Source organism: Marivivens niveibacter, from assembly GCF_002150005.2.
GTDB classification, from domain to species: Bacteria; Pseudomonadota; Alphaproteobacteria; order Rhodobacterales; family Rhodobacteraceae; genus Marivivens; species Marivivens niveibacter.
Genome location: NZ_MSPP01000001.1, coordinates 1,080,474 through 1,179,292 on the forward strand (window position 1 = coordinate 1,080,474; position 98,819 = coordinate 1,179,292).

At 54.1% G+C, this 98,819-nt stretch carries 92 protein-coding genes, 3 tRNA genes and 1 other RNA gene (1 of these 96 only partly in view); 36 read left to right on the forward strand and 60 right to left on the reverse strand.

Annotated features, from left to right (window positions below; all coding sequences use genetic code 11):
- The 4 genes from BVC71_RS05280 to BVC71_RS05295 form a co-directional block, all read right to left on the reverse strand.
- Positions 1-1,599 carry the 5' portion of an alpha-glucosidase gene (locus BVC71_RS05280; protein ID WP_086450531.1) on the reverse strand. Its footprint begins 45 nt before the window's first position, so only the first 1,599 of its 1,644 coding nucleotides appear in the window; its start codon is at positions 1,597-1,599; the stop codon falls past the left edge of the window.
- 11 nt (positions 1,600-1,610) lie between these two features.
- Complete coding sequence (locus BVC71_RS15540) at positions 1,611-2,939, reverse strand: carbohydrate ABC transporter permease (protein ID WP_240516782.1); 1,329 nt, start codon at positions 2,937-2,939, stop codon at positions 1,611-1,613.
- The gene (locus BVC71_RS05290) at positions 2,939-4,183 is read right to left on the reverse strand and encodes a carbohydrate ABC transporter permease (RefSeq protein WP_086450532.1); all 1,245 of its coding nucleotides are present in this window, start codon (positions 4,181-4,183) and stop codon (positions 2,939-2,941) included. The genes BVC71_RS15540 and BVC71_RS05290 overlap by 1 nt, the downstream gene beginning before the upstream one ends.
- A gap of 75 nt (positions 4,184-4,258) precedes the next feature.
- On the reverse strand, positions 4,259-5,614 hold the full coding sequence (locus tag BVC71_RS05295; protein ID WP_086450533.1) for an ABC transporter substrate-binding protein: 1,356 nt from the start codon (positions 5,612-5,614) through the stop codon (positions 4,259-4,261).
- Positions 5,615-5,852: 238 nt separating this feature from the next.
- Here BVC71_RS05295 and BVC71_RS05300 point away from each other — a divergent pair, with 238 nt between their 5' ends.
- On the forward strand, positions 5,853-6,878 hold the full coding sequence (locus BVC71_RS05300) for a LacI family DNA-binding transcriptional regulator (protein ID WP_086450706.1): 1,026 nt from the start codon (positions 5,853-5,855) through the stop codon (positions 6,876-6,878).
- 77 nt (positions 6,879-6,955) lie between these two features.
- Entirely contained in the window at positions 6,956-7,927 is a 972-nt protein-coding gene (locus BVC71_RS05305; protein ID WP_086450534.1) for a glucokinase, read from the forward strand.
- Here the strand turns inward: BVC71_RS05305 and BVC71_RS05310 are convergent.
- The 3 genes from BVC71_RS05310 to guaB all read right to left on the reverse strand — a co-directional run bounded on the left by BVC71_RS05310 (position 7,924) and on the right by guaB (position 12,882).
- Complete coding sequence (locus tag BVC71_RS05310; RefSeq protein ID WP_086450535.1) at positions 7,924-10,155, reverse strand: ATP-binding protein; 2,232 nt, start codon at positions 10,153-10,155, stop codon at positions 7,924-7,926. The genes BVC71_RS05305 and BVC71_RS05310 overlap by 4 nt on opposite strands.
- A 126-nt stretch (positions 10,156-10,281) precedes the next feature.
- A complete protein-coding gene (locus tag BVC71_RS05315; RefSeq protein ID WP_086450536.1) occupies positions 10,282-11,436 on the reverse strand; it encodes an RsmB/NOP family class I SAM-dependent RNA methyltransferase in 1,155 nt (384 codons plus the stop codon).
- Positions 11,437-12,882 carry an IMP dehydrogenase gene (gene guaB / locus BVC71_RS05320; protein ID WP_086450707.1) on the reverse strand — a complete coding sequence of 482 codons (1,446 nt, stop codon included), beginning with the start codon at positions 12,880-12,882 and terminating at the stop codon, positions 11,437-11,439. It lies immediately after the preceding gene.
- Between the two features lie 204 nt (positions 12,883-13,086).
- Between guaB and BVC71_RS05325 the strand changes: the two genes are divergently transcribed.
- Complete coding sequence (locus BVC71_RS05325) at positions 13,087-15,120, forward strand: ASKHA domain-containing protein (RefSeq protein WP_086450708.1); 2,034 nt, start codon at positions 13,087-13,089, stop codon at positions 15,118-15,120.
- A 275-nt stretch (positions 15,121-15,395) separates the two neighbouring features.
- A complete protein-coding gene (locus tag BVC71_RS05330) occupies positions 15,396-15,965 on the forward strand; it encodes a fasciclin domain-containing protein (protein ID WP_086450537.1) in 570 nt (189 codons plus the stop codon).
- Between the two features lie 59 nt (positions 15,966-16,024).
- Here BVC71_RS05330 and pgi read toward each other — a convergent pair whose 3' ends face one another.
- The 6 genes from pgi to BVC71_RS05360 form a co-directional block, all read right to left on the reverse strand.
- Positions 16,025-17,629 (reverse strand): glucose-6-phosphate isomerase, encoded by a 1,605-nt coding sequence (gene pgi / locus BVC71_RS05335; RefSeq protein WP_086450538.1) that lies wholly within the window; start codon positions 17,627-17,629, stop codon positions 16,025-16,027.
- Complete coding sequence (gene pgl / locus BVC71_RS05340) at positions 17,629-18,300, reverse strand: 6-phosphogluconolactonase (protein WP_086450539.1); 672 nt, start codon at positions 18,298-18,300, stop codon at positions 17,629-17,631. The genes pgi and pgl overlap by 1 nt, the downstream gene beginning before the upstream one ends.
- Before the next feature lie 9 nt (positions 18,301-18,309).
- On the reverse strand, positions 18,310-19,764 hold the full coding sequence (gene zwf / locus BVC71_RS05345) for a glucose-6-phosphate dehydrogenase (protein WP_086450540.1): 1,455 nt from the start codon (positions 19,762-19,764) through the stop codon (positions 18,310-18,312).
- A gap of 110 nt (positions 19,765-19,874) precedes the next feature.
- On the reverse strand, positions 19,875-20,459 hold the full coding sequence (locus tag BVC71_RS05350; RefSeq protein ID WP_086450541.1) for an HNH endonuclease: 585 nt from the start codon (positions 20,457-20,459) through the stop codon (positions 19,875-19,877).
- Between the two features lie 181 nt (positions 20,460-20,640).
- Positions 20,641-21,306 (reverse strand): alpha/beta hydrolase, encoded by a 666-nt coding sequence (locus BVC71_RS05355; RefSeq protein ID WP_086450542.1) that lies wholly within the window; start codon positions 21,304-21,306, stop codon positions 20,641-20,643.
- Entirely contained in the window at positions 21,303-21,932 is a 630-nt protein-coding gene (locus BVC71_RS05360; RefSeq protein WP_086450543.1) for a DNA-3-methyladenine glycosylase family protein, read from the reverse strand. The genes BVC71_RS05355 and BVC71_RS05360 overlap by 4 nt, the downstream gene beginning before the upstream one ends.
- A gap of 87 nt (positions 21,933-22,019) precedes the next feature.
- On the opposite strand from BVC71_RS05360, the gene BVC71_RS05365 reads away from it, so the two are divergent.
- Positions 22,020-23,264: an MFS transporter gene (locus tag BVC71_RS05365; protein WP_086450709.1), complete on the forward strand. Its 1,245-nt coding sequence runs from the start codon at positions 22,020-22,022 to the stop codon at positions 23,262-23,264.
- 1 nt (position 23,265) lies between these two features.
- Here the strand turns inward: BVC71_RS05365 and BVC71_RS05370 are convergent, their stop codons facing one another.
- The 5 genes from BVC71_RS05370 to BVC71_RS05390 all read right to left on the reverse strand — a co-directional run bounded on the left by BVC71_RS05370 (position 23,266) and on the right by BVC71_RS05390 (position 29,130).
- Positions 23,266-24,033, reverse strand: a complete 768-nt coding sequence (locus BVC71_RS05370) for a squalene/phytoene synthase family protein (protein ID WP_086450544.1) — start codon at positions 24,031-24,033, stop codon at positions 23,266-23,268.
- The gene (cimA, locus tag BVC71_RS05375; protein WP_086450545.1) at positions 24,030-25,655 is read right to left on the reverse strand and encodes a citramalate synthase; all 1,626 of its coding nucleotides are present in this window, start codon (positions 25,653-25,655) and stop codon (positions 24,030-24,032) included. Before cimA ends, BVC71_RS05370 begins: the two co-directional genes overlap by 4 nt.
- Entirely contained in the window at positions 25,655-27,010 is a 1,356-nt protein-coding gene (cysS, locus tag BVC71_RS05380; protein ID WP_086450546.1) for a cysteine--tRNA ligase, read from the reverse strand. Before cysS ends, cimA begins: the two co-directional genes overlap by 1 nt.
- Positions 27,011-27,264: 254 nt before the next feature.
- Complete coding sequence (locus BVC71_RS05385; protein WP_165767725.1) at positions 27,265-27,843, reverse strand: outer membrane protein; 579 nt, start codon at positions 27,841-27,843, stop codon at positions 27,265-27,267.
- Positions 27,844-28,035: 192 nt separating this feature from the next.
- The gene (locus BVC71_RS05390) at positions 28,036-29,130 is read right to left on the reverse strand and encodes an anhydro-N-acetylmuramic acid kinase (protein ID WP_086450548.1); all 1,095 of its coding nucleotides are present in this window, start codon (positions 29,128-29,130) and stop codon (positions 28,036-28,038) included.
- 63 nt (positions 29,131-29,193) lie between these two features.
- On the opposite strand from BVC71_RS05390, the gene tyrS reads away from it, so the two are divergent.
- The 3 genes from tyrS to eno all read left to right on the forward strand — a co-directional run bounded on the left by tyrS (position 29,194) and on the right by eno (position 32,791).
- Positions 29,194-30,444, forward strand: coding sequence for a tyrosine--tRNA ligase (tyrS, locus tag BVC71_RS05395; RefSeq protein ID WP_086450710.1), 1,251 nt, complete (start codon positions 29,194-29,196; stop codon positions 30,442-30,444).
- 131 nt (positions 30,445-30,575) lie between these two features.
- A complete protein-coding gene (locus BVC71_RS05400) occupies positions 30,576-31,457 on the forward strand; it encodes a DMT family transporter (RefSeq protein ID WP_086450549.1) in 882 nt (293 codons plus the stop codon).
- Positions 31,458-31,516: 59 nt separating this feature from the next.
- Entirely contained in the window at positions 31,517-32,791 is a 1,275-nt protein-coding gene (gene eno / locus BVC71_RS05405) for a phosphopyruvate hydratase (protein ID WP_086450550.1), read from the forward strand.
- A gap of 149 nt (positions 32,792-32,940) precedes the next feature.
- Here the strand turns inward: eno and BVC71_RS05410 are convergent, their stop codons facing one another.
- Positions 32,941-33,210: a glycine zipper 2TM domain-containing protein gene (locus BVC71_RS05410; RefSeq protein ID WP_086450551.1), complete on the reverse strand. Its 270-nt coding sequence runs from the start codon at positions 33,208-33,210 to the stop codon at positions 32,941-32,943.
- Between the two features lie 161 nt (positions 33,211-33,371).
- On the opposite strand from BVC71_RS05410, the gene BVC71_RS05415 reads away from it, so the two are divergent.
- The gene (locus BVC71_RS05415) at positions 33,372-33,797 is read left to right on the forward strand and encodes a cupin domain-containing protein (protein WP_086450552.1); all 426 of its coding nucleotides are present in this window, start codon (positions 33,372-33,374) and stop codon (positions 33,795-33,797) included.
- A gap of 13 nt (positions 33,798-33,810) precedes the next feature.
- Here the strand turns inward: BVC71_RS05415 and BVC71_RS05420 are convergent.
- The 9 genes from BVC71_RS05420 to iscR all read right to left on the reverse strand — a co-directional run bounded on the left by BVC71_RS05420 (position 33,811) and on the right by iscR (position 41,720).
- Positions 33,811-33,887: transfer RNA gene (locus tag BVC71_RS05420), tRNA-Arg, on the reverse strand.
- A gap of 87 nt (positions 33,888-33,974) precedes the next feature.
- Positions 33,975-35,195: a cysteine desulfurase gene (locus tag BVC71_RS05425; RefSeq protein WP_086450553.1), complete on the reverse strand. Its 1,221-nt coding sequence runs from the start codon at positions 35,193-35,195 to the stop codon at positions 33,975-33,977.
- Between the two features lies 1 nt (position 35,196).
- Positions 35,197-35,679: a YIP1 family protein gene (locus BVC71_RS05430; RefSeq protein ID WP_086450554.1), complete on the reverse strand. Its 483-nt coding sequence runs from the start codon at positions 35,677-35,679 to the stop codon at positions 35,197-35,199.
- Positions 35,676-36,965, reverse strand: a complete 1,290-nt coding sequence (gene sufD / locus BVC71_RS05435) for a Fe-S cluster assembly protein SufD (RefSeq protein WP_086450555.1) — start codon at positions 36,963-36,965, stop codon at positions 35,676-35,678. Before sufD ends, BVC71_RS05430 begins: the two co-directional genes overlap by 4 nt.
- Position 36,966: 1 nt before the next feature.
- Positions 36,967-37,722, reverse strand: a complete 756-nt coding sequence (gene sufC, locus BVC71_RS05440) for a Fe-S cluster assembly ATPase SufC (protein ID WP_086450556.1) — start codon at positions 37,720-37,722, stop codon at positions 36,967-36,969.
- 66 nt (positions 37,723-37,788) lie between these two features.
- Entirely contained in the window at positions 37,789-38,673 is an 885-nt protein-coding gene (locus BVC71_RS05445) for an FkbM family methyltransferase (protein ID WP_086450557.1), read from the reverse strand.
- Positions 38,673-40,202 (reverse strand): Fe-S cluster assembly protein SufB, encoded by a 1,530-nt coding sequence (gene sufB / locus BVC71_RS05450; RefSeq protein ID WP_086450558.1) that lies wholly within the window; start codon positions 40,200-40,202, stop codon positions 38,673-38,675. Before sufB ends, BVC71_RS05445 begins: the two co-directional genes overlap by 1 nt.
- A gap of 16 nt (positions 40,203-40,218) precedes the next feature.
- The gene (locus tag BVC71_RS05455) at positions 40,219-41,262 is read right to left on the reverse strand and encodes a cysteine desulfurase family protein (RefSeq protein ID WP_086450559.1); all 1,044 of its coding nucleotides are present in this window, start codon (positions 41,260-41,262) and stop codon (positions 40,219-40,221) included.
- Positions 41,262-41,720 carry a Fe-S cluster assembly transcriptional regulator IscR gene (gene iscR, locus BVC71_RS05460; RefSeq protein WP_086450560.1) on the reverse strand — a complete coding sequence of 153 codons (459 nt, stop codon included), beginning with the start codon at positions 41,718-41,720 and terminating at the stop codon, positions 41,262-41,264. The genes BVC71_RS05455 and iscR overlap by 1 nt, the downstream gene beginning before the upstream one ends.
- 173 nt (positions 41,721-41,893) lie before the next feature.
- On the opposite strand from iscR, the gene BVC71_RS05465 reads away from it, so the two are divergent.
- From BVC71_RS05465 to BVC71_RS05485, 5 genes are all read left to right on the forward strand, one after another.
- Positions 41,894-42,547, forward strand: a complete 654-nt coding sequence (locus tag BVC71_RS05465; protein WP_086450561.1) for an alpha/beta hydrolase — start codon at positions 41,894-41,896, stop codon at positions 42,545-42,547.
- A 24-nt stretch (positions 42,548-42,571) separates the two neighbouring features.
- The gene (locus BVC71_RS05470) at positions 42,572-42,781 is read left to right on the forward strand and encodes a hypothetical protein (RefSeq protein ID WP_240516783.1); all 210 of its coding nucleotides are present in this window, start codon (positions 42,572-42,574) and stop codon (positions 42,779-42,781) included.
- 53 nt (positions 42,782-42,834) lie between these two features.
- The gene (locus tag BVC71_RS05475; RefSeq protein WP_086450563.1) at positions 42,835-43,995 is read left to right on the forward strand and encodes an HD domain-containing protein; all 1,161 of its coding nucleotides are present in this window, start codon (positions 42,835-42,837) and stop codon (positions 43,993-43,995) included.
- A 98-nt stretch (positions 43,996-44,093) separates the two neighbouring features.
- The gene (locus tag BVC71_RS05480; RefSeq protein WP_086450564.1) at positions 44,094-45,308 is read left to right on the forward strand and encodes an NADP-dependent isocitrate dehydrogenase; all 1,215 of its coding nucleotides are present in this window, start codon (positions 44,094-44,096) and stop codon (positions 45,306-45,308) included.
- A gap of 73 nt (positions 45,309-45,381) precedes the next feature.
- Positions 45,382-46,005: a YitT family protein gene (locus BVC71_RS05485; protein ID WP_086450565.1), complete on the forward strand. Its 624-nt coding sequence runs from the start codon at positions 45,382-45,384 to the stop codon at positions 46,003-46,005.
- Here the strand turns inward: BVC71_RS05485 and BVC71_RS05490 are convergent, their stop codons facing one another.
- Positions 46,006-46,236, reverse strand: coding sequence for a hypothetical protein (locus tag BVC71_RS05490; protein WP_086450566.1), 231 nt, complete (start codon positions 46,234-46,236; stop codon positions 46,006-46,008).
- A gap of 413 nt (positions 46,237-46,649) precedes the next feature.
- On the opposite strand from BVC71_RS05490, the gene BVC71_RS05495 reads away from it, so the two are divergent.
- The 3 genes from BVC71_RS05495 (at position 46,650) to typA (ending at position 49,494) form a co-directional block, all read left to right on the forward strand.
- Positions 46,650-47,252, forward strand: a complete 603-nt coding sequence (locus BVC71_RS05495) for a YitT family protein (protein WP_086450567.1) — start codon at positions 46,650-46,652, stop codon at positions 47,250-47,252.
- A gap of 13 nt (positions 47,253-47,265) precedes the next feature.
- Positions 47,266-47,604 (forward strand): DMT family transporter, encoded by a 339-nt coding sequence (locus tag BVC71_RS05500; RefSeq protein WP_086450568.1) that lies wholly within the window; start codon positions 47,266-47,268, stop codon positions 47,602-47,604.
- Positions 47,605-47,676: 72 nt separating this feature from the next.
- Positions 47,677-49,494: a translational GTPase TypA gene (gene typA, locus BVC71_RS05505; protein ID WP_086450569.1), complete on the forward strand. Its 1,818-nt coding sequence runs from the start codon at positions 47,677-47,679 to the stop codon at positions 49,492-49,494.
- An 81-nt stretch (positions 49,495-49,575) separates the two neighbouring features.
- Here typA and BVC71_RS05510 read toward each other — a convergent pair whose 3' ends face one another.
- From BVC71_RS05510 to recA, 4 genes are all read right to left on the reverse strand, one after another.
- Positions 49,576-49,866, reverse strand: a complete 291-nt coding sequence (locus BVC71_RS05510; protein ID WP_086450570.1) for a DUF1330 domain-containing protein — start codon at positions 49,864-49,866, stop codon at positions 49,576-49,578.
- 2 nt (positions 49,867-49,868) lie between these two features.
- Entirely contained in the window at positions 49,869-52,526 is a 2,658-nt protein-coding gene (gene alaS, locus BVC71_RS05515; RefSeq protein WP_086450571.1) for an alanine--tRNA ligase, read from the reverse strand.
- Between the two features lie 84 nt (positions 52,527-52,610).
- Positions 52,611-53,156 (reverse strand): hypothetical protein, encoded by a 546-nt coding sequence (locus BVC71_RS05520; protein WP_086450572.1) that lies wholly within the window; start codon positions 53,154-53,156, stop codon positions 52,611-52,613.
- Positions 53,156-54,232 carry a recombinase RecA gene (gene recA / locus BVC71_RS05525; RefSeq protein WP_086450573.1) on the reverse strand — a complete coding sequence of 359 codons (1,077 nt, stop codon included), beginning with the start codon at positions 54,230-54,232 and terminating at the stop codon, positions 53,156-53,158. The genes BVC71_RS05520 and recA overlap by 1 nt, the downstream gene beginning before the upstream one ends.
- A gap of 184 nt (positions 54,233-54,416) precedes the next feature.
- On the opposite strand from recA, the gene BVC71_RS05530 reads away from it, so the two are divergent.
- Positions 54,417-55,013: a sulfotransferase family protein gene (locus BVC71_RS05530; protein WP_086450574.1), complete on the forward strand. Its 597-nt coding sequence runs from the start codon at positions 54,417-54,419 to the stop codon at positions 55,011-55,013.
- A gap of 84 nt (positions 55,014-55,097) precedes the next feature.
- On the forward strand, positions 55,098-58,802 hold the full coding sequence (gene metH / locus BVC71_RS05535; RefSeq protein ID WP_086450575.1) for a methionine synthase: 3,705 nt from the start codon (positions 55,098-55,100) through the stop codon (positions 58,800-58,802).
- Between the two features lie 54 nt (positions 58,803-58,856).
- Here metH and BVC71_RS05540 read toward each other — a convergent pair whose 3' ends face one another.
- On the reverse strand, positions 58,857-59,540 hold the full coding sequence (locus tag BVC71_RS05540; protein ID WP_086450576.1) for a sugar transferase: 684 nt from the start codon (positions 59,538-59,540) through the stop codon (positions 58,857-58,859).
- A gap of 293 nt (positions 59,541-59,833) precedes the next feature.
- Positions 59,834-59,923, reverse strand: a tRNA-Ser gene (locus BVC71_RS05545).
- A 108-nt stretch (positions 59,924-60,031) separates the two neighbouring features.
- Here BVC71_RS05545 and BVC71_RS05550 point away from each other — a divergent pair.
- Complete coding sequence (locus tag BVC71_RS05550) at positions 60,032-61,111, forward strand: AI-2E family transporter (protein WP_086450577.1); 1,080 nt, start codon at positions 60,032-60,034, stop codon at positions 61,109-61,111.
- Here the strand turns inward: BVC71_RS05550 and BVC71_RS05555 are convergent.
- The 8 genes from BVC71_RS05555 to acuI form a co-directional block, all read right to left on the reverse strand.
- Positions 61,108-61,824 (reverse strand): alanyl-tRNA editing protein, encoded by a 717-nt coding sequence (locus tag BVC71_RS05555; RefSeq protein WP_086450578.1) that lies wholly within the window; start codon positions 61,822-61,824, stop codon positions 61,108-61,110. The two genes, BVC71_RS05550 and BVC71_RS05555, sit on opposite strands and share 4 nt — an antisense overlap.
- Before the next feature lie 5 nt (positions 61,825-61,829).
- Positions 61,830-64,199, reverse strand: coding sequence for a DUF3772 domain-containing protein (locus BVC71_RS05560; RefSeq protein WP_086450579.1), 2,370 nt, complete (start codon positions 64,197-64,199; stop codon positions 61,830-61,832).
- Positions 64,199-65,230, reverse strand: a complete 1,032-nt coding sequence (locus tag BVC71_RS05565) for a cysteine synthase A (RefSeq protein ID WP_086450711.1) — start codon at positions 65,228-65,230, stop codon at positions 64,199-64,201. Before BVC71_RS05565 ends, BVC71_RS05560 begins: the two co-directional genes overlap by 1 nt.
- A gap of 50 nt (positions 65,231-65,280) precedes the next feature.
- Positions 65,281-66,372 (reverse strand): NUDIX domain-containing protein, encoded by a 1,092-nt coding sequence (locus BVC71_RS05570; RefSeq protein ID WP_086450580.1) that lies wholly within the window; start codon positions 66,370-66,372, stop codon positions 65,281-65,283.
- Positions 66,373-66,374: 2 nt separating this feature from the next.
- Positions 66,375-66,815 carry a TrgA family protein gene (locus BVC71_RS05575; RefSeq protein ID WP_086450581.1) on the reverse strand — a complete coding sequence of 147 codons (441 nt, stop codon included), beginning with the start codon at positions 66,813-66,815 and terminating at the stop codon, positions 66,375-66,377.
- Between the two features lie 32 nt (positions 66,816-66,847).
- A complete protein-coding gene (locus tag BVC71_RS05580) occupies positions 66,848-68,056 on the reverse strand; it encodes an SAM-dependent methyltransferase (RefSeq protein ID WP_086450582.1) in 1,209 nt (402 codons plus the stop codon).
- Positions 68,057-68,134: 78 nt separating this feature from the next.
- Positions 68,135-69,556 carry a cryptochrome/photolyase family protein gene (locus BVC71_RS05585; protein ID WP_086450583.1) on the reverse strand — a complete coding sequence of 474 codons (1,422 nt, stop codon included), beginning with the start codon at positions 69,554-69,556 and terminating at the stop codon, positions 68,135-68,137.
- A gap of 66 nt (positions 69,557-69,622) precedes the next feature.
- Positions 69,623-70,612: an acryloyl-CoA reductase gene (gene acuI, locus BVC71_RS05590; protein ID WP_086450712.1), complete on the reverse strand. Its 990-nt coding sequence runs from the start codon at positions 70,610-70,612 to the stop codon at positions 69,623-69,625.
- Positions 70,613-70,708: 96 nt separating this feature from the next.
- Here acuI and ssrA point away from each other — a divergent pair.
- Positions 70,709-71,058, forward strand: a transfer-messenger RNA (tmRNA) gene (gene ssrA / locus BVC71_RS05595).
- On the opposite strand, the gene BVC71_RS05600 is transcribed toward ssrA, so the two are convergent.
- Positions 71,059-71,457 (reverse strand): hypothetical protein, encoded by a 399-nt coding sequence (locus BVC71_RS05600; RefSeq protein ID WP_086450584.1) that lies wholly within the window; start codon positions 71,455-71,457, stop codon positions 71,059-71,061.
- Positions 71,458-71,656: 199 nt separating this feature from the next.
- Here BVC71_RS05600 and BVC71_RS05605 point away from each other — a divergent pair, with 199 nt between their 5' ends.
- The 4 genes from BVC71_RS05605 (at position 71,657) to BVC71_RS05620 (ending at position 74,124) form a co-directional block, all read left to right on the forward strand.
- Complete coding sequence (locus BVC71_RS05605; protein WP_240516784.1) at positions 71,657-72,133, forward strand: SspB family protein; 477 nt, start codon at positions 71,657-71,659, stop codon at positions 72,131-72,133.
- Positions 72,134-72,244: 111 nt separating this feature from the next.
- Positions 72,245-73,639: a class II fumarate hydratase gene (fumC, locus tag BVC71_RS05610; protein ID WP_086450585.1), complete on the forward strand. Its 1,395-nt coding sequence runs from the start codon at positions 72,245-72,247 to the stop codon at positions 73,637-73,639.
- Positions 73,640-73,723: 84 nt separating this feature from the next.
- Positions 73,724-73,900 carry a DUF4169 family protein gene (locus BVC71_RS05615; RefSeq protein WP_086450586.1) on the forward strand — a complete coding sequence of 59 codons (177 nt, stop codon included), beginning with the start codon at positions 73,724-73,726 and terminating at the stop codon, positions 73,898-73,900.
- Positions 73,897-74,124: a ribbon-helix-helix domain-containing protein gene (locus BVC71_RS05620; RefSeq protein WP_086450587.1), complete on the forward strand. Its 228-nt coding sequence runs from the start codon at positions 73,897-73,899 to the stop codon at positions 74,122-74,124. The genes BVC71_RS05615 and BVC71_RS05620 overlap by 4 nt, the downstream gene beginning before the upstream one ends.
- Here the strand turns inward: BVC71_RS05620 and BVC71_RS15440 are convergent.
- From BVC71_RS15440 to purC, 11 genes are all read right to left on the reverse strand, one after another.
- Positions 74,121-74,297, reverse strand: coding sequence for a hypothetical protein (locus tag BVC71_RS15440; protein ID WP_165767726.1), 177 nt, complete (start codon positions 74,295-74,297; stop codon positions 74,121-74,123). The genes BVC71_RS05620 and BVC71_RS15440 overlap by 4 nt on opposite strands.
- Positions 74,298-74,409: 112 nt before the next feature.
- The gene (locus tag BVC71_RS05630) at positions 74,410-75,765 is read right to left on the reverse strand and encodes a cytochrome P450 (protein WP_086450589.1); all 1,356 of its coding nucleotides are present in this window, start codon (positions 75,763-75,765) and stop codon (positions 74,410-74,412) included.
- Positions 75,762-76,976, reverse strand: a complete 1,215-nt coding sequence (locus BVC71_RS05635; protein WP_086450590.1) for a hypothetical protein — start codon at positions 76,974-76,976, stop codon at positions 75,762-75,764. The genes BVC71_RS05630 and BVC71_RS05635 overlap by 4 nt, the downstream gene beginning before the upstream one ends.
- 64 nt (positions 76,977-77,040) lie before the next feature.
- Positions 77,041-77,799 (reverse strand): cytochrome c biogenesis protein CcdA, encoded by a 759-nt coding sequence (locus tag BVC71_RS05640; protein ID WP_086450714.1) that lies wholly within the window; start codon positions 77,797-77,799, stop codon positions 77,041-77,043.
- A gap of 146 nt (positions 77,800-77,945) precedes the next feature.
- Positions 77,946-80,837: an Rne/Rng family ribonuclease gene (locus tag BVC71_RS05645; protein WP_086450715.1), complete on the reverse strand. Its 2,892-nt coding sequence runs from the start codon at positions 80,835-80,837 to the stop codon at positions 77,946-77,948.
- A gap of 432 nt (positions 80,838-81,269) precedes the next feature.
- Entirely contained in the window at positions 81,270-81,881 is a 612-nt protein-coding gene (locus BVC71_RS05650; protein ID WP_133064494.1) for a hypothetical protein, read from the reverse strand.
- 65 nt (positions 81,882-81,946) lie between these two features.
- Positions 81,947-83,278 carry a sigma-54-dependent transcriptional regulator gene (locus tag BVC71_RS05655; RefSeq protein ID WP_086450592.1) on the reverse strand — a complete coding sequence of 444 codons (1,332 nt, stop codon included), beginning with the start codon at positions 83,276-83,278 and terminating at the stop codon, positions 81,947-81,949.
- A 6-nt stretch (positions 83,279-83,284) separates the two neighbouring features.
- Complete coding sequence (locus BVC71_RS05660; RefSeq protein WP_086450593.1) at positions 83,285-85,045, reverse strand: sensor histidine kinase; 1,761 nt, start codon at positions 85,043-85,045, stop codon at positions 83,285-83,287.
- Between the two features lie 35 nt (positions 85,046-85,080).
- A complete protein-coding gene (purQ, locus tag BVC71_RS05665; RefSeq protein WP_086450594.1) occupies positions 85,081-85,746 on the reverse strand; it encodes a phosphoribosylformylglycinamidine synthase subunit PurQ in 666 nt (221 codons plus the stop codon).
- Positions 85,746-85,976: a phosphoribosylformylglycinamidine synthase subunit PurS gene (gene purS, locus BVC71_RS05670; RefSeq protein WP_086450595.1), complete on the reverse strand. Its 231-nt coding sequence runs from the start codon at positions 85,974-85,976 to the stop codon at positions 85,746-85,748. Before purS ends, purQ begins: the two co-directional genes overlap by 1 nt.
- A 13-nt stretch (positions 85,977-85,989) precedes the next feature.
- Complete coding sequence (gene purC, locus BVC71_RS05675; RefSeq protein WP_086450596.1) at positions 85,990-86,751, reverse strand: phosphoribosylaminoimidazolesuccinocarboxamide synthase; 762 nt, start codon at positions 86,749-86,751, stop codon at positions 85,990-85,992.
- A gap of 179 nt (positions 86,752-86,930) precedes the next feature.
- On the opposite strand from purC, the gene BVC71_RS05680 reads away from it, so the two are divergent.
- The 5 genes from BVC71_RS05680 to BVC71_RS05700 all read left to right on the forward strand — a co-directional run bounded on the left by BVC71_RS05680 (position 86,931) and on the right by BVC71_RS05700 (position 90,400).
- On the forward strand, positions 86,931-87,248 hold the full coding sequence (locus BVC71_RS05680) for a DUF1476 domain-containing protein (protein WP_086450597.1): 318 nt from the start codon (positions 86,931-86,933) through the stop codon (positions 87,246-87,248).
- 135 nt (positions 87,249-87,383) lie between these two features.
- A complete protein-coding gene (gene bmt, locus BVC71_RS05685; protein WP_086450716.1) occupies positions 87,384-88,391 on the forward strand; it encodes a betaine--homocysteine S-methyltransferase in 1,008 nt (335 codons plus the stop codon).
- A 121-nt stretch (positions 88,392-88,512) separates the two neighbouring features.
- On the forward strand, positions 88,513-89,211 hold the full coding sequence (locus BVC71_RS05690; RefSeq protein ID WP_086450717.1) for a corrinoid protein: 699 nt from the start codon (positions 88,513-88,515) through the stop codon (positions 89,209-89,211).
- Complete coding sequence (locus BVC71_RS05695; RefSeq protein ID WP_086450598.1) at positions 89,204-89,833, forward strand: DUF1638 domain-containing protein; 630 nt, start codon at positions 89,204-89,206, stop codon at positions 89,831-89,833. The genes BVC71_RS05690 and BVC71_RS05695 overlap by 8 nt, the downstream gene beginning before the upstream one ends.
- A gap of 81 nt (positions 89,834-89,914) precedes the next feature.
- Positions 89,915-90,400: a heme-degrading domain-containing protein gene (locus BVC71_RS05700; RefSeq protein ID WP_086450599.1), complete on the forward strand. Its 486-nt coding sequence runs from the start codon at positions 89,915-89,917 to the stop codon at positions 90,398-90,400.
- Here the strand turns inward: BVC71_RS05700 and BVC71_RS05705 are convergent.
- Entirely contained in the window at positions 90,397-90,804 is a 408-nt protein-coding gene (locus BVC71_RS05705; RefSeq protein WP_086450600.1) for a SufE family protein, read from the reverse strand. The genes BVC71_RS05700 and BVC71_RS05705 overlap by 4 nt on opposite strands.
- Before the next feature lie 123 nt (positions 90,805-90,927).
- On the opposite strand from BVC71_RS05705, the gene BVC71_RS05710 reads away from it, so the two are divergent.
- A complete protein-coding gene (locus BVC71_RS05710; protein WP_086450601.1) occupies positions 90,928-91,395 on the forward strand; it encodes a hypothetical protein in 468 nt (155 codons plus the stop codon).
- A 2-nt stretch (positions 91,396-91,397) separates the two neighbouring features.
- On the opposite strand, the gene rnd is transcribed toward BVC71_RS05710, so the two are convergent.
- Positions 91,398-92,555, reverse strand: a complete 1,158-nt coding sequence (rnd, locus tag BVC71_RS05715) for a ribonuclease D (protein ID WP_086450602.1) — start codon at positions 92,553-92,555, stop codon at positions 91,398-91,400.
- Between the two features lie 179 nt (positions 92,556-92,734).
- Between rnd and BVC71_RS05720 the strand changes: the two genes are divergently transcribed.
- Complete coding sequence (locus BVC71_RS05720; RefSeq protein ID WP_086450603.1) at positions 92,735-93,367, forward strand: Hint domain-containing protein; 633 nt, start codon at positions 92,735-92,737, stop codon at positions 93,365-93,367.
- Here BVC71_RS05720 and purN read toward each other — a convergent pair.
- Positions 93,364-93,960 (reverse strand): phosphoribosylglycinamide formyltransferase, encoded by a 597-nt coding sequence (gene purN, locus BVC71_RS05725; protein WP_086450604.1) that lies wholly within the window; start codon positions 93,958-93,960, stop codon positions 93,364-93,366. The genes BVC71_RS05720 and purN overlap by 4 nt on opposite strands.
- Entirely contained in the window at positions 93,957-95,000 is a 1,044-nt protein-coding gene (gene purM / locus BVC71_RS05730) for a phosphoribosylformylglycinamidine cyclo-ligase (protein ID WP_086450605.1), read from the reverse strand. Before purM ends, purN begins: the two co-directional genes overlap by 4 nt.
- A 221-nt stretch (positions 95,001-95,221) precedes the next feature.
- Between purM and BVC71_RS05735 the strand changes: the two genes are divergently transcribed.
- The 4 genes from BVC71_RS05735 to BVC71_RS05750 are packed head-to-tail and all read left to right on the forward strand — an operon-like array spanning position 95,222 to position 98,736.
- Positions 95,222-96,118: a siderophore ABC transporter substrate-binding protein gene (locus BVC71_RS05735; protein WP_086450606.1), complete on the forward strand. Its 897-nt coding sequence runs from the start codon at positions 95,222-95,224 to the stop codon at positions 96,116-96,118.
- On the forward strand, positions 96,115-97,050 hold the full coding sequence (locus BVC71_RS05740) for an ABC transporter permease (protein ID WP_086450607.1): 936 nt from the start codon (positions 96,115-96,117) through the stop codon (positions 97,048-97,050). The genes BVC71_RS05735 and BVC71_RS05740 overlap by 4 nt, the downstream gene beginning before the upstream one ends.
- A complete protein-coding gene (locus BVC71_RS05745; protein ID WP_240516785.1) occupies positions 97,043-97,987 on the forward strand; it encodes an iron chelate uptake ABC transporter family permease subunit in 945 nt (314 codons plus the stop codon). The genes BVC71_RS05740 and BVC71_RS05745 overlap by 8 nt, the downstream gene beginning before the upstream one ends.
- Positions 97,984-98,736: an iron ABC transporter ATP-binding protein gene (locus BVC71_RS05750; protein ID WP_086450608.1), complete on the forward strand. Its 753-nt coding sequence runs from the start codon at positions 97,984-97,986 to the stop codon at positions 98,734-98,736. Before BVC71_RS05745 ends, BVC71_RS05750 begins: the two co-directional genes overlap by 4 nt.
- A 7-nt stretch (positions 98,737-98,743) precedes the next feature.
- Here the strand turns inward: BVC71_RS05750 and BVC71_RS05755 are convergent.
- Positions 98,744-98,818: transfer RNA gene (locus tag BVC71_RS05755), tRNA-Asn, on the reverse strand.
- Position 98,819: the final 1 nt, after the last annotated feature.

Consider the following 98,819-nt stretch of genomic DNA (forward strand, 5'->3'; position numbering starts at 1 on the left):
AATGCCGCCGTCCGCCGACAAATGTGCGCTACCCAATTCGCCACCTACCGCGTGCCAATCACCTGCTGGCGCTGTCAAATCAGATGGCGTGTCACTTAGGTTAAAGGCACAGAAGATTTTGGTATTGCCAGACGTACGGGTAAAACTCAGCACATCACCATCTACAGACAAAGGTGTGCAATCGCCCGTCTTTAGCGCCTCGTGCGCATGGCGGAATGCGATCGCGCGGCGGTAATGGTGGATCAGTGCGGCTGGATCATCCTCTTGGGCACTGACGGCATTGGCTACGTGTTCGGATGATACTGGCAACCATGGCTGACCCGTCGTGAAACCACCACAACTGTTATCGCGTTCCCAAACCATCGGCGTGCGGCAACCATCGCGGCCTTTGAACTCTGGCCAGAACTCGATGCCGTATGGATCTTGTAGATCTTCGAATGCGACGTCAGCCTCTTGTAGACCCAATTCTTCGCCCTGATAGATACAGACCGAGCCGCGCAGGCACATCATCAAGGTCGTGAACAAACGTGCAGCGGCGGGCGTCAGGCCCCAGCGCGTGACGTGGCGCACAACGTCGTGGTTTGAATAGGCCCAGCAGGCCCAACCATCGGCCGCAACATCATCGACCTGCGCCATCACGTCTGCCACGAATTGCGCAGTCGGACGATCACCGGACAGCAATTCAAACGCGTAGCACATCTGCATCAAATCATTACCGGCGGTATATTCTCCCATAATCTCCAACCCGCGCTGGGCATCGCCAACCTCGCCCACGGCTGCCGCGCCGAACGGCTCCATCACCGCGCGCAATTTACGCAGGAAGTTCAGGTTCTCTGGGTGGTTTTTGTCGTACAGGTGCTCCTGATGGTTATACGGGTTCACCGACGGCGCAATGTTGGCGTTCCGTTTTTCTTTGGGCAGCGGCGGGTTATCGCGAAGCTGCGCGTCATGCATGTAGAAGTTGATGGTATCCAGACGGAACCCATCCACACCGCGATTCAACCAGAAACGCGCGACGTCCAGCAAAGCCTCTTGCACGTCGGGGTTATGGAAATTCAGGTCGGGCTGCGACACTAGGAAATTGTGTAGGTAGTACTGTTCGCGGCGCGCATCCCACTGCCACGCAGGACCACCAAAGATCGACAGCCAGTTGTTCGGTGGGTTGCCGTCAGGCTTTGGGTCCGCCCAAACATACCAGTCGGATTTATCGTTGTCTGTGCTGCTGCGGCTTTGTTCAAACCACGGGTGCACATCCGATGTATGCGATAGAACAAGGTCGATCATGACGCGCAGGCCCAACCCATGCGCTGTTTCGATTAGCGCATCAAAATCCGCCAGCGATCCGAACATTGGATCAACATCGCAATAGTCCGATACGTCATAACCGAAATCTTTCATCGGGGACGTAAAGAACGGCGAAATCCAAACGGCATCCGCGCCCATGGATGCGATATGCGGCAGGCGTTGCACGATCCCCAACAGGTCGCCGATGCCATCGCCATTGCTGTCCTGATAGCTGCGTGGATAGATCTGATAGATGACGGCCCCGCGCCACCAATCCTTGTCATTTACATTCGACAAAACAGGTGTGGTTGTCATTGTTGTTTTCCTTATTTCACCGACCCGGCCAACAGACCGCGGACAAGGTATTTTTGCATTGCGAAAAAGACGATGAGTGGCACCGAAATCGACACAAACGCCGCTGTTGCCAGAATTTCCCAGTTACCGCCGCGCGTACCCAAAAGTTCAACGATTTGGCGGGTCATCACTGTGGTTTGGCCCGAACTGTCGATCAAGAATACCAAAGCAACCAGCAGGTCATTCCATGTCCATAGGAATTGGAAGATCGCGAAGGATGCCAGCGCAGGGAATGACAAAGGCAGGATGATACGTGTGAAGATCTGGTACTCGGTCGCGCCATCGACGCGGGCGTTTTCGATGATGTCACGCGGCAGGCCCGCCATGTAGTTGCGCAGCAGATATATCGCCAGCGGCATACCGAAACCCGTGTGGGCCAACCAAACGCCCAAGTACCCTTTGCCGATACCGATCTGCAGGTGCAAACGCAGCAGCGGGATAAGCGCCAATTGTAGTGGCACAACCAGTAAACCAACGATGGCTGCAATTAGCAGCGCGCGGCCCGGGAAATCCATCCACGCCAGCGCGTAGGCCGCAAAGGCCGCGACAGTAATCGGAATGATCGTCGCAGGGATCGTCACAGTCAGCGTGTTAAAGAACGCTTTGGCCATGTTATCGCTCGCCTGACCGCCGCCCTGACCTGTGCCAAGACCGTAAACTAACGACAGTACCAAAAACACCACAATACCAGATAGATACGCCGCCATTTTAAAGTTTGACAGCCCAACAGATTTGGTCGCAAACCCAACAACTACTGCTACAACCGCAGCAGCGGCGGCATAAATCAGAATGGACTGAATGACGCCTTCACCCAGAACCGTGTCATAGTTTTCCAGCGTAAACTCTGGTGGGTTGGTCGCTGTCACGAATACGCGCTGACCACGCCCAGATGGTTGCTCGACGCTCGTCCAAACGTAATCGCCAGTCTCGTTCATAGTGATCGTTTCACCGTCACCAAGATCAGCGATATCACCCGGAACATAGGCCGAAATATCACGCGACGATGTACCCCAACTCGAAATGGATGCCTGCGCACCTTCTTCGTAGAGGTTGCCGGTGACGGCCCACGTGCCATCGTCCAACTGAACTGCGAAATCATCGGGGTCAGCTGCGCGCAGGGTTTCAGACTGCTCGGTCGGGAACAAAGCCTTCCACCAGCCTGTGCTGGAAATCTGGTCAGCCGTGCGGAACGACGACACAAACAGACCAACAGTTGGGAAAATCCAAAGAACCACCAACAAAACAACAGAGATTTGCACCGCCCAATTGAGCGAAGATTTTGTGCCAGCGATATTGGACATTAGCGCATCTCCTTGCGGGCGTTATAAACGTTCCAGACCAGAATGGGCGTGACCAGCAGCATGATGACCATGGCCGAGGCTGACCCGACGCCCCAGTCGTTAGAGCGGAACAGTTTGTCGTACATGTAATTGGCCAAAACTTGGGTTTCCCACTGGCCGTTTGTCATGGCGAAAACGATGTCAAAGATTTTCAAAACGACGATCGTGATCGTGGTCCAAACCACAACGATTGTTCCCATGATCTGAGGGATCTTGATCTTAAAGAAAATCTGGAACGGGTTCGCGCCGTCTACAACTGCGGCTTCGACCGTTTCTTCGGGGATGCCGCGCAGGGCGGCCGACAGGATCACCATCGCGAATCCAGTCTGGATCCAGATCAGAACCACCATGAGGAAGAAGTTGTTCCAGAACGGAATGGTCAACCAAGTCTGCGGTTGGCCATAGTCGAACTGCGCCGTCGCAACGTCGACTACATTCAGCGCAGCCAAAACACCTAGCCATACAAAGATTGCAGCAGCAACGATGCGCAACGCTTTGAAAACAGTGCTTATTTGGCTATGCGGATTAGGCTTAATAACCGGACCAGCCGTAATCCAAGCAGCATAAAAAACGACAACTGCGAAAAATGCAAAAATCAGGATCGGAATGATCTGCAGAATTATAATCGACCCGATACCACCATCGAATTCCAGCCACATCGCGTTTAGAATACCGATTTGGGACTGACCCGCAGGGCGTGCGTCATAAATCAACTTAAAGATAACCGCAGCACCGACAAAGGAAATCGCCATCGGCATAAAGATCAACGATTTTGCAAAGCTGCCCCATTTGATGCGGTCGGTCAGCTGAGCGACCAGCAACCCCATAGCTGTCGCCGCAGCTGGAACGATCAACAGCCACAGCATGTTGTTACGCATCGCTTCCCAGAATTTATCCTCTGCCAGCATGCGGCGGTAGTTTTCAAAGCCAACGAACTGAGACGCGCCACCAGGCAGACGCTCTGTCACCGACAAGCGGAACGTTTCAACGACCGGATAGGCCAAATACAGCCCCAAAGCCACAAGCGCTGGCGCAAGGAACAACCAAGGGCGCACCATGTTGGCACGGTTGATATTTTGGCCAGCGTTTTTTCCGCGTGCGGGAAACAGAACTTTGTCCAGAAACAGGTTGGACAGATAGAAATAAGCCACACATCCACCAACCCCGAATAGGATTGTGATCAGGCCCTGTAATGCCGGATTCATGATGATCCCCCCAAATTTTGGATCAAAAAAGGGCAACCCGAATAACGGGTTACCCGACAGACTTAATTCGTCTGATTACTTGATTGCGTCCCAGGATTCTTGGATCGAGGTTGCAACGTCTTCGGCCGATGCGCCGCCGACGAAATCAACCATACCAGTCCAGAACGAACCTGCACCAACTGCGCCTGGCATCAGGTCGGAACCGTCAAAGCGGAATGTTGTCGCGCCTTGCAGGATCGCACCTTGCGATGCCAAAGCATCGGATGCGTAGTTGTCGTTGTTCACGCCCAGATGCGGCGTTAGGAAACCGCCCTGCGCCATCATGACTTCTTGTGCGAATGGGGTTTGCAGGAACTCCATGAAACCTTGGGTCGCGTCAGAGTCGTCGGTCACGGCCAGCAATGTACCGCCGCCCAGAACTGGGTTACCCAGATCTTTGTCTGCGTAGCTTGGGAAGTAGAAGAAATCAGCGTCTTCGCCAACTTCGGTGCCTTCTGGGAAGAACGCAGGGATGAACGACGCCTGACGGTGCATGTAACATGCTGGTGGGGTGTCGAACATGCCTTTCGGGCTGTCACGGAAATCGGTCGACGCAACCGCGCCTGCGCCGCCTGCAACATAGGCGTCATTCTTTGCAAACCAGCCGAACTCTTCCATCGCGCCGATGACTTCTGGCGAGTTGAAGGCCAGATCGTTGGTGGTCCATGCATCGTAGACGTCTGCTGGCTGCGTGCGCAGCATCAGATCTTCGACCCAGTCAGTTGCTGGCCAGCCAGTCGCTGCGCCCGAACCCAGACCGATGCACCATGGGGTGCCGCCGTCTGCAACGATCTGATCGGTCAGCGCTTTCAGCTCTTCCATCGATGTTGGAACTTCGTAACCGGCGTCTTCAAAGTTTTCTGGAACGTACCAAACCAGCGATTTCACGTTCACGTTAAAGAAGAAACCAAAGAAGTCGTCGCCGTTACCAGCGTTGTCATATGTGCCCAGATCAATCCACGACTGACCTGCTGCATAGTTGTCCATCACCCACTGACGCGCATCATCGCCTAGTGGCGTCAGTGCGCCTTGGCTTGCCAATACTGCTGCCAGACCTGGCTGTGGGAAAACAGCGACGTTCGGCGCCGAACCAGCTTCGACGTCGATGACGATCTGCTGCTCAAAGCTATCCGAACCAACATAGGACACGTCGGCGCCGGTCGCTTCTTCGAAGTAAGCGATCATGTTGTTAAAGTAGTCTGCCTCTGGCGACATCCATGGGCCCGAGATGGTAACCGACTGACCCGAATAGTCATGAGCTTCTGCAAAGGCTGCCAGCGAGTCCCAGTTAAAGTCGCCTTCGCCGTCTGCGAAAATCAGGTGGCCCGCTGCGTTTGCGGAACCAGCAATCAGCGCCAACGCTGCTGCGCCTGCGTAATATTTCATTTTCATGTGTATCCTCCCGTGAGCGCAACTGCGCATCGTTTGATCCAGCGCCTCAAAGTTAATTCAAAGCGCTTTGGATGACTAAACATTACTGATTCATTACTTTGTGTCAACTAGTCTCAAAACGCTGTGAGTAAAGTATAGGTGTAAATAAAGTCACTTTAGCATACAGACACATTTGTTTGACCCCATGGAATGCAAAGTATACATTGGTGCGAACTTTCAAATCGCTTTGGGAAAAGCCATGAACCTCAAAGAACTGTCCACAATCTTAGGGCTTAGCCAGACCACGGTCAGCCGTGCCCTGAACGGATATCCCGAAGTTTCCGAAGAAACGCGGATCAAGGTTCAAAAAGCTGCGGAAAAACACAATTACCGCCCAAATACCAAGGCGCGATCGCTGGCGACGGGTCGCAGTATGGCAATCGGCCATGTCATTCCCGTGTCTACGAAACATGAAATGGTAAACCCGATCTTCGGCGATTTCATCTCTGGCGCTGGTGAAGTGTATTCAAAACACGGCTACGACATGGTGCTAACAGTCGTCGAAGACAAAGGCGAAGAAGCCGCTTATCGCCAAATGCAATCGCGCGGATCTGTTGATGGCGTGGTTGTTCACGGCCCCCTAACCACGGAACCGCGTATTGATTTTTTGCGGAAAATCGGATTGCCCTTCGCAGTACACGGACGCGCCAGTGGCGAAAACAGCGACTACAATTGGGTCGACATTAACAACCGTAGGGCGTTTCACCGCGCCACTGATTTCCTATTAGACTTAGGACACCGTCGTATCGCGTTTATCAATGGACTCGAGTACATGGATTTCGCGTATCGGCGCCGCGAAGGGTTTATAGAGGCCATGACAGAACGCGGCGTTGCCTATGACCCTGCCCTGATGTTTTCCAACGAAATGACCGAAGACTACGGATACGAAACGGCGATGACTTTGCTCAGGGGTGAAAATGCTCCGACAGCGTTTTTGGTGTCCTCGATGATCTGCGCTTTGGGTGTTCGCCGCGCGATCGAAGATTTGAATATGAAGATGGGGCGCGACGTGTCGATCATCACGCATGATGACGTATTGTCCTACATGCCAAACGGCAAGGACCTCCCTATTTTCACCTCGACCCGATCATCAGTGCGTCAAGCTGGCAGCTTGGTCGCTGAAACACTGCTGGCACAAATTGCCGACCCGCTGCGAAAGCCTCAGCATCAGCTGCTCGAGGCTGAATTGATGGTCGGACAGTCAACAGGACCTGTTAAGGCCTAGTTTGCTCTTGCAGTCGGCCCAACAAGCCATTTATGTCCAGAAACAAGAAATGTGACCGCTAACATTCGGAGCTGGAGATGACCCAAACCGATCCCCGCCTTTCAATCGTTGCCGATATTGGCGGCACAAACACACGTGTTGCAATCGCGCATGGTCGTGTCGTTCAAACCGAAACGATCAAGCGTTACGCCAACGCAGATTATCCGGGTTTGGAAACTGTATTACGGCAATACATGACTGAAATCGGCTGCGCCGACCCAGATGCGGCATGTATAGCTGTGGCTGGCCCCGTCCGCGATGGTCGCGCATCCATGACGAACTTGGATTGGGCGATGGATAAAACCACGCTTCAACGCGCGACAGGCGCAAAACAGGTCGCGATCTTGAATGACTTGCAAGCTCAGGGCCATGCGATTGGGCATATTTCCGATGACATGGTGAAAACCGTTGTAAAAGGTCCAGAAGCGAACGAACACGCGGCAAAACTGATGATCGGCGTCGGCACAGGGTTCAACTGTGCGCCCGTTTACGAAACCGAAGCCGGCCGTTTAGTCACACCATCAGAGGCGGGACATGCGAACCTGCCAATTCGGAACGAAGCCGAACTGCGCCTATGTAATTATGTTTCCACGGCGCATGGTTTTCCCGCCGTCGAAGACGTTCTTTCGGGCCGCGGCCTGTCGCATGTCTATGCCTGGCTTAGCGAAGAGGCTGGCGACCCAACAGAGCTGAGCGCAGCAGACATCATGCAGCGCTGCGCCGATAAATCAGACGCCCGCGCAATCGAAGCCGCCAAAATGTTCGCGCGCGTTTTTGGAACTGTGACAGGCAACCTATCGCTAATCCACCTGCCCTTTGGCGGTGTTTACCTGACGGGCGGCGTAGCGCGTGCATTCGGTGATTATCTAATCGAATTCGGGTTTATCGATGCGATGCGTGACAAAGGCCGCTTTGCTGGCTTTATGTCCAATTTTGCCGTGCATATCGTCGAAGATGATTATGCGGCTTTGACGGGCTGCGCCGCACATCTAGAGGCGCATTGCGCCTAAGCAGCGCTGCGCCCCATCTGTTCCAATACGGTGTCCGTTAAATCGCCCAGCGAAAACGGTTTTGGCAAAAAGGCGGAATTCGGGATCAACGCCCGATTTTCGCCGAATGCATCTTCGGCGTAGCCCGAAACGAATACGACTTTCGCCTTGGGGCGCTTTTGCAATGCTTCTTTGACCCAAGTCGGCCCATCCAGTCCTGGCATGATGACATCGGTGACGAAAATATCGATGTGCAGATCAGGATCCGCCAACATAGTCAGAGCCGTTTCACCACAATCAGCCTCTAAAACGGTTAACCCCTTTAAACGCAGTGCTCGGGATGCAAAAGACCGCACTGGCGCCTCATCCTCGACCAGCAAAACCACACCTTCGCGTGACAAAAGCGGCGTCTTTTCAATGATCTGGGGCGCGATTTCTGCCTTGTCTTCGATTGGATCAAAGGACGGGAAATATAGGGTAAATACAGACCCTTCGTCCAACTCACTATCAGCAAAGATAAACCCGCCAGTTTGTTTCACGATGCCATATGCTGTCGACAAACCAAGGCCCGTACCCTCTCCGGCGCGTTTGGTGGTGTAAAAGGGTTCAAAGATTTTACCCAATTTTTCCTCCGGAATACCAAAGCCTTCATCGATGACTTTAATCATCGTGTAGTCACCGGCTGGCAGAACGGCGCGGTCGCGGTGAATCGTTTCAGAGAGAGTGATATTTGCACTTTCGATACGGATTTCACCGCCAGTTGGCATCGCATCACGCGCATTCACAACAAGGTTGATAATCACCTGTTCCAACTGCCGTTTATCGGCACGTATCTTGTGCAGATCAGGTTCTTCAGAAAAAACTAGCCTGATGCGCTCGCCAACAAGGCGGTTCATCAGATGGGTTAAATCAGACAACACGTCTGACAGCTCCAAAACCTCTAGCGAAAGGGTTTGCTTTCGAGAAAACGCCAAAAGCTGTGCAACCAAACTGCCCGCGCGATTTGCATTTTGGTGGATCTGAATCAGGTCGCCATAATCCTGATCGCCCTGATCATGACGCAGTAACAACAGGTCGCAATGCCCTGAAATTGCTGTCAAAAGATTGTTGAAATCATGAGCAACGCCGCCCGCCAATTGCCCGATTGCTTGCATTTTTTGGCTTTGAACAAATTGCGCCTCTAGCGATTTGAACTCTGTCATATCATTCAAGACCGCGATCAAATGCCGATCAGAGCCTGTACCCGTTGCGTGCAATGAAACCTGCACGAAAAAATCCTGACGATGCCCTTTGCCGCGTAAAAACTCGCGACAATTCGCACTGCGGCCTTCGGCAACATCTGACAACCATTCGATCATCGGGCGGCCCAAGCCCTCTAGCACATCGGAAAGTCTAGAATGATCATTAATTTCAACGCCTAACAACGCACAGCTTTCGCGATTTGCGGCGATAATTTCACCCGTTTTGGCAATTTTCATTAATGGCACAGGCAAATCTTCAATGGCGTGCCAATCAGCCACGGGCGGCAGTGCATTGGACACACCGGGCAAAAGAAAAACCTCCTGCCGGCCGCCTGCAATGTTTGTTGCGGCAATTACGCTGCGCAAGGGACCGTTGTCGGTATTCACCGAATAGCTACGACCCGAAATCAAATGGGATGTACCAAACAGTTTATCCAACGACCGAACCCGTTGACCCACGATCGCACGCATCGGGTCATTCATAAATAAAATCGTGCCACTGGGTCCTGCGGTTAACGCGGGCAACGACATTTGATGAGGTTTCGCCGTTGTTTCATTTTCAACTTCGGTGCAGCGCCACAAATACAAACCTGCCGCGAACTTCACGACGAACACCGTTAATTGCTGGTCACGGCCATGTATGGTTTCGGAATATGGCTTTGCTTCGGCCAACTGTTGAACCTGTAAAATCTTAGCATCTGGCATTGCAAAATAACGTCGTAACAACGTTTCATGCGACTGCCCAGCAGAGGCTGATAACAGTTCACCACGGTCATTGATTAAAAAAGCCGGGCCCTTTTCTGATTGCACAATATCACGTGCAGCCTTGATCACTTGGGTGCGACCGTAGTGGCGTACCGTAAGCCATGCGGTAAGGGTTACGAAAATACCAGCGAACAACGATGCAACGTAGATAGCGTCATCTGTTCCCGAAAATTGAAACACCGCATAAAGGCTAACGATCAGTGCAATCATTCCGATTAGGGCGATGCTGCGCGTTGTATTCATCGAAAAAATATTTCTCACGGCCTAATAGGACTCCCAGCGTTAGAGACCTGTTTGCCAAGCAAGGGTTAACGGAAAGTTAAAACGTTAACCAACTATATGAGAAAATTTCACACACTCAACCTTGGGTTAAGTGCGTTGCAAAATCGCCTGATAAAATCCGTCGCCATCCGCCGTTGGGCGAAGGCGCAATTCATCAACCACCGTCCAATTTGCGTTTTGTGATACAAACTGATCAACGACCCCGCGATTTTCGGCCTCAATCACTGAACACGTCGCATAGGCCAGCCAACCGTCGGCAGTTACATATTTCTGCGCTGTATTCAGTATGGATAGCTGGATTTCATTCAGTGCGGCTAACCGTGCAGGCGTGAATTTCCATTTTGCATCAGGCGTTCGGCGCCACGTGCCACTGCCACTGCACGGTGCGTCACACAGAACGCCGTCGAAAGATGCACCTTTGGGAACTTGCGGGGAAACGGCAATCCGTACCCCTGCCCGTTTCGCACGTGGCGCAATGTCTTTCATCCGCGCAGGGTCGCCATCATGCGCAGTGACGGAAGCGCCGCGGTCCGCCATACCTAATGATTTACCACCGCCACCGGCGCAGTAATCCAGAACCTTTGCGCCTTCGATAATCGGCAGGCGTTCGATCGCGATCTGGCTGGAGGCGTCCTGCATATCAAACAGGCCATCTTCCCATGCGGGCGATTGTTGTAAACGGCGCGGGTTGGTCAGAATGCGCAGAGCCGTCGCGGAACCATCAACAGGTTCTGCACCGATTTCAAAATCACGCAGATCACAGATTAAACGATCACGGCTAATTCGCTGCGAGTTGGTGCGGATAAACACATTGGCGCGTTCCCGCTGGGCCATGGCCACGCTGGCAGCGTCATCGCCGTAGACATCGACCAAAGGCTGCCACAGCCAATCAGGCCAATCACAGCGTTCTTGTTCCAACATATCGGCGGTATGGGCGGCCTCTTCGTCTGTTAACGGCGCGGGCGCGTGGCCTTCGCCTGTGAAAACAGCCGTCAGATCAGCACCCTCATTGCGCAGATAGCCAATCATCAACGCTCGGCCTGTATCACCGCCGCCAACAGCGGCAGAGCTGCGCATGGTGCGCAACACATCAAACACGTGGTCACGCACAGCGGCGCGGTCTTTGGACCCTGCAAAACGCGACGACCGAGACCACGCAAGTAGCGCAGCCTCGGCTGGTTGTCCGTTTTGGATCTGGTCAAGAACGGCAATCGCCGCCGCAACCCGCGCAGCTGGAGTCACTTAGCCAATCCGATAGTTTGGCGATTCACGAGTGATCTGAACGTCGTGCACATGGCTTTCCTTCAGACCAGCACCCGTGATTTTAACAAAAGAACAACCCTTGTTCATCTCAGCCACGGTTGCATTGCCGGTGTATCCCATCGCAGCGCGTAGACCGCCGACCATTTGGTGCAGAACGGTCGCTACTGGGCCTTTGTACGGCACCTGACCTTCGATACCTTCGGGCACCAGTTTGTCGTTTGCCGCGTCTTTCTGGAAATAACGATCAGCCGAACCACGCGCCATCGCGCCAAGGCTGCCCATACCGCGGTAGGATTTGAACGAACGGCCTTGGTACAGGATAACCTCGCCCGGGGATTCATCGGTGCCTGCGATCATCGAGCCTACCATCGCGCAGGACGCGCCAGCGGCGATCGCCTTGGCAAAATCGCCCGAGAATTTGATGCCGCCGTCAGCGATCACTGGGGTATCACCCGCAGCGGTCGCACAGTCGTTGATCGCGGTCAGCTGAGGCACACCAACGCCCGCCACCATACGTGTGGTGCAGATGGAACCTGGGCCAATGCCAACCTTTACAGCGTCTGCGCCTGCGTCGATCAACGCTTTGGTCGCGTCGCCAGTTGCAACGTTACCTGCGATGATTTGGACGTCGCTTTCTGCTTTGATGCGTTTCACCGCATCCAGAACGCCCTGCGAATGGCCGTGTGCGGTATCAACAACGATGATGTCCACGCCCGCGTCGATCAGTTGCAGCGACCGTTCATAACCAGCCTCGCCCACGGATGTTGCCGCAGCTACGCGTAGACGACCCAAATCGTCCTTACAGGCGGTTGGGTTCAGCACGGCCTTTTCGGTGTCCTTCAGGGTCAGAAGGCCTGTAAGTTTGCCTTTGCCATCATGGACCAGCAGTTTTTCAATACGGCGGGCGCGCATCAGGCTTTTGGCTTCTTCCAGATCGGCAGGTTCGGCCAGCATTGCCAGATCGTTCGAGGTCATCATTTCGCGCACTGGCATGTCGTCGCTGTTCGCGAAACGCATGTCACGGTTGGTCAGAATACCAACAACCAGACCGTTTTCATCAACAACAGGGAAACCTGTGAAATTGTAACGTTCAACCAGCGCTTTCGCATCTGTCAGTGTCTGATCAACGCGCAGGGTCACAGGGTTGTAAACGATACCCGATTCAAAACGCTTCACGCGGCGCACTTCGCGTGCTTGTTCTTCGACGCTCAGGTTTTTGTGGATCACGCCGATACCGCCGGCTTGGGCCATTGCGATCGCCATGCGCGATTCCGTCACCGTGTCCATCGCGGACGACAGCAGAGGGATGTTCATCTTGATCCCACGGGTCACATGCGTACGGGTGTCGGCAGTCGACGGCAGAACCGAAGAGGCCGCAGGGACCAGTAGTACGTCGTCAAAGGTGAGGGCCTCGCGAATCTCCATAATGCGCTCCATGGAATGGCTTCGTTTGGCGCTTCGCTATTACATGGATATCCCCAATGGGAAAGCCCTAAGAACAAAAAAATCCAACAAAGCCGTGTGATCAGGCGCTGCAATGACGTATCCGAACACTAACATGACGCTCATCAACCAATGACGCCGAACGCGGCGTTCTATAAACTGATCCAAAAAGCGCGAGAATACCCCATGACGACTGATCCATTAGTGATCTTTACCCCTTCTGGTAAACGCGGGCATTTCCCAGTCGGGACCCCTGTCTTGACGGCTGCACGCAAACTGGGCGTTGATCTGGATTCCGTGTGCGGCGGACGCGGCATCTGTTCGAAATGCCAAATCACTCCGTCCTATGGTGAATTTGCCAAACACGGCGTTACCGTTGCCGATGATGCGATCAGTCCGAAAAACGCGGTGGAGGACCGCTACGACGAAAAACGCGGGCTGAAACCTGGTCGCCGTTTGGGATGTCAGGCAACGATCCAATCCGATGTTGTGATCGACGTGCCTGCCGAAAGTCAGGTCCACCGTCAGGTCATCCGCAAAAGCGCGGCCCAACGTGATATCGTCATGGATCCAGCAACGTCCGTTCACTATGTCAAAGTGGCTGAACCTGACATGCACGACCCATCGGGCGATTTCGAACGGCTACAGGACGCTCTGCGCAACGAATTGGGTATGGACCGCGTCATGGTCGACCTGCCGATCCTACGTAAACTGCAACCCGCATTGCGCAAAGGCGAATGGGGCGTAACCGTGACCCTGTATCAAGACCACACGGGCGCCCCTGCCCGCATTCTGGACATCGCCCCCGGTTTTGATGAACGGCCCATCTATGGTCTGGCGATTGATCTGGGATCGACGACTGTCGCCGCGCACCTGTGCGATTTAAAAACGGGCGAAGTCATTGCGTCATCCGGTCTGATGAACCCGCAAATCCGTTTCGGCGAAGACCTGATGAGCCGCGTTTCCTATGCCATGATGAACAAAGGCGGCGATCAGGAAATGACCATTGCCGTGCGCGACGCGATCAGCGATCTGGCCCGCGAAATCGCAACCGAGGCCGACATCCCAACCGACCGCATCATGGAAACGGTGTTCGTCTGTAACCCAGTGATGCACCACCTGTTGTTGGGTATCGATCCGGTCGAACTGGGCCAAGCGCCCTTCGCATTGGCAACTGGCGACAGCCTATCGCTGGGTGCGACCGACCTAAACCTGACAGGCATGAATGACTCCGCGCGGGTTTACATCCTACCGTGCATCGCGGGTCACGTTGGCGCGGATTGCGCAGCGGTTGCGCTGTCCGAACAACCAGACCAGTCCGATGATTTGGTTTTGATCGTTGACGTGGGCACCAATGCGGAAATCCTGCTGGGTGATAAAACAGGTGTTCTGGCCTGTTCATCCCCAACCGGCCCCGCGTTCGAAGGTGCACAGATCAGCAGCGGCCAACGCGCCGCGCCCGGTGCCATCGAACGGATTGAAATCGATCCTGTCACCAAAGAACCCCGCTTCCGCGTCATTGGCTGTGACGAATGGTCGGATCATCCTGACTTTGCATCGCTGACCGCACAAACAGGCGTCACGGGCATCTGCGGATCCGGCATTATCGAAGCCGTCGCAGAAATGCGCACCGCTGGCCTACTGGACCCAACTGGCCTGATCGGCAACGCCGAACAAACCGGCACCCCACGGTGCGAGGCTGAAGGCCGCACCAACGTCTACGTCATCCACGATGACACTGCAAACGGCGGCCCGCGCATCACCGTGACCCAAGGCGACATTCGCGCGATCCAGCTGGCGAAATCCGCACTGTACGCGGGCGCACGACTATTAATGGATGAAAAAGGCGTAGAAACAGTAGACCGTATCGTACTGGCTGGTGCCTTTGGCGCGCATATCAGCGTGAAGCACGCGCTGATATTGGGCATGATCCCTGATGCGCCATTGGACAAAGTCACCAGCGCGGGCAACGCGGCCGGAACGGGCGCACGCATCGCACTGTGTTCGAAAACAGCGCGCAAGCAGATCGAAACCACGGTGCGCCAGATCACCAAAGTCGAAACGGCGATCGAACCAAAATTCCAAGAGCATTTCGTCAATGCCAACGCGATCCCACATGCGACGGACGGTTTTCCACATTTGACACAAGTCGTCACGCTGCCCGACGCGTCCTTTAATACACAAGGACAAACAGGCGGTCGTCGTCGCCGTCGCGGCTAGCCCCATCAGGCGACGCAGGCACACCCCTGCGTCGCCAATCGCGCATTCATTCGACCAGCATCATACATCCCCGTAGCGACGGTTACGGGTTTCGCTCTGGTACCCAATCATTCCAGCCGTGGCGCTACGTCGCACCCCACCATTTGGATCACTATAAATTTCCAGATTAACTGATTGTTATATTTCAGAAATAACACGCACGCGTGACCGCACCAACTGCATCCAATTCCCGCAACCCTCCGTATACCCTTGCATAACCAAACGGAGAGAGTTCCATGAAAAAGACATTCGCAGCATCGATCATCGCACTGGCACTGGGTACTGGCGCAGCATTCGCTGAATCCCACGCAATGACCGACAACCCAATGGTCGGTGGCGCACCAATGTTCGCTGACAAGAACATCGTTGAAAACGCGGTGAACTCGGCTGATCACACAACCTTGGTTGCGGCGGTACAAGCAGCAGGTCTGGTTGAGACCCTGCAGTCCGAAGGCCCATTCACTGTATTTGCTCCAGTGAACGCAGCCTTTGACGCGCTACCAGCTGGCACAGTTGAAACTCTGCTGCAGCCAGAAAACAAAGATATGCTGACCAAAATCCTGACCGCGCACGTTGTTGCAGGTGACTGGTCCGCAGCTGATATCGTATCGGCAGTTCGCGCATCGAGCGACGGTTTCTACCACTTTAACGCGGTATCGGGCGACGCATTATCCGCGCAACTATCCCCATCGGGTAACGTATACATCTACGATGAATCGGGTAACGCAGCGTTGGTCACCATTGCTGACGTGAACCAGTCTAACGGCGTCATCCACGTAATCGACGGGGTCCTGCTGCCAAAATAATCGCCACTCACGGGGAACGACGTGGCCGTCGCAGATTATCTGCGGCGGCCATTTTTATATCAAAGCCCGCGGGTTTTCAGGAACTTGACCAACTTGGCCGTCGATCCGTCTTTATCCTCAGCGCCTTGGCTACCTTCGACGATAGGCTGCAAAGCTGTCGCCAATTCTTTGCCCAATTCAACGCCCCATTGGTCATAGGAGTTGATGCCCAAAACGACGCCTTCAACGAACACACGGTGTTCATACAGCGCAACAATTTGGCCCAGCATGAACGGGTCCAATTTAGGATAGGCGATGGTGACCGACGGGCGGTTGCCTTTGAACACGCGGTGGGCCGCCTGACGTTCCAGTTCGTCGCCTTCGAATTTACCGGCAATGATTGCGCGGGCTTCATCCAGCGAACGGCCTTTCATCAAGGCTTCGGATTGGGCCAGACAGTTGGCGACCAATAGCTGGTGTTGGTGATGCAATTCAGGGTCATGGCCTTCGGCAGCGACCAAAAATTCGCATGGGATCACGCGCGTACCTTGGTGGATCAACTGATAGAACGCGTGCTGGCCATTTGTGCCAGGTTCGCCCCAAACAACTGGGCCGCTGTCAAACGGCAGGTCAGTGCCGTCCATGCTGACGCCTTTGCCGTTGCTTTCCATTTCCAACTGCTGAAGGTAGGCAGGCAAACGCGCCAAATTGTTGTCATACGGCAGTACGGCACGAGTCGCATGACCGCACACCTGATTGTGCCAGATACCGACCAGAGCCAGCAGCGCGGGCAAGTTTTCTTCCCATTTCGCGGAACGGAAATGGGTATCCATCGCCTGACCACCACGCAAAAACGCGCGGAATGCATCTGGGCCAATTGCGATCATCAACGACAAGCCAATCGGGCCCCACATCGAATAACGGCCACCAACCCAGTCTTCGAACCCGAAAACGCGAGCGGCAGGAATACCGAAGGCCGCCGTTTTATCCATTGCCGTGGAAAGCGCAGCAAACTGACCTGCGGGTTCGGTCACCGCTTCGCTCATCCACGCTTTGGCGGTGCGAGCGTTGGTCATTGTCTCGATCGTCGTGAAGGTTTTCGAGGCGACAATCACCAGCGTCGTTTCAGGATCGCACTGACGCAAAACCTGCGAAATATCAGCAGGATCAACGTTTGAAACGAAATGACAGCGCGGCCCATCGACGTAAGGCGCCAGCGCCAAATACGCCATCGCAGGTCCAAGGTCAGAGCCGCCAATGCCGATGTTGATCACATCGGTGATTTTACCACCCTGCCCTGTGAATTCGCCCGAACGGATCGCATTCGCGAAATCGGCCATGCGGTCCAGCGTTTGCCGGACCTCTGGGATGACGTCTGTTCCATCTACATCAACCGAACCACCATCCAAATTACGCAGCGCCGTGTGCAACACCGCGCGGCCTTCGGTTTCGTTGATTTTATCGCCCGAGAACATCGCATCGCGGCGTTCGGCTACTTTGGACTGGTCCAAAAGACCGATCAGCATGTCGCGCGCATCAGAGTCGATGTTGGTTTTCGAATAATCAAACAACAGCTCACCCGCTTGTGCCGAAAAATCATCGGCGCGGCGCAGGTCCAGCATGTCTTCGATACGACGAGATTTGATGGTGTCGTAGTGGGATTTAAGGTCGTCAAATTTGGTCATTAGCTTTCGGCCCAATGGACAGTTGCGCCAGACAAAATTGACGCAACGGGTGCTTCGTCTGCGGACAGGTGACGCGCTTTTTCCAGAGCTTCGCGTTTATCCGCGCCTTTGATTACAATGTGACGGCGGATCGCATGACGCAGCACATGCGCAGACAGTGTGATACGCGGCTCTGGTGCGCCAGGTGCGCGCATCGGATACAAAATGTCCGTACCGTGAAGCGCATCATTCAAACGATCAGCGCCAGGGAAAATGGATGCCGTGTGCATATCAGCGCCCATGCCCAGCAGGCAGACGGAAATCGGCAGTTTGGGCGCGATATTCGCCGACAGTTCGGGCAATTTTTCTTCGGCGGTGCCGCCGTCGGCGTATAGCGGCAGGTAATTCGCCGCCGCCGCGCGATCAACTAGCAAACGCTGTTTCAACAGTCGGGTGTTGGAACGATCGGAATCCTCTGGCACCCAGCGTTCATCGGTCAGCATGACGTTAACGCGGGCCCAATCCAGATCGACTGCGCAAAGTTGGTCAAAAATCGGACCAGGTGTTGTGCCACCCGGAACGGCCAAGGTTGCAAATTCATCCGACTGTAGGCTTTCGCGCAATTCCCCTGCGATCACATTCGCAAGGTCGATCATCATCATTTCGGCGTCAGCGTATTCGATTAGTTCCATTGTCTTTCCTTAGCCTTTGATATCGCGCCAACGACGTCCATCGCGGTGCATCAACATCAACGCATCATCAGGGCCAGAGGACCCCTGATCGTACCATTTTGGAACATCATTGCGTTTGTTCCAGCCCTCGATGATTGGATCGGTCCATTCCCACGCAGCTTCGACTTCGTCGCCGCGCATAAACAGAGTCTGGTTGCCACGGATCACGTCCATGATCAGGCGTTCATAGGCATCAGTGACATCGTCAGCCTCTTCGCCCAACGCTTCGGAAAATGTCATGTCCAGCGGCACGTCGATCAGGCGCATACCGCCTGGGCCAGGTTCCTTGATCGTCACCTGAAGATCGATACCTTCGTTCGGCTGTAGGCGGATCGCCAGAATGTTGCGGTGGCGCGCCTCGTCGCCTTCGAAAATCGAATGGCCCAGATCTTTGAACACCACAGCGATTTCAGATGCGCGGGCTTTCATCTTTTTGCCAGTGCGCAGGTAGAACGGCACGCCAGCCCAACGCCAGTTGTTGATGTGGCAGCGCATCGCGACAAAGCTTTCGGTGAACGACCGTGGATTTTCCGCGTCATCACGATAGGACGGGCTGTCGCCATCGGCGTCATACTGTCCGCGCACAATGTGATGCGAATCCACAGGTTGCAGCGCACGGATCACCTTGAGCTTTTCGTTGCGAACCTCGTCCGCTTCGAATTTGCTGGGCGGCTCCATCGCGATCAGGCACAGCAGCTGCATCAGGTGGTTTTGCACCATGTCGCGCATCGCGCCCGATTTATCGTAATAGGCACCACGGCCACCAACGCCGACAGTTTCGGCAACGGTGATTTGGATGTGATCAACGTAGTGGTTGTTCCACAGCGGTTCGAACAGCACGTTACCAAAACGCACGGCCATCAGATTCTGAACAGTTTCTTTGCCCAGATAGTGGTCGATGCGGTAAATCTGAGTTTCGTCGAAATATCCCGCCAGCGTCGCGTTCAAGGCTTTGGCCGTTTCCAAATCGCGACCGAACGGTTTTTCGACGACGATGCGGCTTTCGCTATTTGCGATTTCATGGGCGTGCAGACGTTCGGCCAGATCACCAAACAGCGATGGTGCGACCGAAAAATAGAACGCGCGAACAACGCCGTCGCGCATTTGGCCGGCCAGTTCTTTCCACCCACCTTCACCTTTGGCGTCGATGGCAACGTAAGCCAGCTTGTCCAGAAATTCGGCAATCGCGGCTTTTTCGGATTTCTCAGGTCCGCCGAATTCTTCGATCGCATCTGCGACCATTTCGCGGAAACCCGCATCATCCATTTCGGAACGAGCCGCACCGATGATGCGCGATTCCGGGGTCATTTGACCCGACAGATACCGGCGGAAAAGACCCGGTAGGATTTTACGACGAGCCAGATCGCCCGTGCCACCAAAAATCACCAAATCGAATGGGTCGACCGGAATTACGCGAGATACCATTTTTGTCTCCGCCTACTGCCTAATGTTCGTTAGCGCTAACGCGCGAACCTGTTACACCTTCCCCAACGGGAAGTCTAGCGCGAGTGAAACAAAATGAGACGCGAATAGCCTTATGCTTCTAGCTCTGCATCCCAATACAGATAGTCTAACCACGTATGGTGCAAGTGATTAGGTCGGAATTTACGCCCATAATTGCGTAATTCCTCGGCTGTTGGCCGCCGTGGCGGTTTAGACAGCGACAATCCTGACTGTTTCAGCAGCTTTGAACCTTTTCGCAGGTTACATGGGCTACAGGCCGCAACAATATTTTCCCACGACGTGATGCCCCCATGTGCGCGGGGCAAAACATGGTCGAACGTCAAATCACCCTTGCCACCGCAATACTGGCACTGAAATTCGTCCCGTAAAAAAACATTAAAGCGCGTGAAGGCCACGCGCTTTTGAGGTTTTACATAGTCTTTCAGTACGACAACCGACGGTATTTTCAGCTCCATCGATGGGCTTCGGACGACGTCGTCGTAGGTGGCGATAATATCGACTCGATCCAGCCACGCTGCTTTTATCGCTTCTTGCCATGGCCATAGGGACAACGGATAATATGACAGCGGACGATAATCCGCGTTCAGCACCAGCGCGGGATTTTTCCGCAGCCCTGCTGGATCACGTACAAAATTCGTCCTGAAATCGCCGTCCATCGCAGTAAAACTCCCCTGCTCTGTCTACCTTTTCGGTACCAGAGCGGGAGCAACCCGCCCCAGCATAGTTACAACTATATATCGTGCGGCAAACCAATCAAGCCTCACAATATCGTTGAAATACCATGACAACATAGGGGCGCGTTGTAACAGTAGAGTGACCGTTTTTCAGGCAGTTTGCCTAGTAACCCAGCCGTTCCCGCATGAATGCCAGCGCGACAGACAGACCGTCATTGTCGATGCCGTGGCCTGTACCTTTCATGATATGGGCGAAAACCTCTTTCCAACCTGCGTTTTGCAAGGTTTCAGCAGCTTGCGGCAAGGATTGCACAGGCACCACATCATCCGCATCACCATGGACCAGCAAAACTGGCGGTTTGGATTGGGCTTCGTCCTCTAGCAGTTCTGGTTCCAGCAGACGTCCGGAAAACGCCACGATACCCGCAACAGGATCTTCGCGGCGCGGCGCCACGTGCAGCGACATCATCGTGCCTTGGGAAAAGCCGAACAACATAACCTGTTCGGGCAGCAGGTCTTCGTCGACCATTACGCCGTCCAGAAACGAGTTCAGATCATCGGCAGCACGATACAGACCTTCGCGCGATTCTTCCTCGCTCGATCCATCAATCCATGGGATCGGGAACCACTGGTATCCCATTGGGGACCCCGCGCAGTTTTCGGGCGCATCAGGTGCGATAAACAGGGTGTCAGGCATATGTTCACCCAGAACATCCGCTATACCCAACAAATCCGCCCCATTGGCGCCGTAGCCATGTAGAAAAATCACAGCCGAACGCATCTCTCCGGATACGGGTTCGCGGCGGCCAGCCTGTAATGCGCGTGTCATCTGATACCTTCCCTATCTTTTGCCACCTTGTAGTAGGCCCACAGCAGTCGCGCTGCAACAGCGCGCCATGGCGACCAGTCGTTTGCCATCAGCCGCAGTTGTTTTTCGGTCGGCCTATTTTCCATTTGAAACAGGATTTTCGCGGATTCCTGTAGCGCCAGATCACCTGGGGCGAATACATCCGCGCGCCCCAATGCAAACATCGCGTAAATTTCGGCTGTCCAAACACCGATCCCTTTAACAGCGGTCAGTGTTTTTACGACGTCGTCAGTTGGTGCTGTTCGCAAAGCGATAAAATCAATATCGGCATCTGCCAAAGCCTTCGCATAGGTCGCTTTTTGACGGCTTAGACCGATCGCACGCAATTCATCGACCGTAGAGGCGCGAATAGCATGCGGGCGCGTCATACCTGCCTGTTCGACCCGAGCCCAAATCGCATTGGCAGATGCGACACTGACCTGCTGACTGACAATTGCCGACAAAAGCCGGTCAAAACCGTCCTCTGTACGACGCAGCGGGATTGGTCCACAGGCATTCGCGGCAACTGCGAATTCCGGCACATTGACCGAAAGCCAATCAATGCCTTCGGCGATACACGCGTCGGTTTCGATGATGCGACCAATCATGTCGTTTTCCTAATTTATCCAATCAAACGGATTGACCAAGTGGTTCAAACCAACAACAAAGTCGTTACCCATTCAGGACACATATTCATGACGATTGAAATAGTTGACGATTCACGCGCCCGCAGAAATGTCGTGGTATTGGTCATAGCGCAGGCCATTTTGGGCGCGCAAATGCCAATGATTTTTGCGATTGGCGGACTGGCTGGGCAAATGCTGTCGCCCGATCCATGTTGGGCAACCTTGCCGATTTCCATGATCGTGTTCGGATCAATGACAACCGCGCCATGGCTTTCACCCCTGATGCAGCGGAATGGCCGGAAATTCGGGTTCATGATGGGCGCGTTTTCAGGGATGGTTGGCGCAATGGTCGCGGCAATCGGCCTGTATTTTGGGAATTTCCTGCTATTTCTGGCAGGCTCGTATATCACCGGCATCTACATGTCGGCCCAAGGTTTCTACCGATTTGCTGCTACGGATACCGCGTCTGATGGGTATAAACCAAAAGCGATTTCCTATGTCATGGCGGGCGGTCTGATTTCTGCGATCGTCGGGCCGCAGCTGAACAAAGTCGTCGGCGACATCAATCCTGTTATTCCATTTTTGGGCAGCTACCTAACGATTGTCGCGATCAATTTCTTTGGTCTGTTTTTGTTTATGTTCCTGGACTTGCCCGCAGGAACCCGCGGTCAACCAACCGCTACCAAACCTGTTCTGCGCAGCCGCAAAGCAATGCTGACAGACCCGCCCATTCTGGTCGCAATTATCGTTGGTATGGTGTCCTATGCGTTAATGAACCTTGTCATGACGTCAACGCCACTGGCGGTGGTCGGCTGCGGATATGGCACTGATAATTCAAACGATATTGTCACCGCGCACGTATTGGCGATGTTTATCCCATCGTTCTTTACCGGCCATTTAATCGCACGATTTGGCGTCACACGCATTATGGCGCTGGGTCTCGTTGTCCTTGCCTTTGCAGGCATAGCTGCATTGGCTGGCGTTCATATCGCAGACGAAGCAACCGCCCCAACGCTATTTAGTTTCTACGCAGGTCTGATTTTACTGGGGATCGGCTGGAACTTTGGCTTTATCGGCGCGACGGCCATGCTGTCGAAATCCCATTCGGCGGATGAACGCGGAGTTGTGCAAGGCCTGAATGATCTGATCGTTTTTGGCGGCGTAACCGTTGCATCGCTGGCGTCGGGCGGGTTGATGAACTGTTCGGGCGGATCACCCATCGACGGCTGGACAGCCGTCAACATGGCGATGGTGCCGTTCCTTGCGCTGGCAGGCGGATCGCTGATCTGGCTCGCGCTGCGGCCAAAGGCCTAAATCACCAACGGCCCGCCGCAGATTTGATCATCAGGGTCGATTTGCGGCGGAATTCGGATGTACCCAAACGCCCGACTGGCACGGCCTGCGGATCACGGATCGCCTGTTTCAACAGGTCCTTGGCCCGCCAACCTGCCCGCAACGCTGGCACAGCCGATCCAAAATCCGTGCGACGCTGCTTATCCAACATACGCAGACCGTAATCGGCAAGGTTTTTGACCTCTGCCAGCGTTTCATGCGCAAAAGGTTTGCGCCCTGCTGCTGTGATTGCAGGCACGGCCAAAAACCAGTTCGCGATGCCCGACGCAATCGCCGCTTCGCGTAGGTCGGATTCCATGTCTTGCGAAGCACCCAGCGACAGCGCAGCCAAAACGGTCAAGCTACCAGCGCCGCGGTCGATATGGGCGATCACGTCCTCTTCGTTTGTGAACAGATCGTTGTTGATGTCCCAATACCGCGCGTTGATCAGGGTCGAAATAACGGACGGAGGCAATGCCGCCTCTTTCACCACCTGCGCAAATGGGCCTGCAACCTCGTGCGCGCGCGGGTCTTTGCCGTCGATCACCTCTTGCACGATATCTTGCCACCATTGCAGGCGCATCTGGGCGATCATCGGTTCCTTGGTGATCCACGGCGCCTTTGCGACCTCTAGGTTAAAGGCATAGATCGGGAACAGGCGCTGGCGCTGTTCTGGCGTTGCTGCCATCGCGGCGAGAAAACGATCAGGGTCGCCTTGACGAACCAGTTCGGCACATGCGTTTACGGTCATACCGCCACTGCCCCATCCTGAACCAATTTCCAATTTACCGCATCAATCAGCGCATCAAAGGACGCATCGATGATGTTCGCGGACACACCAACAGTCGACCAGCGGCGGCCGCTGGTATCTTCGCTATCGATGATGACACGGGTTACAGCCTCGGTCCCGCCGTTGGTGATGCGGACCTTGAAATCGACCAGCTCCATGTCTTCGATGATGGACTGATATGGGCCCAGGTCCTTGGCCAAGGCTTTGGACAGCGCGTTCACTGGGCCGGCGTCTTCGAACTGATCTGCGCCGTCGTTTTCATAGAACGACGTCACGCGCTGCGTGCCGATCCAGACGGAAACGACCGCTTCGGAAACCGAGATAACCTCGCCCTTTGCATTGCGGCGGCGTTCGGTGATGACGCGATAGCGGTCAACGTCAAAGAACGGGCGCGGCGTGTATAGCACCTCGCGGGCCAGCAATTCGAAGGACGCCTGCGCCGTGTCATAGGAAAACCCTCGCGCTTCGCGTTCTTTGATTTCGTCCAAAAGTCGCGGCAAGGCTGGATCTTTGGGATCAACGTCAAAACCAGCGTCGGCCAAACGGCGGCGCAGGTTGGACTGGCCCGCCTGATTGGACATCGGGATGATGCGGCTATTGCCGACCAGCGCGGGGTCAACGTGTTCGTAGGTGCTCGGGTCTTTTAGGATCGCGCTGGCGTGCAAACCTGCCTTATGCGCAAACGCCGATGCGCCCACATAAGGCGCCTGTTTGGCAGGCACGCGGTTCAGGATTTCATCTAGCAGGCGCGACAATTTGCGGATGCTTTCCAGTTTTTCTGCAGGAATGCCCGTGTCATAGGCCGATTTATAGGGCTCTTTCAGCAGCAGCGTCGGGATAATCGTCGTCAGGTTCGCGTTACCACAACGTTCACCCAGACCATTCAGAGTGCCCTGAATTTGGCGCACACCTGCATCCACGGCCGCCAGCGAATTGGCAACCGCGTGGCCCGTGTCGTCGTGGGTGTGAATACCCAGATGAGACCCCGGAATACCCGCGGCGATGACCGCGCCAATAATGTCTTTGACTTCCTGCGGTAGCGTCCCGCCGTTTGTATCACACAGCACAATCCACCGCGCGCCAGCATCATATGCAGCGCGGATCGCGTTCAGCGTAAATTCAGGGTTCGATTTATACCCGTCAAAGAAATGTTCGGCGTCAAACAGCGCCTCGCGACCCGAAGCCACGATATGTTCGATCGACGCGCGGATGTTTTCGATGTTTTCATCCAGAGTGATCCCCAGCGCCGTCGTCACATGGAAATCATGGGATTTGCCGACCAGACAAACCGCGGGGGTTCCCGCATTCATCACCGCCGCCAAAACATCGTCATTCGCAGCAGACCGCCCTGCCCGTTTGGTCATGCCAAATGCGGTCATAGTCGCGCGAACCTTTGGCGCGGCATCGAAAAAATCGCTATCGGTCGGGTTCGCACCAGGCCAGCCGCCTTCGATGTAATCAATGCCCAATTCGTCCAGCGCAACCGCGATCCGCTGTTTTTCAGAGGTCGAAAACTGCACGCCTTGGGTCTGCTGACCATCGCGCAGGGTGGTATCGTATAGATACAGCCGTTCTTTGGTCATCACAGGTCCTCCAGTTTTGCAGGATCAAAGCCCGCGCCCGGTAGCAATTCAACGCCCGCTTTGGACATGCGCACCTCAACCCCCGCAGCCATCAGCGCAGATTTCATCGCGTCAACCGCGCTAAAGTCTTTGGCTTCCATCGCAGCGGCGCGAACAGCGGCAAGTTTGTCCGCATAGGCCGACAGATCAACGCCCGCCGCCCATTCACCCAACTCGTCCGTTAGGAAACCCAAAAACTGCGCAGAGGCAAGGAAGGTTGGCAAATCGCCTTTGGACAACACATGCAGACGCGCAATTGCGCCTGCCGTGTTCAGATCATCGGCGACGGTAGCGACCAACTCGGCATCAACTTCGCCCGCATCTACTTCAGCGGTTAGATTGCGCCAGCTACGCAAAGTCGCTTCTGCCTCTTCGCGTTTTTTGTCGGTCCAATCCATTGGCTTGCCATAGTGCGTACCTAGCATGACCAGACGGACCACTTCGCCCGGAATGCCCTGATCCAACAAGTCGCGAACGGTGAAAAAATTTCCCAGCGATTTGGACATTTTTTTACCCTCGACCTGCAACATTTCGTTGTGCAGCCAAGTACCCGCAAAGTCGCCTTCAGGGTGAGCGCAGCAGCTTTGCGCGATTTCGTTTTCGTGGTGTGGGAACTGCAAATCGTTGCCGCCGCCGTGAATGTCGAACGATGCGCCGAACAATTCATAGGACATCGCCGAACATTCGATATGCCACCCCGGACGGCCGCGGCCCCATGGGCTGTCCCAGCCTGGGGTTTCGTCGTCCGACGGTTTCCACAGAACGAAATCCATTGGATCTTCTTTGAACGGAGCAACCTCGACCCGTGCGCCTGCGATCATGTCATCCACTGAACGACCAGACAGAGCGCCGTATTTTTCGTACGACCGAACGCGGAACAGAACGTGGCCTTCTTTGGCATAGGCATGACCTTTGACGATCAAGTCTTCGATCATGGTGATCATCGCGCCAATCCATTCGGTTGCGCGAGGTTCGTGGTTCGGACGCAGGGCACCCAGCGCATCCATGTCATCGTGATACCAGCCGATGGTTTCATCTGTGATATCGCGAATTGGGCGACCCGTTGCCGCCGCGCGAGCGTTGATTTTGTCATCAACGTCGGTGAAGTTCCGCGCGTAAGTCACTGCACTTTCACCATAAACATGGCGCAGCAAGCGATACAGAATATCAAAAACCAGAACGGGACGTGCGTTGCCCAAATGGGCGCGATCATAAACTGTGGGGCCGCAGACATACATCCGCACGTTTTGCGGATCGATCGGGGTAAAGACCTCTTTCGCCCGGGTCTTGGTGTTATGCAGTTTGATCGTCGTCATCAGCTGTCCCTTTTGCGCGCGGAATTGCCCCGCGGGCTTTAGCAACAAACGTGTCTGGATGAAACGTGAAAGAGCAGCCCGCGGACAAATGTCAGCAGGTAATAATGCAAATAATGATGTTTGCGTGGCTCTTCATGCCTGTACCGTGACCGATCAGATCCTGTTTGTCCATGAAAAAACCCGCCAGAGCGAACTCTGGCGGGCAGGCAGGATGACAAAGGCGATGGGGGCGCCTTTGCCGTGGGGGACAAGCCTTAGAATGTGAACGCCGCGCGCAGTGCCAGCGAGTCAGCAGTGATATCCGAACCGGTATCGTTATAATCGTCGTACTGATGCGACAGGTATTCTGCACCCAGACGGACAGAGTCGGTCATCTGGTAATCCAGACCCAGACCTACGACGTAACCGGTATCATCGGTATCATCAGCCAGATTGGTCTGTTCAACACCTGCGGTGATGTATGGCATCCATGCGCCTGCATCGTAACCAGCGCGCAGCTTCAGCGCAGCGGTCGAGTCGACTTCGTCAATGTCGTAACCAGCGATTTCAGCTTCGGCACCCAGAATGTAGTCACCGAAGTCGTAGTTATAACCAGCGAACAGGCCATAGGATGCGCCGTCTACATCGTCGCCAGCGGCTTCGTCAGTGAATTCGCCATAACCCAGCGAACCACCGGCGTAGAAACCGCCCCAGTCAGCCGAAACAGGTGCTGGAACAGCAGCAACAGGTGCTGGTGCAGGCTCTGCTACAACAGGAGCCATACCGCCTGCAAATGCAGGTGCAGCAGCGATTGCGGTCAAAGCCGAAGCCGAGAGGATAACTTTCTTAAACATAATCGAACCTTTCATATGTCTTATTTCGAGCAAGCCGTTTTGGCCGTCGTTGAGACATAGATAGGATTGATTTTCGAAAGTGAATTCACAGAAATGTGTGGTGCGCACATATCGGCAAATTTCCGCATAGGGTGCATCACATTCGGCTACAATCCGCCACCACTGTGTTACCAACCCCTTGAAAGTCGTGATCTAATTCCCAGTGGGCCGACTAATGGTTCCCCCGCCTATTGCAGCGCGCACACCTGTTGTTGCGGGACAAGAGGTCGGCAAGCCATGCGCCACACGCACAGCCAGATAAGCGAAAGCTTGAGCTTCTAACATATCACCATCTAGGCCAACGTCCTCGACCGGTAAAACTGGACAATCCAAACCGGCCGTCAGCATGTCCATAAGTGTTGCATTCTTTCGCCCGCCACCGGTCACATACACGGCCGAAGGTTTTGACGGACAATGATCCATCCCCTGCACCACCGCCATGGCGCAGCACGCCGTCAATGTAGCTACGGCATCATTTGGGGCCAACGGCGCGATCCAGTCGGTCAGGACCGCAAAATCATCTCGGTCTAACGATTTGGGTGGCATTTTGTAGAAATAGCTGTGGGACAGAAATTTGCCCAACACGTCGTCGTCGACATTGCCTTTGCGGGCGACCGCGCCGTTGTCGTCATAGGCCTGACCAAAATGGGTCAGCATGTAATCGTTGATTGGCGCATTTGCGGGCCCTGTATCAAACGCGACCAAAGCGCCGTCTTCTTCTGGTGCGGATTTGGCTGGATCAATCCACGTCAGATTGCCAACGCCGCCTAGGTTAAGGAACATAACAGGTGCTGTCGCACCAAGGTATTTTGCCAAAGCGAAATGATAAAACGGGGCAAGCGGCGCGCCCTGCCCGCCCAATCGCACATCCGCCGATCTGAAATCCCATGCGACTGGCGTGTTCAGAACCTCGGCCAAGATCGCGCCATCGCCGATTTGTAATGTACCGCGGCCCGCCGGATCATGGGCGACAGTTTGGCCATGGAATCCAATCAGATCGCAGGGGTCAAATCGTGACAATATCTGCGCGTGGGCGGTTTCCACCACCTCTGCGGCATCATCAACTTCATCCCATTTCCCCAAAGCTGCGCGAATGACATCGGATTCGCCTGGGGTATAGGGACGGAAGTCGCTGGGACCAAATTCATAGATTTTTTCGCCATCGGTCACCAAAACCGCAGCGTCCACCCCATCCAATGACGTTCCCGACATAGTTCCAAGCGCCCGAATAGGCCCAAGTTTCAACATCCGCTTTCCCTCCGCCAATTCGGCGCTTATAGAGTGTCGCATCTGAAAACCAAGGACAATACGATGACGTACCATCCCAAATCCGAATTCATGGCGACAATCATGCAGCGTGGCTTTCTGGCCGACTGCACCGATTATCAGGCCTTGGACGAAGCTTTAGCCAACGGGATGGTCACCGCATATATCGGCTATGACGCGACAGCGAAATCGCTGCACGTCGGTCACCTGCTGAACATCATGTTGCTAAAGTGGTTCCAAAAAACCGGCCACAAACCGATCACCCTGATGGGCGGCGGCACCACCAAGGTCGGCGATCCATCGTTCCGCAGCGACGAACGCCCATTGCTGGATGACCACGCGATTGCCGTGAACATCGGCGGTATGCAGCGCGTGTTTGACCGTTACCTTGATTACCGCAAAGGCGACAACGCAGCCGTTATGCTGAACAACGCCGAATGGCTGGACGGCTTGAACTACCTGGAATTCCTGCGCGATATCGGTCGCCACTTCAGCGTCAACCGCATGCTGTCGTTTGAATCGGTGAAATCCCGACTGGACCGCGAACAATCGCTGTCGTTCCTAGAATTCAACTACATGATCCTTCAAGCGTACGACTTCTTGGAACTGAACCGCCGTTACGGATGTCTGTTGCAGATGGGCGGATCGGACCAATGGGGCAATATCGTCAACGGTATCGACCTGACCCGCCGCGTGCTGGACAACCAGATTTTCGGCCTGACAACGCCTTTGCTGTCGACCTCCGACGGTAAAAAGATGGGCAAATCGCAGGGCGGCGCGATCTGGCTGAACAGCGAAATGCTGTCGCCTTATGAATTCTGGCAGTTCTGGCGCAACACCACCGATGCGGACACGGGCAAGTTTCTGAAACTATACACCATGCTGCCGATCGAAGAATGCGAACGTCTGGGCGCATTGGAAGGGTCAGAAATCAACGAAGCCAAGATCATTCTGGCGAACGAAGTCACAGCCATGCTGCACGGCGAAGAGGCCGCCAAAGCCGCCGAACAAACCGCGCGCGAAGTGTTCGAAAAAGGCGGCGTAGGTGATGACCTACCGACCCTAGCGCTGGACGCAGCTGAAGTCGCCGACGGCATTTCACTGGCTCAGCTGGTCGTCCGTTCTGGTCTGGCAAAATCGGGCAAAGACGGCAAGCGTATGATCGCCGATGGCGCGCTAAAGGTGAACGATGAAACATGCACTGATGCGGGCCGCATGTTTGCAGCTACCGATTTTGCCGATCCTATAAAACTGTCGGCAGGCAAAAAACGCCACGCGTTGGTGACTGTCGCCTAATCGACGTCATATCGTAGATTTTAACGGGCGGTCCATCGGGCCGCCCGTTTTATTTTACCCATTTGATCAAAAACCATTTCTTTTGATCAAAATTATCAGTATCCGAGTCCCAAAGACCTAGGAGGACCCCGATGGAAAACGTGCGCGGCGCAATACTAATGTCTCTCGCCATGGCCGGTTTCGCCATCGAGGATATGTTCATCAAACTGACCAAAGATTTCGGTATGCCCACCGGTCAAGTGTTGGCAGTCTTGGGGCTGATGGGCGGTATGGTCTATTGGGCGTTCATGGCCCACAAAGGCATTCCGTTGATCACGCGCAAATTAACAGATCGCGGTGTGATGATCCGCAACCTTGGCGAATTTGTCGGAACGGGCTGCTATGTTCTGGCATTTACGGGCGGCGCACTGTCGTCGGCTTCGGCTGTGATGCAAGCCCTGCCACTGTTCGTGACCATGGGCGCCGCGATATTTCTGGGCCAACAGGTTGGCTGGCGCCGTTGGACAGCTATTGGGATCGGATTTATCGGCGTTCTGATGGTCATCCAACCAGGTGGTGAAAACTTTGACCCTTACCTCGCGCTGGCATTCGTCGGCGTTTTGGGCATGGCGGGCCGCGACGTGCAGACGCGTGCCCTACACGGCGAAATTCATTCACTGCAAATTGCGGCATGGGGGTTTTTCACAATTGTCCCCTTGGGCATTGCTGTCATGGCAGCGCAAAATACCGCACCCATTTTGCCAACCTCAACTCAATGGGCCCTACTTGTCGGAGCGACCGTCATTGGAACAGGTGCCTACTACATGCTGATTATGGCGTCTCGTTTGGGCGATATGGCCGTCATCGCGCCGTTCCGATACACACGTATCGTGTTTGCCCTGATTGTGGGCATCGTGGTCTTTGACGAAGCTGACCAGATCAATTCACTGATGCTAATCGGCGTTCTTATTATCATTACATCGGGCATTTATACGTTCTATCGGCAATATCTGTCCCGTCACGCTTCCCTATAGTCAAAAGGCGGGTTATAGAACGGTCGAAAATCTCGATATTTTTTAAGCAGGATCATCTAATGAGCACCATCATCGACATCCACGCACGTGAAATTCTGGATAGCCGCGGCAATCCAACCGTTGAGGTGGACGTCACCCTAGAAGACGGCACCATGGGCCGCGCTGCTGTTCCTTCGGGCGCATCGACAGGCGCACACGAAGCCGTAGAAAAACGTGACGGCGACAAATCCCGTTACTTGGGCAAAGGCGTATTGGAAGCCGTCGCAGCCGTGAACGGTGAAATCGCCGAAGCTCTGGTTGGTTACGACGCGCTGGAGCAAGTAGAAATCGACAACGCGATGATCGAACTGGACGGCACCCCGAACAAAGGCCGTCTGGGCGCAAACGCAATTTTGGGCGTTTCGCTGGCTGTTGCCAAAGCGGCTGCAGACTACACTGGTCAGCCACTGTTCCGTTATGTTGGCGGCACATCGGCTCGCGTTCTGCCAGTTCCAATGATGAACATCATCAACGGCGGCGAACACGCAGACAACCCAATCGACATCCAAGAATTCATGATCATGCCAGTATCGGCTACGAACGTGAAAGAAGCGATCCGCATGGGTTCGGAAGTATTCCACACTCTGAAAAAAGAACTGTCCGCAGCTGGCTACAACACCGGTATCGGTGACGAAGGTGGTTTCGCACCTGCGCTGGAATCGACCCGCAAAGCACTGGATTTCATCCTGACCGCGATCGACAAAGCAGGCTACAAAGCTGGCGAAGACATCTATCTGGCACTGGATTGTGCATCGACCGAATACTACGTCGACGGCAAATACGAAATGAAGGGCGAAGGCGCGTCGCTGACGTCTGCTGAAAACGCTGACTATCTGGCGGCTCTGTGCGCGGATTACCCGATCATCTCGATCGAAGACGGCATGTCCGAGGACGATTGGGAAGGCTGGAAACTGCTGACCGACAAAATCGGCGACAAAGTACAGCTGGTTGGCGACGACCTGTTTGTAACCAACCCTACCCGTCTGGCTGACGGCATCGACCAAGGCGTTGCAAATTCGATGCTGGTCAAAGTGAACCAAATCGGTTCGTTGACCGAAACGCTAAAAGCTGTCGATATGGCGCACCGCGCACGTTATACCAACGTGATGTCGCACCGTTCGGGCGAAACCGAAGACGCAACCATCGCAGATCTGGCAGTTGCAACCAACTGCGGCCAGATCAAAACTGGTTCGCTGTCCCGTTCGGACCGTCTGGCAAAATACAACCAGCTGATCCGCATCGAAGAGCTGCTGGGCGCAACTGCGGAATACGCAGGTAAATCGATCCTGAAATAATCAGCTCTGCGTTTAGTAATCTAAGGCCCTGCGATTTGCGGGGCCTTTTCTTTTGGCACTCCATTATTTGCCAATTCTCTCTGGTGATCCTGAAATGAATTAGGCCCCGCTGTTTCCAGCGAGGCCCAGAGGGAGGATTAAAATTAAGTTTAGCAAGGCGCTGTGTAATAGCCGCCCTGACCGTTCGAATAAGCGCATTGTTGTGTTGCGGTATTTTGGGCAACCATCGTACCGGCAGCAGCACCGCCCAAGGCCGCGATCAGACGCCAATCGTCATCAGCCTCAAGAATATCGGCCGCAATTAGGCCTGCTGCGGCGCCACCTGCAACGCCAGCAACTGTGCGTGCATCAGTGTCCATCGTGCAGCCAGCAATCGCAGATGTCGCTAGGCCAAGGCTAAGAATAAGTGCGCGGGTCATTTGAAGTCTCCTAAAATCAATCTGTTGGAATACAAACACGGCAACGCATCAAAAAGTTCCCTGCTTTCTACGGCAGTCAATTAACCCGTTAATATTGTTGGTTTGTTTTGCCCTCCAGAATACCCTTGCGAATTGTGCTCCTATCGCCGTAGCCTCTGCTTATGAAAGCAGACGACATTATCCGTTACCTCGATTTGGCACCTCATCCAGAAGGCGGGCATTACCGCCAAACTTGGATTGACCAAGGTGAGGGCCGCCCATCAGGGACCTGCATCTATTTTTTATTAAAACGTGGCGAGCGGAGCCATTGGCACACCGTCGATGCAACCGAAATTTGGCACTATTACGCAGGTTCTCCGCTGGTCCTGTCAATATCCGAAACCGACGCTGGTCCAGCACAACAGCACGTCCTTGGCCCCGACCTATTGGGTGGTCAAGCACCTCAATTCATCGTGCCCACAGGACATTGGCAAGCCGCACAAACCACAGGAGACTGGACGCTCGTCGGCTGTACCGTATCACCAGGTTTTCAATTTTCAGGGTTCAAATTAGCGCCAAGCGGTTTCGACATCCAAACTGTCGATTAACACCACTTTTTGTTGGCGCACCCGACAGGATTCGAACCTGTGGCCTCTGCCTTCGGAGGGCAGCGCTCTATCCAGCTGAGCTACGGGTGCCTAAGGGTTCTATATCCGCCCCTCTGCGGTGCTGCAATGCCAAAGGCAGCGTGGCGGGCGAGGATTTTTACTCGCCCTGCCCGTTTGTTAGCCAAAGAGTTCGTGGCAGAACTCTAGAGCGTCGATCAAAGCGTCGACTTCGGCTTTGGTGTTGTACATGGCGAAGGACGCACGGCAAGTCGCGCCAACGCCCATGTGTTCCATCAATGGCATAGCGCAATGGGTGCCTGCACGAACGGCGACGCCTTTTTTATCCAGCACCGTCGAAATATCATGTGCGTGCGCACCGCCATTCAGAGTGAGCGAGAAAATCGCCGCCTTATTGGCCGGATTACCCTGAATATTCAGCCAATTCAGACCGCGTAGCCGTTCGTTGGCGTAATTACACAGGTCAGTTTCATGCTGCGCGATGTTGTCCATGCCGATCTGCATCAGATAGTCCAGCGCAACACCCATGCCGATCGTTTGGACGATACCGGGGGTGCCTGCTTCGAACTTCATCGGCGGATCGTTATAGATAACGGTGTCGCGGCTGACCTCTTTGATCATGTCGCCGCCGCCCATGAATGGGATCATTTCGGCCTGACGTTCTTTGCGGACGTAGATCGCGCCAGACCCCGAAGGACCGTATAGTTTATGGCCTGTGATGGGATAAAAATCCGCGCCCATATCCTGAACATCGACGGGCATGTGAACCGCGCCTTGACTACCATCGACCAACACAGGCACGCCGCGTTCGCGGGCCGCGTGGCAGATCGATTTCACATCCACAATCGTACCCAACACGTTCGAAACCTGAGTGACCGCGACCAATTTGGTTTTCGGGCCAATCGCGTCGATGACGGCTTGCGGGTCTAGGTTCCCATCCGCATCGGTTTCGACCCACTTCAGCACGACACCCTGACGTTCACGCAGGAAATGCCACGGCACGATGTTAGCGTGGTGTTCCATGATCGACAGAACGATTTCATCACCAGCCTGTAGGCGCGGCGCGGCCCACGCATAGGCGACCATATTGATGCCTTCGGTCGTACCGGAATTCAGGATGATTTCATCCTCATCCGCGGCATTCAGGAATTTTGCTACGACCCCGCGCACGGATTCATATTTGTCCGTTGCAAGGTTAGAAAGGTAATGTAACCCACGATGAACGTTGGCATATTCCTCAGCGTAGGCTTTGGTCACCGCATCAATAACCACCTGCGGTTTCTGCGCCGAAGCACCGTTATCCAAATAGACCAGTGGTTTGTTATTCACCTGACGCGACAAGATCGGAAAGTCCGCGCGAATAGCATTGACGTCGAACATGTCAGGCTCCTTTTTCGGCCTCGATCAGGGTCAGCGACCCGATGACAAAAAATGCAATGGTCCACAGTGCGCCGACGATCATCGTGCCAGTGTCGTCCCCATTAAACCCGCGCAACAGGCCATATAGCAACGCGGCCGGAGTGGTCGCCAATAGCGTCCAAAACAGCGACAGGCGCGCGGTGTAAAACGTACCCTTTCCGCCCAAGACCTTCGCAACCAGATGGATCACCGCCGATAGTCCGTAAAAGAACAGCGGCGCGATGAAAATCCATAGGAACAGCGATCCAGTGATCTGTTCCTTGGCGCTGGTTCCGGTCAATTCTTCGACGCGGACAGCATAGGGCCAAGTTGCCAGAAAATTCAGGAAACACCCGCCCATGAGGAAAGCCAGCGCACGATCTTCGCGCTGGCCCATCCGCAACAGACGGTCCATGACCGCACGAGGCTGACGCCACGTGCGGACCATATCACGGGTTACGCTCATCCCTGCGGACGCTCTAGCCAGATGGCCAGACGATCACGCAGGGTTTCGGCGATGGTTTCATCGTCGATCTCGTCCAGCGCCTCGGCCAAGAATGCCAAGGTCAGCAGGTCGGTTGCTTCGGCCTTTGGGACGCCGCGCGAACGCAGATAGTAGATCGCGGTTTCATCAATCGCGCCACAGGTCGACCCGTGCGAACACGCCACGTCATCGGCGTAGATTTCCAGCTCTGGTTTCGCCAAGAAATTGGAATCGTCATCCAGCAGCAGACCTTGGGAAATCTGGTAACCGTCGGTTTTTTGGGCGCCTTCTTTGACCAAGATTTTACCTTGGAACACGCCCGTTGCGTTGTCGCGCAGGACCTTTTTGAACACCTGACGGCTTTCGCAGCGTTCGGCGTCGTGGGTGATGAACACGGTGTCGTCGTGATGGAAATCACGGCCCGCACCGATGCACACACCAGCAACATGCGCGATCGAATCGTCACCAGTCAGTTCGATGACCACTTCGTTACGGGTCATCACGCCATTGGCGGTCATGGTGAACGATTTGAACGCAGATTCCGTGCCTAAACGCGCAAAGATCGCAGTTGCAGCGCGGCGTTCATGATCGCGGCCTTGGGCGCGGACATGGTGGAACGACGCGGTGTCAGCGACCGACACTTCGGTCACGATATTGAAACGCGCAGCCGCTGGGCCGGATTCCAACAGAGTGACTTCGGCGCCTGCATCAACCTGAACCAAATGACGCAGGATCGCATCGCTGTCGGTTTTGGTCTGCAGGTAGGATACGTGGATCGGCTTCGCGGCTTTGCCCGATGCGCGGATGATCAAACCATCGGTGGCAAAGGCCGTGTTCAGCGTCGCCAATGGGCGCTGCACAGGGTTTTGGCCCGCGGTTTCCAGCGCGCCAAACAGGTCTTTGGCCCAATGGATGTCGGCCGATTGGCTGTCTGCCAGACGTTCGATGGTCACGCCGTCCAGCGTCAATTCATCGGATGCTTCAGCATCGAAAACGCCATCAACGAACACAACGTGCAGGCATTCGGTCGACCCGAATACATCGCCGTTTTCCGAAGCATAGACTGACGCCGCAACAGGTTCGACCGAAGTCAGCGCGGTTGGATCGGTGTAACGCCAGTATTCGTCACGTTTGATCGGCAAGCCCATTTCAGTCACACGGGACAATGCGTCCTGACGTGCCGTTTGGGTCCAGCCCGCCGCCGCAGGCAGCGACAGGGCGTTCAGGCGTGCCTCGGTCGTATCGATTTTAACCTTTGGCAAAGCCATCTTATTCGACCTCCGCCAGAATGTCGGCGTAACCGTTGTTTTCAACTTCCAACGCCAGCTCTGGTCCGCCGGTTTTCACGATACGGCCGTTTGCCATGATATGAACGACGTCTGGTTTGATGTGGTCCAATAGACGCTGGTAGTGTGTGATGACCAGGAACGAACGGCCTTCGGAACGCAGCGCGTTCACGCCTTCAGACACCAGTTTCATCGCATCGACGTCCAGACCGGAATCTGTTTCGTCCAAGATGCACATCTTTGGTTCCAGCATCGCCATCTGCAGGATTTCGTTACGCTTTTTCTCGCCGCCCGAGAAACCAACGTTCACAGGGCGTTTAAGCATGTCAGCGTCGATTTTCAGGGTCTTTGCACGTTCGCGAACGACTTTCAGGAAATCTGCAGCGGAAAGTTCTTCTTCGCCGCGGGATTTACGCTGTGCGTTCACTGCGGTGCGCAGGAAGGTCATGTTACCAACGCCCGGGATTTCGACGGGGTATTGGAACGCAAGGAACAGGCCAGCGGCTGCGCGCTCTTCTGGTTCCAGATCCAGCAGGTCTTCGCCGTCCAGCGATGCTTCGCCGTCGGTGACCTCATATCCGTCGCGGCCCGACAGAACATAGGACAGCGTCGATTTACCCGAACCATTCGGGCCCATAATTGCGTGTACCTTGCCTGCCTCGACAGTCAGGTTAACGCCTTTGAGGATCTGCTTTTCCTCTTCTTCCAGTTTCACATGCAGGTTCTTGATTTCCAGCATCAGTCTCTCCTTGGGCGCGTGCCCCGATTTACATCACGGGCCGCGCCCGACATTTGGTTTCGTCTTTTACCCGTTGGCACGCAGGCGCGGCGACAGGGCGTTAATATAGGTTTCAGCGACATCGTTGCCGATCACACCGCGTTTGGTCAGCGCACCCAGCGCCAGCAACGTCAGGTCAGGGCTTTCGATCATGTCACCGAAAAAGCTTAGGTAGATCAGTTGGTCGTCGGTCAGGTCATTCGCCAAATCGCAATTGGGCAAATAAACAGCATCGCCATCAAACAACTGAGAGGTCATCCGTTTGCGGATGATCTTTTCCTCGTAAGGGTGCGGCATCATTACAGATTTCTGGAACAGAAATTTGTACAACCGAAACCCTTGATCGCGCATTTGACGGTCTAAATCGCCAAATTCGGGTTCGTTTTCGTAGATACGGTAGAACCGCACCTCGGTCACGATCCCGACGGCGTTTGCCAGTTTTTCCTTGCCGCCGATCATAACGTCACGTTCGCCGCCCTGAAGGTCCATTTTCAGGACATCCACCAAAGGCACGTCAGCGATATTATCTAGCGGAGTGGTTTCTAGCTCGACCTTATCGACGATCATATTTGCCAAACGTTCTTTGTCGATGCGCCGCAAGTTTTCGCGATCCATCGGATACAAAGACGTAAAGCCAGAGCGTTTGTGCAGATACAAAGTCTGCTTGCCCGGCATACCGATTGCGTTCGGCAAATAGGTTTCGTTTTCAGACTTGATCTGTTCCAGTTCCGCCAAAGCATCAAGGTTAGGTTCAAACCCAACGACCTGACACGCCCCATCGTCCAGCAACCCCTTGTAGGGAGGTTCGCCCAATGGATTGGCGCCCACATCAGCAATGACCATCTGCTTTGCTGGATGCAAAGTAGATGTCAAAACCTTGCGGCTGTTATGATCCGTCTTGGCAGGAGGCATTAGCCGACCGAACCCTCTAGCGAAATTGCGACCAGCTGTTGGGCCTCCATCGCGAATTCCATCGGCAGTGCTTGCAGAACGTCCTTACAGAAACCGTTCACAACCAGTGCGACGGCCTCTTCTTCGTCCATGCCGCGCTGACGGCAATAGAACAGCTGATCATCATCCACCTTGGATGTGGTCGCCTCGTGTTCGACGCGGCTGCTGTTGTTTTTGACTTCGATATACGGAACGGTGTGCGCGCCGCATTCCGAACCGATCAACAGACTATCACACTGGGTGTAGTTGCGGCTGTCTTTCGCTTTGGGGTGCATCGATACCAGACCGCGGTACGTGTTCTGCGCCTTACCTGCCGAGATACCTTTGGAGACGATACGGGATTTGGTATTTTTGCCCAAATGCACCATTTTCGTGCCGGTGTCGGCCTGCTGGTAGTTGTTTGCAATCGCGATCGAATAGAATTCGCCTTGGCTATCGTCACCGCGCAGGATGCAGGACGGGTATTTCCACGTCACAGCCGAACCGGTTTCAACTTGGGTCCACATCACTTTGGAACGGGCGCCACGGCAATCCGCGCGTTTCGTCACAAAGTTATAGATGCCGCCTTTGCCATTTTCATCACCAGGGAACCAGTTCTGAACGGTCGAATATTTCACTTCGGCGTCTTCTTCGATGATGATCTCAACCACAGCCGCGTGCAGCTGCGCCGTATCACGCTGAGGCGCTGTACAGCCCTCTAGGTAGGATACATACGATCCTTTGTCCGCGATGATCAGCGTGCGTTCAAACTGACCCGTGTTTTCCGCGTTGATACGGAAATAGGTCGACAGTTCCATCGGGCAGCGAACGCCAGGTGGGACGTATACGAACGAACCATCCGAAAACACGGCCGAGTTCAGCGTCGCATAAAAGTTGTCCGATACAGGCACAACCGAACCAAGGTATTTTTTGACCAGCTCTGGGTGTTCTTTGATCGCTTCGGAAATCGAGCAGAAAATCACGCCTGCTTTTTTCAGTTCAGCTTGGAACGTGGTACCAACGGAAACCGAGTCAAAGACGGCGTCTACTGCAACTTTACGCTCGCCCTCTTTGTAATCCTCTGCGCCTTCGACGCCTGCAAGGATCAGCTGTTCCTTTAGCGGGATACCCAATTTGTTGTAGGTTTCCAGCAGCTTTGGATCGACCTCATCCAAGGACTTTGGCTTTTCAGTCATCGATTTGGGACGTGCATAGTAGTACTGATCCTGAAAGTCGATTTCAGGATAGTTGACCATCGCCCAATCAGGTTCGGACATGGTTTCCCAACGTTCGAACGCCTGTAGACGCCATTCGGTCATCCATTCAGGTTCGTCATTCTTTTCCGAGATCAGTTTGACGATATCAGGGTTCACGCCTTTGGGCGCGTATTCCATTTCGATATCGGTTTCCCAACCGTATTTGTATTTGCCAGAAAGTTTGGCAACGGCATCGACAGTTTCCTGATCTACGCCTTCTTTTACATCCATTTCCGGACGGTCTGTTGCAGCCATGACCTTTTCCTTTGTTTTACGCGGCGCGTGCGCGCATCTTTTTATAACGGTCGATCCAAGCAGCCGCGAACGCGTCTACCTGATCCGATGTTGTATCAAGGCCAAGCGACACGCGTGCCATGCACGCGCCGTCATCTTCGCCAAATCCCATGGCGCGCAAAACCTTGCTCGCCTTTACTTTGCCAGAGGAACAAGCCGATCCGGCAGAGATCGCAAATCCGGCCAAATCCATGGCCATGACTTGCGTTTCGCCTTTCCACCCAGGTGTGACAAAGGCTGTTGTGTTCGGCAGACGGTTAGCGCCTTTGCCGATGAAAATAGTATCGGGTGCCGCATCGGCAATGCGGGCCTCTAGCTGATCGCGCAACTGTGCGATTTCGTCCCAGCGGCCATTCGCCAAATCGGTTTGTGCCGCAGTTAATGCCGCTGCAAAACCCGCGATCCCGATCAAGTTTTCTGTTCCCGCACGGCGGCCCCTTTCCTGCCCGCCACCACGTTGATGCGCAATCAGGTCATAGCCCTGCGGAATGATCAAAACGCCGACACCTTTGGGCCCGCCAATTTTATGCGCCGACGCCAGCACCATTTCGACGCCGGCCCAGCTGTATGCAAATGGCAAACGCCCGATCGCTTGGGTTACATCCGAAACCGCCAATCCGTTTGGTAATTTCTGGATGATACCGGTTTCAGAATTCGCCAACTGCAGTGTGCTGTTTTCGGGATCGGTGACAAACACTTGCCCCATGGGATCTGCGGGCAATACTTCGTCGATCCATGCACCAACGGCGTCATGTTCAATACCCGACCCTTTTAGATCACGGCCCGCCAAAGCCAGCGCTGCCGATTCAGTTGCGCCCGATGTGAACACAATGTCGGCATTCCCTGCACCCAACGCCTCGGCGATTTGGTCGCGGGATTTTTCCATGAGGGATTTCGCAGCGCGGCCTTCGATATGGACAGACGACGGGTTGCCAACGACATCCATCGCCGACATCATCGCCGCCTTCGCTTCGGGCCTTAGGGGCGCCGTAGCGTTATGATCCAGATAGACCCGCGCCATTATTCGTCCACAACCTCGAACAGAGCGGGAACAGCTGGACATGGCGCCAACCCGTTTCCAATCACGTCAGACAAACGTGCCTGATGCAGGAAAACGTACACATGCGCTGACAACCCTTCCCACAAGCGGTTTGTCAGGGATTGCGCCCGCGTGCCAGATGCACCACCCGATGCACCTGCACCTTTGTGCATGGCGCTTACGGTTTCATCGACAGCCTCTAGGATATCAGAGACGCGGATTTCAGATGCAGGACGTGCCAACTTGTAACCACCGCCCGGACCGCGAACAGAATCCACCAGACTTTTGCGGCGCAGTTTCACAAACAACTGCTCAAGGTAAGCCAAAGAGATGTCTTGCCGTTCGGAAATTTCAGCCAGAGTCACCAATGTGCCCGCTGGCTGCAGGGCCAAATCTGCCAATGCGACGACCGCATAACGTCCTTTGGTGCTCAATTTCATCGTGTTTTTCCCGATCCGACCCCTGAAAACGTTCAATAAGATTGACGTAGGCAGCTTCTATCATTAACTGCGGTACAGCCTGCAAGCCCGAAAAGGCCTGCGATTTAGAATCTTTCTAAGGTGTCTGAGGAATACAGTCAAGAATTCCCGTCACCCAACGTTCAGGGAGCACCATGCCCGAAGTGATTTTCCCCGGCCCAGAAGGCCGGCTAGAAGGCCGCTACCATCCGCAAAAAGACCGCGATGCGCCTATTGCAATTATTCTGCACCCGCATCCGCAATTTGGCGGAACTATGAACAACCGCGTTGTTTATAACCTGCACTACGCCTTTCATAACCTAGGTTTCACCGTTCTTCGCTTTAACTTCCGCGGCGTTGGACGCAGCCAAGGCGAATACGATCAAGGCATTGGCGAATTGTCTGATGCCGCATCGGCGCTGGATTACCTGCAATCGATGAACACAGGCGCGAAACACTGCTGGGTCGCTGGTTTCAGCTTTGGTGCGTGGATCGGTATGCAGCTATTGATGCGTCGTCCTGAAATCACTGGTTTCATTTCGGTGGCTCCGCCTGCGAATATGTACGACTTTAGCTTTTTGGCACCCTGCCCTGCGTCGGGTCTGGTCATCAATGGTTCGGCTGACCGCGTGGCCCCGCCACAGGACACCGTCAATCTGGTGAACAAACTGCACGAACAAAAAGGCATCACGATCACCCACGAAGTGGTCGAAGGCGCTGGCCATTTCTTTGACGATGAACACATGGATACCATGGTGGGCAGCGTTCAGGGTTATGTAAAACGTCGCCTGACCGAAAACACACGGTAACGCCCCATGGGAATGCTGGATGAAATGGCCGATAAAATTGCGGTCAAAGCCCTAAAAGACGAAGCCGTTAGTGGCGACGATCAAATCGTTAAACAGGTCGGCGAAATCTTGGGCGCGTCATCGCAAACCCTGCAAGAGGCCTATAACACGGCTATCCGTGTGCGACGCGCAGAACGACGGGCGAATGAATTGCTCGACAAACGCGCCGCGAAATTCAAACCGGAAGCAAACTAACAAAACGGCGGGCTCACCCCGCCGTTTTTTATTTTTCGACCAACGGGTGCACTATGAATCCCATCGCCGCAAAAATCGCATTCCTTACCGAAGCAGATCGTCTGAAAAATGTCATCCGCGCGAACAACGTCATCGACGGGTCACGGCAGGAAAATTCGGCCGAGCACAGCTGGCACGTCGCGCTATATGCATTGGTTTTTGCGCCCTACGCCGCACCCGATGTCGATGTGGATCGCGCCATTGCGATGCTGTTGGTGCATGACATCGTGGAAATAGACGCAGGCGATCACCCCATCCATCTAGATCACGACCAAGCCGCCATTGAACTAGCGGAACGCGCCGCCGCCGATCGTATCTTTGGCCTGCTACCTTTCCCTATGGCCATCGAATATCGCGCCCTTTGGGATGAATTTGAATCCGGCACAACCGCAACCGCCCGCTTTGCGAAAATGATCGACACGATCCACCCAGTCTATCAAACCCTGTGCAGCAGCAACCCAGACCAAACCCACATTGAAATCGTCCGCGCCAACGTGACATCGGGCCGCGCTGAAATTCTGCGCACCCATTGGCCTATGGTTCACGATCACATCGTCGGCCTGCTGAATAAAGAACCAATAACAGCGCCCACCGATTTCACCCTGCGGCTTAGTTTTGCTGTTGAGACATGCAAACTAAAACACATCAATCGGGCAACGCTGCTGTGCGATGGATCACGCCGTGAAAATTCCGGCGAACACAGTTGGCACATCGCATTGTACGCACTGACAATGGCCCCCATCGCTCATGCGCCAGTCAGCGTGGGACGGGTCGTTCGCATGTTGCTGCTGCACGACATTGTCGAGATTGACGCAGGCGATGCACCCATCCACGGTGATTATGACCCAGCCGAAATGGCCGCAAAAGAACAAGCCGCCGCAGACCGCCTATTTGGCCTATTACCCCGCGACCAAGGCGCGGAGCTGCGCGATTTGTGGACAGAATTCGAAGACGCAAAAACGACTGACGCTATTTATGCTAAGTCCGTTGATCGGGTTCAGCCATTGATTTCAAACCTTGTTGGTGATGGCGGGTCGTGGCGCGAATATAACGTGTCATACTATCAGCTCGTCTCACGGGTTGGCGCAAAAATTCAGCGCGGCGCGCCTGAATTATGGACCGAGATGGACAAGCGGATTCGTAGCCACCCTTGGTTTGTCGCAGAATTCGACTGATTGGTCGATTTTTCGGCATACCATTGTATACAAAATGTAGCCATACGTTTGGATTTAGGGTATAGCAGTGCCAAATCATTCCAACCGGAGCCGCACCGATGACCAAGATCAAAGTCGCAAACCCCGTCGTTGAACTCGACGGCGATGAAATGACCCGCATCATCTGGGATTTCATCAAGCAAAAACTGATCCTGCCCTATCTGGATATCGACCTGAAATATTACGATCTCGGGATCGAAGAACGCGATCGCACCGACGACCAAATCACCATCGACGCGGCCAATGCGATCAAAGAACACGGCGTTGGCGTGAAGTGCGCGACCATCACCCCGGACGAGGCCCGCGTCGAAGAATTCGGCCTGAAAAAAATGTGGAAATCGCCGAACGGCACGATCCGCAACATTCTGGGCGGCGTTGTGTTCCGTCAGCCGATCATCTGCCGCAACGTGCCCCGTCTGGTCCCAGGCTGGACACAGCCCATCGTCGTTGGCCGCCACGCGTTCGGCGACCAGTACAAAGCGACCGATTTCCATTTCCCGGGCGCTGGCAAACTAACGATGAAATTCGTCGGCGAAGACGGCACCGTCATCGAAAAAGAGGTCTATGACGCCCCATCCGCTGGCGTTTATATGGGCATGTACAACTTGGATGAATCGATCCGCGATTTCGCCCGTGCGTCGTTCAACTATGGCCTGATGATGAATTGGCCCGTGTACCTGTCGACCAAAAACACGATCCTCAAGGCCTATGACGGCCGTTTCAAAGATCTGTTCGCCGAAGTTTTCGAAGCCGAATTTGCCGAAAAATTCAAAGACGCGGGCATCTGGTACGAACACCGCCTGATCGACGACATGGTCGCCTGTGCGCTCAAATGGAACGGCGGCTTTGTTTGGGCCTGTAAGAACTATGATGGCGACGTACAGTCCGACACCGTGGCGCAAGGCTACGGATCTTTGGGCATGATGGCATCGCAACTGATGACCCCAGACGGCAAAATCGTCGAAGCCGAAGCCGCCCACGGCACCGTCACCCGCCACTATCGCAACCATCAGGCGGGCAAGGCGACGTCGACCAACTCTATCGCGACGATCTACGCATGGACGGGCGGCCTTAAACACCGCGCAAAACTGGACGGCAATGAACAACTGATGCGCTTTGCCGAAACGCTGGAACGCGTCACCGTTCAGTGCGTCGAAGACGGCCATATGACCAAAGATTTGGCCCTATTGGTCGGCCCAGATCAGGGGTGGCTGACTACCATGGGATTCTTGGAAAAACTGGACGAATACCTGAACAAAGCCTTGGTAGGCTAAAATCGGCGGCCCTTCGGGGCCGTTCTTTTTTGACCATATGGACAGGTCATAATTTCTGACCTATGTTAGATCCATGCCAGCGCCATTACCATATCCACAGCACACAGTTCCACACACCCCAGTCGAGGATGCCCAGGGTATTACAATTGGTTTAATTACAACCGCTATTGCCCTGACTTTTCTAAACTCTTTGGGTTTCATAACCGGCCAAACCGCTGGTGTTGCGCTGATCGTATCGTACCTGACGGGGGTCAGTTTCAGCTGGGTGTTTTTTCTCATCAACATCCCGTTCTACATCTTTGCTTGGTTCCGCATGGGGCCAGAGTTCACGTTAAAATCGGCGTTTTGCGTCACGGCTCTATCGGTGATGATGGGCTACATCCCTGCCCTGATGCCGTTCGACGGATTGAACCCGTGGTTCGGCACCATAGCATTCGGCGTGCTGTGCGGGTTTGGTCTGTTGGGGATATTTCGGCACAAGGCGTCGCTGGGCGGTTTGGGCGTTGTGGCCCTGATGATCCAAGACCGCACAGGGTTTCGCGCGGGATATGTTCAGATCATTTTCGACGTGATCATTTTTGGCACCGCAGCGGCATTGCTACCGCTGCGGGTCGTGTTGTTTTCATTGCTTGGTGCGCTGGTTCTGAACACGGTTATCGCGTTCAACCATCGACGCGACCGTTATATCGCTAATTAGTCACCACAGACTTTTGGTTGGGTCGTAATACGGCGGGGGCGCTTTGGGGGGCAGCCCCATATCGCGGCGCAGATATTCCGGCGTGCCGTCATCTATGATGCCCTTTTTATACCGCCGAACACCTGCATTCGCGGCTAGCAATTCGCGAACAACGTGCCAGAACCCGTGGCTATCAATCAAAGTTTCCAGCAAATAGCGTGCTGGAATACGCGTCAGTTGACTATTGGTCATACGTTTTCAGGCAAAACATGCCTGCCCTTTATTTAGGTTAGAAAAACGCAACACAGATACGAAAACGGGCAATCAGCCTGTTTGCGGATAAAATGTTGCTAAAGGTTTGGAATGTGCCGGATTACCGGCGTTTTTGCGGGGCTTAAGAGCGGGCCGCGGTTCGCTGCATTTTCGCTGCGATCATCGACCATGCATGCGGGGCTTTTGCCGCGACTGCATTAACGCCTAGAGGTGCGCACGATACAAATTTAGTCATGATGCCCCCTTTTCACGTTGGCGTTTCGTCGATGCGATCAGATTGCATAGCGCATCGATTCAACCAAAGGTTTTTCTTTAATCTTTTGATCAAAGACCATTGTGTTGCCAAAATACCCGCGATATCGCGCGGCAAAGATTAAAAGATAGGCCCTGTTATGACAGATCCCAAAACTCACAGCCTGATCGAGGACGCCCAAGGCATCCTATTCGGCACCTTTATGGCGTCCTTTGGCGTTTTGATCCTGACCCATCTTGGGTTCGTGACGGGCCAAACTGCGGGCCTTGCGATCATCCTGTCCTACGCCACGAATTGGAGCTTTAGCGCGTGGTTCTTTATCGTGAACCTTCCGTTCTATTGGCTGGGCTACAAACGCATCGGCCTGCGGTTCATGATCAAAACCTTCATCGCGGTCGCGCTGGTAACTGTGATCACCCCTATCCTGCCGATGTTCATTAGTTTCGAAAACCTGAACCCGATCGTGGGGGCGATCCTGTTTGGTTTCTGTACGGGCGCGGCCCTGATGGCACTGTTCCGTCATGGCGCATCTTTGGGCGGAATTGGTATTTTGGCGCTGTATATTCAGGAAAAAACGGGCTTTCGCGCGGGCTGGACACAGCTTTTGTTCGATGCCGCGCTGTTTTCGGTCGCTTTCGGATTGCGGGATTTCATGACGGTCGTCTACAGTTTCCTTGGCGCCTTGGTTGTGAACCTTGTGATCGCCATCAACCACCGCAAAGACCGTTATATCGCCACCTAAGAAAGGGAACGCCATGCCGACCCATGTTATCGCGCTGATCTTCGCGATCATTGCCGAAACGATAGCAACATCGGCCCTTAAGGCGTCTGAACAGTTCACAAAACTGGGCCCCACCGCGATTGTTGTCATCGGCTACGCCATTTCATTCTACCTGCTAGCCTATGCCGTCCGGTTCATGCCGGTCGGCATCGTCTATGCGATCTGGTCGGGGCTGGGCATCGTGCTGGTCGCGATCATTGGTTGGGTCTGGTTCAAACAAATGCTCGACCTGCCCGCGATCATCGGTTTGGCGATGATATTGGGCGGAATCGTCGTAATTAACGTGTTTTCAGGTGCGACCAGCCACCATTAAATGCCTTTGGGGGTAGCTTTCGCCGCAATTGCACGGTAAGGCGCAGCCAACTCCTCTTTTCAAGGCTGAACTATGGATATCCGTAACATCGCGATCATCGCGCACGTTGACCACGGCAAAACGACTCTGGTTGACGAACTTCTGAAACAATCGGGCGCATTCCGTGAAAACCAAGCCGTTGCAGAACGCGCTATGGATTCGAACGACATTGAACGCGAACGCGGCATTACCATTCTGGCGAAAGCCACATCCGTTGAATGGAACGGCACCCGCATCAACATCGTTGACACCCCAGGCCACGCCGATTTCGGCGGCGAAGTTGAACGCATCCTGTCGATGGTTGACGGCGTTGTTCTGCTGGTTGACGCAGCCGAAGGCCCGATGCCGCAGACCAAATTCGTGACCTCCAAAGCGCTGGCGCTGGGTCTGAAACCAATCGTTGTTCTGAACAAAGTCGACAAACCAGACGCCGAACCAGATCGCGCGCTGGACCAATGTTTCGACCTGTTTGCGAACCTTGGCGCAAATGACGAACAGCTGGACTTCCCTCACATGTACGCATCGGGCCGCTCGGGCTGGTGTGATGCTGAACTGGACGGCCCACGCAAAGACCTGACCGCCCTGTTCGAACTGATCGTGAACCACGTCGAGGCGCCAAAGCAGATCGAAAAGAAAGACGAACCTTTCTCGATGATCGCGACGACCTTGGGCGCTGACCCGTTCATCGGCCGCATCCTGACCGGCCGCGTTGAAACCGGCACCCTGAAAACCGGCGACACGCTAAAGGCTCTGTCGCGCGACGGCGAAAAAATCGAACAGTTCCGCGTCACCAAAATTCTGGCGTTCCGCGGACTGGCTCAGTCCCCAATCGACGAAGCCATCGCAGGCGACATCGTCTCGGTTGCAGGCATGTCCACCGCGACCGTGGCTGACACCCTGTGTGACCCACAAGTAAACGAGCCGCTGTTCGCACAGCCAATCGACCCGCCGACCATTTCGGTTCTGTTCGGCATCAACGACAGCCCTCTGGCTGGCCGTGACGGTAAAAAGGTTCAGTCGCGCGTTATCCGTGACCGCCTGATGAAAGAAGCCGAAACCAACGTCGCGATCAAAATCGAAGACACCCCAGGTGGCGAAGCGTTCATCGTTTCGGGCCGCGGCGAATTGCAGATGGGCGTTCTGATCGAAAACATGCGCCGCGAAGGTTTCGAACTGTCGATCTCGCGTCCTCAGGTTATTTTCCAGGAACAAGACGGCGTTCGCATGGAGCCTGTCGAAGAAGTCGTGATCGACGTTGATGACGAATATTCGGGCGCTGTTATCGAAAAAATCACCGGCCCACGCAAAGGCGATCTGGTTGAAATGTCGCCAGGTGGCGCAGGCAAAACCCGTATCGTGGCCCACGTTCCTTCGCGCGGCCTGATCGGTTACCACGGCGAATTCCTGACCGACACGCGCGGTTCGGGCATCATGAACCGTATCTTCCACGGCTGGACCGAACACAAAGGCCCAATCGCTGGCCGCCGTCAGGGTGTTCTGATTTCCATGGAAAACGGCACCGCTGTTGCCTACGCTCTGTGGAACCTAGAAGACCGCGGCAAGATGTTCATCAACCCGCAGGATCCTGTCTACACCGGCATGATCATCGGCGAACACAGCCGCGACAACGATCTGGAAGTGAACCCGCTGAAAGGCAAGAAACTGACCAACGTTCGCGCATCGGGTTCGGACGAAGCTGTTCGCCTGACGCCACCAGTTGTGATGTCGCTGGAACAGGCAATCGCCTACATCGACGACGATGAACTGGTCGAGGTGACGCCAAACGCGGTCCGCCTGCGTAAACGCTATCTGGACCCACATGAACGCAAGCGTCAATCGCGCAGCGCATAATAGAAAAGGCCCCGAAATTCGGGGCCTTTTTCTTTGGGTCATAATGAAAAAAGGCGCGAGGTGATCCTCGCGCCCTTTTATTTATTCTGCCGCTTCGACGATCATCAAATCGCGTTCACTGGCCCCTTTGGCGTAGGATAACGCCTCTTGGTAGGCATCCGAATGATAACAATCGTGCGCTGCCTGCATGCTGTCGAAATAAGCGACAACATGGCGGGCGCGATCGGTGCCTTCTAGGATTTCGTATTTTCCGCCACGAGCCAGAAATTTACCTCCGTGATCCGCAATCGCGACAGTCGCGCGTTTTGCATATTCACCATAGGCAGCTTCGTCCGTGACGTGTACGTGGGCGATCCAATAGGCACCTGGCATTGTTACGCTCCTTCGATGACGGCTTCGGCAGCTGAAATAGCAGCATCCGCATTTTCAACGGACGCACCGCCGCCTTGGGCCATGTCAGGACGGCCGCCGCCGCCTTTGCCGCCCAATTCTGGGGTTACGGCGCGAATGATGTCCGCCGCCGACACTTTGCCGGTCAGGTCAGATGTCACGCCGCAAGCAACGGCCGCTTTACCACCAGCGTCAGCAATCAACAGAACAACGCCTGAACCCATCTGGGCCTTCATCTCGTCAATTATGCCAGGCAGGTCTTTGCCAGTCACGCCAGAAAGAACCTGAGCTTTGAACGATACACCGTTGATTTCCTTGGCAGGTTCTTCGGCTTTCGCACCGCCAGACATCGCCAATTCGCGGCGCAACTGCGCCACTTCGTTTTCCAGCTTTTTGCGGTCATCCAACAGAGACTTCACACGATCCGCGGCCTCGGCTGCTGGCGCTTTCAATGCTGCAGCTACAGCGTTCAGGCGGGTTTCTTGTTCCTTCAGGTAGTCAATCGCGGCTTGACCAGTCAGCGCTTCGACACGGCGAACACCGGCAGAGGACGCGCTATCGGCCAATACAACGAACGCACCGATATCACCGGTTTGACGCACGTGCGTACCGCCACACAGTTCAAGGCTGTAAACGTTGCCATCAACGCCTTTGCCCGAACCATCCAACTGGCCCATCGATACAACGCGGACTTCGTCGCCGTATTTTTCACCAAACAGCGCCTGCGCACCCAGCGCGCGCGCATCATCTGGCGTCATGATACGGGTTTCAACACGCGTGTTCTGACGGATCATTTTGTTCACGTCCGCTTCGACCTGAGTCAGCTCTTCTTCGCTTAGCGCTTTGCCGTGGCTGAAATCGAAACGCAGACGATCTGGCGCGTTCAACGAACCGCGCTGTGCAACGTGATCACCTAGCGCGTCGCGCAACGCCTCGTGCAACAGGTGCGTGGCCGAGTGGTTCGCGCGGATATCCGAACGACGCTGGTGTTCAACGACCAGTTTGGCAGGCTGTCCGCGAGTGATCGAACCTTCGGTAATTTCAGCGAAATGGATGAAAATCCCAGCCGATTTTTTGGTGTCTGTTACGCGTGCAACACCAGTTTCCGTGGTGATGGTGCCGGTATCGCCAACCTGACCACCCGATTCACCATAGAACGGAGTCTGGTTCACAACGATCTGAACGGTATCGCCCGTTTTTGCATCGCCCACAACGTCAGAGCCGTTAACGATCGCAGTGATCTGACCTTCGGCGGTTTCGGTGTCATAGCCCAAGAATTCGGTGACGCCGTTTTTATCTGCCAGTTCGAACCAAACGGTTGCGTCCGCAGCTTCGCCAGAGCCAGCCCAAGCGGCACGCGCTTTAGCTTTTTGTTCTTCCATCGCGGCGTCGAAACCGTCGGTATCTACGGTGCGGCCTTTTTCACGCAGCGCATCCTGAGTCAGGTCGAGCGGGAAGCCGTAAGTATCATACAGTTTGAACGCAGTCGCGCCTGGCAATTCGGCACCTTCGTCCATGCCAGACAGTTCGTCATCCAACAGTTTCAGACCGCGATCCAACGTCTGTTTGAAACGGGTTTCTTCGGCCAGCAAGGTTTCTTGGATCATCGATTGAGCCTGACCCAATTCCGGATAGGCGCCGCCCATTTGTTTCACCAATTCAGGCACCAGACGGTGCATCATTGGATCTTTAGCACCCAACAGGTGCGCGTGACGCATAGCGCGGCGCATGATGCGGCGCAGAACGTAACCACGACCGTCATTCGACGGCATCACGCCATCCGCAATCAGGAACGATGTGGAACGCAGGTGGTCCGCGATCACGCGGTGATGAACGTTCTGATCACCATAAGGGTCAGAGTTCGACGCATGTGCCGACGCTTCGATCAGTGCCTTAAACAGATCGGTATCATAGTTATCGTGGCTACCTTGCAGCAGAGCGCCGATACGTTCCAGACCCATGCCGGTGTCGATGGACTGCATATCCAGCGCTTTCATCGAGCCGTCTTCGAACTGTTCGTTCTGCATGAAAACGACGTTCCAGATTTCGATGAACCGGTCGCCGTCTTCCTCTGGCGATCCGGGAGGGCCACCCCAGATGTGATCGCCGTGGTCATAGAAAATCTCTGTGCACGGACCGCAAGGACCGGTTGGTCCCATCTGCCAGAAGTTATCGGACGTCGCGATGCGAATGATGCGGTCCTCAGGCACGCCGACTTTTTTCCAGATTTCGAACGCTTCGTCATCGGTGTGATAAACGGTCGTCAGAAGACGCTTTGGGTCGATGTCGAAATCTTTGGTGATCAGTTCCCACGCAAACGGGATCGCTTCGTTTTTGAAATAATCGCCAAAAGAAAAGTTACCCAGCATTTCGAAAAATGTGTGGTGTCGCGCGGTGTATCCGACGTTGTCCAAATCGTTGTGCTTGCCGCCCGCGCGGACACATTTTTGCGACGTGGTGGCGCGCTGATAGTCACGTTTTTCAACACCGGTGAAACAGTTTTTGAACTGCACCATACCAGAGTTTGTGAACATCAGGGTCGGGTCATTACGCGGCACCAGTGGCGACGACGGAACGATGGTATGACCATTGCGTTCAAAGTAATTCAAAAAGGTCGATCGAATGTCGGAAAGGCTCGTCATAGCGCTCTTCTCACAGGCATAGTTTCGCAATGGTGTACCGCCCTGATTGGGCACTGTCCATGGCTGCGCGGCGCTTTGAAGGGTTCAAAGTTTATTTAAAAGGTCACCCGTACGAAATTTTCCGTCCTTTTCGACGCTGCACAAAATACCGCGCAAACGATGGGGTTTGTTTTGCGGATCACGCACCCAATGAAATGCGGCATCGCCATAGCGTTTTTTCCATTTCACGCAGCCATCGTTGAACACATCAGAAACGCGCAAAACCGCAGTTCCGACAGACAATAACTGGCCAACGGGCAAATTCTGCTCTGACATATCCATGTCAGCAACAAAGGTATCACCGGGATGAATCTGGTGGGTTCGATCAACCCAAACGCAATCCAAAACCTTTTTGGGTAAAATACTGATTTGAATTCCAGGATGCGGACGACCATCGGTCAAAGTAACCCATGGACGGGTTGCCCAGCGTTCACCAGGAATTCCCTGCGCTTTTGTCACCGACATTTCATCGACTAACAGTCGTTCACCAATGTCAGGCCTAAGGCACAACATAGAAATAGCCGCCCCGGTTTTCGGGGCGGCTAGAATATCGTTGATCGCGTGATCAAGATGTGCACGCGTCAGGTACATTACATTTCGACCAAATCGTCGTCATCGCCATCACCATCAGCCATTTGGAAATCCAGACCGTGCGCGGCGCGAATTTTGTCCTCAATCTCGATCGCGATGTGCGGGTTTTCTTTGAGGAAGTTTTTCGAATTTTCGCGGCCCTGACCGATGCGTTCATCCCCGTAAGAGAACCACGCACCCGATTTATCAACCACGCCGGCTTTAACGCCCAAATCTAACAGTTCGCCGGTCTTGGAAATGCCTTCACCATACATGATGTCGAACTCCACCTGTTTGAACGGTGGCGACACCTTGTTTTTAACAACCTTCACGCGGGTCGAGTTACCGACCACCTCGTCACGGTCCTTGATCGCGCCAATGCGGCGGATATCCAAACGCACGGACGCGTAGAACTTCAACGCGTTACCGCCTGTTGTCGTTTCGGGCGAACCGAACATGACGCCGATTTTCATACGGATCTGGTTGATGAAAATCACCATACAGTTCGATTTCGCAATCGAACCGGTCAGTTTGCGCATGGCTTGGCTCATCAAACGCGCATGAACGCCGACGCTGCTGTCGCCCATATCGCCTTCAAGTTCGGACTTTGGCGTCAGTGCCGCGACCGAGTCGACAACGACAAGGCTAACCGCACCAGAACGCACCAGTGTGTCGACGATCTCTAGCGCTTGTTCACCGGTGTCAGGCTGGGAAATCAGCAACTCATCCAAATCAACGCCCAGTTTTTTGGCGTAAACGGGGTCAAGCGCGTGTTCAGCGTCAACGAACGCACAAACGCCACCTTTTTTCTGTTCCTCGGCCACCGCATGCAGTGTCAGCGTGGTTTTACCCGAGCTTTCAGGCCCAAAGATTTCGATGATGCGGCCTTTTGGCAAACCGCCGATACCCAAAGCAATGTCCAAACCCAGCGAACCGGTTGATGTTGCTTCGATTTCTTGAACTGGGCTGTCTTTGCCCAGCTTCATGATCGACCCTTTACCGAACTGACGTTCGATCTGTGCCAGCGCGGAATCCAGCGCCTTTTGCTTTTCTGCGGTTTTCTTGTCGCTCATGGTTAAAATATCTGCCGTTGCCATCTTTGCGATCCTTATTTCACACCCGTCGCCCTACGGCAATCAGAGTTAATGTTCGCCCATTGTTCCTATCCGTTATGAGACCAAAACAAGAACAAAGCAAGAAAAAATTTATGAATATGACTTTGTATCAGTAACAGTTAAGGGATAGTTTACGGACCAATTGAGTTTGGGGATTTGTGGTCATATGCTTGTTTTTTGGAAAGAAAAGCTGGTTTTCCTTGCCGTACCAAAGACTGGAACAACAGCAATCGAAGGCGCATTAGCACCACGCGCAGATGCGGTTTTTCGCGATCCACCGATTCTAAAACACACGCCCTTTTACCGCTATAAACGCTGGGTCTTGCCCATGCTGGAAAAAGCAGGTGCCGAGGATTTTGAAACAGTGGCAGTCGTTCGTCATCCCGTGGACTGGTTATCCAGTTGGTACAGGTACCGCCTGCGCAATGAATTGGTCGGGCATAAAAACAGTACCAGAGGCATCAGTTTCGACGAGTTCATCGTAGAATATTGCAATGAATCCCCTGCCCCGTTCGCGAATGTCGGATCGCAGGCAAAATTCCTAGCTGCACAAAACAAACCGACGCCCTGCACGCATGTCTACAGGTACGAGGCGCAGCCGAAAATGATTTCATTTTTGGAAGATCGGCTATCGGCCCAAATCACGCTCAAACAACTCAATGTTTCGCCAACCGCAGAGATCTCTGTCGATCCTGAAGTCATAGCATTGCTAACGCGCGAAAAGGCAGCAGATTTTGCACTATGGGAGGCAGCCCAGCATTAATGAAATTCATAATCTATATGATAAAGTTGAATTTCACTAATATTCCGACCTTGGGTATCACGCGCGCAAGCAAAGGATACCAAAATGACAAAACCAACCCGTTCGCCCGTTTTTGACCAACTGACCGCCGCGATGGCCGATCAGATCCTCATTCTGGACGGCGCAATGGGCACGTCGATCCAGCAACTCGGACTGATCGAAGACGATTTTGTGGGCGGCCATTCGGGTTGCGCCTGCCACATTCATTCGGACAAACCGCAGCAAGGTAACAACGACCTGTTGTCGCTAACCCGCCCTGATGTGATCGAAGAAATTCATTACCGCTATGCCAAAGCGGGCGCGCATATCGCTGAAACGAATACGTTCTCGTCCACCTCAATCGCGCAGGCGGATTACGATCTGCAGGACAAGGTATACGACCTAAACGTTGAAGGCGCGCGTTTGGCGCGCAAGGCGTTGGATCGCGCAACAGCCGAGGACGGTATCCAACGCTGGGTCGCGGGCGCCGTTGGCCCGACGAACCGCACCGCTTCGATCTCGCCTGACGTGAACAACCCGGGCTATCGTGCTGTAACATTTGACGAATTGCGCGATGCCTATGCAGAACAAATTCGTGGCCTGATGGATGGTGGCGCGGATATCATCCTGATCGAAACCATCTTTGACACGCTCAACGCAAAGGCCGCCGTTTTCGCAGCCGAGGACGTTTTCGACGAAAAAGGCGTGGTTCTGCCGATCATGATTTCGGGCACGATCACCGACCTGTCTGGCCGTACCCTATCGGGACAAACGCCAACCGCGTTCTGGTATTCGCTGCGCCACGCCAAACCGATCAGCATCGGCCTGAACTGTGCGCTAGGTGCCAGCGCAATGCGCGAACATTTGGCGGAATTGTCCAACATCGCGGACACCAACATTTGCACCTATCCTAACGCTGGCCTGCCAAACGAATTCGGTGAATACGACGAAACGCCCGAAGAGATGGCCGACCAGATCGAAGATTTCGCTCGCGACGGCCTGCTGAACATCGTTGGCGGTTGCTGTGGATCGACCTTTGACCACATCCGCGCCATTGCCGACCGTGTACGCGATTACAAACCGCGCGCCATTCCCGCCAGCGAACCGCGTATGCGCCTATCTGGGCTAGAGCCGTTCACCCTGACCAAAGACATTCCTTTCGTGAACGTCGGCGAACGCACGAACGTTACGGGGTCCGCCAAATTCCGCAAACTGATCACCAATCAGGACTACGCGACCGCGCTGGATGTGGCGCGTCAACAGGTGGAAAACGGCGCTCAGATCATCGACATCAACATGGACGAAGGCCTGATCGATTCCAAACAGGCGATGGTCGACTACCTGAACCTGCTGGCTGCCGAACCTGATATCGCCCGCGTTCCGATCATGGTCGACAGTTCCAAATGGGACATCATCGAAGCCGGCCTGAAATGCATTCAAGGCAAGGCGGTCGTAAACTCGATTTCCATGAAAGAAGGCGAAGAACAGTTCCTGCATCAGGCCCGCCTGTGCCGCCGTTATGGTGCGGCCGTTGTGGTCATGGCCTTTGACGAGGTCGGCCAAGCCGACACCGAAGATCGCAAGGTCGAAATCTGCACTCGCGCATACAAACTATTGACCAAAGAGGTCGGATTCCCGCCCGAAGACATCATTTTCGACCCGAACGTGTTCGCCGTCGCCACAGGTATCGAAGAACACGACAACTATGGCGTCGATTTCATCAACGCGACCGACCGCATCACCAACGATTGCCCGCACGTCCATATCTCGGGCGGTGTGTCGAACCTGTCGTTCTCTTTCCGCGGTAACGAAGCCGTCCGCGAAGCGATGCACGCCGTATTTCTGTACCACGCCATCCAAAAAGGCATGGATATGGGCATCGTCAACGCGGGCCAATTGGCCGTGTATTCCGAAATTGACCCTGAACTGCGCGACCATTGCGAAGACGTCGTTCTAAACCGCCGTTCGGATGCCACCGAACGCATGCTGGAACTGGCCGAAAAATATCGCGGTCAGGGCGGCGCGCAGGCCAAAGAAAAAGACATGAGCTGGCGCGAGGCACCGGTTGAAAAACGTCTGGAACACGCGCTGGTCAACGGCATCACCGAATTTATCGACGCCGATACCGAAGAGGCCCGCCAAAAAGCCGCCCGACCGCTGGACGTGATCGAAGGCCCATTGATGGACGGCATGAATGTCGTTGGCGACCTATTCGGCGCAGGTAAGATGTTCCTGCCGCAGGTGGTGAAATCCGCCCGCGTGATGAAACAGGCTGTCGCCGTACTGACGCCCTATATCGAGGCCGAAAAAGACGGCAACCGCGAAGCCGCAGGCAAAATCCTAATGGCCACGGTCAAAGGCGACGTTCACGACATCGGCAAAAACATCGTCGGCGTTGTTTTGGCCTGTAACAACTATGAAATCATCGATTTGGGCGTGATGGTTCCAACGTCGAAAATTCTGGAAACGGCCAAGGCTGAAAACGTCGATGTGATCGGCCTGTCGGGTCTGATCACACCGTCGCTGGACGAAATGGTGCATGTCGCGGCAGAGATGGAACGGAACGGTTTTGACATCCCGCTGCTGATCGGCGGCGCGACTACGTCCAAGGTCCACACAGCCGTGAAAATCGCGCCGAAATACGACCGAGGCCAAGCCATGTACGTTACCGACGCGTCACGCGCAGTGGGTGTCGTATCATCCCTTCTGTCGTCCAAATCCGACGACGTCAAAGCCGAAGTCCGCGCAGATTACGCCGACATCGCCGAACGCCACGCACGCGGCGAACGCGGCAAAAAGCGTGTGACGGTGCAAGACGCCCGCGACAACGCGTTGAAGATCGACTTCGACGGGTACGCCGCGAAAACCCCATCGTTCTTGGGAACGCGCGTGTTTGACCAGTGGTCGCTGTCTGAATTGGCGGATTACATCGACTGGACTCCATTCTTCCAAACTTGGGAACTAAAGGGCGTCTACCCAGCCATTCTGGACGACCCGAAAAAGGGCGAGGCGGCCCGTAGCCTATTTGCAGACGCCCAAGCGATGCTGAAAAAGATCGTAAATGAACAATGGTTCAAACCGCGCGCAGTCGTTGGTTTCTGGCCTGCGAACGCCGTTGGGGATGACATCGCCCTGTTCACTGATGAAACCCGCGACGCCAAACTGGCAACGCTGCATACCCTGCGTCAGCAAACCGCGAAACGCGACGGACGTCCGAATGTTGCAATGTCTGATTTCGTGGCTCCATCGGGTCAGGACTACGTCGGCGGATTTGTCGTGACCGCAGGCCCCGAAGAAGACGATATCGCCAACCGTTTTGACGAAGCGAATGACAACTATTCGTCGATCATGGTCAAAGCCCTGGCCGACCGTTTCGCCGAAGCCTTTGCTGAACGGATGCATGAATACGTGCGTACCGAGCTGTGGGGCTATGCCGACGAAACCTACACGCCGACCGAACTGATCGGCGAACCTTACGTAGGCATCCGCCCTGCACCTGGTTATCCTGCACAACCTGATCACACTGAAAAGGCGACTCTTTGGAATCTGCTGGACGCCGAAAAGGCGACAGGCGTGTCCCTAACTGAAAGCTACGCGATGTGGCCGGCTGCATCTGTGTCGGGCATCTATATTGGTCACCCCGACAGCTATTATTTCGGCGTGGGCAAGGTCGAGGCTGATCAGGTCGCCGATTACGCAGCGCGTAAAGGCATGACAGTATCCGAGGCCGAACGCTGGCTATCACCGATCCTAAACTACATTCCCAAATAACGACAAAAGGCCGGAGAAAACTCTCCGGCCTTTTTGCTAAATCTGGGATAAATCTTAGTGACCCGTGCGTTTCAGCACGACCGAAACGGTTTTGATCAGATACCCAATGTCCGATTTTAACGACAATTCACGACCGTATTTTTCGTCGAACGCAACGCGGCCTTTGAAGGTGGTCACGCCGCGGCCATCAACCTGCCATGGGCCAGTGATACCGGGTCGAACGCTGTAATAGGCGTTACCACCCGCTTCGTCGTATAGGTCTTGCTGAGATGGCATGAAAGGACGTGGGCCGACAAACGACATGTCACCGCGGACAACGTTGAAAAACTGTGGCAGTTCATCAAGGCTAGTCGCGCGTAGAAAAGCGCCGACTTTGGTGATGCGCGGATCAACGGCCAATTTCTGATTGACGTGCCATTCGTGCGCAACTTTTGGATCTTTCGCACATAGGTCTTCTAGCACTTTTTCTGCATCCACGACCATGGTGCGCAGTTTCAGGCATTTGAATACCTTGCCGTTCATGCCAACACGATCCTGTACAAACATGCCTTCGCCGCCATCACGACGCACGAGCAACCACAAGATCGCAATAACAGGAACGATGATAGGTGCCGCAACGATCACCAACGCCAAATCAACCAGACGTTTACCGAAGCGAGAATAAACAGTGTTTTGTTCGATTGGCTTTGCGATAGCAACCGTAGCCGCAGAAGCCGTTGAGATATTAATGTGTTTCATTTGCGCCCCCCCAAGGAACAGCAAGCGGTATTTCGTTAACAAAAAATAAACGTGCCGAAAAATTGGGTGGCACTTTAAACAGTCTAAGCGCGAAAAACCTCGCGCCTCTTTAACATCACATTTGCGCCACACGGTTCAAGAGAATTTGAACAATTCATGCAACTAGGCGACAGCTAATTCAAATTAGGGGGAAGTTGAACAAAATTTGCTCAACTTTTGTACAATATACAAAAAATATAGCATCTCACGTACGAGATACGTGAAGATCAGAATGAGCAGCTATTGAAGGGTAGTGGCGGACAGGAAGGGATTCGAACCCTCGAGACGGTTCCCCGCCTACACACTTTCCAGGCGTGCGCCTTCGACCACTCGGCCACCTGTCCGAGGCGGGGTTTATCCTGACAGCGCGGGGGATTGCAATAGGCGCAACGCAAAAAATTCATATTACTTTGATAGGTTGACAGTCCGACCAAAACCGCAAATCTGCACCTATGACGAACGATCCAATTCCGACGACAAATCAAGCCAGAGTCCAAACTGCTGCATTGGTCATTATCGCCGCTGCAATGGTTTTGTTTTTGCTGGTTCAGGCCCAGTTTATGATGATCGCGCTCGCGGTTGCGATTATTCTGTTTTCATTAACATCTGACGTGATCCAGTTTATCGCGCGACAGTCTGTTGGACCGTTCCGTATTCCAAACTGGATTGCCAGTATCGCTGCGCTTTTGCTGATCTCAACCGCGTTGTTGACGCTGTCTTCGATCCTTTTGACCCAAGTAAATACGGTTATCAGCCTTACGTTGGAATACGCTGAACGCGCGCCGTCCGCGATTGCACAGTTGTTCAGCTTTATGGGCGAAGACGTCGAAAGTGCAATCTTTAGCGCAATTGCGGGGATCGAATTTAGTGGCTACTTGCAAACTCTGGCCGGTCAGGCAGGCAATGTGACGTCGTTTACGGTTCTGGTCATCCTGTTCGTCGGGTTTCTGTTTGCAGAGCGTATTTGGTTCGAAACAAAGCTAGGCAATCTGGTTGCCGACCCGATCAAAGCCGCCCGCATTGCGCGCATTACCCAATCCATTATCCACCGTGTGAACTATTACCTGCTGGTTAAAACGCTGATTAGCGTCGCAACAGGCGGTTTGGTGTATTTTCTTGCGACTTGGTTCGGGCTGGAATTGGCCGCTGCGTTGGGCATTTTGACCTTTGTTTTGAACTACATTCCCAATGTCGGTTCTTTGGTGGCCACGCTACTGATCGCGCTGGTCGCCTATATCCAAACCGAAGATCCATCGGTCACATGGATCGTATTTGGCATTACATCGGTTATTCAATTCAGCATGGGCAACGTGATTGAACCCATGCTCATGGGGCGCGCGCTGCGTCTGTCATCGTTCGGCATCATTATTTCGCTGGCATTCTGGGGCGCTGTTTGGGGGGTGCCGGGTATGTTTTTGTCGGTGCCGATTATGGTGATGATGATGGTGATCTGTAGCCACGTTCCCAATTTGAGACCTGTCGCTGTGCTACTCTCGCGCGAAGGCCTGCCAGATACAGAACAAGATCTTTAATCCAAGATCACATTGATACGGCGGTTTTGTGCGCCTTTCTTTTCAATCTTGCCGATCCGTATTGGCCCAATTTCTGCCGTCGATCTGACATGGGTTCCGCCGCAGGGCTGCCAATCAATTGATGCATCCGCATCCCCAATCCGCACCATGCGGATCTGCCCCGTACCGCGCGGTGGTTTGACGGACATGGTTTTCACTAGATTGGGCTGCGCATCCAGTTCGGCATCACTGATGTACGACTCTGAGACGGTGTAATCTGCGGCAATCAAAGCGTTCAGCGCATCTTCGATCTGTTGTTTATCGGCTGGGGCCTCTGGCATATCGAAATCCAGCCGCCCTTTTTCGGTGCTAATGGACCCGCCAGTCACCGGTAGCGGCACAACAACCGACAGCAAATGCAGCGCGGTGTGCACGCGCATGTGACGGTAACGGCGGTCCCAGTTAATCTTTTGTTCAACCGCCTGCCCCACCGGCGGCAAAGGAGCGGGTTCGGATGGCACCAACACGATGGTTTGGCCCTCGCCTTTCACAGCCACTGCGATATCTATTCCGCCGCCCTGCCATTCTAGACGCCCGCTGTCGCCTGGTTGGCCGCCCGAAGTCGGGTAAAACAACGACCGATCCACAATGATACCGCCTTCTGCCGTTAGTCCAACCACGGTAGCGGTCGCATCACGAAGATAGGCGTCGGCGCGGAACAATGGTTCGGTCATGTGGTTTACTCTTCTATAGGACGTAAGCTTTCTGGGTTTCTGATCCAAAGATCACGCTGCGCGAACGGAATTTCAATCCCCTCAGCAGCAAAGCGTTTGGCGATTTCATGGTGAATTTCAGATTTTGTGAGGTGCATGAAATTCACATCACGCAGCAGCGCACGGATTTCAAAATCCAAACTGTCAGCACCGAAACCAGTGAACAAAACCGCTGGTGGCTGCGACAGTAGAACCATTGGATGGGCTTCGGCGATCTCTGTCAGGATTTCTTCGACGCGGTGGGTATCTGTGCCATAGGCAACACCAACATTTACAATGATCCGTCCGACCAAATTGCCGCGCGTCCAGTTTGTCACCTGCCCACTGACCAAATCAGCGTTGGGAATGATCACATCGCGACGATCAAAGGTTTCGATACGGGTGGCCCGTACGGAAATATCGCGGACAACGCCCATTTGGCTGTTCACCTCGATCCAGTCACCTTCAGAGATCGGGCGTTCGATCAGCAGAATGATACCGGACACAAAGTTCTGTACGATGGTTTGCAAACCAAAACCGATACCGACCGACAAAGCACCAGCAACAATTGCAAGGTTCGACAGATCAATCCCTGCCGTCGTAATCGCAATTACAGCGGCCAGAAAGATACCCAGATACCCAAGCCCAGACACAACAGCATTTTGACCACCGATATCCATGCGTGTTTTAGGCAGTACGGTTGCCCGCAACGTGCCTTGCACAAAACGGGTGATGGCGTAGCCGGCACCGAATACAAAGGCAAAAGTAATAAAGTCGGTCGGTGAAATCCGTGTATCGCCGATCTGGAATCCTTCGCGGAAACGCGTCCACAGTTCTAACAAATCGGCTTCTCTTGCGCCCCAGACCAAAGCCAGAACAGGCACCGCAATCAACAGAAGCACAAAACCGATCAGCACAGGGATAAGCGCATCGCCGGCGCTGTCAGGTGCGCCTGTAAACAGGATATAAAGGTCAACGACCAACCGTTGCAGCAACAAAACCAGCCCCAGAACTGCCAATGTCGTGACGGCGGGATATAGTAACGATTGGGATGCGATCCCGTATCCTGCAATGCCCAATACTGGACCAACGATCGCAATCAATACTGCAGCCTGACCGATAAAAGCGTAGACGCGGTTGCGGGAATTGGCTTCGGTATTGTCACCAGAACAGTGTCGTTTGATCAGCACGCCGAACTGGAACAAAAAGACCGCGACCAAGATCTCTATCGGCAACAGCAAGATAGAGGTCGACTGGCTACCACCTATATCAGCAATGACAACGGTGATTGCACCCAATGCTAAGACCCAGCCGATTTCGCGGGTCAATCTACGGCCTTTTCCCAGATAATCGGAATCCATTGCCAATGGATTGGCCGTACCGCCATCCCCACCAAAGAAACGGCCCGACAACCAATATGCTACAATTACGTAGAGCGATGCGTCAGGGATCGCATTCGCAATCAACTGCCCGCGATACCCCAACATCTCGCCCGCTTTTGCGGCGGCAACCAACAAAAGCACCCCGATATACGGAACCGCGATCTGCCCCAAGGAAATGACAAACAACCAGAACCCGCGCCCGATCGTGTCACGCGATGAAATAGTCGCTTGGACACGCATCACCATACGGCGACCATACACCAGCAAGGCAAGGGCAAGCGCAAACAGCAATGACGCTGCCGGATATGTGGCCATCCAGTCACCGTTTACCGCATCTGCCGCAACCCGCGCAGATGTTTCAGCCCACGCCGAAGACAATGTAGATGCTACCGCCGCAAAGGCAGTTCCCCAATTTGCCAAAACCCACGGGCTTTCGCCGCGCGTGCCCAATCGTCTGGCTTCGCTTGCGCGCAAAGTTGAATCAATTTCGCTGATCAAACCATTGGCACGGGCATATGACTCTTGAGCCAACACAACGGGGGCCTGCAATTCATCCAGCTGGGCGTTCAATTCCGCGCGGCGGTTGGCGATTGCGGCGGCTTCCTCTGCGCCTTCTTCGGGTGCAGCCCCCAGCGCGGATAACTGCGCAGATACGGTGGAAATACGTGCCGAATTCACGGACTGCGCATCTAGCAAAGCATCGCGCCACGTGGCCAATTCGTTGCGCAAACGTTCTAGGGCGAAATCAGTGCTGTTGGGATTTTGCAGGGCTTCCTCGGCTGCAATAGCAACCGATGTCCACGCCTCAACGTCAATTCCGGTCTGTCCCAAGGCGACGTTTGGTGATGTGTCCAGAACAGCAGGTGTTTCGATCTGCTGCTCTGGTTCAGTCGTCGATCCGGTATCTTGCGCGGTGGCAAATGAACCAGCCACCAGCATACCGACCGCAAGGAAAATCGCGCGAAGCGGTTTCATTAGTCCTCGAATACGCCAGGGATGGAGGATGGACCTTGGCCCAACCAACCAGGAACTGGCAGCCCCATGGATTTCAAGAAATCAGGGTTGAACAGTTTTGACTGATAGCGCGTGCCATAGTCGCACAAAATGGTGACGATGGTATGCCCTGGACCCATTTCTTTGGCCATCCGCATTGCGCCAGCGATGTTAACGCCCGACGAGCCGCCCAAACACAGACCTTCGTTTTCCAGCAGATCAAAGACAACTGGTAGCGCTTCTTCGTCTGGGATTTGATAGGACATATCTGGCGTAAACCCATCCAGGTTGGCGGTGATACGCCCCTGCCCGATCCCTTCGGTGATGGATCCGCCTTCGGATTTCAATTCACCTTCGGTGTAATAGCTGTGCAGCGCCGCGCCCATTGGGTCGGCCAGACCGATCTTCACGCCCTTAGGCTGCAGCGCCATACCGACGCCTGCCAATGTACCGCCGGAACCGACCGCGCAGATGAAACCATCGACTTTGCCGCCCGTCTGTTCCCAGATTTCAGGGCCAGTGGTTTCAATATGTGACTGACGGTTGGCGACGTTATCAAACTGGTTTGCCCAGATCGCACCATTCGGTTCCGTCTTTGCCAGCTTTTCAGCCAAACGCCCCGAATAGCGAACGTAGTTGTTCGGGTTCTTATATGGCGCAGCTGGCACCTGAACCAATTCCGCGCCAGCCAGACGCAACATGTCTTTTTTCTCTTGGCTCTGGGTTTCGGGGATCACGATCACCGTTTTGAAACCCATCGATGCACCGACCAACGCAAGCCCGATACCAGTGTTGCCTGCGGTACCTTCGACAATCGTACCACCTGGTTTCAGGTCGCCGCGGGCAATCGCGTCTTTGATAATGTACAGCGCTGCGCGATCCTTGACCGATTGGCCAGGGTTCATGAATTCAGCCTTGCCCAAAATGGTACAGCCCGTTGCCTCGGATGCGGCGCGCAGTTTGATCAGCGGCGTGTTACCGATTGCGTCAGCTAGGTCTTTTTTGAATTCCATTTGCAGGCCTTTCATTCTTTGGTCCTGTGTAGGCCCCATACGCGCAGAACTCAAGCTGGAGAGCCCAAGTTGCCCCTATTTCGGTCAACCCAGTATATCATAGTGATCAAAGGCAGAATGTTGATTTCGCCAGTGTCGATCAATTCCAGCGCCTGTTCGCGATCAACAAGGTGAACGCGAATATCTTCCGCCTCGGAATCCAGCCCCCCGAACCCTTTTAGCTTATCAGGCAGGTCACAAATCGCGGCGTAGGCGTAATATTGTTCGGTGGAATTACCAGGGCTTGGGTACGCCGCGAACATCGGCCGCAAATCGGTGACGCTCAGGTTAGCCTCTTCTTCAGCTTCGCGGCGGGCAGCATTTTCTGGGGTTTCTTCGGCGTCGATGATCCCCGCAACAGGTTCAATCGCCCAAGGGTTCGCATCCCCACGCAAAAACGGACCAACCCGAAACTGTTCAACCAGCAAAAAACGGTCCCGTTTGGGATCATACGGTAACACCAACGCAGCATCGAATGCGATAATAGCCTCTCTTGGCAATTCGCCGGACGGTTTTCCGTCAAACCGTTCATGTTCCAATGTTACACGGCGGTATTTGAAAAAATCTCCGTCCAGTGCAGTCAGCTGTTTTTCCGCAGCAAAACCAGCGGAACGCCGTAGCGTTGCCGGCACGGTGGATTGGGACGCACGGGCACGCGAACAGGCACGCGCTCGAATTTGGGGCCAGCGCAAGACAATCTGATCTGCCGACAAAGGCGGATTATGGGCGTAAATTTCTGCGGCGGCGGCGCGGCTTACGATCGCATCGGTTGCCTGCCAGCGCTCGAATGACCACGGTTCGCCGCTACTGACGATGTCGTCATTGGGCCAATAGACCGTGATGCCATCATTAACTATGCGCGGAAAATACCCCCAAGGACGTTCATATCGATCCAGCCGATCAATCTGATCTGGGGTCAAATCAGTCCACATAACACCAACCGCAACGGAACCTTCGTCGCGCACCAACATCGGCACTTCGTGGCCATTGATGCGATCAACACGATATCCCGCCAAATTATAAGGTTTTGATACGCCGCCGTCGCCCGCGACAGTTCGGAACAGCTCTGGATCTCTAAGAGACCCGAATAAGAATAACTTCATATTTAATCTGCAAAACGTGACACAATTTCAGCCACCAGTGATGCAATGATAGCGCCGGCGATCAAGGTCATTCCTACAATCGGCGTAAACAATTTGGCACCCAGATCAATCGCCAACCCAACAGCGCCAGTCAAAGCCTCAACCGGCCCGTCATAGCGCATGTCGTAAGCACGCTCTAACATCACATCAAATCCGTGGGTCAGCAAAACAGCCGCGATGGTCACGACAATGGCAGAGATACCGGTACTAATTGCAATGACGGCCCCGTTTCCAGCGCGACCGCCGATAATTTTCCAACCGAATACAGCGCCATAAGCGATATTGATTTGCATGAACCAGCGCGGCGGTTGGGATGGATCGAACATGGGCAGGACCATATCGGTCACAACATACATCAGCGCGGCCATAACAACCGCCGCGGCCAATTTTGCAAAAGTTGGCATTTCACCGTCCCGTTCCTGCGGAGCAAGGACACTTAGGCAGGTCGCTGCACCGTTATCTGCGTTACATCGCAGTTACCGCTATGAAATGTGCTCGCGCAAGAGGTTAGATACATATTCCACATGTGCCTAAACCTTGTATCGAACCCCATCTGGGAAATTTCATCCCATTTTTCGTTAAAGGTATCGTACCAACGACGCAGCGTCTGGCTATAGCTTTCACCGAATTCAATAGAACCTACGACATTCATGCCCGCACCCTTTGCCTGCTGACGCAAAATTTTAGGGCTAGGCAACATGCCACCCGGAAAGATGTATTTTTGAATAAAATCAACACCTTTTCGGTACAGTTCAAACCGGTGGTCCTGCACGGTAATGATCTGCAGGGTCGCGTTTTTACCGGGGCGCAGGCATCTTTTCACGGTTGCAAAATAGGTCGGCCAATATTTTTCACCAACAGCTTCGAACATTTCGATGCTAGCGATGCCGTCGTACTGGCCTTTTTCATCGCGATAATCCTGCATTTTGAACGTAACACGATCAGATAGCCCCGCATCCGCAATGCGTTTGGTGGCATAGTCGTATTGTTCGCGGCTAATCGTCAGGCCAGTCACATGCAGCCCGCGTTCTTTTGCGGCGTATTCGGCAAAGCCGCCCCAACCACATCCGATTTCCAGAACATGGTCGCCCGGTTGAACATCCATCTGATCAACCATCGCTTTGTATTTCGCGGTTTGCGCGTCCTCTAGCGACATCTGCGATTCGGAATACAATGCCGACGAATACGTCATGCTAGGATCAAGCCATAAGCCATAGAAATCATTACCCAAATCGTAATGGTAGCTGATATTTTTCTTGGCTTGTCGTTTGGTATTAGATTGCAACCAGAACCGCAGTTTTTCGTAAGCACGAACCAAAGCCTGCCCAGGAAAGCCGTCGAATACCTCGTCCGAAGCGTCGTGCACAAAATCCATAAAGGCCATCAGGTCGGGCGTTGACCACCACTCATCCATGTAGGCTTCCATAAAGCCCAGATCGCCTTCACGGATCAGGCGCGCAAATATATCATCATTGTGGACATGTAATTCGGTCACATAGCCTGCGTTTGGACCTTCGGCGCGGAACTGTCGGCCATCGGGTAAAATGATATCGATCCGCCCCCGTTCAATGCGTGACAGAATATCGAAAACTGGCACAAAATAACGCGGAAGGCCGTGTTGGCCTTGGGTCGATGTCAGGATCATGTGACCTCCTGTTAGGGGCATTTTATCGCCCTTTTTATATATTAACCAAAAGGATACGTTGCTTTGCAACCTTTGGATCTATTTTTCACGCGCCTCATAGGCAGCAAGAGCGCGTTCCCGACCTTTAGCTAGCTCTATTATTCGCTGAGGGTAGCGCATGTCAGGATTCAGTTCCCAGCTTTTGGGGACCGCATCGAAATAGCTAAGCGCCGTTTGCGATGGTTTGTCATACCCTTCGGCGATCCATGCGGCACGATAGTCACCATTTTTATCGAATTTATCCAGTTGCGTTTCAGGATTGAAAACGCGGAAATACGGGGCGGCGTCTGGACCTGATCCCGCCACCCACTGCCACCCCATCGCGTTGGATGCTGGGTCCCAATCGGTCAAACAATCCTCGAACCATTTCATGCCGATTTTCCAATGCACCATAAGGTGTTTGGTCAAATATGACGCCACAATCATGCGGGCGCGGTTATGCATCGTCCCTGTCACATACATCTGACGCATGGCCGCATCGACAAACGGTTCACCCGTGCGACCCATTTTCCATGCTTTGACGTCATCGCCGTCTTCGTCGGTCGACCATGGGAATTTATCCCATTCCTCACGCCAACTGCGGTCCAAAATCTCGGGTGTGTGATGCAGCAAATGATACGCGAATTCGCGCCATGCGATCTCTTTCAGGAAATGTTCAGCACCATTCGATCCATTTTCCATTGCGCGCCAACCTGCGTGCCACATGGCCCTAGGCGCAATTTCACCGTAAGTGAGATTTTCGGACAGGCCCGACACCGCATCAATCGCAGGAAAGTCGCGTAGATTTTTGTAATCATCTACTTTTTGTTCGATAAAATCATCCAAACGTTCACGTGCGCAAACTTCGCCAACACACTGATGTTGCGTAACTATTTCTGCACCGCGGCGCATAGCTGCGGTCATATTCCAATCGGACAGGTCTTCGCTGCTGGGCCACTCATCCGGTGACTTCAACGACGAAGGCGCCGCAATGCAATCGGCGACAGGCAGGTCGCGCACGGCCTTCCACATTGGCGAATAGACGCGATAGAAACCGCCCGATTTTGTCTCAACCGTCCACGGTTCAAACAAAAGATGTCCAGTATAGCTTTGCGCCTCAACACCTTGATCTTTCAAGGTAGATTTGACTTTGGTGTCGCGTTCCTTGCACGCAGGATCATACAGTCGCGACCAGTATACCGCGCCGGCGTGAGTTTCTTTGATCAACGATTGCAGCACATCCAACGCGTCGCCCGATCGCAGGATCAAACGACTGTCCAGTTTTTCTAGCTGTTTTTGCAGAGCCTGTATCGACTGCCCCCAACGCATTTTGGCGGCCGCACCTGTGGCGTCGACGATGTCATCACGGATAAACACTGGGATGATCGGACGGCCCGTGGACACCGCCGCGCTTAACGCTTCGTGATCGGACAAGCGTAGATCGCGGCGGAACCAGACGATAATGGCAGAGGTGTCAGACATAAAAACTCCCAAAATTTCCTAAACTGGACTTAGGGCTTTTCTTTTGCTTTCAACCCCTTGCCCAGATCAAGCGTTCACATCCACCACAACGCGTCCGCGCACCTGGCCTTGCAGAATGTCTGCACCCAATTTCGGTAGGTCAGACAAGGTTGCAGGCACGATCATCGTCTCCAACTTATCCATCGGCAAGTCAGAGGCGATCCGTTCCCAAGCAGTTTTGCGTTTTTCGGTTGGATAAAGAACACTATCAATACCCAGCAGATTTACGCCGCGCAGCAGAAATGGGATCACTTTGGCAGGCAAATCCGCGCCCCCGGCCAGACCAACAGCAGCAACGCTGCCACCGTATTTCATCTGCCCCAGCACACGAGCCAGCATGGGACCGCCGACCGCATCAATACAGCCCGCCCAAGTTTCGCTTTCCAACGGTCGCTTTGTAACCTCGGCAACATCAGCGCGATCAACGATGCGCGATGCGCCAAGATCGCGCAAATAATCTGCGGTTTCAGGACGACCAGTTACGCCAGCCACCTGATAGCCACAATTGGCAAGAATCGACGTAGCCACAGAGCCCACACCGCCAGATGCGCCAGTCACCAAAACCTCGCCTTTTTCGTGGGTTAGACCATGATCTTCGAGTGCAAGGATCGCGATCATAGCCGTAAATCCAGCGGTTCCGACGGCCATGGCTTGCCGAGTGGTCAAACCATTGGGCAACGGAACCAGCCAGTCCGCTTTGACGCGCGCTTTTTGCGAATATCCACCCCAATGCGCCTCGCCTACGCGCCAACCGGTCAGTACGACTTTATCGCCAGCTTTGTATCTTGGGTCACTGCTGTCTTCGACGGTGCCAGCAAAATCAATGCCTGGAACATGCGGATAATTACGAACCAAACCTCCACCTGGTCCGACGCATAGACCGTCTTTGTAATTCAATGTCGAATACTCAACAGAAACCAAAACCTCGCCTTCGGGTAGATCCTTGATTTCTAATTCTTTAACCGCGGCATGTGTTTTGCCGTCTTCGTCTTTTTCTACGACCAGCGCGTTGAACATCTGCATCCTCCATTCAGATAATTCGACATGTATGTCCACGCTCTATTGCGGCAAGTCGGATGTCAATTGATAGCTATTCTATGGATGATCGCATTTACCCTTGAAGCCAGCAACGGCGCTGCCTATATCGGTGCTGTCCCCTCGGGGACTATGGACATAAACGCGCTCGTAATAAGCGGATCGGACCCGGGGGCGGTACCCGGCGGCTCCACCATATATCCTTCATTTGGGGATCATGGGGCCGAAACAGGATCGACGAACGTGTAAAGGTGTTGCTTTGTCTCGGTGAGATACCACCGTTATCGGTTCAAACTGTACAATTGCAAATGACAATCGTGCTCCGGTAGCAATGGCTGCTTAAGCAGTCGGAGTTTCCGAAACTTAAGTCCTAACGCCTAGCCGCGTTAGGCGGGGTTCGAAGGTACCTGGCAACAGAAACCTTCACTTCACCCCCGCAGACTTGGACAGAAATTGATCGACGTCGTACCCATGACGCGACCCATTTGCGGCGGTTTCCAGATGATTTCAATTTCGGCACCGTCGTAAATTAATTCGCGCAGATCACGGTAATTACACACAATCGCAGCGATGGTATCCGGCAAATCAGGCGCTGCGCGAACTGTTATTTTTAACGTATCTCCGACCGTCTGAACCCTTTGAACCTCTGCGGTGTTATCCCACGGCAAATGACCGTCTGCTTCAAACTCTGCCCCGATTGATGCAAGGTTATCCGCCATTCGTTCCGCCGGACTGCGATCATCCCCCACCATACCCAAAGCGGACAACGTGAAATACACGACGACGGCGGTCACCATGAACGCCAATCCAATCAATACTTTACCCATATCAACGCCCTACTTTCTGCAACTGCAGCATGGTTGGTGCAAATTTTGTACCAATGTCGTTCAGTACTTGCGGTGCCACATGCCCTTTGGCAAAAAGCCGACAATAACAATTCAGTCTACCACACCTTGGAAAGATAGCCTCTTTTCTAGAACTTAAAATATCGTATGGTGGATTAAGGGGACCCAGAAAGGACAGACCGTGAGCCAGAAAATCGACTACGGCAACCTAATGCACGATGCTATGCGCGGACTGATTCAAAAGGTCCTGACGCGCGTGGCTAAGGACGGCCTGCCTGGAAAGCACCATTTTTTCATCACCTTTGACACGATGCACCCAGACGTCGAGCTGGCCGATTGGCTGTCGGATCGGTATCCGGGCGAAATGACCGTTGTGTTGGAACATTGGTTTGAAAACCTGACCGTGAATGACGACGGTTTTGCGGTCACCCTATCGTTCGGCGACAATCCCGAACCGATTTATGTGCCTTACGACGCAATCCGCACCTTTGTAGACCCATCGGTTGAATTCGGCCTGCGTTTCGAAACCCAAGACGACGACTTTGACGACGACGATCTGGATGACGAAGAAGAAGCACCAATGGTCGAAATGGCCGAGCCTGAGGACGAGCCCCGTAAAGAGGCCGAAGTCGTCAGTTTGGACAAATTCCGTAAGTAAACAAAATTTATCGACTGTTAGCGGTCTCATTGCGGTATGCAGCGGTATACCGCATTGATTTCGCGTGTCGATGCGGTATGACACTCTCAATCACAACTCGGAGTGTTCATAATGACCGCAACCCGCACCGAAACCGACAGCTTTGGCCCGCTAGAGGTTCCTGCAGATAAATACTGGGGCGCGCAGACCCAGCGTTCGATCATCAACTTCCCTATCGGCTGGGAAAAACAGCCTGTGCCAATCGTGCGCGCATTGGGCGTTGTGAAAAAAGCATGTGCCATGGCTAACAAAGAGCTGGGCAACATGGACGCAGAAATCGCGGACGCCATCATCGCAGCAGCTGGTGAAGTCATCGAAGGTAAATTCGACGACAACTTCCCGCTGGTCGTTTGGCAGACAGGTTCGGGTACTCAGTCGAACATGAACTCCAACGAAGTTATTTCCAACCGCGCGATCGAAATGCTGGGCGGCGAAATGGGTTCGAAAAAACCTGTTCACCCGAACGATCACTGCAACATGGGTCAGTCGTCGAACGACACATTCCCAACCGCAATGCACGTCGCAATCGGCATGCAGGCGCGTGACGTTCTGCTGCCTGGCCTGAACAAATTGCTGGCCGCGCTAGAAGAAAAAGCAGAAAACTTCAAAGACATCATCAAAATCGGCCGTACCCACACGCAGGATGCGACGCCTCTGACCTTGGGTCAGGAATTTGGTGGTTACGCGCATCAGGTCCGCAAAGGCATCCAGCGCGTTGAAGAGTGCCTGCCAGACATCTACGAACTGGCTCAGGGCGGCACCGCGGTTGGCACCGGCCTGAACACGAAAAAAGGCTGGGCCGAAATGGTCGCGAAAAACATGGCAGAGATCACCGACCTGCCATTCGTCACCGCCCCCAACAAATTCGAAGCACTGGCAGCACATGACGCAATGGTCATGTTCTCGGGCGCATTGAAAACTGTTGCGGCATCGCTGTTCAAAATCGCAAACGACATCCGCCTGCTAGGTTCGGGCCCACGCTGCGGTCTGGGCGAACTGATCCTGCCAGAAAACGAACCAGGTTCGTCGATCATGCCGGGCAAAGTAAACCCAACCCAAGCCGAAGCACTGACCATGGTTTGTGCGCACGTCATGGGCAACGACGCAGCGGTTGGTTTTGCAGGTTCGCAAGGTCACTTTGAACTGAACGTCTACAACCCGATGATGTCCTACAACGTACTGCAGTCCATGCAGCTGTTGGGCGATTCCGCATCCGCGTTCACCGACAACATGGTTGTTGGCATCAAAGCGAACGAAGTGCGCATCGAAAAACTGCTGCATGAATCGCTGATGCTGGTAACGGCTCTGGCGCCAACCATCGGTTACGACAACGCAACCACCGTTGCGAAAACCGCGCATAAAAACGGCACCACCCTGAAAGAAGAAGCTATCAAATTGGGCTTTGTGGATGAAGCAACCTTTGATGCGGTTGTTCGTCCCGAACAGATGATTGGTCCAAAAGACTAATTCATCTAGTCCGGTAAGAAAGGCCGCCCCAATCGGGCGGCCTTTTTCATTGCGTTGCGCCCTGCCCGACCCTAAATTTGCATCATGTCGAACGTCACAAATCTAAACCAGTTCCGCAAACAAAAAGCCCGCGCAGACAAACGCGCACAGGGCGATGCAAATGCAGTGAAATTTGGACGGACTAAGGCGCAAAAACAGGCCGAAGATCTAGATACCAACCGCGCAAAATCGCACCTAGATCAGCATAAAGTCGACGAATGACTGGCCGCCCTGTCAAACATAGCCTGACCCTGCATGGGCATCGGACATCGGTCAGCCTAGAGGCGCCGTTCTGGGACGCCTTCGTTAAAATAGCAGCGGATCAAGGCAAACCAATCAATGCACTGGCAGCCGAAGTCGATGCAGAACGCGGAACCGATGCCGGCCTAGCCTCTGCCATTCGGGTGTTCGTTCTACGAAACCTGCAAAAACAGATCGCCCACTAAACCGGTGTTTCGTCGTGTAACGCGTGCCGTAGTCGGGCGTTAACTTCGATCTCTGCCAACTCGATTTCCGTTAACGGCGCGGGTCGGACCAACGGGATGATGGTGACGACCTCATCCTCTATGATGTGTTCTGTTTTTGGTTTTTTGAAAAAATTCGCAACTAAGTTCAACATTTCAACGCCTTCCAAACGTTTCAATGTTTACGAAATCTACCAATCGCGCGCTATAAACCTGCGGCAATCCACATATATCGCAAGATATACGGCATAGGTGCCCTGAAATAGGCTAAGGTCGCTTGCGAAGCTTTAGCCAAATGCCATCCCTTGACCTGACGGTTAAATGGGCAACGGGAACTGGCACCATATCGGGGATCGGTTCGAATTCGAATGCGCGCACCAGCATCGATAACAGCAAAACGCCTTCGGCCATGGCAAACCCAGCGCCCGTACACACCCGCGGTCCAGCTGAAAATGGAATATAGGCCTCTCTTTGGCAGGACTTGCCATTTTCTGTGTCCCAGCGGGTTGGATCAAACCCATCAGGATTATCCCACAACCGACTGTGACGGTGCAAATGCCATGGCGACAAAACGATTTGCGACTTCGGCTTCACCGACCGTTTACGGAAACTTTCGGGACAGGTTGCTTCGCGCACCATCATCGGGACGGGCGGATACAAGCGCAAAGTTTCGCGAAACACATCGCGACAGAGCTTTAGGCGGGACAAAACAGCAAAGTCGGGTTCGCTGATCGCTTTCGCCTCTTGCGCAACCCGTGTCTGCCAATCGGAATGCGTCGCCAAAAGATACAGCCCCCAAGCCAAGGCTGACGCGCTCGTTTCGTGCCCAGCTAGGAAAAAGATAGCAACCTGATCTACCATTTCATCAGGCGCAAATTTTTGCCCCGTGACAGGATCTATCGTCGTCATGATTTTTGTTGCCAGATCATCAGGCGCGGTGCCTGCGTCGATCTGTTTCTGACGATCATCCACCAATCCAGCGATCAAAGCCCGAATGTTATGTGCCGTCTTTTTGGTTTCGGATTTGAACAGTCGTGGAAACCAGCGGGGAATTGGAACGAAAGCCGCCAAGTTCAAAATCGGCTGAGTACGCTGATGCGCCTTGAATTCAGCAAAAACTTTGGATGCTGTTTCATGTTCGATGGGGATCGAAAAAAGCGTTCGAAAAATCACATCCGCTGCGACGTGGCTGGCGATTTCTTCGATCTCGATCTTTTGGCCATCGTGTCGGGCCAAACGATCCACTGCTGCCATCGCAGCATCATACATTGCGGGAAAGGTATCACGCAGGCGCCCACCTTCGAACGCGGGATCTATGATCCGACGCTGCTGTTTCCAATGAGCGCCATTTGTCAAAAATACCGAATTTCCCAACAACGGTCGCAGACCTTCGCCAATGCGATCGCTTTTGGGAAAATCGTCTGGCCGATCGCGCAGAACCGTTCGTATCAGCGCGGGATCATTGCACAGAAAGCTGCGGAAAAACGGCGTTTTAAATTCTGCCATCCACGCCCGATACAGCCGTTCGGGTTGCGCAGATAGAATGTCCTGCCGAAACATCCGCAGGTATTGAAACAGTGAAACACGATCACGCCGAGATGTCGGTTTAGGCGGGTTGGTCATGGCGCAACCGATATAAAACGCGATGCTGGCGTTTCTTTGCGACTGCGCGACGGTGGACGATCTGCATATCGTTCGCGCAGTGTGATCGGACCCGCCGTAATTTGAAAATAGTCATAATCTTTGGGCCGATCGAAAGCGCATAGATATTGGAAATGCAGGCGAAAGAATTTCCAACGCAATTCTTTCCAACGTGCTGCAGATAAGGACTGCGTAAACGCCGCTGACATCACCAATGGCCATTTTTTATCCTGCGGTGCGACGCCCGTCACGCTGACCGGATCACATAGCGCAAAGGCGCATCCATCCCCTGGTGCTGTGACATCCACCCACGCGATTTGATCCTGCGCCGCCATAAATTCCAAATCGGCACGCAAACGCCATGCATCGCGCAGGAAACTGACCATCGGGATCACTTGACCCAGCGATAAAAACGAAACTGGCGTTCCGTTTAAGTGGTCAGCCCGCAACAAATCCGCCAAAATCGATACGGACAGATGCGCGCCCGACGAATGGCCAACGACCAAAATTTCGTCGTATCCCTGCTCTTGCGCCGCGATAATAGAGCCAGCAAATTCCGCCATCCGCGTTTCCAACTGGGGCGGATTAGCCCCGCGCCAGTGCGCTGAATAGGCGTAATCATGCATAAGGTAATAGGCGAACAATTTGCCATCGATGGACTTGAACCAACGCAGTACCAAAACCACGATAGCTGCAAACGCGCCAATCGCGATCACGGTACCTAAAATTCCGCCGACGACATTAACGGGGATCGCTGCGACAGCGCTGCCTATTCCAATCGCCACAAACAACTGCAGCAACAACATGCCCACTGGATATAAGGCCGCAATCACAGGGCCTTTGCGTAATCGCATCAGTCGGAACAGCGCGCCAGTTGCGATGTATTCATAGGCGGTACGCAGCAATCGCGCATAAGTCGCTGGGATCGTTTGCGACATGCTACCACGAACAATGTCCGACCAAACCAGCACTTCAACATCGGCTTGCGTTTCGCAACCATCAATTTTTGCACTGACGTGCCAGCCATAGCCGCCCTTGCCCGACTTTGCGGTTTGGGAAATCTCATAGCCGGATATCTGGGCCTGATCCGCGGATTCACGACGGTATAATTCGCGGTAACGGCGCGGGTGGATCGGATCATAACCGGGCACGTAAAACACTTTGCGCCGTTTAACTGTTTGCGGTCCTGTCATCACCCTACGCCAAATTATGCGTTCCGATCATCAGGTTAGCGCGATTGATCCCAGAACGATAGCCCTAGCCGATTTTGGCCAGAAACGGGAATGTGGACAAGAGCCAGTTTGAAAGAACCGTGAATTGGCCTGTTAGCAGCAAAATGCCAACGATGATCAAAAACACGCCAGACGTTTTTTCGATCGCGCCCATGTTGCGTTTCATCCAATTCATCAGCCCTTTAAGCCGCGAAAAATAGATGGCAACCAGCAGGAACGGGATACCTAGTCCAGCCGCATAGGTACCCAGGAGAATGGCACCACGGGCGGCGTTCGCCTCTTGCGCGGCTAGCGATAAGATAGCCGACAGGATCGGCCCCAGACATGGGGTCCAGCCAAAGGCAAAGGCCAACCCCAAAACATAAGCGCCGACAGCCGAACCACCCTGATCGCGAACGTCAAAGCGCGCTTCTTTCATCAAAAAAGCGAAACGAAAAACGCCCATGAAATGAAGACCAAAGATGATCACAACAACACCAGCGATGTAGTTGATCCATTCAATAATAGACCAATACATTTTTCCAATTATGGACATGCTGTAGCCTAAAAAGATGAAAACCGTTGATAGGCCAAGCACGAAAAATATCGCCGCCAAAATGACACGACCACGGGCGCGGCCTTCTCCGGCGTCCATTTCCGAAACGGTAACGCCGCCCATATAGGCAAGATAAGGCGCAGCCACAGGCAAAACGCAGGGGCTAAGGAATGATAAAAGTCCCGCAATCAACGCAACGGACATCGCGGCCCAAAGGCTCGCATCCATAACAAATTCGGTTGAAAACAGTTCGCCCATTTTGGTTCCTTTGCTTCGTCTGACTTGAAATAACGCGACATGCGCAAAAGGTCATCCCAAATGACTGTGCCCTGTCGTCACAGTTTGGCGATGGACTGAAAGAAAAGGCCGCCCCGATGGGACGGCCTTTTGTGTCATTAACCTAGCGACCACCAGCCGCGACGCTTTGGCTGTTCTGGCTCTGGTTCAGGTTTCACATGCTCTTCGGCTTCTACTGTTTCTACAGCAGCCTCTTCGGCTTGCGATGGCTCTGGCCCTGCGCCAACCGGTGCGGACGTATCCGACGGAGCCTCGACCGGCTCTGGGCTGGCCACATCCACCGGTTCAGGCTGAACCTCTGGCGCTACCTCTTCGGTTTCTTTCGGCTCTAGCGCTGCTTCTGACACTTCGGCTGCATCACCCTCGACCGTGCCTTCAACAACCTCGGTTGTTTTTGGCTCTGGTTTCTTGCGGGTGCGGGTCCGTTTCGGCTTTGGCGCTTCCTCGGCAGCGGCGGTTTCATCCGTTGCAGCTTCAGTCGGCTTTTCGGCCTCAGGCTCTTTCTTTTTGCGGGTACGGGTCCGCTTTGGCTTTGGCGCTTCGGCCTCTGCCTCTGGCGCGGTCTCTGCCGCTACTTCGCCGTCGACTTCTGGTGCTGGTTCGGCCTTTTTGCGACGCGTGTAGGTGCGTTTTTTCGGCTTCGGCGCTTCTTCGGCCTCAGCTACGCTGTCAGCAGCAGGTGTTTCGTCTGCGGTTTCTTCTGCGGCTGGTTTGTCAGCTACAGCATCACCCTCGGACCCAGCATCGGAATTTTCTTCAGACGCATTTTCCGACGAACCCTCGGTTGCTTCACCTTCACCGTTTGTAGGCTTTTTCCGACGACGACGACGGCGACGGCGCTTTTTAGGCTTTTCGTCTTCGCCCTCTTCGGCCTCGACCTTGTTTTCTTCGTCCTCGGAAACATCCTGATCATCATCATCTTCGATGACGACGCTTGCGACCGAAACAACAGGCGCAGCAGCAGGCACGATACGTGTCGCGGTTTTAAACTTTTCGACTTCGAAATCGGGCGACACTTTGGTCGGGTCGCATTCAATACTGACCGCCATGCCGTAAGTCGATTCAATTTGGGCCACGTGTTCGCGTTTTTGGTTCATCAAGAAGTTCGCGATCGCAATCGGCGCTTTGACCAGCACCTCTTTCGAACGGCCACGAACGCCTTCTTCTTCCAACTGACGCAGGATCGACAGGGCCACGTTGTCATCCGAACGCAGCAGACCCGTTCCATGACAATGCGGACAAGGCTGGGTTGTCGCCTCGATCATGCCGGGGCGTAGACGCTGACGCGACATTTCCATCAGACCAAAGCCGGAAATGCGACCCACCTGAATGCGGGCGCGGTCGGTTTTCAGCTTTTCCTTCATCCGTTTTTCAACGGCTGTGTTGTTCTTGCGCTCGTCCATATCGATAAAGTCGATGACGATCAGACCAGCCAAATCGCGCAGACGCAATTGGCGAGCAACTTCGTCAGCGGCCTCAAGGTTGGTTTTCAGCGCGGTCTGTTCAATCGACCCTTCTTTGGTCGCACGGCCAGAGTTCACGTCAACAGCAACCAATGCTTCGGTCACGCCGATCACGATGTAGCCGCCCGACGGCAGTTGAACCACGGGATTGAACATGCCAGCCAGATAGCCTTCGACCTGATAACGGGCGAATAAAGGCAGCTGGTCGGCGTAGAATTTCACGTTTTTCGAATGGGACGGCATGATCATTTTCATGAAGTCCTTAGCGGTGCGGTAACCGCCCTCGCCTGCAACGATTACTTCTTCGATCTCTTTTGAATACAGATCGCGAATGGTGCGTTTGATCAGATCGCCTTCTTCGTAAATCTTGGCCGGAGCCGCAGATTTAAGCGTCAGTTCACGGATCTGTTCCCACAGCCGTTGCAGATATTCGTAGTCGCGTTTGATTTCGGCTTTGGTCCGCTGGGAACCCGCCGTACGGATGATCAGGCCTGCGCCATCAGGCACATCCATTTCATTTGCGATCTCTTTTAGTTTTTTGCGGTCAGCAGCGTTGGTGATTTTGCGGCTGATGCCACCGCCACGCGCGGTGTTTGGCATCAATACGCAGTAACGCCCAGCTAGCGACAGATAAGTCGTCAGTGCAGCACCCTTGTTGCCGCGCTCTTCTTTGACGACCTGAACCAACAGGACCTGACGGACCTTGATGACCTCTTGGATCTTGTAACGCTTTGGACGCGGTTTGCGTGCTGGACGAACCTCTTCGGCATCGTCATCGTCTGCGACCGATTCAATATCATCATCTTCGTCAGCGTCGTCGTTGCTATCTTCGTCGTCGCTGTCGTCGTTTTCGGACTCATCATCAGACTTGTCGGATGCCTCGGCCACGTCTGCATCAGCGGCTTCGGTCTCAGCAACCTCTTCTTGGGCTACTTCGGCTGTTTCAGCCGCCTCTTCGGACTTTACGTCTTCTGCGACTGGCTCTTCGGCTACTGCCTCGGCAACCGGTGCTTCTGTCACCTCTGCTTCGGGCGCATCAATCTGGACAGCCTCATCGGCATTGTCAGACTGATCATCCTCACCCAGATCGATGGTTTCCATGCCCTTCGGCTCGGCCTCGACCTCTTTGGTGGCGACTGGATCGTTGGATTTTGCAGCAGCCGCTTTGGACCGCGACCGACGACGGCGCGATACCTTCTTTGGCTTTTCTTCTTCCTCTTCCGCGGCCAAGCTTTCGGCATATGCCTTTTCTTCGGCGATCAGCGCTTCGCGATCAGCGACCGGAATTTGGTAGTAATCTGGGTGGATCTCGGAAAACGCCAAGAAACCATGACGATTTCCGCCATAGTCTACGAACGCCGCCTGAAGCGACGGTTCAACGCGCGTTACTTTTGCGAGATAAATATTACCAGCAAGCTGGCGTTTGGATTGGCTCTCAAAGTCAAACTCTTCTACTTTGTTGCCGTCCACCACTACGACGCGGGTTTCTTCCGCGTGAGTGGCATCGATTAGCATCTTCTTTGCCATAGGTTCCATTTGCACACGCAAAACGACCCGCCAGCCCCGGAGGTGCTGTGGTTGCGTTTTGGATGTGTCTGTCGTTGGCGATCGTCATGCGGCAGGCAAAGAGGCCCCTTGGGGCCGTCATTTTGTTGCCTGTGTCCAGCACGCGTTGCATCGCGGTTCTTCCTTAGCGCCAACCCTTTCGGGGGCGCCCGTTACAAGCCCGGCGCGTCCGATAAACTCGCGCTGCCAGGGCAATCCTGTGGCCCAATATCGGGCCCGATCAACTCTGTCGGAGGCCGAGTCGTTTAACCCAAATGCCTGAGACAGTGAAACTTTCCGGAGGTCGGCCGCGCCAATGCGGACGCCATCACGTCCTACTATCTAATCGTGGCTGGGGATAAATTACAATGGATAAGTTTCAGATTGACCAAATGAACCTGAAAATCTGGGCTTTTAAGGTGAAGCAAAAGCGCCAGCGCACATGATGTTATCACCATCACAGTCGAACGCACCAACGGTGCCTTCGGTGCCGAAAACGCCCTCGACATACCCCGATGCGTCATAATCTGCGTCGGTGTATTCTAGGGTGCCGAACAATGTGCCGTTATGGACGTGCCCGTCCATCACGATCTGTCCGTCCGCAGATGCCGCGTCAAAGTTCTGATCATCAAAATCAACGGTGACCGTCATGATTCCATTAACTTCGTTGTATTCCCAGTCGGAGGGCGAAAAGGAGTCATAGGTGCCCGTGACGACATACATGCCATAAATTGCTGTATGTGACATTGTTCCCGACGTCGGGATCGTTCCGACATCCGTGTCGTCCAAAAATCCGGAAACAGCGAACACACCGCGATCACCGGCCATAGTTTCGGGATCTGCCCAGCCATATCCATAGGCGGCTGCGACGGAACCATTATATTCGACAACCTTGGTCTCTGCGATTTCGGTGATGGCAAAACTGCCGTCTGGCTGCATATCCTCGATGTTCCCACCGAAATACAAACGCTCGGACCCAACACAGCCCGCCAAAATCCCAAACGACAAAATCCCGAAAAAACGCATGGCGCCCCACTCAACCTGCATCGCAAACAATTATGGGGCGTTAAACTAAAGGGCGACTATTGATGTCAAAGATAATCCGACCGTTGAAGCCCGTATTTCGCCATTTTTTCGTTCAGCGTACGGCGCGGCAGGCATAGTTCATCCATGACCGATACAATCGACCCTTTGTGGCGGCGCATAGTGTTGTCGATCAACATACGCTCAAATGCCTCAACGAATTCTTTCAGGGGCTTGCCTTCAGTCGTCATGGTGGGCGCATGTTCTTCGGTGTCGGACATCAACAAAGATGCGATCGTACCGGATCCGCGGCGCGACTGCAGTACGGCACGTTCAGCCACATTGATCAGTTGACGCACGTTACCGGGCCAAGGAGCTTGCAACAGCTGCGCGGCCTCTTGTGCGGATACTTTGGGCGCGTCACAGCCATATTCATCCGCGAATTGATCGCTGTAGGATGTGAAAAGCGTTAGAATATCCTCGCCTCGGGCTCTTAAAGGCGGAGCCGTCAGGCGAAGCGCGGCAAGGCGATAGAACAGATCGGCGCGCAATTCGCTTTCGCAGGTTTTGTCCTGCTCTTGAAGATTACAAATTGCAATAATCCGCGTCTCTGACGGAGTGCCTTGTTCATTGATCGCTGTCATCAGGCGCGACTGCTGCGCTGCGGACAAAGATTCAATATCCTCTAGCACAAGCGTTCCGCCGCGGGCTTCTTCCATTGCAGGGATCGGTTCATCATCTTGGGCAGGCCCAAATAAACGGCGGTTCAGGCTGTCCTCATCAAATGCAGAGCAAGACAGGATAACAAAACGTTTCGACGCCCGCGCGCTGACCGCGTGCAGCGCATGAGCGATCAAAGTTTTACCAGTGCCAGTTTCACCTTCGATCAAAACGTGACCATCAGACTGACCCAGATCCAGAATATCTTCGCGCAGTCGCTCCATAACGGGGGACGCGCCGATCAGTTTTTGCATCAACGCGGTGCCGTCGGACAATTCTTTGCGCAAAACGCGGGCATCCAACGTCATCCGACGCGATGCTGTGGCCTTTTTCGCCAATTCGGTCATGCGGTCTGGATTAAACGGTTTTTCCAGAAAATCGAACGCACCGATCCGCATCGCTTCGACGGCCATAGGAACGTCACCATGACCTGTAATCATAATCACAGGGATTGAACTGTCCAATCCCTTGAGTTTTCGCAAAAATTGCATCCCATCCATGCCAGGCATGCGAATGTCACTGATCACAATCCCAGGATAGTCAGGGGTCAGAGCCTTTAACGCATCTTCGGCGCTTGCGAATGTTTCCGTATCAAAGCCAGACAGGGCGAGCCACTGACCGATTGATTGGCGCATGTCCTTTTCGTCATCGACGATGGCGATTTTCATGGCCTTACTCATACTACGTTACTCCGCTGCTTCGACGTCTTCGATATAGATAGGAAGCTGTACATCAAATACAGCCCCCCCATTTGCACCGTTATGTGCGGTGAGGCGACCCCCAAGGTCGTTCACAATGCCTGACGAAATCGCGAGGCCCAGCCCCACTCCTTCGCCCGGCTGTTTGGTGGTGTAGAAAGGTTCAAACAGCGCCTCTAGGTCTTCGATACCGGGGCCGTTGTCGCGCACAATCAGACGCACGGTGTCACCAACAGTCAGCTGAATTTCCACGGCTGGTTCATCGACACCTTTGGTTGCGTCCAATGCGTTGCGCATCAGATTGATCAACACCTGTTCTAACCGCAAACGGTCGCCGTAGATGTATGCTGGCTCTGTCGGGATCGTCTTTGTGATCGCGATCTTGCGGGCCTTCAGCTGCGGTTCCATCATCGACAGTGCGGTGGAAACGGCATCACGCACATCGACCTTTTCGAACGCGTCTTTGCCTTTGCGGGCATAGGATTTCAGCTGTTTTGTGATCGCCCCCATTCGGCCAATCAGGTCATCGATACGCTGGAATGATGATAACGCTTCGTCCACTCGGCGGCGTTGCAACAACAGTTTTGCACCTGCAAGATAGGTGCGCATCGCGGCCAAAGGTTGGTTCAGTTCGTGACTGACAGCTGCCGACATTTCACCCAAAGCCGCCAATTTCGATGATTGCGCCAGCGATTGTTCAGCAACCTCTAGCGTTTTTTCCATCCGCTGACGTTCTGAGATTTCCCTTTGCAAACGGATATTTAGCGCACGCAGTTCAGCCGATTCACGTTGAAACACAACAACGCGCGATGCCGATTTGCGTGACGATACCCAAAAGGCAAGCGCCAGCAATATCGCAAAACCCATGATTTCCAGCGCCAGAACGCCGTTCACCTTTTCCCGCACAGAACTGTAGGTGGTGAAACTGACCATGCGCCAGCCTTGGAACGGAACGCGGGCTTCGCGGCGCATCACCGCCTCGCCTCGCAGATAGGTATCAATGGGCGACACGGCCCAATCGCGGTTGAATGCACTAAAGGCACGATCGATGGCATCGGATGGGGTGAGAGCCGTAAGCGCATCGCCTTCACTCATGCCGCGCCATTGCGGTTCGGTCGTCAATACAATCGTGCCTTCGCTGTCAGTAACGAACACAGCGTCCGAAATACTTGCCCAGCTTCGCTCTAGCTTTTGCAGGTCAACCTCAACCGTGATGACACCCAATAGACCTGTCGCGTCTTCCATCCTGCGTGAATAGACGAAGGCATATCCGCCGGATTCGCCCTGCACTGTGGTGAAAATCGTGGCGTTAGACCGCAGCGCATTAACGTAATACGGGTCCGTGCGGTGGTTTTCGCCCAATCGGTTACGATCCGTTGCGGCGACAGTGCGACCGTCTTTGTCCAACAACATCAAAGACGCAGCGCCGATTTCATCGACGAAAGACAGCAACCGCTGGGTGGACAGCGTATATTCAGCGCCTTGAAGCGCGCGCAGCAATTCAGGATCACGCGCCAGCAACTGCGGCACAATCGAATTGCGCTGAAGTTCGGAAATCAAGTTACCGACATATAGCGTCATCCGCACTTCAGCGCGGTTGCGGGTGCTTTCGGTAAAACGCTCTGTCAGTAGAAGGTTGGTGAAATACACCACCCCGACCGCAATCATTACGAACAAAGTAAAGGCAAGCCGGTTAATCCAGCGCCCTAATTTGATACGATTTACTCGGTTCACGGGGTTATCACGCATGGGGCGATGTTACGCTCGCCCCACGCAATGCTCAATCAGGCGCTGACCAGTTGGTCCAGCAAAGAGCGGAAAAGCGCCTGTCCATCGGTGCCGCCATGATCCGCGTCAACAGCACGTTCTGGGTGTGGCATCATGCCAAGAACGCGGCGGTTGTCCGACAGAACGCCAGCGATATCCGCACGGGCGCCATTTGGGTTGTCTGTGTAGGTAAACGCGATCTGACCTTCGCCCTGCAGACGTGCCAGGGTTTCATCGTCACAGAAATAGTTGCCATCGTGGTGCGCAACGGGGATGTCGATGATCTGACCTTGGGTATAAGCCGAGGTAAACGCGCTATCGGTGGTTTCGACTTTTAGGCCGACCGATTTGCAAACGAATTTCAGACCAGCGTTGCGCATCAGCGCGCCGGGCAGCAGGCGGGTTTCGGTCAGAACCTGAAAACCGTTGCAAACGCCCAAGGCATAACCACCTGCATGAACGTGATCGATCAGGCCTTTGCACACTGGCGATTGCGCTGCAATCGCGCCGCAGCGCAGGTAGTCGCCAAACGAAAAACCGCCCGGAACAGCAACCAGATCAACCTTCGGTAGTTCGGCGTCTTTGTGCCAAACGACGGTGACGTCTGCGCCGGCTTGTTCCAGTGCAACCGCCATGTCGCGGTCGCAGTTGGAACCCGGAAATTGAAGAACCGCCGCCTTCATTACGACAGCTCCACCGTGTAGCTTTCGATAACCGTGTTCGCGAGCAGCTTTTCGCACATCTCTTTAACAGTCTCTTCGGACGTGCCTTCGGCAAGGTCCAGTTCGATCACTTTACCCTGACGCACACCTTCGACACCGTCGAAACCGATCGCGCCCAAAGCATGGCGAACAGCTTCGCCCTGTGGGTCCAGAACGCCATTTTTCAGCATGACATGCACACGAGCTTTCATCGGGTGTATCCTTTTAGTTGATCAAGGTAGGTTTGTTTGGGTGGGTCACGTTCGAAGGCAGAACGCCCAAACGTTTCGCAACTTCGGTATAGGCGTCGGTCAGGTTGCCCAGATCGCGACGGAATACGTCTTTGTCCAGTTTCTGGCCAGTTTCGATATCCCACAGGCGGCAGCTGTCTGGGCTGATCTCGTCCGCAACAACCAGACGCTGGAAATCGTTTTCCCAGACGCGGCCAATTTCGATTTTGAAATCGATCAAACGGATGCCGACGCCGTGCATGACGCCCGAAAGGAAATCATTGACGCGCAGCGCCATCGAAACGATTTCGTCCAGTTCCTGCTGAGTAGCCCAGCCGAATGCCGCAATGTATTCTTCGGGCACCAGTGGATCGCCAAGCGAGTCGTCTTTGTACGAAAATTCAACGATCGGACGCGGCAGTTGCATGCCCTCTTCCAATCCCAGACGTTTCGCCATGGAACCCGCCGCATAGTTACGAACGATGACTTCCAAAGGAACGATTTCCACCTGACGGCACAGCTGTTCGCGCATGTTCAGGCGTTTGATAAAGTGGGTCGGAATGCCAACAGCCTGAAGGCCAGTCATAAAGAATTCGGACAGGCGGTTGTTCAACACGCCTTTACCTTCGATCACGGCCTTTTTTTCGGCATTGAATGCGGTCGCATCATCTTTGAAATACTGAACGATGGTGCCAGGTTCGGGACCTTCGTAGATGATCTTTGCTTTGCCTTCGTAGATTTTGTTGCGACGCGCCATGCGGGAATCCCTATGATTGCCGCAGTGACGCGGCGTGAGTCTTGGCCCCGCGTATAGGGCAAGCCCCCAAAAGCTGCAAGAATATGACGTCAATTAGATACGCAAATGGCCTGTCACCTTGGCACAAACTGTAGCGGCACCCATATCAATGGCATAACCACCCCTGATCCGAGGCTATCATGACCACCTTCGACGACCGCGAAAACGCCTTTGAAACCAAATTTGCCCATGATGCCGAATTGCAATTCAAAGCCGAGGCTCGGCGGAACAAATTGATCGGCCTATGGGCGGCAAACCTGTTGGGAAAAACAGGAACAGATGCAGACGACTATGCCAAAGACGTCGTCAAAGCCGATTTTGAAGAGGTAGGCGATGAAGACGTCTATCGCAAACTGGCGTCTGACCTGGACGGAAAGGTTGACGAACAAACAATCCGGTCGAAAATGTCAGAGTTGCTAAAAGAAACCAAAATGCAAATTGCCGCCCAAAGCCAATAAAACGTCGCTTTTGATCCACGGTGCGGCGGGTCCATCCGATTACCGGCCATGGCATAAGGCTATAAGGATTTAAAATAGTGAACACCCCGTGTAATGCGGGGCAAAATATGATTCTTGGCTTCTATGGGGTCCAACATGACAAACGCCCTTTCCAAACTTCTTGAAACGCGCGACTGGCTGCTGGCCGATGGCGCGACGGGGACGAATTTGTTCAACATGGGCCTTAGCTCGGGTGATGCGCCCGAACTGTGGAACGTGGATGAACCAGAAAAGATCAAAGCGCTATATTCTGGCGCAATTGATGCTGGTTCGGACCTGTTTCTGACCAACACCTTTGGCGGCAACGCATCGCGCCTGAAACTGCACGACGCCCAAAGCCGCGTTCGCGAACTGAACCGCGCAGGCGCTGAATTGGGCCGCGAATTGGCGGACAAAGCGGGCCGCCCAGTGATCGTCGCAGGCTCTGTCGGGCCAACGGGTGAAATCATGGCGCCAATGGGCAGCCTGACCCACGAACTGGCAGTTGAGATGTTCCACGAACAGGCCGAAGGCCTGAAAGAAGGCGGCGTAGACCTTTTGTGGGTCGAAACCATTTCCGCCTCAGAAGAATACAAAGCTGCAGCCGAGGCCGCGAAACTGGCTGGTATGCCATGGGCTGGCACCATGTCGTTCGACACGGCAGGCCGAACCATGATGGGCATCACGAGTGCAGATCTGGCGAAACTGGTCGGCAAACTGGATCACCAACCACTGGCGTTCGGCGCAAACTGCGGTGTTGGCGCGTCCGACCTGCTGCGCACCGTTTTGGGCTTTGCCGCGACAGGCACCGAAACCCCGATCATCGCCAAAGGTAACGCAGGCATCCCCAAATACCACGACGGCCACATCCACTATGACGGCACCCCTGAACTGATGGGCGACTATGCCGTTCTGGCCCGCGATTGCGGCGCGACCATCATCGGTGGCTGCTGTGGCACCACGCCAGAACATCTGGCCGCTATGAAAGAGGCGCTGGAAACCCGTCCACGCGGCGACCGTCCGTCGCTGGATGAAATCGCCGAAAAACTGGGTGGGTTTTCGTCCCAGTCCGACGGCACCGATGACAGCGGACCCGAACGCCGCAAATCCCGCCGCCGCGGATAAAAAACGACGCGCGACAATACGCCCGTCGTTTCCGGCACAACCAAAGTCGCAATCGGTTCAGACCGATTGCCGCTTTGGCCGCATCTAGAATAAAACAACGATGTGCATGAAAGCGATTGCCATGTCTGAAGATGATGATCTGATCCTGTCCGACCTGAACGACGAAGAGCTTGTCGAACAAATGTTCGACGACCTTTACGATGGTCTGAAAGAAGAAATCGAAGAAGGCGTTAACATCCTTCTTGAACGCGGTTGGGCCCCCTACCGCATCCTGACCGAAGCCTTGGTTGGCGGCATGACCATCGTCGGCAAAGATTTCCGCGACGGTATCCTGTTCGTGCCAGAGGTTCTGCTGGCGGCAAACGCGATGAAGGGCGGCATGGCTATCCTGAAACCGCTGCTGGCTGAAACCGGCGCGCCGCGCGTTGGCAAAATGGTCATCGGCACCGTTAAAGGCGACATTCACGACATCGGCAAAAACCTTGTTTCCATGATGATGGAAGGCGCAGGTTTCGAAGTTGTCGATCTGGGCATCAACAACGCGGTCGAAGCATACCTAGAAGCGCTCGAAGCTGAAAAGCCAGACATCCTAGGCATGTCCGCTCTGCTGACCACCACCATGCCTTATATGAAAACTGTCATCGACACGATGGTCGAACAAGGTATCCGCGATGACTATGTCGTTCTGGTTGGCGGCGCCCCACTGAACGAAGAATTCGGTCGCGCGATCGGCGCTGACGCCTATTGCCGTGACGCAGCTGTTGCTGTGGAAACCGCGAAAACCTTTGTCACGCGTCGTCACAACCAAATGAATGCCTGATCTTAACGATCAGTCGCTAACGATTGACGGCCTCGCTCCGAATGGGCGGGGCCGTGTTTTAATTATCGCCTGCGGGGCTTTGGCCCATGAGATTTTGGCGATCAAACGCATGAATGGTCTGGATCACCTAGACTTACAATGCCTGCCCGCGATCCTGCACAACCACCCCGAACGCATCACCGACGCCGTGCGGGATGCTGTTGAAAAACACCGCGCTGATTACGACCGCGTATTTGTGGCCTATGCCGATTGCGGCACAGGCGGATTGCTGGAAATGGCCTGCGCTGACATGGGCGTGGGCATGATCCGTGGCCCGCATTGCTATGCCTTTTTCGACGGCGTGGACCAGTTTGAATCCCGCGGCGAAGTCACCGCGTTTTTCCTGACCGATTTTTTAGCGCGTCAGTTTGATGCCTTTGTCTGGAAACCTTTGGGGTTGGATAAACACCCCGAGCTGTTATCCCTGTATTTCGGCAATTACGACAAACTGGTCTATCTGGCCCAAATCGACGATCCCGAGCTGGACGATCTAGCCCGCAAACACGCGGATCGGATGGGGCTGGCCTATGAACGCCGGTTCACGGGCTATGGCGAATTGGAAACGGCGATCAAACACGCATGACGCGTTTTGAAACGAAATGCCATCCACCCATTGTAGTTGCAATTCAACCGTCTAACGTGGCGCCGTTACGGAGGAGCCATAATGTCCAGTGAACTGATTTCTGCCATTACGAACCAAGAAAAGCGTCTGGTTTTGGATGCTTTTGACGAAAACATCGCCTTTGAATTGGGCTGTGCATTGCGGGCCCGCGCCGCCGCTATGAAAGCCCCCGTCAGCATCGAAATTCGCTCTGCTTCGCGGCGCTATTTCTTTGCCACGCTGCCTGGCGCGACGCCAGAAAATCAGGACTGGGGCCGCCGCAAGATCAACACGGTCCTACGCACCTACAAATCATCCATGCGCGCCGGTCTGGAATATAACGCCGAAGGCCGCGAACAATGGCCCGACGTCGGCCTGCGCTACGAAGATTTCGTCATCCACGGCGGAGGGTTTCCGATCTTCGTGAAAAATGCCGGCTTTGTTGCGGCGATTGGCATTTCCGGTCTGCCGTCGATCGAAGACCACGAAATTTCGACCGCAACACTGGCCGAATGGATCGGGATCACATTGGATCCCCTACCCCGTTAAGCTGCAGCGGCGGTCTGACGAATGCGTTCGATCATCGCACGCACGCCGTTGGATCGCTGCGCCGAGAGATGTTCGTTCAGGCCCAATCGGCCCAGTTCTGCATGGGCGTCAATCTTGTTCACCTCGGCCACGGGGACGCCAGAATACAGCGCGTGCAGCACAGCAATCAGGCCGCGGACGATCATCGCATCGCTATCACCTTTGAACGTGAACACACCGCCGTCAGTGTTAGGCACCAACCACACCTGACTTGCACAGCCGTCAACTTTGGTTGCGGGAACCTTGAACGCATCGTCCAGTGGCGGCATTGCTTTGCCCATGTCAATCACGTGACGATAACGGTCTTCCCAATCGTCCAGAAAATCAAAGGTGTCTGCGATTTCTTCAAAGGCGTCGGTGGCCATGGCTCGGTCCCTTCTTTGTCTTACCTTTGGACTTAGGGTGCTATGGCCAAAACGTCCAGAGGATGCTTTCCAACAGGATCAGTTTCGTCTACCAATTTTGCAAATGACGAAAAGAGGTACGACATGTTGCGGCAAATCGGTTTGGCAGCTTGCGTTTTAATCACCATCTCGGGCTGCGCCCGCATTTCGCAATCGCGCCTTAACCCGTTGAACTGGTTCGGTCCGGCCGAACCTGCCGCAGTCGCGACCGAAGAAACGGTCATCCGACCATTGATCCCCCAAAATCGTGCGATTGTCTTTGTTGACGAACGCGTTCCTGCAGATCAGGTTACTAGCCTTGCGATCGAACGTACAAACGACGGTGCCATTATTCGTGCAACCGCGCTGGTAACTGGACAGCCCTACAACGCAGAGCTGGTTTTGCTAGGTCTAGAAAACGGCACAGCGACATATGCATTCGTGACAGAACGCGGCGCATCAACTGGCCAGCAGTCCGTCACAGTCGCAAAATCCATAGACACCGCTGAACTGGCCCAAATCCGCCGCGTTGTGGTTCAGGGGCAGAACGGGTCGCTTCAAACGACCCGCTGATCTTACAATTTGATTGTGATGACGTCGTTGCCTTTGGTCGCAAGGGCAATTTTACCTGCGCACAGCTCTAACGCTTCTTCGCCAAAAACCTCGCGACGCCAACCAGTTAGAGCCTTTACATCACGTTCACCTGCCGCGATTGCGTCCAGATCAGCAGATGTTGCAATCAATTTCTGCGCAACGCCTTCGGTTTCTGCTTTGGCCTTTAGCAGTACGCGCAAAAGATCGGCCAATGCTGGATTAACCTGTAGTTTTTCACGCGTCTGATCGGGCTTGGGCGCGTCTTCGGGTTTGACAGCCAGACCGGTTTTAATCGCGGTCAGAATACCGTCAGCAATTTCGCCCTTGCGTGCCTCGCGCAGCAGCAGTCGAGACCGGTTCAAATCTTTTTCTGATTCAGGTTTGGTCGATGCCAACTCTACCAGCGCGTCGTCTTTGAAAACGCGACTACGTGGAATGTTGCGCGATTGGGCGTATCCTTCGCGGAAACGAGCCAGCTCGCGCACAATGGCCAGAAAACGGCCAGAACTGGTGCGGGTTTTCACGCGTTTCCACGCATCGTCGGGGTGCGATACATAGGTTTGTGGATCGTTTAGCACGGCCATTTCTTCGGAAACCCAACGGGCGCGGCCCGATTTCGCCAAACGCTTGGACAAAACTTCGTAAATATCGCGCAGATGCGTTACATCAGCGACCGCGTATTTCATTTGCGCATCCGTTAGCGGACGGCGCGACCAATCGGTGAAACGCGACGATTTATCCAGCGATGCATTGGCAATTTTACGCACCAGCGTTTCATAGCCAACCTGTTCGCCATAGCCGCAGACCATAGCGGCGACCTGAGTATCAAACAAAGGCGTCGGAATAAAACCAGCATCAACGAAAAAGATTTCCAGATCCTGACGCGCGGCATGGAATACTTTGACCACGGTGGTGTTCCGGAACAGGTCATACATCGGTTCAAGAGACAGACCTTCGACCAACGGATCGACCAAAACAGCGTCCTCGCCTAGGTCATCCTGATAGGCCATCTGGATCAGGCAAAGTTTCGAATAATATGTGCGTTCACGCAAAAATTCGGTGTCGACGGTCACATATGGGCGTTTTGCTGCTTCTTCGCAAAAGGCGGCCAACGCCTCGGTCGTTGTGATGGTCTTCATTTACTGCGGTATCTCTCGATCTTTTCACAGGTTGTGTAGATGAAATCGGACCGATTGGAAAGATCACGACAGCATTTCAACCAAAAGCAGATTTAAAAACTAACATGGGTGAGTAAATTGACGATTATTAAACCTATAAGGGAGGAACAATGCATTACTCATGGTGGAAGGAGTAATCAATGCCCAATGGAACTGACAACGGACTACACAAAGGACACGACAAAAACGGCAACGCCTACGGTTATGGCAAAAACAAGACAGAATTTCCTTGCTTCGCTGTTGGGACTGCGGTTTTGACACCGACGGGGCAGATCCCCATAGAAAATTTAACGATAGGCGATTTGGTCCAAACCATGGATCACGGCGCCAAACCCGTCCGCTGGATCGGAAAAAGCATCGTGGATGCGACCGGACGACTGGCTCCGGTGATTATCCCAAAGGGGGCGATTGATAATGAGCGCGATCTGATCGTTTCGCCGCAGCACAGGATCCTCGTCTCGACAACATCAGCGACATTATACTTAGGGGAACCGCAAGTCTTAGTTCCTGCGATCTCGATGGTTGGATGGATGGGAATTCATCAAAAACCGATGGCCGAAATTACCTATGTCCACGTGATGTTTGATCAACACGAAGTCATCTTTACCGAAGGCGCAGCAACCGAAAGTTTGCTAATCGGCCCCCAGTCCCGTCTTGATTTACCGACAGAGGCACTGGACGAAATTTTCGAAATCTTTCCAGACCTCATAGAAAAGGCGCACATCCCTGCGCGCCCTTGTGTTCCCAACCGTCTAGCCAGAGCCCTGCTTTAGCCAAGACGCAACATAGAGCGGTCACCCGCAGCATAGCGGCGCAGCACAGCCGGGTACAATTTATGTTCCCATGCCAGTAGCCGCGCGGCCAATGTTTCAGCAGTGTCTTCTGCCTCTACCGCGATGACAGCTTGACCTAAAATCGGCCCACCGTCCAATTCTGCGGTCACTTCGTGTACGGAACAGCCATGTTCAGCGTCGCCTGCGTCCAGCGCACGTTGATGCGTGTGCAAGCCTTTGTATTTCGGCAAAAGCGACGGGTGAATGTTCAACATCTGACCACCCCACCGTTTGGTAAAGGTTTCGGTCAGAATACGCATAAAGCCAGCACAACAGATGATATCAGGCTGCGCCAGTTCCAAAACGCGGGTCAGCTCTGCCTCGAACGCTTCGCGGTCTTTACCGAACGGTTTGTGATCGACCACGGCGGTCTCAACGCCCAGATCGACGGCTTTTTTCAAACCGCCCGCATCCGGCACGTTCGACACGACCAGTACGGGTTCACACGGATGGTCGCCGGACTGCATATCCTGAACCAGCGAGACCATGTTGGACCCGCCGCCAGAAATCAGGATTGCGACGCGTTTCGTCACAGAAGCTTGCCCGAATAACGCACGCCTTCGCCTGCGGTAATGGTGCCGATGCGCGATACGGTTTCGCCCTGTTCGGCCAGCAACGCAGCCAGATCATCAGCGCGGTCTGCCGCGACCACGACGATCATGCCCAGGCCAGAGTTGAAGGTTTTCAGCAGTTCCGATTCCGCCATGTCAGCGGTTTCAGCCAACCAACGGAATACTGCAGGCAGTTCCCAAGCCGACAGATCGATGTCTGCGCCCAAACCTTCGGGCAGGACGCGAGGCAGGTTTTCGGTCAGACCGCCACCAGTGATGTGTGCCAGCGCGTGAACGCCGCCCGCACGTACCGCAGCCAGCGCCTGTTTCACGTACAAACGGGTTGGTGCCAGCAATTCAGCACCCAATGTGCCGTCAGCGAATGGCGCTTTGTCGTCCCACGACAGGCCAGACATTTCGACAACTTTGCGCACGAAAGAATAGCCGTTCGAATGCACGCCGTTCGATCCCAGACCCAACAGAACATCGCCTTCGGACACGCCGGCGGGCAGATCCGCACCGCGTTCCATTGCACCGACCGAGAAACCAGCCAGATCGAAATCGCCGCCTTCGTACATGCCAGGCATTTCAGCGGTTTCACCGCCGATTAATGCACAACCGCTGTCTTCGCAGCCTTTAGCGATGCCGTTGATGATACGGGTCGCCGCATCGACGTCCAGTTTGCCCGTGGCAAAGTAGTCTAGGAAAAACAGAGGTTCCGCGCCTTGGCACACCAGATCGTTGACGCACATCGCCACCAGGTCGATGCCCACGGTATCAACATTGCCAGTATCAATCGCGATACGCAGTTTGGTGCCAACGCCATCGGTCGCCGCAACAAGGATCGGATCGTTGTAGCCTGCGCCTTTCAGATCGAACAACGCGCCAAAGCCGCCCAAGCCAGCCATAACACCAGAACGTGCCGTGCGTTTCGCCGCAGGCTTGATCCGTTCAACAAGCGTATTGCCAGCATCGATATCTACGCCAGCATCGGCATATGTCAGACCGTTCTTGTTTGTCATGGTAACCCTCTGTCTAGATTGCCGCTGCGATAGCGCAATAATGCGCGATGGGCAACGCCAAAGGGCAGAAATGCAGTTCTGTGCATTTGCGCAAAGGCGCTCTCGGAAAATTTACCAACTATTTTTATCAACATTGGGTGGCTATCCTGAATTACCTGACGTAATTGGTAGGTTAATAGCCAACGCAAGTAGCCAGAAAATTAGGAAATCAGGAAAGTCTAATGACCCGTCATTTCACAATCTCTGCAGCGATCATCGCAATGGCTGCGCCCGCATTCGCCGAAACAGTGTCGATTGAAACCGCTCTTGGCGCTGTTGAATTGGAATCTCAGCCAGAAACCATCGCAGTTCTGGACATTGCACAGCTGGATATTCTGGACGCATTGGGCGTATCGGGCCTGAATGCGCCTGACAAAACTTATTTCCCTCACCTTGCGGAATATGGCGCTGGTTTGGGCACATTGCATGAACCAGATTACGAAGCAATCAACGCGCTCGCGCCTGATCTGGTTGTCGCGGCAAACCGTTCGTCGTCAAAGGTCGAAGACCTGTCCAAATTGGCGACAACCATCGATATGACAATGCGCGGTTATAATCTGATCGACTACACCCGTACGCGGATCACCGACTATGGCACCCTATTCGGCCTAGAAGATAAAGCCGCCGAACTGGTTGCGACCCTAGAGGCTGAACTATCCGAAACCCAAGAGCTGACCGAAGGTCGCGGCAATGCGCTGATTGTAATGACCAACGGCGGAAAAATCTCTGCCTACGGCGCCGAGGGCCGTTTTGGCTGGCTGCACAATGAACTGGGTCTGGCCCCAGTGATCGAAGACATCGAAACCGTCACCCACGGCGAAGCGATTTCCTTTGAATTCATCGCAGAGACCAACCCAGACTGGATTCTGGTTCTGGACCGCGCAGCAGCCATCGGCCAAGAGGGCGAATCCGCAGCCGCGACATTGAACAACTCATTGGTCGCAGGCACCACCGCGGGCCAAAATGGTCAAATCGTTTACCTGCCTTCCGCCGAAGTTTACGTTGCGGGCGGCGGTTATACATCGACCATCAAACTGCTTGACGCTGTTCAGGCAGCATTTGGCGGCACCAATTCGTGACCCGAAACACAGCCATAGCATTATCGACGCTAGCTGCGTTGACCATCGTAAGCGTGCTTACGGGGGTCGCGTCGCTGTCGGCTGACAATCTGTGGCTGTTGTACCTTAGCCGCCTGCCCCGCACCGCTGCCACTATTTTAGCTGGCGCGGGGTTGGCTGTTGCGGGCGTGATTATGCAAATGCTCGCCCGCAACCGTTTCGTTGAACCATCAACTGCTGGTACGGGCGAATCTGCCGCGCTGGGGTTGGTGGCCATCACAATATTAGCCCCTGGATTGCCGATTTGGATACTAATGGGCGCAGCGACGACCAGCGCATTAGTCGGCACCGCAATTTTCCTGCAAATCGTCCGCCGGCTGCCGCGACAGGACCCGTTGATGGTGCCACTATCGGGCATCGTGTTCGGCGGCATCATTGGGGCATTTACCACCTTCATCGCCTATGAACGCGATCTACTGCAATACATCGGCATCTGGATGGGCGGCGAATTTTCGGGCGTCATCTTGGGCCGTTATGAATACTTATGGATCGGCGGAGCCATGGCGATCATCGCCTATTTCTACGCGGATCGATTCACCATTGCCGGAATGGGCGACAGCGCGTCCCATTCGCTGGGGCTGAATTATCGCCAAGTCATGCGGCTGGGGCTGGCTTTGGTTTCTGTGATCTCGGCAATCACCGTTGTGACCGTGGGCATGATCCCTTTTGTCGGTTTGGTTGTCCCGAATATTGTTGCGCGCATCTATGGCGAAAACCTGCGACGCACCCTGCCTGTTGTCGCGATTTTCGGCGCATGCCTTGTTTTGTTTTGTGACATTGTCGCGCGATTGATCCGATATCCGTTCGAAATTCCCGTCGGCACCGTGCTGGGAGTACTGGGGGCAATCCTGTTCCTGTATCTACTGCATACAAAGGCCCGCGCCCGTGCGTAATACGATCCTGATTTCAACCCTAATCGCGGGATTTGTTCTGTCATGTGTTCTGTTCATGACCATCGGCGCACGAGGCAATTGGGATTTCATACTGGCCTTTCGCGGCGGCAAATTGTTGACCATGATGACGATTGCGATTGCGATCGGGCAGTCCACGATCATTTTCCAAACCCTGAGCGGAAATCGCATTTTGACCCCATCAATCATGGGCTTTGATGCGCTTTACCTTATGATCCAAAGCGTGCTTGTCCTGACGATCGGCAGTTTGGCCTATGCATCAATGGGATCATTCCTGAAATTTGCCGCGGAAACGCTGGTCATGACGGGGGCAGCGCTGATTTTGTTTCGTGTGGTATTGCGTGATGCCAGCGACATTAGCCGAATGATCCTAACTGGTCTGATCCTAGGCGTCATGTTTCGCAGCCTAACCTCTATGGTGAACCGCATCATCGATCCGAATGAATTTTCGATCATTCAGCAAGTTAGCTTTGCCCAGTTCAACGCGATGAACGAGGACCTAACATTGGTTGCTATGGTCATTACGCTGGCCTGTACGCTGTGGTTATGGAGCCGCCATCGCGAATTGGACGTCATCGCATTGGGCCGCGACTACGCGATCAATCTGGGCATTGATCATGACCGCAGCACAAGGCAGTTGCTAATTGTAGTGGCCCTATTGGTATCCGTATCTACGGCACTGGTCGGCCCCATCGTGTTCTTCGGCCTGTTGGTATCTGCGGTAACGTACCAAATTGCGGGCACGTGGCGACACGCGGTGCTGATACCCGTGGCGGCCCTACTATCGGCAATTATCCTTATCTTTAGCCAAACCATTTTTGAACGCGTTCTTAACCTATCGGCCAGCGTTTCTGTCGTGATCGAAGGTCTGGGCGGTTTGGTGTTTCTTTACCTGATTTTGAAAAGGCGACGCACATGATTACCGTTCGCAATTTGTCGGTCACATTGGACCGCACCCCGATCCTACATGATGTCGATACGACGGTACCTGCGGGCCAGATGACCGCGCTAGTCGGTCCGAACGGTGCGGGCAAATCCACCCTTTTGGCAGCAATTGGCCGATTGACCGCAGCCGACGCAGGCACAATCGAAATCGGGGATAAAAACATTTCCGACTTTGCGCCACGTGATCTGGCCTTGCGACTGGCGATTATGCGCCAAGATACCCACGTCGCGCCACGACTGACCGTTCGGGATCTGGTCGGGTTTGGGCGGTACCCGCACAGCCACGGTCGGATGACACAGCAGGATCACAATATCGTCGATGACATTATCGCGCGAATGGAGCTGACCGAATTTACCGACCGTTTTCTGGACACGCTATCGGGTGGCCAACGGCAACGTGCGCTGATCGCAATGACGCTGGCACAAGGCACCGACATCGTTCTGCTAGACGAACCACTGAACAACCTTGACCTGGTCCACGCCCGCCGCGTTATGAAAATTGCACGCGAAGAAGTCGAAAAGGGTAAAACCGTTATTCTAGTCCTGCACGATCTGACAGTGGCAGGCAGCTATGCCGATCACGTGATTGCCATGAAAAACGGTACTGTAGCAGCCCAAGGGCCGGTCGATGACGTGATTAATGAACCAGTCCTCACAGACCTATACGATACACCTGTTCAGGTGATCGACGCCAATGGTCACAAGATCGTTGTAACAGTCTGAGGAAAATTGGCTCCGGCGGTAGGGATCGAACCTACGACCAATTGATTAACAGTCAACTGCTCTACCGCTGAGCTACGCCGGAA

What these genes read in the sequence shown, in the direction of transcription:
- BVC71_RS15540 (WP_240516782.1), bottom strand. Translation starts at nt 2,939, where the DNA reads ATGTCCAATATCGCTGGCACAAAATCTTCGCTCAATTGGGCGGTGCAA.
- BVC71_RS05290 (WP_086450532.1), bottom strand. Translation starts at nt 4,183, where the DNA reads ATGAATCCGGCATTACAGGGCCTGATCACAATCCTATTCGGGGTTGGT.
- BVC71_RS05295 (WP_086450533.1), bottom strand. Translation starts at nt 5,614, where the DNA reads ATGAAAATGAAATATTACGCAGGCGCAGCAGCGTTGGCGCTGATTGCT.
- BVC71_RS05300 (WP_086450706.1), top strand. Translation starts at nt 5,853, where the DNA reads ATGAACCTCAAAGAACTGTCCACAATCTTAGGGCTTAGCCAGACCACG.
- BVC71_RS05305 (WP_086450534.1), top strand. Translation starts at nt 6,956, where the DNA reads ATGACCCAAACCGATCCCCGCCTTTCAATCGTTGCCGATATTGGCGGC.
- BVC71_RS05310 (WP_086450535.1), bottom strand. Translation starts at nt 10,155, where the DNA reads ATGAATACAACGCGCAGCATCGCCCTAATCGGAATGATTGCACTGATC.
- guaB (WP_086450707.1), bottom strand. Translation starts at nt 12,882, where the DNA reads ATGGAGATTCGCGAGGCCCTCACCTTTGACGACGTACTACTGGTCCCT.
- BVC71_RS05325 (WP_086450708.1), top strand. Translation starts at nt 13,087, where the DNA reads ATGACGACTGATCCATTAGTGATCTTTACCCCTTCTGGTAAACGCGGG.
- BVC71_RS05330 (WP_086450537.1), top strand. Translation starts at nt 15,396, where the DNA reads ATGAAAAAGACATTCGCAGCATCGATCATCGCACTGGCACTGGGTACT.
- pgi (WP_086450538.1), bottom strand. Translation starts at nt 17,629, where the DNA reads ATGACCAAATTTGACGACCTTAAATCCCACTACGACACCATCAAATCT.
- pgl (WP_086450539.1), bottom strand. Translation starts at nt 18,300, where the DNA reads ATGGAACTAATCGAATACGCTGACGCCGAAATGATGATGATCGACCTT.
- zwf (WP_086450540.1), bottom strand. Translation starts at nt 19,764, where the DNA reads ATGGTATCTCGCGTAATTCCGGTCGACCCATTCGATTTGGTGATTTTT.
- BVC71_RS05350 (WP_086450541.1), bottom strand. Translation starts at nt 20,459, where the DNA reads ATGGACGGCGATTTCAGGACGAATTTTGTACGTGATCCAGCAGGGCTG.
- BVC71_RS05355 (WP_086450542.1), bottom strand. Translation starts at nt 21,306, where the DNA reads ATGACACGCGCATTACAGGCTGGCCGCCGCGAACCCGTATCCGGAGAG.
- BVC71_RS05360 (WP_086450543.1), bottom strand. Translation starts at nt 21,932, where the DNA reads ATGATTGGTCGCATCATCGAAACCGACGCGTGTATCGCCGAAGGCATT.
- BVC71_RS05365 (WP_086450709.1), top strand. Translation starts at nt 22,020, where the DNA reads ATGACGATTGAAATAGTTGACGATTCACGCGCCCGCAGAAATGTCGTG.
- BVC71_RS05370 (WP_086450544.1), bottom strand. Translation starts at nt 24,033, where the DNA reads ATGACCGTAAACGCATGTGCCGAACTGGTTCGTCAAGGCGACCCTGAT.
- cimA (WP_086450545.1), bottom strand. Translation starts at nt 25,655, where the DNA reads ATGACCAAAGAACGGCTGTATCTATACGATACCACCCTGCGCGATGGT.
- cysS (WP_086450546.1), bottom strand. Translation starts at nt 27,010, where the DNA reads ATGACGACGATCAAACTGCATAACACCAAGACCCGGGCGAAAGAGGTC.
- BVC71_RS05385 (WP_165767725.1), bottom strand. Translation starts at nt 27,843, where the DNA reads ATGTTTAAGAAAGTTATCCTCTCGGCTTCGGCTTTGACCGCAATCGCT.
- BVC71_RS05390 (WP_086450548.1), bottom strand. Translation starts at nt 29,130, where the DNA reads ATGTTGAAACTTGGGCCTATTCGGGCGCTTGGAACTATGTCGGGAACG.
- tyrS (WP_086450710.1), top strand. Translation starts at nt 29,194, where the DNA reads ATGACGTACCATCCCAAATCCGAATTCATGGCGACAATCATGCAGCGT.
- BVC71_RS05400 (WP_086450549.1), top strand. Translation starts at nt 30,576, where the DNA reads ATGGAAAACGTGCGCGGCGCAATACTAATGTCTCTCGCCATGGCCGGT.
- eno (WP_086450550.1), top strand. Translation starts at nt 31,517, where the DNA reads ATGAGCACCATCATCGACATCCACGCACGTGAAATTCTGGATAGCCGC.
- BVC71_RS05410 (WP_086450551.1), bottom strand. Translation starts at nt 33,210, where the DNA reads ATGACCCGCGCACTTATTCTTAGCCTTGGCCTAGCGACATCTGCGATT.
- BVC71_RS05415 (WP_086450552.1), top strand. Translation starts at nt 33,372, where the DNA reads ATGAAAGCAGACGACATTATCCGTTACCTCGATTTGGCACCTCATCCA.
- BVC71_RS05425 (WP_086450553.1), bottom strand. Translation starts at nt 35,195, where the DNA reads ATGTTCGACGTCAATGCTATTCGCGCGGACTTTCCGATCTTGTCGCGT.
- BVC71_RS05430 (WP_086450554.1), bottom strand. Translation starts at nt 35,679, where the DNA reads ATGAGCGTAACCCGTGATATGGTCCGCACGTGGCGTCAGCCTCGTGCG.
- sufD (WP_086450555.1), bottom strand. Translation starts at nt 36,965, where the DNA reads ATGGCTTTGCCAAAGGTTAAAATCGATACGACCGAGGCACGCCTGAAC.
- sufC (WP_086450556.1), bottom strand. Translation starts at nt 37,722, where the DNA reads ATGCTGGAAATCAAGAACCTGCATGTGAAACTGGAAGAAGAGGAAAAG.
- BVC71_RS05445 (WP_086450557.1), bottom strand. Translation starts at nt 38,673, where the DNA reads ATGCCTCCTGCCAAGACGGATCATAACAGCCGCAAGGTTTTGACATCT.
- sufB (WP_086450558.1), bottom strand. Translation starts at nt 40,202, where the DNA reads ATGGCTGCAACAGACCGTCCGGAAATGGATGTAAAAGAAGGCGTAGAT.
- BVC71_RS05455 (WP_086450559.1), bottom strand. Translation starts at nt 41,262, where the DNA reads ATGGCGCGGGTCTATCTGGATCATAACGCTACGGCGCCCCTAAGGCCC.
- iscR (WP_086450560.1), bottom strand. Translation starts at nt 41,720, where the DNA reads ATGAAATTGAGCACCAAAGGACGTTATGCGGTCGTCGCATTGGCAGAT.
- BVC71_RS05465 (WP_086450561.1), top strand. Translation starts at nt 41,894, where the DNA reads ATGCCCGAAGTGATTTTCCCCGGCCCAGAAGGCCGGCTAGAAGGCCGC.
- BVC71_RS05470 (WP_240516783.1), top strand. Translation starts at nt 42,572, where the DNA reads ATGGCCGATAAAATTGCGGTCAAAGCCCTAAAAGACGAAGCCGTTAGT.
- BVC71_RS05475 (WP_086450563.1), top strand. Translation starts at nt 42,835, where the DNA reads ATGAATCCCATCGCCGCAAAAATCGCATTCCTTACCGAAGCAGATCGT.
- BVC71_RS05480 (WP_086450564.1), top strand. Translation starts at nt 44,094, where the DNA reads ATGACCAAGATCAAAGTCGCAAACCCCGTCGTTGAACTCGACGGCGAT.
- BVC71_RS05485 (WP_086450565.1), top strand. Translation starts at nt 45,382, where the DNA reads ATGCCAGCGCCATTACCATATCCACAGCACACAGTTCCACACACCCCA.
- BVC71_RS05490 (WP_086450566.1), bottom strand. Translation starts at nt 46,236, where the DNA reads ATGACCAATAGTCAACTGACGCGTATTCCAGCACGCTATTTGCTGGAA.
- BVC71_RS05495 (WP_086450567.1), top strand. Translation starts at nt 46,650, where the DNA reads ATGACAGATCCCAAAACTCACAGCCTGATCGAGGACGCCCAAGGCATC.
- BVC71_RS05500 (WP_086450568.1), top strand. Translation starts at nt 47,266, where the DNA reads ATGCCGACCCATGTTATCGCGCTGATCTTCGCGATCATTGCCGAAACG.
- typA (WP_086450569.1), top strand. Translation starts at nt 47,677, where the DNA reads ATGGATATCCGTAACATCGCGATCATCGCGCACGTTGACCACGGCAAA.
- BVC71_RS05510 (WP_086450570.1), bottom strand. Translation starts at nt 49,866, where the DNA reads ATGCCAGGTGCCTATTGGATCGCCCACGTACACGTCACGGACGAAGCT.
- alaS (WP_086450571.1), bottom strand. Translation starts at nt 52,526, where the DNA reads ATGACGAGCCTTTCCGACATTCGATCGACCTTTTTGAATTACTTTGAA.
- BVC71_RS05520 (WP_086450572.1), bottom strand. Translation starts at nt 53,156, where the DNA reads ATGTACCTGACGCGTGCACATCTTGATCACGCGATCAACGATATTCTA.
- recA (WP_086450573.1), bottom strand. Translation starts at nt 54,232, where the DNA reads ATGGCAACGGCAGATATTTTAACCATGAGCGACAAGAAAACCGCAGAA.
- BVC71_RS05530 (WP_086450574.1), top strand. Translation starts at nt 54,417, where the DNA reads ATGCTTGTTTTTTGGAAAGAAAAGCTGGTTTTCCTTGCCGTACCAAAG.
- metH (WP_086450575.1), top strand. Translation starts at nt 55,098, where the DNA reads ATGACAAAACCAACCCGTTCGCCCGTTTTTGACCAACTGACCGCCGCG.
- BVC71_RS05540 (WP_086450576.1), bottom strand. Translation starts at nt 59,540, where the DNA reads ATGAAACACATTAATATCTCAACGGCTTCTGCGGCTACGGTTGCTATC.
- BVC71_RS05550 (WP_086450577.1), top strand. Translation starts at nt 60,032, where the DNA reads ATGACGAACGATCCAATTCCGACGACAAATCAAGCCAGAGTCCAAACT.
- BVC71_RS05555 (WP_086450578.1), bottom strand. Translation starts at nt 61,824, where the DNA reads ATGACCGAACCATTGTTCCGCGCCGACGCCTATCTTCGTGATGCGACC.
- BVC71_RS05560 (WP_086450579.1), bottom strand. Translation starts at nt 64,199, where the DNA reads ATGAAACCGCTTCGCGCGATTTTCCTTGCGGTCGGTATGCTGGTGGCT.
- BVC71_RS05565 (WP_086450711.1), bottom strand. Translation starts at nt 65,230, where the DNA reads ATGGAATTCAAAAAAGACCTAGCTGACGCAATCGGTAACACGCCGCTG.
- BVC71_RS05570 (WP_086450580.1), bottom strand. Translation starts at nt 66,372, where the DNA reads ATGAAGTTATTCTTATTCGGGTCTCTTAGAGATCCAGAGCTGTTCCGA.
- BVC71_RS05575 (WP_086450581.1), bottom strand. Translation starts at nt 66,815, where the DNA reads ATGCCAACTTTTGCAAAATTGGCCGCGGCGGTTGTTATGGCCGCGCTG.
- BVC71_RS05580 (WP_086450582.1), bottom strand. Translation starts at nt 68,056, where the DNA reads ATGATCCTGACATCGACCCAAGGCCAACACGGCCTTCCGCGTTATTTT.
- BVC71_RS05585 (WP_086450583.1), bottom strand. Translation starts at nt 69,556, where the DNA reads ATGTCTGACACCTCTGCCATTATCGTCTGGTTCCGCCGCGATCTACGC.
- acuI (WP_086450712.1), bottom strand. Translation starts at nt 70,612, where the DNA reads ATGTTCAACGCGCTGGTCGTAGAAAAAGACGAAGACGGCAAAACACAT.
- BVC71_RS05600 (WP_086450584.1), bottom strand. Translation starts at nt 71,457, where the DNA reads ATGGGTAAAGTATTGATTGGATTGGCGTTCATGGTGACCGCCGTCGTC.
- fumC (WP_086450585.1), top strand. Translation starts at nt 72,245, where the DNA reads ATGACCGCAACCCGCACCGAAACCGACAGCTTTGGCCCGCTAGAGGTT.
- BVC71_RS05615 (WP_086450586.1), top strand. Translation starts at nt 73,724, where the DNA reads ATGTCGAACGTCACAAATCTAAACCAGTTCCGCAAACAAAAAGCCCGC.
- BVC71_RS05620 (WP_086450587.1), top strand. Translation starts at nt 73,897, where the DNA reads ATGACTGGCCGCCCTGTCAAACATAGCCTGACCCTGCATGGGCATCGG.
- BVC71_RS15440 (WP_165767726.1), bottom strand. Translation starts at nt 74,297, where the DNA reads ATGTTGAACTTAGTTGCGAATTTTTTCAAAAAACCAAAAACAGAACAC.
- BVC71_RS05630 (WP_086450589.1), bottom strand. Translation starts at nt 75,765, where the DNA reads ATGACCAACCCGCCTAAACCGACATCTCGGCGTGATCGTGTTTCACTG.
- BVC71_RS05635 (WP_086450590.1), bottom strand. Translation starts at nt 76,976, where the DNA reads ATGACAGGACCGCAAACAGTTAAACGGCGCAAAGTGTTTTACGTGCCC.
- BVC71_RS05645 (WP_086450715.1), bottom strand. Translation starts at nt 80,837, where the DNA reads ATGGCAAAGAAGATGCTAATCGATGCCACTCACGCGGAAGAAACCCGC.
- BVC71_RS05650 (WP_133064494.1), bottom strand. Translation starts at nt 81,881, where the DNA reads ATGCGTTTTTTCGGGATTTTGTCGTTTGGGATTTTGGCGGGCTGTGTT.
- BVC71_RS05655 (WP_086450592.1), bottom strand. Translation starts at nt 83,278, where the DNA reads ATGAGTAAGGCCATGAAAATCGCCATCGTCGATGACGAAAAGGACATG.
- BVC71_RS05660 (WP_086450593.1), bottom strand. Translation starts at nt 85,045, where the DNA reads ATGCGTGATAACCCCGTGAACCGAGTAAATCGTATCAAATTAGGGCGC.
- purQ (WP_086450594.1), bottom strand. Translation starts at nt 85,746, where the DNA reads ATGAAGGCGGCGGTTCTTCAATTTCCGGGTTCCAACTGCGACCGCGAC.
- purS (WP_086450595.1), bottom strand. Translation starts at nt 85,976, where the DNA reads ATGAAAGCTCGTGTGCATGTCATGCTGAAAAATGGCGTTCTGGACCCA.
- purC (WP_086450596.1), bottom strand. Translation starts at nt 86,751, where the DNA reads ATGGCGCGTCGCAACAAAATCTACGAAGGCAAAGCAAAGATCATCTAC.
- BVC71_RS05680 (WP_086450597.1), top strand. Translation starts at nt 86,931, where the DNA reads ATGACCACCTTCGACGACCGCGAAAACGCCTTTGAAACCAAATTTGCC.
- bmt (WP_086450716.1), top strand. Translation starts at nt 87,384, where the DNA reads ATGACAAACGCCCTTTCCAAACTTCTTGAAACGCGCGACTGGCTGCTG.
- BVC71_RS05690 (WP_086450717.1), top strand. Translation starts at nt 88,513, where the DNA reads ATGTCTGAAGATGATGATCTGATCCTGTCCGACCTGAACGACGAAGAG.
- BVC71_RS05695 (WP_086450598.1), top strand. Translation starts at nt 89,204, where the DNA reads ATGCCTGATCTTAACGATCAGTCGCTAACGATTGACGGCCTCGCTCCG.
- BVC71_RS05700 (WP_086450599.1), top strand. Translation starts at nt 89,915, where the DNA reads ATGTCCAGTGAACTGATTTCTGCCATTACGAACCAAGAAAAGCGTCTG.
- BVC71_RS05705 (WP_086450600.1), bottom strand. Translation starts at nt 90,804, where the DNA reads ATGGCCACCGACGCCTTTGAAGAAATCGCAGACACCTTTGATTTTCTG.
- BVC71_RS05710 (WP_086450601.1), top strand. Translation starts at nt 90,928, where the DNA reads ATGTTGCGGCAAATCGGTTTGGCAGCTTGCGTTTTAATCACCATCTCG.
- rnd (WP_086450602.1), bottom strand. Translation starts at nt 92,555, where the DNA reads ATGAAGACCATCACAACGACCGAGGCGTTGGCCGCCTTTTGCGAAGAA.
- BVC71_RS05720 (WP_086450603.1), top strand. Translation starts at nt 92,735, where the DNA reads ATGCCCAATGGAACTGACAACGGACTACACAAAGGACACGACAAAAAC.
- purM (WP_086450605.1), bottom strand. Translation starts at nt 95,000, where the DNA reads ATGACAAACAAGAACGGTCTGACATATGCCGATGCTGGCGTAGATATC.
- BVC71_RS05735 (WP_086450606.1), top strand. Translation starts at nt 95,222, where the DNA reads ATGACCCGTCATTTCACAATCTCTGCAGCGATCATCGCAATGGCTGCG.
- BVC71_RS05750 (WP_086450608.1), top strand. Translation starts at nt 97,984, where the DNA reads ATGATTACCGTTCGCAATTTGTCGGTCACATTGGACCGCACCCCGATC.